Below are 114,610 nucleotides of genomic sequence, written 5' to 3'. Positions count from 1 at the left end.
ACTTTCACCTTGTCGCTGGCGACCGCGTCGGAGCCGTAGACGATGCCGAGCGGCGCTTCACCGCGCTCCACCAGCGCCATCGCGCTGCGCACGTTGTTGGCGCGCGCCAGTTTCGGCTCCAGCGCGCTCCAGGCGCCCAGGTGTTCCAGCGCCTCTTTGGCGTAGATGCCGGCCGGCACGTGATCCGGATCGCCCACCGCCAGACGGCCGCCGTTGAGCAGCTTGGTCCAGTCGGTCTGCTTGTCGATGGCGATCTTATCTTGCTTATCGCTCTTGGCGGCGATCAGCACCAGTTCGTTGCCCAGCAGCGTATAGCGGGTGTCTTTCACCATCTGCTGCTTGTCGATGGCGTAATCCATCCACTGTTGATCGGCGGAGATGAACAGATCGGCCGGGGCGCCCTGCTCAATTTGGCGCGCCAGCGTCGAAGAGGACGCAAAGGAGGAAACCACCTGCACATCCTTGCCTTTTTGATACTGGGTGGCGATGTCCTGCAGCGCGTTGGTCAGCGACGCGGCGGCGAACACGGTGATCTTTTCCGCCGCCGAAGCCTGTGCCACCAGGCCCGATGCCAACACGATCCCGCCAACCCATTTGGTCCATTGCTGTTTCATTGTTTTTCTCCGCAAGTTAACGTGCATTATCACTCTTCGTTATATAAAAAATAATATAACGTTGCGCGAAAGCTTGTCATGCGGTTTATCGGCAAAGCGTGAGATAACTTGAGGAATGCCCGCCGGGCGATGCCGGCGGGTATCGGGATGGGGAACGGTCAGTGCTGGGTGCGATTTTCTTTCGAACGGCCCACTTTGGAGAAGACGTTGAATACTTCGCCAAAACCGTAGATCAGGCCGAGGATCAGCGCCATGACCACCGGCACCATGACCACGGCAAACAACAGACTTTTCAATAATTCCAACATGATAGCCTCGCTTAACTGCCCATTGAGCGGCAAATGCCTTTCACCGCATATCGGGTTATTCTAACCCAAAAAATCGGTAAAACCGGAGTTATTTTAGCCAGCGGGGCGAAATTGTGATCGGCTAAACGTGCCCTTTCCACCGGGCTCATGCCGGTGCGGGGTAATAGATCAGCGGCGGCGCATAGCCGGCGGGCGCCGCCAGCCGGGCCTCCACCCCGTACACCGCGCGAATGTTCTCCGGCGTCAGCGCCTGCCGCGGCGCACCCGCCGCACAGACCCTGCCCCGCTGCAGCAGCGCCACCCGATCGCAATAGCAGGCGGCCAGATTCAGATCGTGCAGCGTCACCACCACGCTGAGCTTCAGCCGCCGCAGCAAGGCCATAAATTGCTGCTGATGGGCGATATCCAGATGGTTGGCGGGCTCATCCAGCAGCAGCCACGGCGTTTGCTGCGCCAACGCGCGTGCCAGGTGCACCCGCTGCCGTTCGCCGCCGGACAGCCGCTGCCAATCGCGATCGGCCAGGTGGCTGATGCCCACTTGCTCCATCGCCTGCCCGGCGAGACGGCGATCTTCGGGGCCGAAACCGCGCCAGCGGCCGATATGGGCCAAGCGCCCCAGCAGCACCGCCTCCTTCACCGGCAGCGCGAAGGCACCGGGGGCGGATTGCTCGAGAAAGGCGATGCGCCTGGCGCGCTCCCGCCCGGAAAACGCAGTAATTTCGCGCCCTTCCAGCCAAACGTGGCCCCCGGCGGCAGGCTGCAACCCGGCCAGCAGCTTGAGCAACGTGGATTTACCGCTGCCGTTGACGCCGAGCACGCCGGTGACCTCACCGGGCAAGGCGCAGAAATCCAGATTTTCCAGCACCGTGCGTTCGCCCGCTCGCCAGCTCACCGCTTCGGCGCGCAGGCCGGATCGCGCTTTTTCAATCGTCATGCATTGACCTTCCGATACAGCAACAGCAGGAATACCGGCACCCCCAACAGCGCCGTCAGCACGCCGACCGGCAGCTCGCGCGGGGCAAACAGCGTTCTGGCCAGCGTGTCCGCCGCCACGGCGAACAGCGCGCCGCACAGCGCGCTGGCCGGCAACAGCAGCCGATGCCGCGAGCCGACCAGCCGCCGGGCGACATGCGGCACCGTCAGCCCGATAAATCCCACCGCGCCGCTGAACGCGACGATCGCCGCCGTCAGCGCGGTGGTCACCACATACAGCAGCAGCTTCAGCGGAGCCACCGCCACCCCCAGCGAAGCGGCGGTCACGCCGCCGAACGCCAGCGCGTCCAGCTCACCCGCCCGCAGCCAACAAAGCAGCAGCGCCGCCGCCAGCGCCAGCCCGCACAGCCCGACCTGCGGCCAGCGCGCGTCGCTGAACGATCCCAGCAGCCAGAACATCACGCCGCGCGTGGCGTTGGCGTCCGCCTGCCAGAGGGTGATCAGCGAAGTCAACGCAGAAAGCAGCTGCGTCACCGCCACCCCGGCCAGAATAAACAGCGTGGACTCCCCCTGCAGCGAACGCCCGGCCAGCAGCATCACCAACGCAAATGCTCCCAGCGCGCCGATAAACGCGCCGCCGGACACCGACAGCAGGCCGCCCCCCAGCCCCAATACCAATACCGTTACCGCCCCCACGCCGGCGCCGGAGGAGATGCCCAGCACCCAGGGATCGGCCAGCGGGTTGCGGGTCAGCGACTGCAGCACGGTGCCCGCCAACGCCAGCCCGGCGCCGGCCAGCGCCGCCAACAGCGCGCGCGGCATCCGCAGCGACCAGATGATGCGCTGATACACCTCGGCGTCGGTCGCCGCGCTGCCGCTGACGCCGAATACGATGCGCCAGGCATCGTGCCACGCGATCGGCGCAGGCCCCGACAAGGTGGCGCCCAGCAGGACCAGCGGCAACGCCGCCGCCAGCAACAGCAGCCAGCCGGCCTCACGGCCGGGCAGTAACCGCCGGATCATGCTATTTCCAGCCTGCGATCACATAGTCGTCCAACAGCTGCCACACCGTCCCCGCCTCGCTGAAACCGGCTTGTCTAAGCGCCGCGAGCTGGAAATCCACCGGCGTCGGCGGCGGCACCGGGCGGCCGGCGAACAGCGCTTCACGCTCGGCCTGATAAGCGGCCAGCGTCGGCGATTGCAGCGCGCCCGCAAACCAGCGATCCCAATCCTCGACGCCGTTGTCCCAGGCGCGCTGTTGGGTCTGCTCGTCGTGCCGCTCCGCCAACGCTTTCAGCCGCGGCTGACGCTGGTCATAGCGCTGATGATCGGCGTTCAGGAACACGCCGCCGTCGGCCAGCAGCCCGGCAACGTTGCGGTACAGCGCCAGCTGCTGCTCGGGCATCAGCCAGTGCAGCGCCGTGCTGGATACCGCCGCCTGTGGCGCGGGGCCGGACAGCGCGGCAAAACAGGCCGGATCCGCCAGATCGGCCTGCAGAATGCGGATCCGATCGCCGTACTCCGCCAGCGCACCGCGTGCCACCGCCAGCAACAGCGGATCGAGATCGATGGCGGTCACCCTGGCCTGCGGAAAGCGCTGCAAAATGCGCAGGCTCAGCGATCCCGGGCCGCAGGCCAGATCCACCACGTGAAAATCCTGGCCGGCGGCCAGCGCCAGCACCTCCAGCTGGGCGTTAAAACGCGCTTCCCGTTCGGCGATGTAGGCCGCCTGCTGGCGATCCCAGGAGTCCAGCAGCGAAGAGAATGAAACGGCAGTCATATCAAGGTTCCTTGTTGGAAAAAGTCGGCGCCTGCGGCGGCAAGGCCGCCAGGCCCCGAATCAAACGGCCCAGCGCCGCCACGGTGCGGGCGGAAGGGTCCATGTCGTAACCGGGGAGGATCACGTAGCGCCGCTGACGCACGGCGCGCAGCGTCGCGGTCAGCGGGTGATGTTCCAGAAAGGCGATTTTGTCGGCCGCGCTGTCGCCGAGGCCGCCGCGCGGCAGATCGCCAAGCACGATCGCATCCGGATCGCGGGCGGCGATAACCTCCCAGGACACCGTCGGCCACAGCTCGGGCCGATCGCCGAACAGGTTCTCGCTGCCGACGCTGCGGCTCAGCAAACCTGGCGCGCCGCAGCAGCCCGCCACGTAGGGCGTTTGCGCGCCGGCATACCACCACAGCAGACGTAAATGCGGCAGCGGCGCGCGCTGCGCCTCAAACGCCCTCAGCTGCCCGCGCAGCCGCGCGATCAGCGCTTCACCGGCGCGGCTGACGTTGAAAATGCGCGCCAGCTCCCGCAGCTCGGTGAAAATGTCTTCGAACGTCAGCGCGGCGGCGATCGCGCTTTGCTGGCCGCTGCAGGCGCCGGGAGAGAGATAAGTGCCGATGCCCCATTCTGCCAGCCGCGCCCGATCGGGCGTTTCCGGGCTGTGCAGCCAGTAATAGCTAGCCGAATAGACAAAATCCGGCCGCATCAGCAGCAATGCTTCCGCCGTGGGCGGCGCCGGGCTGGTGGGCGCCTGCAATGTCTCGGCCGGCGCCGTCGGCGCGGGATCGCGCGCGCGGTCATACCCGACCACGCCGATCGCACGGCCAGCCAGCTCTAGCGCCAGCAGGTTTTCCAACGCCGGGTTGGCGTAAACCAGCACCCGCTGCGGCGGCTGCGGGTAATCGCGCGTTACCCCGCAATTTTGCAGGCTGACGGCATCGGCACGCAGCGGCGCGCTGCCGCCCAATCCCAGGGCGCACAACAGCAGGGCAAGCCAGCCTTTCACGCCGTCAGAACCTGACCGACACGAAGGTTTCATAGCTGCGCGGCGGCGCGATCAGCGCCTGGTCCGGGTAAGTACGCTGATAGGCGTACAGCTGGTTGGTGGCGTTGCGAATGCGGAAACCAACATCGACGATCGGCGTCAGCTGATAATCCGCCGCCAGATCGAGCGTGGTGTACGCGCGCATTTTGCGCCGGTTGGCGTCGTCGTTGTAGCTGCTGCCGACGTAGCGCAGCGAAGAAGCCAGCCCCAGGCGCGCCGTCGCCTGATAATGCACGCTGAGGTTGGCGGTCCAGTCCGGGATATAGGCCGGGCGATTGCCGTTATAGCTGCGCAGCGGGCTGCCGCCGCGATAGTCGTCATAGCGGGCATGCGTGTAGGCGGCGTTGCCGGCCAGCTCCCAGCGCTCGTCGGGACGCAGCACCACGCCAAGCTCGATGCCGCGCGACGTCTGTCTGCCTACCGCGTTCAACGCATCCGGCCGCTGCGCGTCGGGCACAAACAGGTTGTCCTTGCGCAGTTCGTACAGCGCCAGCGTCGCCTCGCCCTTGTTCCCCCAGAACTGCCCTTTGGCGCCGGCCTCCCACTGGCGCGCTCGCGTCAGCGGCAGATCGGTCTGCGTTGGGCTGAGGAAGAACAGATCGTTGCCCGGCTCCTGGCCGGTGGTGTAGTTGGCGTAGAGCGTGAGGTTGTCGGTCAATGCATAGCTGGGGCCCAGGCTCCAGGTGCTGAAAACGTAGGTGTGCGCGCGGCTCTCTTCCTGCGGCCCCTGGAAGCGCCAGTCCATGTTCATATGGTTGTAGCGCAACTGGCCCAGCAACGCTAAACGCTCGGTCAGGCTGAAGCGATCCTCGAGAAAGGCGGCGTACTGGTTCTGGGTGACGTGGCGCACCGGCGCGCGTTGGCGGTCGGTACCCTGGGCGAACGGCTCTCGGGGCGGCGCGCCAAGCGGTACATCTTCCGAACCGGGGAAACCGTTGGAGTAATACTGAAAATGCCGCTTGCTCAGATCGAGGCCGACCAGCAACCGGTTATCGAAACCGGCGATGGCGCGGTCAAATACCAGCGAACTGCGGTTGCCGATCAGATCGTCGTCGTGCGCCAGGGCACCGAAAGAGTCGCGGTTGACGTCGCCGGGCCGGGCCGCCGCCGCGACGCGGAAGCGCTCGACGTTACGCCATTCGCGAAAGCCGCTGTAGTAATAGAATTGGTTATGCCATTCCACTTCGGGCGTCATAAACCAGTCCAGGCTGGCCTGAAATGCGGTGGCGTTGCTCTGGATGCGGCTGTCGGTCAGGTTGTTGTAATTGATGTCGCGCAGCTCGCCGGCAATGCGCCCGTCCAGCAGCGGCGTGCCGTAGTAAGGGTTGTTGGTGCGATTGAGCATGCGGTCCAGGCTTAGCGTCAACAGCGCATCGTCCGTCAGCTTAAACAGCAGCGAGCCGGAAACCCGCTTCTGCCGATCGCGTTCATACTGCACGTTGCTGCCGCTGTCGTTGCCGCTGACGTCCAACCGGTACGCCACCGCATCGTCCACCAGCGCGCCGCCGGCCCCCAGATGCAGACGCTGGCTGCGGTAGCTGCCGAAGCCATAATCGAGCTCGAGCGGCTGGCGGCTGAAGGTCGGCCGCCGCGAGATCAGGTTGACGCTGCCGCCCGCGGCGCTCAGGCCGTTCAAGGCCGATCCCGGCCCGCGCAGTACCTCGATGCTGTCGTAATGCGCCGGATCGCTCAGCTGCAGCGTGCTGCCGGGCATCTCCACGCCGTTATACAACCAGGCGATAGGCCGGAAACCGCGCGCGGAAAAGTTATTGGACAACGTTGGCGAAGCGACGCCGGACAGACCGGTGGCATGCTCGACGGCGGCGGCCAGCGAGCGGTCGCCCCGCTGTTGGATCGCTCTTGCGCTGATGATATCGACGCTGCGCGGCGTTTCCCGAGCGGTCAGCCCGAGCTGCGAAGCGCTGCGGCTCACGGCGCTCAACGCATCGTAGCGCCCGGCGGGGGCCGCCGCCTCCACGGTGAGCTGTTCTTCGCACCCCGTGGCATTGCGGGCTTTATCGCAGTCGGCAGCGAAAGCCAGCGGCGCCGTCAGTGCGCCGCCGACCCAAGCGGCAAGGCATAAAGATTTTCTGGGCGTGACAAGACGCCGGCGTGTCGTACTCATGTGGAGCATCCCTGTGGTGAAATAAAAACCGGCCGTAAGCCGGCGTAAAGCCTTATCGTTTTTCTGTTATGTTATATTATAACAACAAGGCAATGCCAGTCTTTATTGCCCCGCGCTCCACCGCACTGCGTTTGGCGCTTTGCCGCCAAATCGGCGACAATAAGATTTTTGCCGCCGACAGGATGCGCTATGCAGGCCGAAATTCTTCTGACTCTCAAACTCCAGCAAAAGCTGTTCGCCGATCCGCGCCGCATCGCGCTGCTGAAACAGGTGCAGCACACCGGCTCCATCAGCCAGGGCGCCAAACTGGCGGGCATCAGCTATAAAAGCGCCTGGGACGCCATCAATGAAATGAACCAGCTGGCGGAACAAACGGTGGTGGAACGCGCCACCGGCGGTAAAGGCGGCGGCGGCGCGCAGCTGACGCACTATGGCCAGCGGTTGATCCAGCTGTATGACCTGCTGGGCCAGGTGCAGCAAAAAGCTTTCGACGTGTTGCAGCAGGACGATCTGCCGCTCGACAGCCTGCTGGCGGCCATCTCGCGCTTCTCGCTGCAAACCAGCGCGCGCAATCAGTTCTTCGGCACCGTCATCGAACGCGATCATCAGCAGGTGCAGCAGCACCTGGCGATTTTGTTGAACGACGGCACCACTCGCCTGATGGCGGCCGTCACCCAACAAAGCGCCGACCGGCTGCAGCTGACGCCGGGTAAAGAGGTGCTGGCGCTGATCAAGGCGCCCTGGGTGCGGTTAAGCGTCGATACGGCGGAGCATACCGGCGCAGATAACGCGCTGGCGGGCGTGGTGGCCGGCATTCAGCCAGGCGCTGAACACAGCGAGGTGCTGGTGACGCTGGCGGGCGGCGAAACCCTGTGCGCCACCCTGGCGACGGCGGAGTTGCAGCGTCTGCAGCTGAGCGTCGGTGCCGCCGTACACGCCCTGTTCAACGCCGATCGCGTGATTGTCGCCACGTTGTGTTAAGCGCAACGTGACGTTGCGTTTTTGTTGATTGACATCCCCCTGCAATGCGCCTATTTCTAAGGCAAATAATTGCAAAAAAAGGAACAGGTGATGTCGTCGTTGCACATTTCGCAAGGTTCATTCCGCTTAAGCGATACCCGCACCCTGACGCTGGACGCGCTGGAAATCCAGGCCGGCGACAGCTGGGCCTTCGTCGGCGCCAACGGCAGCGGCAAATCTGCCCTGGCGCGCGCGCTGGCGGACGAACTGGTTCTGCTGAGCGGTGAACGCCGCAGCGATTTTCAGCACGCGGTGCGCATCTCCTTCGAACAGCTGCAAAAAATGGTCAGCGACGAGTGGCAACGCAACAACACCGATCTGCTCAGCGCGGACGAGGACGACACCGGCCGCACCGCAGCGGAAATCATTCAGGAAGAGGTGAAAGACGCCGCGCGCTGTGAGCGGCTGGCCGCGCAGTTCGGCATCACCGCCCTGCTGACGCGCCGCTTCAAATACCTCTCCACCGGCGAAACGCGTAAAACCCTGCTGTGCCGGGCGCTGATGCCCGAGCCTGACCTGCTGATCCTCGACGAGCCCTTCGACGGGCTGGACGTTCACTCGCGCGCGCAGCTCGCCGCATTGCTGAGCGAGCTTTCCGCCCAGGGCCAAACCGTGGTGCTGGTGCTCAACCGGTTCGACGAAATACCGGATTTTGTCCGGCAGGTGGGCGTGCTGGCGGACTGCACCCTGACCAGCCGCGGGCCGCGCCGCCAGGTGATGGCGGACGCGCTGGTGGCGCAGCTGGCGCACAGCGAAAACCTCAGCGGGCTGGCGCTGCCGGAGACCGAGGATCCGACGCAAAAGGTGACGCTGCCGGCGGATCGGCCGCTGATCGTCCTGCGCGACGGCGTGGTCAGCTATAACGATCGGCCGATCCTCAATCATCTCGACTGGCAGGTTAACCCCGGCGAACATTGGCAGATCGTCGGCCCGAACGGCGCCGGCAAATCCACGCTGCTCAGTTTGATCACCGGCGATCATCCGCAGGGCTACAGCAACGATCTGACGCTGTTCGGCCGCCGCCGCGGTAGCGGGGAAACCATCTGGGAGATCAAGCGCCATATCGGCTACGTCAGCAGCAGCCTGCATCTGGACTATCGCGTCAACACCAGCGTGCGCAACGTGGTGCTGTCGGGGTTCTTCGATTCGATCGGCATTTATCAGGCGGTCTCGGATCGTCAGCGGCAGCTGACCGAACAATGGCTGGCGCTGCTCGGACTCGACGGCGCGCGCGGCGATGCCCCGTTCCACAGCCTTTCCTGGGGCCAACAGCGGCTGGCGCTGATCGCCCGCGCGCTGGTGAAACATCCGGCGCTGCTGATCCTCGACGAGCCGCTGCAAGGGCTGGATCCGCTCAATCGCCAGCTGGTGCGTCGCTTCATCGACGTGCTGATCGGCCAGGGCGCCACCCAGCTGCTGTTCGTCTCGCACCATGCCGAAGACGCGCCGCAGTGCATCACTCACCGCCTCAGCTTCATGCCCGACGGCGAGGGCGGCTACGGCTACCAACAGCAACGGCTGGAGGCGGCCTCCGCCTGAAGCGCGGCGTAAACATATCCGGCAACACTTCACCGCAGCACATCACATTTGGCCTTTTATCATAGAAAGAAAGAAGGCCATTTTCTGGAGACGCCATGTCCGCTGCGTTGATTATTATCGACCTGATCGAGGATCTGATCGGGCCCAAAGGGCGCGCCAACCACTGCCGCGAACAGGTGGTGGCGACCCACCTGCTCGCCAACGTCAATGCCGCCGCGGCCTACGCCCGGGTGCGAAAAATCCCGGTGATTTGGGTGCGGGTGGGATTCGCCGACGATTATCATGATATTCCCCCCCACTCGCCGCTGTTCAACCATTTGAAACAGATAGGCGCGCTGCGGCTTAACAGCCCGGGCTGCCGCTGGATGCCCGAACTGCATCAGGAAGAGACCGATCTGCTGTTTGAAAAAACGGCGGTAAGCGCCTTCTCCGGTAACAATTTGTTAGCCTGGCTACGGCAGCATCGGTGCCATCATCTGCTGCTGGCGGGCGTCAGCACGCCGCTCGCCATCGAGAGCACCGCGCGTCAGGCGCACGACGCCGGCTTTCAGGTGACCGTGCTGCACGACCTGTGCGCGGCCCCCACGCAGGAGATCCACCAGCAGAGCCTGGACACCCTGCAAAACCTGGCCGAAATCACCCGCTCGCAGGCCTGGATGAAAGGCTGACCCGCGTTGTCGCCGGTCGTATGGGCCGGCATCATGCACAAATCCGTCACTGCCCCGACCTTTAGCGTCATTTGGGTGTGCTACTATCCGCTTTAGCGCTCAATTTCGCCATCATCGCACGCCGCAAAGGCGCTGAGCGCCGTGTACATATTTTAAAGGGACATATTATGTGGGGCGTACTGGCTGCTTCGTTATTTTTCTTGCCGTTTAATCGGCTGATAGCCTGGGTGATCCTGGCCGCCTCGGCGGGCATGGGGCTTTATCATGGGGTACTGACGCCGCTCAGCCTGAGTTATCTGCTGGCGATCGTAGCGTTGGCGGGGCTGCGTCACCATTTTCGCGAGCAGCGTAATCTGGCGATCGCGTTCGAAGGCTTGGTGGTCGCCGGCTGCATCGCGCTGTTCTTGCATCTGGTGCCGGGCATCCACAACCAGCTGATGATCGACGGCGACAAAGCCGGCCCGCTCAGCGCGCCGTTCACCATGTATTACAACTTCGACAAGGCGATGGTGCCCTTCCTGCTGTTCGCCTGCTTGCCCACGCTGTTCAGAACCGATAAAGCGGAAAAAAGCGTCGCCTCGAGTTCCTGGATTGCATTGATCATCAGCGTACCGGCGCTGTTGCTGCTGGCCGTGGCGCTGGGCGGTTTAAAAATCGAACTGCATGCGCCCGCCTGGATCCTGCCGTTCGTGATGGCGAACCTGTTCTTCGTCTGCATGGCCGAAGAAGCGCTGTTTCGCGGCTACCTGCAACAGCGCCTCAGCCAATGGCTGGGGGCCTGGCCGGCGCTGATCGTCGCCGCCCTGATGTTCGGCGCCGCGCATTTGGCCGGCGGCATGCTGATGGTGATCTTCGCGACGCTGGCCGGCGTGATCTACGGCCTGGCATGGATGTGGAGCGGCCGCCTGTGGGTGCCGATTCTGTTCCATTTCGGGCTTAACCTGACCCATCTGCTGTTCTTCACCTACCCGCTGTATCAGCACCCCTGACGGCTGACGCCGGCAGAGAGCCTCTCTCTGCCGGTTGACCAGGTGAAAACGCTATCACCGGCAGCTCACCGCAATCCCCTCAAGCACGTAGCCACCGGCTCATCTCCGCGCATCCGGCGCTTTTCAATGAAGTGTAAACGATTCCATTTTTCGCGTTAGATCACCTTTTTATCGCCGCGAGCATGCTATCTTTTTGCGCAATGTACTCTCCCTTTTCAGCAACGGGCGTATCAAGACGGCGGCTGAAAGCGATTACACCTCGTCGACGCCAAGAAAGGAACCGTATGACGGCATTTAACCCTATCGATCATCCACACCGCCGCTATAACCCGCTGAGCGGCCAATGGGTGCTGGTCTCACCGCACCGCGCCAAGCGCCCCTGGCAGGGCCAACAAGAGGCCGTCCCCACGGAAACGCTGCCGGCGCACGATCCCGACTGTTTCCTGTGCCCGGGCAACGCGCGCGTCACCGGCGATCGCAATCCGGATTATCGCGGCACCTACGTCTTCACCAACGATTTCGCCGCGCTGATGAGCGATACGCCGCCGGCGCCCGACAGCCAGGATCCTTTGATGCGCAGCCAGAGCGCGCGCGGCGTCAGCCGGGTGATCTGCTTCTCTCCCGATCACAGCAAGACCCTGCCCGAATTGACGCTGCCGGCGCTGGAGCAGGTGGTCGCCGCCTGGCAGGCGCAAACCGATGAGCTGGGCAGGCAGTACCCCTGGGTACAGCTGTTCGAAAACAAAGGCGCGGCGATGGGCTGCTCCAACCCGCACCCGCACGGGCAGGTCTGGGCCAACAGTTTTCTGCCGAACGAGGCCGAGCGCGAAGATCGCCTGCAGCACGAGTATTTTCAGGAACATGCCTCCCCGCTGCTGCTGGACTACGCGCAGCGCGAGCTGGCCACCGGCGAACGCATCGTGGTGAACACCGAACACTGGCTGGCGGTGGTGCCCTACTGGGCCGCCTGGCCGTTTGAAACGCTGCTGCTGCCGAAAGCGGCGGTGCAGCGCATTACCGATCTCGGCGCGGCGCAAAGCCAAGATCTGGCGCTGGCGCTGAAGAAGCTGACCAGCCGCTACGACAACCTGTTCCAGTGCTCCTTCCCCTATTCGATGGGATGGCACGGTGCGCCGTTCAACGGTGCCGACAACCGACACTGGCAGCTGCACGCCCATTTCTACCCGCCGCTGCTGCGTTCAGCCAGCGTGCGCAAATTTATGGTCGGTTACGAGATGCTGGCGGAAACCCAGCGCGACCTGACCGCCGAACAGGCCGCAGCGCGTCTGCGCGCCGTCAGCGATATTCATTACCGTGAAGCCGGAGCCCAAGCATGAGCCTGAAACCGCTTACCCATTCCCTGTTTACCGAACACTTCGGCTACGCGCCGGCGTTGACCATCCAGGCGCCGGGGCGGGTGAACCTGATCGGCGAGCATACCGATTACAACGACGGCTTCGTACTGCCCTGCGCCATCGATTATCAAACCGTCATCGCCTGCGCCAAGCGCGACGACCGCCAGATCCGCGTCCTCGCCGCCGATTATCAGAATCAGCAGGATCAATTCTCGCTCGACGATCCGATCGTCAGCCACCCCGATCAGCGCTGGTCCGACTATGTGCGCGGCGTGGTGAAGCACCTTCAGCGTCGCAGCGCCGACTTCGGCGGTGCGGATCTGGTGATCGCCGGGAATGTGCCGCAAGGGGCGGGGCTCAGCTCCTCCGCCGCACTGGAAGTGGCGGTGGGCCAGGCGCTGCAGGCGCTCTATCAGCTGCCGCTGGACGGCGTAGCGCTGGCGCTGAACGGCCAGGAGGCGGAGAACCAATTCGTCGGCTGCAACTGCGGTATCATGGACCAGCTGATCTCCGCGCTCGGCCGGCGCGACAGCGCTCTGCTGATCGACTGCCGCTCGCTGGAAACCCGTGCGGTACCGATGCCGGACAACGTCGCGGTGGTGATCGTCAACTCCAATGTGCAACGCGGACTGGTGGACAGCGAATACAACACCCGCCGCAAACAGTGCGAGGAAGCGGCGCGGTTCTTCGGCGTCAAGGCGCTGCGCGACGTCAGCCCCGAACAGTTTGAGGCGCGTCAACACCAGCTCGATCCGTTAGTAGCCAAACGCGCGCGCCATGTGATCAGCGAGAACGCCCGCACGCTGGCAGCGGCCGAGGCGCTGGCGGCCGGCGATCTGCAGCGCATGGGCCGGCTGATGGCGGAGTCGCACGCCTCGATGCGCGACGACTTTGAAATCACCGTGCCGCCGATCGATAAGCTGGTCGAGATCGTCAAAGCGACGATCGGCCCACGCGGCGGCGTGCGCATGACCGGCGGCGGCTTTGGTGGCTGCATCGTCGCGCTGATACCGCAGGATCTCGTGGAGACGGTGCGTGCCGCCGTGGCGCACGAGTATCCGCGGCAAACCGGCGGATTGCGGGAAACCTTCTATGTCTGCCAGGCTTCGCAAGGCGCCGGCCTATGCTGACGGCAACGGCGGCACTCGCCCCCGATGGGCAACCTTATCAGCTGACGCAGCTGCAAAACGCCGGCGGCATGACGGTCACGCTGATGGACTGGGGCGCCACCTGGCTGTCCGCCGTCTTGCCGCTCAAATCCGGTGAAAGCCGCGAGCTGCTTCTCGGCTGCCGCAGCCCGGCGGACTACCAACGTCAGGGCGCCTATCTGGGCGCCACCGTCGGCCGTTACGCCAACCGCATCGCCAACGCCAGTCTGCCCATCGACGGGAAACCCCATGCGCTGGCCGCCAATCAGGGCGCCCACCAGCTGCACGGCGGCCCCGACGGCTTCCATGCCCGCCGCTGGCGCCGGGTACAGCACGATGCGCAGCAGGTCTGCTATGCGCTGCACTCGGCGGAGGGCGATCAGGGTTTCCCGGGCAATCTCGACGTGCAGGTCTGCTACCGCCTGACCGCCGACAATCGCGTGGAAATCAGCTATCTGGCGCAGGTCGATCGCCCCTGCCCGGTCAACCTGACCAACCACGCCTATTTCAATCTGGACGGTGCCGGCACCGACGCCCGCGCCCAGCGGCTGCAGCTGTTCGCCGATCGCTATCTGCCCGTCGACGCCGAGGGCATTCCCTGTGCCGGGCTGACGCCGGTGGACGGCAGCGGCATGGATTTCCGCCAGCCGAAAACGCTGCTGCAGGATTTTCTGCGCGACCGCGACCAGCAGCGGGTAAAAGGCTACGATCATGCTTTTCTGCTGCACCGCACCTGCGGCGCGCTGGAGTGCCCGGCGGCCCATTTATGGTCCGCCGACGGGCAAGTGCAGATGAGCGTGTTCACCGACGCGCCCGCACTGCAACTCTACAGCGGCAATTATCTGGCCGGCACGCCGGCGCGCGACGGCGGCAGCTATGCCAACCACGCCGGCGTGGCGCTGGAAAGCGAGTTTTTGCCGGACAGCCCGCACCATCCCGAATGGCCACAGCCGGACTGTTGGCTGCAGCCGGGGAGCCGCTACCGCAGCGCCACGCATTATCAGTTTTATCCTATCTGACCCGCCACGCCCCTCGCCGCGCGGCCGGGGGCGATTTGTTATAAATGCTTACCTTTTAGCGCTATTCCCCCGCCGGCGCCCACCTTTCCTTATTCCAAAGCGCGCACTACACTCAGGCTACCGTGATAAGCACAACGCCTTGTGCAACGTCACAATTTTCGGCCGATGGCGGCCAATCAATAGCTGAAGGAACACCTATGCGTCTGATTACTGCACTTCCATTGCTGGCGGGCTTAATGCTGAGCACCAATCTGATGGCGGCCGACGCGACGACGGCGACAAAAACGCCTTCGCCGGCGCAGGCGGCCCAACAGAAACGCATGACCGATTGCAACCAACAGGCATCCACCAAGTCGCTGAAAGGCGCGGATCGCTCCACCTTTATGAGCACCTGCCTGAAATCTGAAGGCGCCGCCGCGACGGGCAAAACCCTGACGCCGCAGCAGCAGAAAATGAAAACCTGCAACGCCGACGCCAAGACCAAGAATCTGAAGGGCGACGCGCGTAAAACCTTCATGAGCAGCTGCCTGAAAAAATCGGCCTGATTTGCCCCACGCCACGGCGCGCGCGAAGCGATTTCGGCGCGCCGTTTCCCCCTCGCAGCGCCAGCCTGAACGATTCAGCTTTTTCCTTTCGCCAGCCCTTACTTTGCGGCAAGAAATTGGCTATGGTTAGACACTATCGATTGCCGAGCCCCGGCCCGCGGCAATATAATGATTTTCGTTATCATTGAAATGTCAGATTATTAAGGAGTTAAGCTATGGCTGTAACTAAGCTGGTTCTGGTGCGTCACGGCGAAAGCCAGTGGAACCAAGAAAACCGCTTCACCGGTTGGTATGATGTCGATCTGTCCGACAAGGGCCGTACCGAAGCGAAAGCAGCAGGCAAGCTGTTGAAAGAAGAAGGGTTCACTTTCGACTTCGCTTACACCTCCGTACTGAAGCGCGCGATCCACACCCTGTGGAACATCCTCGACGAGCTGGATCAGGCCTGGTTGCCGACCGAAAAATCCTGGAAGCTGAACGAACGTCATTACGGCGCGCTGCAGGGTCTGAACAAAGCGGAAACCGCTGAAAAATACGGCGACGAGCAGGTGAAACAATGGCGTCGCGGCTTCGCGGTGACCCCACCTGAGCTGACCAAAGAAGACGAACGCTACCCTGGCCACGATCCGCGCTACGCCTCGCTGACCGAGCAAGAGCTGCCGCTGACCGAAAGCCTGGCGCTGACCATCGATCGCGTGATTCCTTACTGGGACGAAGAGATCCTGCCACGCATCAAGAGCGGCGAGCGCGTGATCGTTGCGGCGCACGGCAACTCGCTGCGCGCGCTGGTGAAATACCTGGATAACCTGAGCGAAGACGAAATCCTCGAGCTGAACATCCCAACCGGCGTGCCGTTGGTGTATGAGTTCGACGAGAACTTCAAGCCAACCAAACGTTACTACCTGGGTAACGCCGACGAGATCGCTGCAAAAGCGGCCGCCGTGGCAAACCAGGGTAAAGCGAAGTAATTTCGCCCGTTAACGAAAAAGCCCCCGGTGAAAACCGGGGGCTTTTTTATTACTGATTACTGTGGCGGCTGCTGCGCCATCGCCTCGTTCACCGCGTCCAGCCGTTCCTGCATCGCCGGGTGGGTGCTGAGCCAGGCCGGCAGCGCCCAGTCATCGGCCTGTTCTCGTTCAGGCGCCTGCGCCAACGCGCGATAGATCGCTGCCATTTGCGCCAGCGAACGCCCCTGTCGCTGCATTTGCGCTATCGCGAACGCATCCGCCTCGCGCTCCATCCCGCGGGAAAACTGCATCTCATTCACGAAGGACGCAGACTGCAGCAGCGTATCGCCGATGCCGCTGACGTCACCGGTCATCCACATCAGCGTCAACGCCACCAGCGACGAACGCACCAGCATGCGCATTGGGTGGCGATGAGCGTGGTGCCCCATCTCATGCAACATGACTGCCGCCAGCCCATCGTCGTTTTTCGCCAGGGCGACCAGACTATCGCTGAGCACCAGCGTGCCGTCCGGCAACATAAAGGCGTTCGGCGCACCGGGCACCGCCATCAGCTTCAACGACAGCGGCGTACGCGCCTCACGCATTTCGGCCGGCATCACCTGCCGGAACAGCTGCTGCAACGCCCGCTGCCGCTCGGCCGGGAGTGCAGAAGGCTTGAAGCCGCTCTGGCTTAAAAACGTCTGCGTGTGTTCGCCCAGCGTCTGTTCCACCGAGGTGGGGATGCGCATGGCGATCTCGCTGCTCGCCCACGGCAGCACGACGTAAACGTAGGCCACGACCGCCAGCAGCGTCATCAGCAGCGCCAGAGCGACGCCGCGTTTGTGGCGTTCCAGGCGATGCACCCAGCCCGGCGAACGGCGCTGATAGAACCAGCGGCGAAACGCCGCGTCGTCGTCCGGCACAAAGCGCGCGCCGTCCTTAAAGGTCAGCGTCAGCGGAATATTGCCCAGCGCCGCAGAGACGGTGATGTCCGCCAAGGGGATGTAACGTTGCTCATCCTGCCGTTGCAGCATCACGCCCTCGCCGCTTTCGTTCACCAGCAGGCGAGCCGCCTCACGTGCGGCCCGCCCCGGCAACTGATAGGCACCCTCGAGGATCATTGGCGCCTCAGAAGCTGCCGCCCAGATCCAGCGCCTGCACTGCTTCTTCGGCCACCGCGCTGTTGGCAGTTTCCTGATGTGCCGCAATGTCCAGCAATGCCAGATCGCCTTCAACCGCCGTGCACTCCGCCAGATAACGGGCGTGACGCACTTCCGCCACCGGCGCAGCAAAGCCGAGCGAGAACAGCGTGATCAGGGTATTGGTGATCAACAGCCCCATATACGGCAGTGTCTGCATGGAAGAACGCAGTTTAACGTTGCCGTTCAGCGTCGCCTGGTTATACAGATAGTTGCGTTGGGCGACAATCTGGTAGCTGCCGGCAATCAAGGCGCCAACCAGCAATACCACCATCATCAGCAGCAGGCTGCCAATATTCTCCAACACCAGCAAGTCGGCGGTTTCATCCGTCAGTATGCCCATCAATACCATTTGGTACAGCGACAGCATGAACGACCCCATACACACCAGCGCCGCCAACATAAACGGCAGGAAAATGAGCAGGCCGATCAAGGCAAATTTGATAAAGGCCGACTTTTTCAGCTCGGCAATAAACGGCGTGCGGCCGAAGAACAGATTATTAACGTACAGATCGTGCTGCAGCGCGCTAATAATACCGTTGACGGCGGCGAATGCCGGCACGGCCAACAGCAGCGTCAACACCAGCATCAGGCCGATGGCGTTAATGCTGTCAAAGCTGCTGCCAATACTGAGCAAAATGATTAAGCCGACATAAAGCCCGATAATCAGTAATAGCGGGCAGAACAGTAGCGCCCAATAAGCGCGCCCGGTGCGGCAAACATAATTAAAACGCACGCCGCGATAGCTCGACATAATCGCATTGTAGCGCCAGCTGCGAATCACCACCCATGGCAGCAGGGCAAGCAACACCAATAAGGCCAGCAGCCCCAGCAGCGGCGCCACCGCCAGCAGGATATAAAACACGATGATACCGCCGATCACCAACAGCCGCCCTTTCAGAATTTGCAGCGGCTGCGCATGGTAATCGAAACGATCGCCGTCCAATTCCGTGTTGCCGTAAAAATAGCGGCGACGACGCACCGTCGCCCAGGCGGAATAGATGCCCAGGGTCACGATGGTCAATAATGCATTGACTAACCAAATAGCGAAGTACTCGCCGCCTTTCCCATGGAATTTAATCCGGTGCAGCCCCAGCGGCTGCGAGATATTGCTTGTCATAATTCTTTCGTCCTGAAAGGAATAGGTCATACCACTCCCCGCTTATTTGTCATGCGGGGTTTGTGGAATAAAAAAGCGTCTTATATAAGCACAATGCCATGAGCAGTGACAATTATTCTTTTATTAAATAGGAATAATGCGAAGGAGGTCGCTTAATGATTTCATTGGCCTATTAATTGTAAGCCTTAAATGAGTGGGATATATAGAGGTGCAATGACAAGGATAAAACAAGGGCCCGGCTGCCAGGCCCTTGTCATTTTAGCGATTATCCGCGGCGCGCTTTCACCGCCGCCGCCAGATCGCGCAGCACGGTTTCGGTGTCCTGCCAGCCGATGCAGCCGTCGGTCACGCTCTTGCCGTAAACCAGCGGTTCGCCGCTTTCAAGGTTCTGGTTGCCTTCCACCAGGTGGCTTTCGATCATCACGCCGATGATCGCTTTTTCACCGCCGCTAATCTGCCCGCAAACGTCAGCGCTCACGTCCATCTGCTTTTTGAACTGTTTGCTGCTGTTGGCATGGCTGAAATCGATCATCACCTGCGCCGGCAGCCCGGCTTTGCTCAGGCCGGCTTTGACGTCCTTCACGTGCGCCGCGCTGTAGTTCGGCTCTTTGCCGCCGCGCAGAATAATGTGACAGTCGCCGTTGCCGCTGGTGTTAACGATAGCCGAGTGGCCCCACTTGGTTACCGACAGGAAACAGTGCGGCGCGCCGGCGGCGTTGATGGCGTCGATCGCCACCTTGATGGTGCCGTCGGTGCCGTTCTTGAAGCCGACCGGGCATGAGAGGCCGGAGGCCAGCTCGCGGTGCACCTGCGATTCCGTGGTGCGCGCGCCGATGGCGCCCCAGCTCATCAGATCCGCCAGGTACTGCGGCGTGATCATGTCGAGGAATTCGCCCGCGGCCGGCAGGCCGCTGTCGTTGATCTCCACCAGCAGCTTGCGCGCCAGGCGCAGGCCGTCGTTGATGTTGAAGCTGTTGTCCATCTGCGGATCGTTGATCAGGCCTTTCCAGCCCACGGTGGTGCGCGGTTTTTCGAAGTATACGCGCATGACCACTTCCAGCTCGCCCTTCAGTTCTTCACGCAGCGCCAGCAGGCGCCCCGCGTACTCTTTGGCGGCTTGGGTATCGTGGATAGAGCAAGGGCCAATCACCACCAGCAGGCGATCGTCGCTGCCGCGGAGGATATTGTGAATTGCGCTGCGGGCCTGGGACACCGTCTTTGCTGCGCGTTCAGTGGCCGGGAATTTCTCCAGCAAAGCCACCGGCGGCAGGAGTTCCTTAATATCATTAATGCGTAAATCGTCGTTTTGGTAATTCATAGCTTTTCCATTCGGTATCGAGGGGTATTTCGCAGTGCGTAACGGTGTAGATCCCAACAATCTAGCCTGTGGGAATGGCGCTGTAAATCACCTTTGCCCCCCTCCGCTGGAACCGCCAAATTAACAGCAGATTGTGCTGTTTCATCAGGGGAGCGCAGAGCCTCCTTTTTCGCTATGCTAGCGATCGGAATATAAAGCGACCCGAGTTGAACATGCCCTCTCTGTTATTAGTTGATGACCACCCGGTGGTTCATGTCGCACTGGAAGCGGCGCTAATGAAATCATCCCGCTCCTACCGCCTGCAGGCGGCGCAGGACGACGTCCAGGCGCTGGCCCTGCTGGCCGAGGCCGCTTTCGGCCTGGTGATCCTGGATATCGGCCTGCCGCAGGTCGACGGGCTGCAGCTGTTGAAAAAAATCCGCCGCCGCTACCCGCAGCAGCCGATCCTGATCTATACCGCGCAGGAGGCCGAGGTCTATGCGCGCATGGCCCATGCCGCCGGAGCCAACGGTTTCGTCAATAAAGGCAGCTCGTTGGCAGAGTTGGTACAGGCGATTGAGCAGGTGCTGGACGGTGAAACCCACTTCCCCGCCGCCGCGCTGGCCGAAGAAGCGCCGACGGCGGACGGTGGGCTGCTCACTCCCAAAGAGCTCGAAGTGCTGGGCTTGCTGAGCCAGGGGCTGTCCAACCTGCAGATCGCCGATCGGCTGCACATCAGCAACAAGACCGTCAGCACGCACAAGAAGAACATCCAGCGCAAAACCGGCGCCGGCAACCTGCTGGAGCTGGTGGCGGTGTTTAAAGAGCTGGCGCCATGATGCGCCGCGCGCTGCTGCTGCTGATCCTGTGGTGCGGTCTGGCGCAGGCGGCGGAGCCGGTGCGCTATCAGCTGGTCAGCAATCTGAATACCCCCGAGAACATGCTGATCGTCGGCGAGAAAAATCCCTGGCGCGACCGAACGCTGCGCATCGGCATCATCAGTGAGAACACCAGCCCGTACAACATCATCGTGGACGACGATCTGTACGGGCTGAACGCCGACTACCTCGGCTATATCCAGCAGGTAACCGGTATTCGCTTCGCCATTTACGGCTTTGCCGATCTGACCCAGCTGGAGCAGGCGCTGCACGATGGCAAGGTCGACCTGCTGTACGGCATCCCGCAGAGTGAGGCGCTGCACGGCCTGGCGATCTCTCAGCCCTATTACGTCAGCAACCTGCGCGTATTGCGCGATCGCAGCAACGATCGACCGGTGATGCTCAACTCCGCCAACGCCCGCGTCGCGATCGGCGCGCTGACCGACATGCAGTCCGGCGGCGCTCTGCAGGCCGTGGCGTCGCAGATCCAGCGCTACGACAACAATCTGCAGGCGGTCTACTCGTTGCTCAACGGCAGCAGCGACTACTTTATCGCCGACGAGGCCAGCGCCAGCTTTATCATCGACCAGCTGCAGCTCGGCCAGCTCTATCAGATTGAAAGCAACGAGAACCTGGGCAACCTGTCCTTCGTGTTCGCCGCCGCCGACTCACGGCTGATAGACACGCTGGACACCGCCATCGCCGACGCGCCGATGGAGCTGATGAACGCTCTGCAGAGCCGCTGGAGCAAAAAGATCCCCAGCTACCTCGACACCGGCAATGCCGACCTGACGACGATGGAGAAGAATTGGGTGGCGAGCCACCGCGTGGTGTACTACGCCGCCATCGAGAACAACTTCCCGTTCGCCTACCGCGGCTCTGACGGCCAGCCGCGCGGCTACGCCATCGACATTCTCAACATCATCGCGCAAAACACCGGGCTGCGTTTCGCACCGCTGTGGGCGCACAACGCCGAGCAGGCCGATCAGCTGGTGCAGTCCGGCCAGGCCAGCTTCCGCGCCGCCCTGCCGCTGGCGCGCGGCGTCAAGGCGCGCTACGGCGCCAGCATGCCGATCCACCGTTCGCTGTGGGGCGTTTACGTTGGCCAGCACGCCGACGGCATTTCCACCTGGAGCGATTTGGCCGGCAAGCGCATCGGCGTGCTGCAGGGCGATTTGGCGCGGGGGCTGGTACCGGAACAGGAGCAGACCGTCAGCTTCGCCGACAGCAAGTCGATGTACGACGCGCTGGCCAACGGCCAGTTGGATGCGCTGGTGGATAACGTCATCTCCGCCAACTTTTTGGCGCTGTCGCGCTATTCCGGCGCCATCAAGCTGGCCTTTGCCGCCAACAACATCCCCTACCCGGTGGCCTTCGGCGTGCGCCGCGATCAACCTCTTCTGTTGGCGATCCTCGATAAGAATCTGATGCAGATCCCGGCGGACACCCTGCAATCGCTGCGCGACGAGTGGATCGTCGACCGCAGCAATCTTATCGACGCGGTGAATGACAACCGTATGCCGCCGCAGACCACCTGGTTGCTGGCACTGCTGGCCGCCGCCACCGTGCTGCTGCTGGCGCTAACGCTGCGCCGTTTCATGCTGCAGCGCCGTGAAAAACGCGAACGCGAAGAACTCGAGCACGCGCGCCGCCGCGCCGAGGCGGAAAACCGCATGAAGAGCAAATTCCTCGCCACCGTCAGCCACGAGCTGCGCACGCCGATGCACGCCATCCTCGGCCTGCTGGAGCTGGAGCTCAAACGCCAACCCGCGCCGGAAGGCCTGCCGGTGATATACAGCTCGGCCTCTTCGCTGCTCAACCTACTCAACGACCTGCAGGATCACGCCCGGCTGGAAACCGGTTCGCTGACGCTGGCGCCGAAACCGGTGGCGCTGCGCCCCTGGGTAGCGCGCATCGACGCCCTTTACCGGCCGCTGATCGGCGAACGCCCGTTGACGCTGAGCGTGCTGGCGGATCCGGCGCTGCCTGAGGCGGTGATTATTGATGGTGAGCGTTTACTTCAAGTGGCTAACAACCTGATAAACAACGCGATAAAGTTTACACCGCGCGGCACTATTCAGGTCGAGATCGGCTGGCGCGCGCAAGATGAGCGGCAGGGGGAATTGCGATTAACGGTGAACGACAGCGGCTGCGGCATCGCCGCCGATGAGATAGGCAAGCTGTTCCAACCGTTTTACCGCGCGCGCGGCGCGCAACGCATCTCGGTGCAGGGCACCGGTTTGGGACTGTCTATCTGCAAAGAGATCGTCGAACAGATGGGCGGCCGCATCGGGCTGCACTCGCAGCCGGGCGTCGGCACCCGCGTCGAGGTCGCGATACCGGTCGAGCTGAGCGGCGCGGCGCCGGCTGTCGCCCAGGAGGAGCACACCTATGCTCTGCCGTCTTCCGCCTTGCGTACCGCGCTGATCGACGATCACCCCACCAATTTGTTGCTGCTGGAACGCCAGCTGCGCCACTTCGGGCTGCAACCCGCCCGCTTTGAACAAGGCTATGCGCTGTTGAAGGCCCAGCGCCGGCAACCGTTCGATCTGCTGTTTATCGACTATAACATGCCGCGCCCGGACGGGCTGACGCTGGCCAGACTGATCCGCCGCGACGAACAGCGGCTGCAACGCCCGCCTTGCCGCATCGTGCTTTGCTCGGCAGACGTGCAGGAGTTTACCCGCATCCCGCCGGGGCTGGTGGCGATCGACCACTTCCTGACCAAACCGATTTCACTGGCGGCGATCGGCCAGGTATTGGCTCAGCAACCGCAGGCTCAGGAAGAAAAGTCAGTCCTTACTGACCTGCGACAAACGCTGGCCGAAATGGCAGGTGGCGATCGCGCCATGCTGCAGCGGCTGGCGCAGACGCTCGGCGATACGCTGCGCCAAGACCGGCAGCGGCTCGCGGACGCCGTCGCCGCGAGCGACTGGCCGCGCCTGGAGCAGGCGGCGCACCGCATCAAGGGCAGCCTGCTGATGCTGCAGCTGCCGGAAGCCGCGCAGCTGTGCCAGCAGCTGGTGGATACCGCACGTCGGGGCGAGCTTGCCGCCGCCGCTTATACTAAATTAAAGGCGTTAGTGGCGCAGATAGAACCGGAGCTGGACGCTCTGCTCGCCGCTGCCCCCTCTTTCGCTATGCATAAGGATGAATAATGTCGGACACTCCACACGTACACCTGCCGAAAGACAGTAATAGTAAACGCCTACTGACCGCTTTTTTAGTCACCGCCGTCTTTATGGTGGCCGAGGTGGTCGGTGGCCTGTTGTCCGGCTCGCTGGCGCTGTTGGCCGACGCCGGCCATATGTTGACCGATGCCGCCGCGCTGCTGGTGGCGCTGATGGCGGTGCACTTCTCCCAGCGCAAGCCCAACGCGCGCCACACCTTCGGCTATCTGCGCCTCACCACCCTGGCGGCCTTCCTCAACGCTGCAGCGCTGCTGGTGATCGTGGTATTCATCCTGTGGGAGGCGATACGGCGTTTCTTCGAACCGCAGCCGGTGATGGGTACCCCGATGCTGATCATCGCCGTAGCGGGGCTGCTGGCGAACCTGTTCGCCTTCTGGTTGCTGCATCGCGGCAGCGAAGAGAAAAATATCAACGTGCGCGCCGCCGCGCTGCATGTGTTGGGCGACCTGCTCGGTTCGGTGGGCGCCATCGTCGCCGCCATCGTCATTCTTGCCACCGGCTGGACGCCGATTGACCCGATCCTGTCGGTGCTGGTCTCCTGTCTGGTGCTACGCAGCGCCTGGCGGCTGCTGAAGGAGAGTTTCCACGAGCTGTTGGAAGGCACGCCGCAGGAGGTCGATATCGCCAAGCTGCAAAAAGACCTGTGCCTGAATATCCCGGAAGTGCGCAACATCCATCACGTGCATGTCTGGCAGATCGGCGAACAAAAGCTGATGACGCTACATGCGCAGGTGATCCCGCCGCATGACCACGATGGGCTGTTGCAACGCATTCAGGCTTATCTGTTGGAACACTACAAGATTGGCCACGTGACCATTCAGATGGAGTACCGGCACTGTGAGACACCGGACTGCGGTATCAACCGGGCGCCGGAGCCGAGTGAACACTCACATGCCGAAGCGCACTCCCATCTGGGACATCGTCACTAAGCCAAGAGGGCGCCACCACGGCGCCCTCTGCTGTTGCTACGGTGCGGACGAGAGCGGGTTGGAACGGTTACGCCCGGCGCTCTTGATCCACAGCCAGGAGCCGTTCAGGGCGATCAGCGTCAGAATGACATACTCCAGCGCCATCGCGTACACCCCCTGGTAAGCGAAGATCGCCACGCTGATGACGTCGATAACCACCCACAGCAGCCAGTTTTCCACGTACTTGCGCGTCATCAGGATCATCGCCACGATGGAGAGCACCATCATCGCCGAATCCCAGAACGGGAACGCGTCCGGCTGCAGTTCAGGCATCTGCACGTCCAGCCCCAGCCCTTGCATCACCGCTACCGCGATCTGCGTCAGCCAGGCGAACACGCGGTCGATGTTAAAGGTCATCAGGCCAATGCCGATGACGCAAACCGCCGCCCAGGCCAACGCTTTCGGCAACGGCAGCCAGCGGATCTGCAGCTCAGCCTGATTATCCTGGGTTTGGCGGCTCCAGGCATACCAACCGTAAATGTTGGCGCCGAAAAAGAACAGCTGCAACAGCAGGCTGGCGTACAGCTGGATCTGGAAGAAAATTACCGCGAACAGCGTGACGTTGATCAGGCCGAACAGGTAGTTGATGATTTTTTCCTTGCTGGCGTACCAGATGCACAGCAACCCGAACAGCGTGCCGATGGCTTCGATCCACGACAGATCGTAACCGCCCGCGCCAAGCGGAATGTGCACCAGAATATTGCTGGTACTGAAGAAGCTCATGAAGTCATCCTTTTAAACGGTTAAGCGTTGCCTTTAACCTGCATCTTAAGCTGAGCGGCGAAATCCAGCATGCGGTTCAGCGGCACCAGCGCCTTCTCACGCAGCGCGGCGTCCACGTGGATCTCATGCTGCGCGCCCCCCTGCTCCAGCCCTTCGGCAATCGCCTTCAGGCCATTCATCGCCATCCACGGGCAATGCGCGCAGCTGCGACAGGTCGCCCCTTCTCCGGCGGTCGGCGCTTCGAACAGCTCCTTGTCCGGGCAGGCCTGCTGCATCTTGTAAAAGATACCGCGATCCGTGGCGACGATCAGCTGTTGATGCGGCAATGTTTTCGCCGCCTGAATCAGTTGGCTGGTCGATCCCACCGCATCCGCCAACTCAACCACCGCCTGTGGCGATTCGGGATGCACCAGGATGGCCGCCTGCGGATAAAGCGCCTTCATGCGCCGCAGCGCCTGAGTCTTGAACTCGTCATGGACAATGCAGGCGCCTTGCCAGCACAGCACGTCGGCGCCGGTCTGCTTCTGCACGTAGCTGCCGAGATGGCGATCCGGCGCCCAGATGATCTTCTCGCCCAGGCTGTCCAGGTGCTCGATCAGCTCAACGGCGATGCTGGAAGTGACCACCCAGTCGGCGCGCGCTTTGACCGCCGCCGAGGTGTTCGCATAGACCACCACGGTACGATCGGGGTGGCTGTCGCAAAACGCATGAAACTCCTCTTCCGGGCAGCCCAGATCCAGCGAACATTCGGCAAACAGCGTCGGCATCAGCACCTGCTTTTCCGGGCTGAGGATCTTGGCGGTTTCCCCCATGAAGCGCACGCCGGCCACCAACAGCGTGGAGGCCGGATGGGCGCTGCCGAAGCGCGCCATTTCCAGCGAATCCGCCACGCAGCCGCCGGTTTCTTCCGCCAGCGCCTGGATTTCCGGATCGGTATAATAGTGGGCGACCATCACCGCATTGCGCTGCTTGAGCAGGGCTTTGATCTTTTCGCGATAAAAGGCTTTTTCGGCTACGTCCAGCGGAACCGGTTTAGGCGGGAAGGGATACACCGCCGCATTGACATCAAACATTTCACTCATCGCTGCAATCTCATGCTAGGCTGGGCGCCTGCCGCGTGAATATCGCCTGCCGCAACGCCCTTCGTTTTATATACTAAACAAAATACCTAAAACTGCGCGAAAAGTCCGCTGATATTTTCATATTTGCGCACCTATTGTTTAATGGATTAAAAAACACAGATATTGGTTACACAGCTCACAGCGGGAAATGGCCTGACGAGACCGTATAGCCGTTCAGAGAACAGCGTGATGATCGGTGCAGTGTTGAAACGAGAAAGCACGAATGTAGCTGACGGTGCTGCAGATGCGAAAAAAGCGCCAAAAGGCGCTTTTCTCTGAATGGGTGGGTCGTGCAGGATTGATTCGCCCTGTGGCCTCACCCTACGGGCAACGCTGCGCGTTGTCGTATCGCTACGCGATGCTCGAACCTGAACGCAGGATCTCACCCGCACGACTCGGTGAACTATGTTGGCAAAAGGATAAAGTCAGGTTTGGGTGTTACAGAAACGAAAAAAGCGCCAAAAGGCGCTTTTTTCTGAATGGGTGGGTCGTGCAGGATTGATTCGCCCTGTGGCCTCACCCTGCGGGCAACGCTGCGCGTTGTCGTATCGCTGCGCGATGCTCGAACCTGAACGCAGGATCTCACCCGCACGACTCGGTGACCATGTTGGCAAGAAGATGAGGTCAGGTTTAGATGTTACAGAAACGAAAAAAGCGCCAAAAGGCGCTTTTCTCTGAATTGGTGGGTCGTGCAGGATTCGAACCTGCGACCAATTGATTAAAAGTCAACTGCTCTACCAACTGAGCTAACGACCCGCAGTGTGGTGGGTGATGACGGGCTCGAACCGCCGACCCCCTCCGTGTAAAGGAGATGCTCTACCAACTGAGCTAATCACCCACTGCTGTGGTACTGCTATTTTTCACACCTTGCTCTATTAAAGAGTGGTGGGTCGTGCAGGATTCGAACCTGCGACCAATTGATTAAAAGTCAACTGCTCTACCAACTGAGCTAACGACCCACTGATGTGGTTTACTGCTGATGGCGAATAGGCTCTATTGGAACCGACTCGCGGAAAACAAGGATGGGGATGTTCAGGACAACTCGACGGGTACTCGACTCGGACCTTTACTTTGCCACATCAAACCGATTCTGAAGCTGCCATTCTTAAAGAATGGTGGGTCGTGCAGGATAACTCGGCCTTTGGCCTCGCCCTTGCGGGCCATCACCGGAGTGATGTTGTCTCGCTTCGCGAGACTCGAACCTTTACGGTTCTCATCCTTTACGATTCTCTATCGCAGCCATTCTTAAAGAATGGTGGGTCGTGCAGGATTCGAACCTGCGACCAATTGATTAAAAGTCAACTGCTCTACCAACTGAGCTAACGACCCATAACAGTGGTGGGTGATGACGGGCTCGAACCGCCGACCCCCTCCGTGTAAAGGAGATGCTCTACCAACTGAGCTAATCACCCACTGTTGTGGTTACTGCTACTTCAGAAATTGGTGGGTCGTGCAGGATTCGAACCTGCGACCAATTGATTAAAAGTCAACTGCTCTACCAACTGAGCTAACGACCCAATTTCCCAGCCGCTTTAACATCTTGCAAGATGTCTTGGCAACGGCGGCATATATTACTAATTTATCTTGGCAGCGCAACCTAAATTTTTTACTGATGCGTTCAACTGCTTGTTCTTCACGCGAATGAGCCCAGAAATCGGTCAAATCGACTAACTTCTGGGCTCATTTTTCTGACTGTTAACCGCCTACGCGGCTTTTCGCCTGTTTGGCCGCCGCACTGGTTGGGTACTGTTTAATCACCTGCTGGAACACGGCTTTGGCTTTATCGGCCTGCCCTTTCTCCTGCATGATGATACCCACCTTGTACATGGCGTCCGGCGCCTTCGGTGATTTCGCGTAATTCTTCACCACCACCGCAAAATAGTAGGCCGCGTCGTCTTTTTTACCCTTGTTGTAGAACAACTGCCCCAGCCAATAGTTGGCGTTGGGCTGGTAGGTAGACTTCGGGTACTGTTTTACGAAGGACTGAAAGGCGGAAATCGCCTGATCATACTGTTTTTTTTCCAGCGCCAGAGAAACAGCGGCGTTGTAGTCGCTGTTCTCATCACCGCCGCTCGGCGTTGCAGAAGCGGCTGCAGGCGCGCTGCCGCCCGCATCGGAAGATGCTGCGGCTGCCCCACCGGCAGCACCCACGGCCGCAGAGGCGCTCTGAGCGCCGCCCTGGCTGAGGCTATCCATCTGCTGATAGATTTGCTTCTGGCGTTCAACCACCTGATTCAACTGATACTGACTTTCCTGGATTTGCCCACGGAGAGAATCAATGTCGCGTTGGTTATCAGAGAGTTGTTGCTGGAGTTGGTTTAAAAGCTGGCCTTGAGCATTGCTGATGCGCTCAAGCGAGGTGACACGGTCTTCGACCGAGCCGGAGCCGACATTACTGATTGGCGCTTGGGCAGTAGCGGCCCAAGGGGCCGCTACGCCAACCAGTAACGACAGACTCAACAGGTGACGTCTGAAGTTACTGTTCATGCGATTCTCTTAGTAAACCAGAACGGCACGACGGTTTTTAGCATAAGCCGCTTCGTCGTGGCCCAGTACTGCTGGTTTTTCTTTACCGTAAGAAACGATAGAGATCTGGTCAGCGGAAACGCCTTTACCCTGCAGGTACATTTTAACGGCGTTAGCACGGCGCTCACCCAGAGCAATGTTGTATTCCGGCGTGCCGCGTTCGTCAGCGTGGCCTTCAACGGTCACTTTGTAAGACGGGTTGTTACGCAGGAATGCAGCGTGCGCGTCCAGCATCTGAGCGAATTCGGAGCTTACGTCATACTTGTCCAGACCGAAGTAAACGATGTTGTTCTTCTGCAGTTCTTGCATCTGCAGACGAGCTTGTTCTTCGGAAGACAGGTTGCTGCTGCCGTTTTCCATACCAGTGCCAGCGCCCATACCAGATTGGTCGTTGTTTGCGCTTTTGTTAGAACTACAAGCTGCTACAGCCAGAACTGGCAGTGCCAGCAGAAGCCCTTTCAGCACTTTGTTCAGTTGCATTTCTTTGATCCTTTTATAGTTTGCCATACATATTTACACATGCATCACAGATACGGCGACCAGGCAGGGAATTTGACCTGTCCATCAGTTGCCGGAAGACGCGCTTTGAAACGCCCATCAGTTGACACCAACTGCAACACGGAGCCCATACCTTGCGTGGAGCTATAGATCACCATGGTGCCGTTTGGCGCAATACTAGGCGTTTCATCCAGGAAGGTGCCGGTCAAAACCTGAACGGCGCCCGATCCAAGATCTTGTTTGGCGATGTGTTGTGCACCACTGTTGGTGCTTACCATCACCAGGAATTTACCGTCGGAGCTGACTTCAGAATCCTGGTTCTGAGATCCTTCCCACGTCAGACGCTGTGCGGCACCGCCGCTGGCGCTGATTTTATAAATCTGCGGACGCCCGCCCTGGTCGGAGGTAAACGCCAGCGACTGGCCATCCGGGAACCAGGTCGGTTCGGTGTTGTTGTTGCGCCCATCGGTCAGCTGCGTGATCTGGCCGGAGCCGAGGTTCATCACGTACAGGTTCAGGCTGCCGCTCTTGGACAGCGCGAAGGCCAGCTTGCTGCCGTCCGGCGAGAACGCCGGCGCACCGTTGTGGCGCGGGAACGAGGCGATCTGGCGGATAGCGCCGTTAGCCAGGGTCTGTACCACCAGCGCGGAACGGCCGCTCTCGAAGGTCACGTAAGCCAGTTTACTGCCGTCCGGCGACCAGGCCGGCGACATCAGCGGCTCAGGCGAACGGTGCACCGTGAACTGGTTGTAACCGTCGTAATCCGCTACGCGCAGCTCATACGGGAATTTCCCGCCGTTGGTCTGCACGACGTAGGCGATACGGGTACGGAACGCGCCCTTGATGCCGGTCAGCTTCTCGAACACTTCGTCGCTGGCGGTATGGGCAGAATAACGCAACCATTGTTTGGTCACTTTATACTGGTTCTGCGCCAATACGGTGCCCGGCGAACCCGAGGTGTCCACCAGCTGGTAGGAGATCAGGTAGCTGCCGTCGGCGCCAGGTTGAACCTGGCCGACAACCACGGCGTCGATGCCCAATGCAGTCCAGGCCGCCGGCGTCACTTCAGACGCGGAGGTAGGTTGCTGCGGCATGCGCGCCACGTCGATCGGGTTGAATTTGCCGCTGTTGCGCAGATCCGCGCCGACAATCTTGCCGATATCTTCCGGCGGCGTGCCTGGGCCCGCCCACTTAAACGGCACCACGCCAATCGGGCGAGCGGAGTCGACCCCTTGGGTGATTTCAATGCGAACTTCCGCGTGCAGCACGGACGCCCACAGAATTAAAAAACCTAGCGCTACTCGAAATGCCTGCTTCATCTCATCTCCCTTATCCAGGCGGGATGCCTGCGATAAATTAGCAGAATTTTAACAAACCAACTTACGTAAAACTACATAATCCCTGTTGGTTACCTTAGTACATCCCTGTGATATCACTCACTCAATCAACCGTTATTGCGGCTTGAATTCAAGTATAGAATTCTTAAAGTGCTGATAAACGGCATCGCTCGGCGGCTTCGGTATATGCGCCAACTTGGCGGCAGACACTGCTGCTTGACACAGAGCAGGATCTCCCCCCGCCGCTTGTACGCTTATCAGCAGGCCGTCCGGTGCCAGCTTGATACGCAGGTCGCAGGTTTTGCCGGCGAACGAACTGGCGTCATAGAACTTGCTCTGAATCGCCCCTTGAATCTGCCCCATATAACCGCTGATATCCGCCCCGCTGGCCCCAGCCGCTTTGGCATTGCCCTGCCCGGCCGGTTTACCGTCGCCTTTCGATTTAGCACCGCCGCCTTTCGGCGCGTTCTTGCCGTCCGCCAGGCCGCCAAACAGATCGCTAACTTCATCCGATTGTTTCGCAGCCTCAGCGGCAGCCTTCTTCTTGGCATCCGCAGCGGCTTTTTTGGCGGCAGCCGCTTTCTCGGCCGCAGCTTTCTTCTCTGCCTCGGCGGCAGCCTTCTTCTCGGCTTCCGCTGCGGCTTTTTTCTCAGCTTCAGCGGCCGCTTTCTTCTCCGCGGCCTCTGCGGCTTTTTGCTCTGCGGCAGCCGCCGCGGCTTTCTTCGCCTCTTCCGCCTGTTTCTTGGCGGCGGCAGCGGCGGCCGCTTCTTTCTTGGCTTCCGCTTCGGCTTTCTTCTGCGCGTCCGCCTGTGCCTTGGCGACCTTTTCCGCTTCGGCCTTCGCCTTGGCGGCGGCGGCTTCGGCGACCTTCTGTTGCTCTTTGGCCTTGGCTGCGGCGGCTTCCGCCGCTTTTTGCTGCTCGGCGGCCTGTTTCTGCTGCTCCGCTGCCTTCTGCTGTTGCTCAGCCTGCGCCTTGGCGTCCTGCGCAGCTTTCTCCTGCGCCGCCAAACGCTCTTTCTCCAGCTCCTTCAGGCGCTGCTGTTGCTCCGCCTGCTTCTGCTGAAGCTCTTCGGCCTGTTGCTCCGCCTTTTTCTGGCGCTGCTTCTCGGCACGCTGCGCATCGTTGCTCTGCTGCTGCTGGCGGTTGTATTGCTCCACCACCGCGCCAGGATCGACCATCACTGCGCCCACCACGGTGCCATCACCGCCACCGCCGGCGCCCATGTCGACCTTTTCCTGCAGCGATCCCCAAATCAGCAGGGCAATCAATATGAAGTGCAGAACGACCGAAACAATAACGGCGCGGTTCAGCTTATCGTTTTGCTCAGTTGCCTTTACCAAAATAGATTCCCAAAAACTGGTGTTGCTTATACGGGGTTCCTGGGCCGCAGCGCAGGAACCGGGTTGCCGTTCGCCTTACGGTCAGATCGGCTGGGTCATCAGCCCCACGGAAGCCACGCCCGCCTGATGGAGAATATTCAATGCCTTGATAATCTCATCGTAAGGGACTTCCTTCGCACCGCCGATCAAAAAGACCGTTTTCGGGTTAGCCGCCAAACGCGACTTGGCTTCGGCCGCGACTTGCTCAGGCGGCAGCAGCTCCATACGGTTGTGATCCACCACCAGGGTGTATTGACCTACGCCGGAAACCTCGAGGATCACCGGCGGATTGTCATCGCTGGACACCGTTTTGGAATCGGTGGCGTCCGGCAGGTCAACCTCCACGCTCTGCGTGATGATTGGCGCGGTTGCCATAAAGATCAGCAGCAGCACCAGCAACACGTCGAGCAGCGGAACGATGTTAATTTCGGACTTCAGCTCGCGCCGACTACGTCCACGTACTCTCGCCATGCTACCTCCTACTTATTTACTGTCGCTGGAGAAGGCCTGACGATGCAGAATAGCGGTGAACTCTTCCATAAAGTTGTCGTAATTCTGCTCAAGCTTGTTGACGCGCTGGTTGAGACGGTTATAGGCCATTACCGCCGGGATGGCGGCGAACAGACCGATCGCGGTGGCGATCAGCGCTTCGGCGATACCCGGCGCCACCATCTGCAGCGTGGCTTGCTTCACCGCGCCCAGCGCGATAAAGGCGTGCATGATCCCCCACACGGTGCCGAACAGGCCGATATACGGGCTGATCGAACCGACGGTGCCGAGGAACGGAATATGGGTTTCCAGCGTTTCCAGCTCGCGGTTCATCGAAATACGCATCGCGCGCGACGCCCCTTCGATCACCGACTCCGGCGCATGGTTGTTGGCGCGGTGCAGGCGGGCGAACTCTTTGAACCCGGAATGGAAGATCTGCTCGGAACCGGTCAGGCTATCGCGACGCGCCTGACTTTCCTGGTACAGACGGGAAAGCTCGATACCGGACCAGAATTTGTCTTCAAAGGCTTCGGCGTCACGCGTCGCCGCATTGAGGATGCGGGTGCGCTGAATGATGATCGCCCAAGAGGCTACCGAGAAGCATATCAAAATCAACATGATAAGCTTAACCAGCAGGCTCGCCTTCAAGAATAAATCTAGGATGTTCATGTCAGTCACTGCTTAAACTCCGCGACAATAGACTTAGGAAGCGCTCTTGGCTTCATTTGGTGTGGATCAATACAGGCAATCAGGACATCTGCCTGGCTCAGTAGGGCCCCGTCAGAATTGACAATGCGTTGAGCAAACGTGAGAGAAGCCCCGCGCAGACAGGTGATTTCGCTCTGGACCTCCAGTTGCTCGTCGAGACGAGCCGGAGCCAGATAATCCACCGTCATGCGCCGGACGACAAAAGCGACTTGTTCACTGAGCAGCTGCTGTTGATGAAAGTTGTGCTGACGCAGCATCTCTGTGCGCGCTCTTTCAAAAAAGGCGACGTAGCGGGCGTGATAGACCACACCACTGGCATCGGTATCCTCGTAGTAAACGCGAACCGGCCATCGAAACAACGTATTACTCACTCTACTTCCCAGCAATGCAATTTAACGCTGCTACTATACGCAAGACGGATCGGGTTGGGAATGGGTTACAAGATGGGAATGAAAATAATTATGGGCCGTGAGGGCCCATAACGTGGGGACATCAGGGAGATTATAAAGAAACGTAAAGTAATCCTGCGCACAGGATCACAATTGCGGGAAGCGGCGCGAAAAAAGCGCGCCAGATGCTACGCTGCGGGCGGAATCCGAAACCGTGGATCACCCCGGCGCACACCGCCCAAATCAGCAGCAGCCCTTCCCAAATCTCCAGCGAGCTGGTTTTGGCGGCGAAACGCGTCGGATCCCAGAACACGCACCCCGCCAAAATCAACGCCAACACCAGGGAAAGGGCCCGGATCGGGCCCTTGTCGGTGACAGCGTACAGCTTGTCAATCACGGACGAGCTCATCACTTACCGTCTTGCTGAGCTTTGGTCGCTTCGCTCTGCTCAAGCGCCAGCGCCGTGATGATGCCGAAGGCGCAGGCAAGAAGCGTTCCGAGAATCCAGGCAAAATACCACATGGTTTAGCTCCTTATCCTTAGTACAGCGAATGCTTGTTGTTTTCGATGTAGTTCTTGTCGAGGCGACCGAACATTTTGTAGTACGACCAGCTGGTGTACGCCAAAACGATAGGCACGAAGATCGCCGCCACGACGGTCATCACTTTCAGCGTCAACAGGCTCGACGTCGCGTCCCACATGGTCAGGCTGACGTTAGGCACGGTGCTGGACGGCATCACGAACGGGAACATGGTGACCCCGGCGGTGAGGATGACGCAGGCGATGGTCAGCGACGAGGTGACGAACGCCAGTGCGCCTTTCTCCAGACGCGAGAACAGGATGGTGAACAACGGCAGCACCACGCCCAGCGCAGGCAACGCCCACAGCAGCGGATACTTGTTGAAGTTGATCAACCAGGCACCGGCCTGATGCGCCACTTCTTTACGCATCGGGTTGGATTCCGCCAGGGTGTCCAGCGCCGACGTCACGACGAAGCCGTCGATGCCTTTCACCAGCCATACGCCCGCCAGCAGGAAGCATACCGCCATGATCAGCGTCGCGATCTGCGCCGCAGCGCGTGAACGCAGGTGGATCTCGCCGGTGGTGCGCATTTGCAGGTAGGTCGCCCCCTGGGTAACCAGCATGGTCAGGCTGACCACGCCCGCCAACAGACCGAACGGATTCAGCAGTTGGAAGAAGTTGCCGGTATAGAACAGGCGCATGTACTCGTCCATGTGGAACGGCACGCCCTGCAGCAGGTTGCCGAACGCCACGCCGAATACCACGGCAGGCACGAAGGAGCCGATGAAGATGCCCCAGTCCCACATGTTGCGCCAGCGGCTGCTCTCCAGCTTGGAGCGGTAGTCGAAACCGACCGGGCGGAAGAACAAGGCGGCCAGCACCAGGATCATGGCAACGTAGAAGCCGGAGAAGGCCGCTGCGTAGACCATCGGCCAGGCGGCGAACAGCGCGCCGCCGGCGGTGATCAGCCACACCTGGTTACCGTCCCAGTGCGGGGCGATGGAGTTGATCATCACCCGGCGCTCGGTATCGGTTTTCCCGATGATGCGCACCAGAATGCCGACGCCCATGTCGAAACCGTCGGTGACGGCGAAGCCGATCAGCAGTACGCCAACCAGGACCCACCAAATAAATCGCAGTACTTCATAGTCAAACATACGTGGACTCCTGTTTAGCGCGCTTCCTGCACGGCGGCAGTCGGTTGTTCAAAGTGATAGCGGCCGGTTTTCAGGCTGCTTGGACCCAGACGCGCAAACTTGAACATCAGGTACAATTCAGCCACCAGGAACAGGGTGTACAAGCCGCAGATCAGCCCCATCGAGAACAGAATGTCGCCCGCGGTCAGCGAAGAGTTGGCGACCGCCGTCGGCAGCACCTCACCAATCGCCCACGGTTGACGGCCGTATTCCGCCACGAACCAGCCGGACTCGATCGCGATCCAAGGCAGCGGCAAACCGTACAGTGCCGCGCGGTGCAGCCATTTTTTCTGGCCGATGCGGCCGCGGATCACGTTCCAGAACGACAGGCCGATGATCAACAGCATGATCACGCCACAGGCCACCATGATGCGGAAGGCGAAGTACAGCGGCGCCACGCGCGGAATGGAGTCCTTGGTCGCCAGCTGGATCTGCGCTTCCGTCGCGTCGGTGACGTTCGGGGTATAGCGCTTCAGCAGCATGCCGTAGCCCAGGTCTTGCTTGGTTTTGTTGAATTCGGCGCGCACCGCAGGATCGGTGTTGCCGCCGCGCAGCTCTTCCAGCAGCTGGTAGGCTTTCATCCCGTTGCGGATACGCACTTCATGCTGCGCCATCAGATCTTTCAGGCCGGTGACCTGAGTGTCCGTGGAGCGGGTGGCGATCAGGCCAAGCGCATACGGGATCTGAATAGAGAAGGAGTTTTCCATCTTGTCCTGATCGGGAATGCCGAACAGGGTGAAGGACGCCGGCGCCGGTTGGGTGTCCCATTCCGCTTCGATAGCGGCCAGTTTGGTTTTCTGCACGTCGCCCATTTCGTAGCCGGATTCATCACCCAGAACGATAACGGACAGAATGGCAGCCATACCGAAGCTGGCAGCGATGGCGAAGGAGCGCTTGGCGAAGGCGATGTCGCGGCCTTTCAGCAGGTAGTAGGAGCTGATGCCCAGAACGAACATCGCGCCACAGGTGTAGCCGGAAGCCACGGTGTGAACGAATTTCACCTGCGCAACCGGGTTAAGCACCAGTTCGGAGAAGCTGACCATCTCCATGCGCATGGTTTCGAAGTTGAAATCCGAAGCGATCGGGTTCTGCATCCAGCCGTTGGCGACCAGGATCCACAGCGCGGACAGGTTGGAGCCGAGGGCCACGAACCAGGTTACCGCCATGTGCTGCACCTTGCTCAGACGATCCCAGCCGAAGAAGAACAGGCCGACCAGCGTCGATTCAAGGAAGAACGCCATCAGACCTTCGATAGCCAGAGGGGCCCCGAAGATATCGCCGACGTAGTGAGAGAAATACGACCAGTTAGTCCCGAACTGGAACTCCATGGTCAAACCGGTGGCCACACCCAGAGCAAAGTTAATCGCAAATAACTTTCCCCAGAATTTGGTCATGTCTTTATAGATTTGTTTGCCAGACAGGACATATACCGTTTCCATAATTGCCAGCAAGAACGCCATACCGAGCGTTAATGGGACAAATAAGAAATGGTACATCGCCGTTAAAGCAAACTGTAAGCGCGACAGTTCGACAATATCAAACATCTTGACTCCTTGCTCCTCGCAGGAAGACTCCGACACGCGGTTATCGGCACGCCTCTTTCAAAGCCGCCAGTAACGCCCCGCAGTGAATGCCCTTAAACACAACAAATTTGATCCAGCTTCTCCGCTTTCAACCGCACACTCGGCCAATAGCCCCTCGGGCCGCCGACAAGCACGCCACTGAAAACCGACAACGGGTAACAAATGCAACAAGATCAACCATCCATAATCACAACATGGATGATACTCGCCCAATCCCACACAATAAATAGGTTTTTACGTGACGTGGGTTAGACTTTTGGTTACAGGTCAAATCTTAGCCGAAAGAGGTACTTCGGGCTAATTTGATCTGAGACAATTTAAGCCTATCCGCATCTTATTTCCATATTCATCAGCACATTTCGCATAATTTTCTTAGGGTCATGTTGCGCAATGGTTTAATTGTTTTTTAATGATATTTTTGTGTTAAATAAATGTAATTTAAAAGGGCCGCCATTGTATTATTACGCGCTTATTATGCGACATAATTAACCTTTTATTTCCAATAAGCCGTGACAGTGATAGCAGTCACAAAACAACAAATCTCTCTCCAATATTAGTCTATTTCTCGCGATGGGATCGTAAAGGTTGCGATTTTGTAGCAAAATGACCACTTATGTTAAAATTGCATTGAGTGACAATAACTTATGAAAAAAATCATCTTTGCCTCTGTCTTGGGACTCTCGGGAAACGCCATGGCCGCCGAAACGGTAAATATCACCCTGCTGGGCACCTCCGATCTGCACGGCACCTTCGTGCCCTGGGACTACGCCAGCGACACGGAAAATCTGGCGGGCAGCCTGAGCCAGATAGCCACCCAGATCAAAAAAGTGCGGGCCGAGCAGCCCAACCTGATCCTGGTGGACGCCGGCGACACCATTCAGGGCAACTTCGTCGAAACCTTCAAGCATGAGGCCGTCAGCCCGATGATGCTGGGCCTCAACGCGCTCAATTACGATGTCTGGGTGATGGGCAACCACGAGTTCGACTTCGGCCTGCCGGTGCTGGCCACCCCGCTCAAGCAGTTCAAGGGCGCGGCGCTGGCGGGCAATATCGTCTGGGACAACGGCAAGCCCTATCTGCCCGCCTACACCATCGTCGAACGCCAGGGCGTGAAGATCGGCATTATCGGCATGGACACGCCGATGACCGCGGAATTCGCCAAGGGCACCGATCGCATCAAAGGGCTGAACTTCACCGATCCGGTGCAGGCGGTGAAACAGGTCATCAGGCAAATCGACGGCCAGGTCGACGCCATCGTGCTGGTGGCGCATATGGGCATCGACAACGAAAATCAGCGTCCCGGCACCGGCGTAGCCGACATAGCCAACGCCAACCCGGAGCTCGCGGCGATCGTCGCCGGCCATATGCATGTGAAGATCGACAAAGCGGTGGTTAACGGCGTCATCATCACCGAGCCGGATAAATACGGCCGCGCGCTGTCGCGCATCGATCTGCAGTTTGAGCGCCGCGACGGCAAGTTCACGCTGATCGACAAAAACAGCTACACCTACTCCATCAAGGGGATGACGCCGGACAGCGCCATGCAAGCGCTCTACCAGCCGTACCATGACATTCTGCGCGCCAACGCCAACCGGGTCGTGGCGAAACTGAGCGGCAGCGATCTGGTGCCCACCGACGAATTCCGCGGCATTCCCCAGGTGCACGTGCAGGATACCGGCATCAGCGCGCTGTTCCAGCAGGCCGCCCGCCACTATGCGCCGCTGGCGCAGGTGATCGCCCTACAGATCGACAACGATCGCGCCAAGCTGGACGTCGGCGACATCAAGGCCAAGGACATCGCCTTTAACTACCAATACGCCGGCGGCGAGATCACCGTGTATCAGCTCAACGGCAAAGCGCTTAAACGCTACATGGAGTGGTCCGCCGGCTACTTCAATCAGCTGCAGCCGGGCGATGTCACCTACAGCTTTAACCCGGCGCGGCGATCGTCCAAATATTCCACCAATGATTTCTTCGACGGCGTCACTTACACCATCGACCTGCGCCAACCTGCCGGCTCGCGCATCGTCGACCTGCGCCTGGCGGACGGCACGCCGGTCACCGACGATATGCCGATCCGCCTGGGCATGAACAGTTACCGTATGGGCCACCTGACGCAAAAGGGTGGTGCGCTGGAGGGGCAATCCTTCCCGGTGCTGTTCGACAGCAAAGCGCAATACGGTGAAGAAGAAGGCACTATTCGCCACCTGACTCTGCGCTACCTGACGGAGGTGAAACACGGCCACTATCAGGGCGTGCCGCCGCAGCGCTGGAAGCTGATCGGCATGGAGGGGTACGAACCGCAGCGGGCGATCGTCAAACGGCTGCTCAATGAAGGCGTTATCCAGGTACCGACCACCGACGACGGCCGCTACACCAACGTCGCGTCGATCAACGTCAAAGACGCGCTGTTCAGCAACGCCGATGATTACCGCGCCACCCTCACCTCGCTGGAGCAACAGCGCCAAGCCGCTACGGATCCGGTGCAACAGCGCCGCCTGCAGGATCGGATCGCGCTGATCAAGGCACTCAACGATTTCTGATCTTCACCCATAAAAAAGGCCACCCAATGGGTGGCCAAACATGTCGAGATATTGTTATTTCGTACTAAATTCTTAGCGCTTCAGCACCGCTTTTACCGCGTCGCCGATGTCCGCCAGGCTGCGAACGGTTTTCACGCCCGCCGCTTCCAGCGCAGCAAACTTCTCGTCCGCCGTGCCTTTGCCACCTGCGATGATGGCGCCCGCGTGGCCCATACGCTTGCCTTTCGGCGCGGTCACGCCGGCGATGTAGCCGACAACCGGTTTGGTGACGTGTTCTTTGATGTAAGCTGCCGCTTCTTCTTCAGCGCTGCCGCCGATCTCACCGATCATCACGATCGCTTCGGTCTGCGGATCCTGCTGGAACATCTTCAGGATATCGATGAAGTTGGAGCCCGGGATCGGGTCGCCGCCGATGCCCACGCAGGTAGACTGGCCCAGACCGGCATCGGTGGTTTGTTTCACCGCTTCATAGGTCAGGGTACCGGAGCGGGAAACGATGCCCACTTTGCCCGGCAGGTGGATGTGGCCAGGCATGATGCCGATTTTGCACTCGCCTGGGGTGATCACGCCAGGGCAGTTCGGCCCGATCATGCGCACGCCGGCTTCGTCCAGCTTCACTTTCACGGTCAGCATGTCCAGGGTCGGGATGCCTTCGGTGATGGTGATGATCAGTTTGATGCCGGCATCGATCGCTTCCAGGATGGAGTCTTTGCAGAACGGCGCTGGAACGTAGATGACCGAGGCCGTCGCACCGGTCGCTTCAACCGCTTCGCGCACGGTGTTGAACACCGGCAGGCCCAGGTGCTGAGTGCCGCCTTTGCCCGGGGTTACGCCGCCAACCATTTTGGTGCCGTAAGCGATAGCTTGTTCGGAGTGGAAAGTCCCCTGGCTACCGGTGAAGCCCTGGCAAATTACTTTGGTGTTCTTATCGATTAAAATGGACATTATTTACCCTCCACTGCTGCAACAACTTGCTGAGCCGCATCAGTCAGGCTGGTCGCAGCAATGATATTCAGGCCGCTGTCCGCCAGTTTCTTGGCGCCCAGTTCGGCGTTGTTCCCTTCCAAGCGCACTACGACCGGGACGTTAACGCCCACTTCGGCCACTGCGCCGATGATGCCGTCGGCGATCAGATCGCAACGTACGATACCACCGAAGATGTTAACCAGAACCGCTTTCACCTTGTCGTCGGACAGGATGATTTTGAACGCTTCGGTCACGCGCTCTTTAGTCGCGCCGCCGCCAACGTCCAGGAAGTTGGCCGGTTCGCCGCCGTGCAGTTTAACGATGTCCATGGTGCCCATCGCCAGACCGGCGCCGTTAACCATGCAGCCGATGTTGCCGTCGAGGGCAACGTAGTTCAGCTCCCACTGAGCCGCACGGGATTCGCGCTCGTCTTCCTGGGAAGGGTCACGCATTTCACGCAGTTCCGGCTGGCGGAACAGGGCGTTGCCGTCGGCGCCCAGTTTGCCGTCCAGGCACACCAGATCGCCCTGCTTGGTGATCACCAGCGGGTTGATCTCAACCATCGCCAGGTCGCGCTCCAGGAACAGCGTCGCCAGACCCATGAAGATCTTGGCGAACTGGCTGACTTGCTTACCGGTCAGGCCCAGTTTGAAAGCCAGCTCACGGCCCTGATAAGGCTGTGGACCCGCCAGCGGATCGATGGTCATTTTGTGGATCAGTTCAGGGGTTTCTTCCGCCACCTTCTCAATTTCCACGCCGCCTTCGGTAGACGCCATGAACACCACGCGACGGGTAGAACGATCCACTACCGCGCCCAGGTACAGCTCTTTATCGATGTCGGTCGCCGCTTCTACCAGGATCTGGTGAACCGGCTGGCCCAGCGCGTCAGTCTGGTAAGTCACCAGACGCTTGCCCAACCAGGCTTCCGCGAAAGCACGGATATCTTCTTTGCTGTTGACGACTTTAACGCCGCCCGCTTTACCGCGGCCGCCAGCATGAACCTGACATTTCACCACCCACGGGCCGGAGCCGATTTTGGATGCGGCTTCTTCTGCTTCACGCGGAGTGGTACAGGCGTAACCGGTTGGTGCCGGCATGCCATACCGAGCAAACAGCTGTTTTGCCTGATATTCGTGTAAATTCATGATGTTCTATCCATTCAGTTCTGAAGGTTTTTAGCCGGACCATTATTACGCGGTAAACCGCATGGTTTTCCGGCCACATAGCACAGAGTGCGGGCGCGGCATGCCGCGCCCGGCAAGGGTTACTAGACGTCCAGCAGCAGACGAGCCGGATCTTCCAGCATCTCTTTGACCGTCACCAGATAACCGACGGATTCTTTACCGTCGATCAGGCGGTGGTCATAAGACAGCGCCAGATACATCATCGGCTGGATCACCACCTGACCATTGACCGCCATTGGGCGATCTTTGATGGCGTGCATGCCCAGGATGGCGCTCTGCGGCGGGTTAATGATCGGGGTGGACATCAGGGAGCCGAATACGCCGCCGTTGGTAATGGTGAAGTTACCGCCGGTCAGCTCTTCCACGGTCAGTTTGCCGTCGCGGCCCTTAACGGCCAGCTCTTTGATTTTCTTCTCGATGTCAGCCATGCTCATGGCGTCTACATCGCGCAGTACCGGCGTCACCAGGCCGCGCGGGGTCGAAACCGCGATGCTGATGTCGAAGTAGTTGTGGTAAACCACGTCGGAACCGTCGATCGACGCGTTCACTTCCGGGAAACGCTTCAGCGCTTCAACCACCGCCTTGATGTAGAAGGACATGAAGCCCAGACGCACGCCGTGGCGCTTCTCGAAGGCTTCGCCGTACTGCTTGCGCAGGTCCATGATCGGCTGCATGTTGATTTCGTTGAAGGTGGTCAGCATCGCGGTGCTGTTCTTCGCTTCCAGCAGACGCTCGGCGACGCGTTTGCGCAGGCGGGTCATCGGCACGCGTTTTTCGCTGCGGCCGGCCAGAGCAGGCTGCGGTGCGGCTTCAGCGGCGGCGGCCGGTTTGGCAGCGGCGCCGCCTTTGGCCAGGTGCGCTTCCACGTCTTCACGCGTGATGCGGCCACCCACGCCGGTGCCCTTGATGGCGCCGGCATCGAGATCGTGTTCGGCGATCAGGCGACGAATCGCCGGGCTGAGCGCGTCATTGCTTTCTTCTTCCAGGCTCGCGGTAGCGCGCTGGGCAGGCGTGGCTTCTTTCTCTTGGCTCTTCTCAGCGGTCGGCTTGCCGGAGCTGTCGCCCGGACGGATGCGGCCGAGCAGCTGGCGAGACAGCACGGTCGCGCCCTCTTCTTCCACGATAGCATCGAGAATGCCCGCTTCACTGGCCGGCACTTCCAACACGACTTTGTCGGTTTCGATTTCAACCAGGACTTCATCACGCTGCACGCTGTCGCCCGGTTTTTTGTGCCAGGTGGCTACGGTCGCATCGGCAACCGATTCAGGAAGGTCAGGAACCAGAATATCTACGCTACTCATTTAGCTTTCCCTTAAGTTTTTTATCATCTGCTTGCCGGCCCCTCGGCCGGCAAGCGAGCGAACATTAGTCAATATTCAGCGCGTCGTTCACCAGAGCCTGCTGCTGCTTCTGGTGTACGGACATATAGCCCACCGCCGGAGAAGCGGAGGCCGGACGTCCTGCGTAACGTAAAGAAGCCCCGAACGGTACCACTTCACGGAAGTTGTGTTGGCTGCAGTACCAGGCGCCCTGGTTCAGCGGCTCTTCCTGACACCAGACGAAATCATGCACGTGCGAGTATTGTTCCAGCACGGCCTGCACGGCCTGATGCGGGAACGGATACAGCTGCTCGATACGCACGATGGCCACGTCTTTCTGCTCGTTCTTGCGACGCTGTTCCAGCAGGTCGTAGTAGACCTTACCGGAGCACAGCACGACGCGCTTGACCGCTTTCGGATCCAAGTCGTCGATCTCGCCGATCGCCGGCAGGAAGGTGCCGTTGGCCAGTTCGTCCAGCGAAGAAATCGCCAGCGGGTGACGCAGCAGCGACTTCGGCGACATCACCACCAGCGGACGGCGCATACCGCGCAGCGCCTGACGACGCAGCATATGGTAAACCTGCGCCGGCGTGGACGGGACGCACACCTGCATGTTCTGCTCTGCGCACAGCTGCAGATAGCGTTCCAGACGCGCGGAAGAGTGCTCTGGGCCCTGGCCTTCATAGCCGTGCGGCAGCAGCATCACCAGGCCGCACATACGGCCCCATTTTTGCTCGCCGGAGCTGATGAACTGGTCGATAACGACCTGCGCGCCGTTGGCGAAGTCGCCGAACTGCGCTTCCCAGATGGTCAGCGTGCGCGGTTCCGCCGTCGCGTAGCCGTATTCGAACGCCAGCACCGCTTCTTCGGACAGCACGGAGTCCCAGACCTTGAATTCGCCCTGGCCGCTGTGGATGTTCGCCAGCGGAACGTAGACGGAACCGTTTTTCTGGTTGTGCACCACCGCGTGGCGGTGGAAGAAGGTACCGCGGCCGGCGTCTTCGCCGGAGATGCGGATTGGAATGCCTTCATCCGCCATGGTCGCGTAGGCCAGCGTTTCGGCGGCGCCCCAGTCGAACGGCTTGTTGCCCGCCGCCATCTCGGCGCGGTCCGCGTAGATTTTCGCCACGCGCGACTGCATTTCGATCGCTTCCGGCACGGTGCTGATGCGGCGGCCCAGCTCCTGCAGGCGCTTCATCTCAACCTTGCTCGGGTACTCTTCGTCCCACTCGTGGTTCAGGTACGGAGACCAGGTGAAAGAGTGCAGGTTCATCGGACGCCACTCTTCAACCACGCAATCGCCGCGGTCGAGCGCGTCGCGGTACAGGTTGACCATTTCCGTGGCATCTTCCAGGCTGGCCACTTTCTGCTCGGTCAGAACGTCAGCGTAGATTTTGCGCGGCGTAGGGTGTTTCTTGATCTTCTGATACATCACCGGCTGGGTGGCGCTCGGCTCGTCGGCCTCGTTGTGCCCATGGCGACGGTAGCAGACCAGATCGATCATCACGTCACGCTTAAAGGTGTTACGGAAATCCAACGCCAGGCGGGTGACAAAGGCCACGGCCTCCGGATCGTCCGCGTTAACGTGGAAGATCGGCGACTGAACCATTTTGGCGATGTCGGTGCAGTATTCGGTAGAGCGCGCATCCAGCGGGTTGGAGGTGGTGAAACCAACCTGGTTGTTGATGACGATACGCACGGTGCCGCCCACTTCGTAGCCGCGAGCCTGAGACATGTTCAGGGTTTCCTGAACCACGCCCTGGCCGGTGATGGCGGCATCGCCGTGGATGGTGATCGGCAGCACCATGTTGCTGCGCGCTTCATCCAGACGATCGCGACGGGCGCGAACCGAGCCCATGACCACCGGGCTGACGATCTCCAGGTGCGACGGGTTGAACGCCAGCGCCAGGTGAACCATGCCGCCTTCGGTTTCCACGTCGGAGGAGAAGCCCTGGTGATATTTCACGTCACCGGTACCGAGGTGTTCTTTATGCTTGCCGGCGAATTCGTCGAACAGATCGGCCGGCTTTTTGCCCAGTACGTTGATCAGCACGTTCAGACGGCCGCGGTGGGCCATGCCCAACACCACTTCGCGCGTGCCGTTCTTACCGGCGTGGCGCACCATCTCTTTCAGCATCGGCACCAGCGCGTCGCCGCCTTCCAGCGAGAAGCGTTTAGCGCCCGGGAATTTGGCGCCCAGGTAACGTTCCAGGCCTTCCGCCGCGGTCAGCTCGTTCAGGAAACGGCGTTTTTCGTCGGCGGTAAAGCTGGCGCGCCCCACCACCGACTCGATGCGCTGTTGGATCCAGCGTTTCTCTTCGGTGTTGGTGATGTGCATGTACTCAGCACCGATCGACCCGCAATAGGTCTGCTTCAGCGCGGCGTACAGATCGCCCAGCTTCATGGTTTCTTTGCCGATGGCGAAAGAGCCCACGTTGAAGGTTTCCTGGAAATCGGCTTCGGTCAGGTTGTGGTAAGCGGGATCAAGGTCAGGAACTTGCTCGCGCTGCCACAGGCCGAGCGGATCGAGGTTGGCATGCTGATGCCCGCGGAAGCGGAAGGCGTTGATCAGCTGCAGTACCTTGACCTGTTTGGCGTCGGTTTCCGGATCGGTGATGGTGGTGTTATAGCGCGCGGAGTCTTTCGCCAGGCGGCGGAAGTAATCGCGCGTTTGAGAGTGAAGCTGATCGGGTTTGACACCCGCGGTTGGTAGCTGTTGAAAAATGGAACGCCAGCTATCTTCAACGGAACCCGGATCGGTTAAGAAGTCTTCATAGAGCTGCTCTATGTAAGACTGGTTCGCGCCCGCCAGATAGGAGGAATCCAGCCAGGCCTTCATTGCGCCGTTCTGCATCATGATCCCTTAAGCTTTGAAGCTTTAGTTTTCGCCGTGGTTAACATAATTACCGTGATGAATACGGTTTGCCGTAAAACGGTTCACTCGACGTACTTGCGGCCATGACGGCCCGATACGTTCTGTTATGGACCTTGCGGTCCCTTACAAGGAACCTCTAAAAACCGGCGGAAGAACCAGGCTGCATAGCGCCGCAGCCGCGGGTCAGTTTTTAGAGGTTCCCTCCCCTATGGGATGTGCGCCGGAAAAGAGCCCGGCGCAGCATCTCATTCCGTTTATGCGCCGCGTTGCAGCAGCATGGACTTGATATGCCCGATAGCACGCGTCGGGTTCAAGCCTTTAGGACATACACTGACACAATTCATAATGCTATGGCAGCGGAAAACACTAAAAGCGTCGTCCAGATCATCTAAACGTTCTTGCGTTTCCGTGTCACGGCTGTCGATCAGGAAGCGATACGCCGCCAACAGACCGGCAGGCCCGATGAACTTGTCCGGGTTCCACCAGAACGATGGGCAAGAGGTCGAGCAGCAGGCGCACAGAATGCACTCGTACAGACCGTCCAGCTTGGCGCGCTGCTCCGGCGACTGCAGGTGCTCGCGCGCCGGCGGGTTCTTGCCGTCGTTCAGCAGGTATGGCTTGATCTTTTCATACTGGGTGTAGAACTGGCCCATATCCACCACCAGATCGCGCACCACCGGCAGGCCCGGCAGCGGACGGATCACGATCTTGCCGTTGCCTTTGCGCAGCGACGAAATCGGGGTGATGCACGCCAGGCCGTTTTTACCGTTCATGTTCAGGCCATCGGAACCGCACACGCCTTCGCGGCATGAGCGACGGAACGACAGGGTCGGGTCTTTTTCTTTCAGCTGGATCAACGCATCCAGCAGCATCATGTCGCGACCTTCTTCCGCTTCCAGGGTGTAGTCCTGCATGTGCGGCGCGTCATCGACATCCGGGTTGTAGCGATAAATGGAAAATTCGAGTTTCATCTGTCGATCTCCGCAATTAGTAAGAACGCACTTTCGGCGGGAATGCCGGGCGCAGCTTCGGTTGCATGTTCACTTCACGACGCGTCATGCTTTCCGATTGCGGCAGATACAGCGAATGGCACAGCCAGTTGGCGTCATCGCGTTCCGGGTAGTCGAAGCGGCTGTGTGCGCCACGGCTCTCGGTACGGAAGTTGGCCGACACGGCGGTGGAATACGCGGTCTCCATCAGGTTATCCAACTCCAGGCACTCGATGCGCTGGGTGTTGAACTCGCTGGAGGTATCGTCCAGGCGTGCGTTCTTCAGACGTTCACGGATCACTTTCAGTTCTTCCAGACCCTTGGCCATCGCATCGCCTTCGCGGAATACCGAGAAGTTGTGCTGCATACAAGACTGCAGCGCTTTGCGAATTTCGACCGGGTCTTCGCCGGAGCGGGTGTTGTTCCAACGGTTCAGACGATCCAGCGAGGCTTCCACGTCGGAGTCGCTGGCGTCACGGCTCACGCCCTGCTCTTCCAGCGATTCCTGCAGGTGCATGCCGGCGGAACGGCCGAACACCACCAGGTCGAGCAGCGAATTGCCGCCCAAGCGGTTGGCGCCGTGCACCGATACGCAGGCGATTTCGCCCACGGCGAACAGCCCCGGGATCACCACGTCTTCACCTTTCTCGTTCACGGTCAATGCCTGGCCGGTCACTTTGGTCGGAATGCCGCCCATCATATAGTGGCAGGTTGGGATAACCGGGATCGGCTCTTTCACCGGATCGACGTGCGCAAAGGTGCGGGACAGTTCCAGAATGCCCGGCAGACGGGATTCCAGCACGTCTTTACCCAGATGATCCAGCTTCAGCTTGGCGTGCGGGCCCCAAGGGCCGTCGCAGCCGCGGCCTTCGCGGATTTCGATCATGATCGAACGGGCAACCACGTCGCGGCCCGCCAGATCTTTGGCGTTCGGCGCATAACGCTCCATGAAGCGCTCGCCGTGTTTGTTCAGCAGGTAACCGCCTTCGCCGCGGCAGCCTTCGGTCACCAGCACGCCCGCGCCGGCGATGCCGGTCGGGTGGAACTGCCACATTTCCATGTCCTGCACCGGCACGCCGGCGCGCAGCGCCATGCCGACACCGTCGCCGGTGTTGATGTGGGCGTTGGTGGTGGACTGATAAATACGGCCTGCGCCGCCGGTCGCCAGCACGGTGGCCTTGGCTTTGAAGTAAACCACTTCACCGGTTTCGATGCAGATAGCCGTGGTGCCGACCACCGCGCCGTCCTGGTTTTTCACCAGATCAAGCGCATACCACTCGGAGAAGATGGTGGTGTGGTTTTTCAGGTTCTGTTGGTACAGGGTGTGCAGCAGCGCGTGGCCGGTACGGTCGGCTGCGGCTGCGGTACGCGCCGCCTGCTCGCCGCCGAAGTTCAGCGACTGGCCGCCGAACGGGCGCTGGTAGATGCGGCCGTCGTCCAGACGAGAGAACGGCAGGCCCATATGTTCCAGTTCCAGAATCGCTTCCGGGCCGGTTTTACACATATATTCGATGGCGTCCTGGTCACCGATATAGTCGGAACCTTTCACCGTGTCGTACATATGCCATTCCCAGTTGTCCTCGTGGCTGTTGCCCAGCGCGACGGTGATGCCGCCCTGTGCGGACACGGTATGGGAACGGGTCGGGAAAACTTTGGACAGCAGGGCACAGGTCGAGCCCGCTTGGGAAATTTGCAGCGCGGCACGCATGCCCGCACCGCCGGCGCCGATTACGACGGCATCAAACTCTCTGACTGGCAGTTTCATTTAAGCACCCCACACTACGATTGTTCCGTACAGTAAATAGACCAGCAACGCGACCACGACAGCCAGCTGCAACACCAGGCGAACCGCCAGCGGCTTGACGTAGTCCGTCAGCACCTGCCACAGCCCGATCCAGGCGTGCACCAGAATCGACAGCAAGGTCAGCAGAGTGAACACTTTCGTAATGGAAGTGGCGAAGAAACCGCGCCAGATGTCATAAGTCAGTTCCGGAGCCGTGACGAAGAAGCCCAGGATATACAGGACGTACAGGGTGATGATGATAGCGGAAGCGCGCAGCAGCAGCCAATCGTGCACGCCGTTGCGCCCTAATGCAGAAACGTTGTTTACCATACGAGGACTCCAGCCAGAACTGACAGCACGACGGTCAGACCGATCGCCACCTGGGCGGAACGGGTACCGGCGGCCAAACTCTCTTCGATGTAGCCAAAATCCATTAACAAGTGACGGATGCCACCGCAAATGTGATAGGCCAGCGCCGTGAGGATGCCCCAGAATATGAATTTGACGATGAAGCTATTCATGATGGCGGCCGCCTGCAGGAACCCCTCTTGGGAAGAGAGTGACAGGCCCAGCAGCCAGAGGAGGATACCCACGGCAACGAAGGTAATTACGCCAGAGACTCGGTGTAAGATAGACGCTATCGCAGTTACGGGGAACCGGATCGTTTGCAGATCCAAGTTGACAGGTCGTTGTTTTTTCACGTATTTGCCCACACAGCTCTTATTATTTTCCTTCCTCCGGGCCTGGGCGGGGATCAGACAGCGTTAAGAGCCTAAAACCCTTACACGTCACGCGCTCAAACATCAACATCCTCTGTGCTCAAACGGCGCGCATTTATAACGCTGGGTGCTCCTACTTCAGGGTAATCCGGAGACCTGGCGGCAGTATAGGAGGATCACATTCTGATTACAATTCTCATACAACCGCTTTGATAACATTTCCCCCGAACAGTGATTCAGATCACGGATTTCACAATTAGTGCAAAATTAATTATCTGATTTGACAAGAGATCAACATTTCCATTACATATAGGGGCACAAACGGTCCTATGATGCGCTATGGGTCAGCAGATACACTTCCCCCCGGGTTCGAGTTATGCAACAGTGTATTTGACGAACCTATCCCAATAGCCGTTGTTTCCCGCTCGATTTTGCCGGCGTCAAAAAGCAAATAAAGCAAATAAAAACAGATTATTGGGATAGGTTCACATCTCTTCGAACAGCTCATAGGTAAGATTAACAGACTATAACGAATTACTATGAATCGTTAACAACTGGTCACCCGTCTCGTTCGCCTGGTCAGCACTCTGTACCCTACCCGCGCACAGTTGCGCAGTCGCTCACAGAGTTAGCGTCCGCACCATTTTTTTGCGGGCAACCTGCAGAGATTTAAGGTATTTCAGTTGTTAGTGGTTTTTAAAATAAGGCGCTAAGGAGACAGTAAATGACTGATAAGAAAGCGACGCTAACCATTAACGACAGCGAAGCTCCGATCGAACTGGGCGTATTGACACCGACACTGGGCCCTGATGTCCTCGATGTCCGCGCTCTGGGTTCCAAAGGTTATTTCACATTTGATCCCGGCTTTACCTCCACCGCTTCTTGCGAATCCAAGATTACCTTCATCGACGGCGACAAAGGCGTACTGCTGCACCGCGGCTTCCCTATTGAGCAGCTGGCGAAAGAATCTTCCTACCTGGAAGTGTGCTACATCCTGCTGTACGGCGAGACCCCAACGCCGGAAGAGTTCGAGACCTTCAAGACCACCGTCACCCGCCACACCATGATCCACGACCAGATCACCCATCTGTTCCGTGGTTTCCGTCGCGACTCGCACCCGATGGCGGTGCTGTGCGGCGTGACCGGCGCGCTGGCGGCGTTCTACCACGATGCGCTGGACGTCAACAACGAGCGTCACCGTGAAATCACCGCGTTCCGCCTGCTGTCCAAAATGCCGACCGTGGCCGCGATGTGCTACAAATATTCCCTGGGCCAGCCGTTCGTTTACCCGCGCAACGATCTGTCCTATGCCGGCAACTTCCTGCACATGATGTTCGCCACCCCGTGCGAAGAGTACGTGGTGAACCCGGTGCTGGAACGCGCCATGGATCGCATTCTGATCCTGCACGCCGACCATGAGCAGAACGCCTCTACCTCTACCGTGCGCACCGCCGGCTCTTCCGGCGCCAACCCGTTCGCCTGCATCGCGGCCGGTATCGCCTCCCTGTGGGGACCGGCGCACGGCGGCGCCAACGAAGCGGCGCTGAAAATGCTGGAAGAGATCAAGACTGTCGAGCACATTCCAGAATTCATCAAGCGCGCCAAGGACAAGAACGACTCCTTCCGCCTGATGGGCTTCGGCCACCGCGTGTACAAGAACTACGATCCGCGCGCTACCGTGATGCGCGAAACCTGTCACGAAGTGCTGAAAGAGCTGAACAAGAAGGACGACAACCTGCTGCAGGTCGCGATGGAGCTGGAACACATCGCGCTGAACGACCCGTACTTCATCGAGAAGAAACTGTACCCGAACGTCGACTTCTACTCCGGCATCATCCTGAAAGCGATGGGCATTCCTTCTTCCATGTTCACCGTGATCTTCGCCATCGCGCGCACCATCGGCTGGATCGCCCACTGGAACGAAATGCACGACGAAGGCATCAAAATTGCCCGTCCGCGTCAGCTGTACACCGGCTATGCCGAACGCGATTTCAAATCCCAGCTGAAAAACAAGTAAGCCGCTTTCCCGGCTGAAACCGCACAGCGCCGCCCCTTCGGGCGGCGTTTTTTTTGGTTATTTCTGGCAGCCCGGGCACCAATAAAACGGCCGCGACGACAGCTCGGTACGCACGATCATCCCACCGCAGCGTTCGCAGGGCTCGCCGCTGCGATGAAATACCTTGAAGCGAAACAGCGCGCCGTGATGCCGGTTGTCATCCGCCTGCCCGCGCGTCTGGTAGGAAAGGCGCGGCACTGCCAGCAGTGCCTCCGCCAGGTGGCGCAGCGCCTCTGGCGTCAGATCCTGCGGTTTGTGCTGCGGCGCCAGTTCGGCCTGCCACAGGATTTCGGCGCGCAGATAATTGCCCAATCCGGCGAGAAACGCCTGGTCGAGCAGCATGCCCCCCAGCTGCCTGCGGCGAAAACGCGGCGTCAGCAACCGCTCCGCCACATCGTCTACCGTCAGCGACATGTCCAACACGTCGGGGCCGATGCGTTGCAAAAACGGGTGTTGCTCTATTTCCTCGCGCGGCCCGACGGTAATGTCGGAAGCGCTGTAAAGCAATATCGCGCTGTGGGCGGTTTCCAGCCGCACCCGCAGATCGCGCTTGGTCTCCGGCGTCTCCCCTGCCGCCGCCACTTTCCACACGCCATACAGCTGGTTGTGGCTGTACATCGTCAGCCCATTGGAGAAATGGGTCAGCAGCGCCTTGCCACGCGGCTCGATGGCGACGATGCGCTCGCCGAGCAGACGCTGGCGATAGTGTTTCAGCTGGGGAAAAGCGAAATCGACGGCGGTCAGCGGCTGATCGATCACCGCCGCCGCCAGTTTGTCCGCCGCCCGGCGAATCTCCGGTCCTTCCGGCATAGACCACTCCTTGCGTAGACCCGGCGCAGCCCGATGCGCCGGGGATGACATGATTAATGCGTCGCGCCGCCCACCACTTTCAGATCGTGCTCCACCTGCAAAGCGATGGAAACGGCCAGCTCCAATGCAAACAGCACCGTCGAGGCCGCCATGCTCGGCGCACCGGGGTGCGCCGCCGCCTGTTCCGGCAGGTACGGGATATGGATAAACCCGCCCTTGACCTCGCGCTGGCCGCTCAAACGGTGCAGCAGGCCATACATGACATGGTTGCACACGTAGGTGCCGGCGGTCTGCGAAACGGAGGCCGGAATACCGGCCTCGCGCATCGAACTGACCATCGCTTTAATCGGCAAGGTGCTGAAATAGGCCGCCGGACCGCCGGCGACGATCGGCTCGTCCACCGGTTGCTGCCCCTGATTGTCGGGGATACGCGCGTCGTCGACGTTGATCGCCACCCGTTCGATCGTGATGTCGGTGCGGCCGCCGGCCTGGCCGATAGCCAGCACCATCACCGGCTGCACCTCGTCGATCGCCGCATTGAGCGCGTCCAGCGCCGCGCCGAACACGCACGGCAGCTGGCGCGCCACGATGCGTGTGCCGACCAGCTCCATATCATTGAGCTGCTTCACAACTTCCCAGGAGGGGTTAAGGCGCTCGCCGCCAAACGGCTCAAAGCCGGTAATCAATACTTTTTGCATCCTTACTCCTACAGGAACATCAGGAAATACAGCAGGAACACGTTAACCAACAGCAGCAGCACGCCGGTCGGCACCTGCGCCTTGATCACCGCATTCTTGTCCGGCAGCTCCAGCAGCGCCGCCGGCACGATGTTGAAGTTCGCCGCCATCGGCGTCATCAGGGTGCCGCAATAGCCGGAGAACATGCCGATCGCCGCCATCACCGCCGGGTTGCCGCCGTGCTGCAACACCAGGATCGGAATGCCGATGCCGGCGGTAACGATCGGGAAGGCGGCGAAGGCGTTGCCCATCACCATGGTCAGCACCGCCATACCGATAGCGTAGACTGCCACGGCGATAAAGCGGTTATCGACCGCCAGATACTCCTGGGTCAAATGCGAGATTGCGGTGCCAACGCCGGCGACGGTAAACAGCAGCCCCAGCGTGGCAAGGATCTGCGGCAGAATGAACGCCCAGCCGATCGAATCCAGCAGGCGCCGCGCTTCCTGTATCGGCTGCAGGGCCTTCTCATGGGTCATTTTCACCGCGATCGCCAGGCCAATCAGGCAGCCGACGGTCATCGAGAACAGGGTGATCAGCGTCGCGTGGTTACCGCTGCCGAACACCGCGGTTTGCAACGCCGGCACGTTGTTGAACAGCAGCACGCCGATCACCGTCACCACCGGGATCGCCAGAGCGGGGATAAACAGCTTATTGCCCAGGCGCTTGGCGCTGGCCTCGCGCTCCTGCGGCGTCCGCTGATGATAGCTGCCGAGGCGCACGCCGCCGAAGCCGGCAATCAGGGCCATCACCACCACCACCCCGCCAACGATGATGTGCAGCATGCGTTTCTCGTTGCTGCCTTCGCCCAGCACGTCGCCCAGCAGGCGGTAAGTCCAGTCGCCGACCAGGAACACCAGGCCGTACAGCCCCCAAAACAGCCCGGTGGTGATGCGGCGCGGGTTGGCGCGATCGCGGAAGGACATCACCGCCACAATCAGCAGCACCGCGCCGGCCAGCCAGTAGAGATATTGTTGCTGGAAGTTCATCGTGCCTCCCCCTTCGCCTGCAGCGCCGCCTGATTCAGCTGCGCCAGCTCGGCGCTCAGCTGCTTATCCATCCGATACAGCCGGAACGCGTGGATCAGGAAAGCGAAAATCGCGGTCGGAATGCCCCACAGCGCGATATGCAACGGCTCGGTCTGAATGCCGCCGGACTCCAGCATAAAGTTGTGCATGAAGATGATCGCGCCGAAGGCCACGAAGATATCTTCGCCGAAGAACAGCCCGACGTTGTCGGTCGCGGCCGACATGGCGCGCAGACGGTGGCGGGTGCGCTCCGGCAGCTCGCCGTAGCGGTTTTCCGTTGCCCCTTCCGCCATCGGCGCCAGCAGCGGCCGCACCATTTGCGGATGCCCGCCCAGGCTGGTCAGCCCCATCGCCGCGGTAATCTCGCGCACGAACAGGTATACGATCAGCAAACGGCCGGCGGTGGCGCTTTTGATCTTGGCGATCCACGCCTGCGCACGCTCTTTCAGCCCGTGGCGCTCCAGCAGGCCGATCACCGCCAGCGGCAGCAGCAGGATCAGCGGCAGGTTACGGGTGTTGAGAAAGCCCTCGCCGAGCTTTTCCAGAATGACGTCCAGCGGCATCAGCGCCGCCAAACCGGTGATGATGCCGGCGGCGATCACCACCAGCACCGGGTTGAAACGCAATACAAACCCGACCACGATGGCGGCGATGCCAATCAGTGGCCAGAGATTCACGGCCTGTTCCATAGTCTTCCCTCGATATTTTCTAATAGTTTTTTGCTTGTGATGTTGTGTCTTGCTTTATTGCTTTACTGCTCCGCGCTGACGCGGATGCCCTGCTGAACAAAACTGTCCCGCAGCTTGCGCGCATACGCCAGCGCATGCTCGCCGTCCCCATGCAGGCAGACGGTTTCCGCCTGAACGGCGGTCCAGACGCCATCCACGCTGCGCACCCGGTGATGGCGCACCATCTCCAGGGTTTGCGCCAGCGCCTGTTCGTCATCGTCGATCAACGCCCCCGGCAAACCGCGCGGCACCAGCGTGCCGTCGGCCTGATAGCCGCGATCGGCGAATACCTCCTGCCGGGTGGTCAGACCGAGTTGTTCCCCGGCGCGGATCAGCTCGCTGCCGGCCAGCCCCACCAGCCGCAGCGCCGGATCGACCGCCTGCACCGCCCGGGCGATCGCTTCCGCCAGCGCCGGCTCAACCGCCGCCTGGTTGTACAGCATGCCGTGCGGCTTAACGTGCACCATCACCCCACCCTCGGCGCGGGCGATGGCCGCCAGCGCCCCGAGCTGATACACCACCTGCGCGTAGACCGTTTCCGGCGGCAGCTGCATGCGGGTGCGGCCGAAGTTATCCCGATCGGGAAAACTCGGGTGAGCGCCGATCGCCACGCCGTACTGCAATGCCCAGCGCACCGACTGACGCATGGTCTGCGCATCGCCGGCGTGGAAGCCGCAGGCGATGTTGGCCGAACTCACCAATTGCAACAGCGCCTGGTCGTTGGCGCAGCCTTCGCCGAGATCGGCGTTCAAATCAACGATCATGTAACCCCCAGGCAATCTGTCGAAGGAAGAGATCCTGCTCAGCCTTGGCGCGCTGCGCCTCCGTCAGAGAGCAGAGAACGAAGTGGATCGGTTCGCCGAGACGGATCTGCGCCAAGTGGTAAAGATCGGCCTCGATCACGCAGGCGATACGCGGGTAACCGCCGGTGGTTTGCGCATCGGCCATCAGCACGATCGGCTGGCCGTTGTGCGGCACCTGCACCACGCCGGGCAGCAGGCCGTGCGAAAGCATCTCGCGGTCGGTGGTGCGCTCCAGCGGCGTGCCGCCGTGCAGGCGGTAGCCCATGCGGTTGCTCTGCGGGCTGAGCTGCCAGGCGGTGCGCCAGAACGTGTCCTGCGCCTCTTCGCTGAATTCAGCGTACTCCGGCCCCGGCAGCGCGCGGATGCGGTTGGTGAACAGCAGCTGCTTCACGCCGCAGCGGTGTTGCGGCAGCGCGGTGGATTTGCCCAGCGGCAGCCGATCGCCGTCCTTCAGGTTACGGCCTTCGTGGCCGCCAAAGGCGGCTTTCATGTCGGTGCTGCACGAGCCCAGCATTTCCGGCACGGCGATGCCGCCCGAGATCGCCAGGTAGCTGCGCATGCCGCGTTTCGGCGTGCCCAGCGCCAGCCGCTGCCCCTTTTTCACCGGGTAGCGCCAGCCGGTCCACAGCGGCTTGCCGTCCAGCTGCGCGTCGCAGCCGGCGCCGGTCAGGGCGATCCAGCCAGGGCGGGTAAACTCGGCGCTGAACTGGCCGAGGGTGATCTCCAGCCCGGCGGCCTCAGGCGCATTGCCCACCAGCAGGTTGGCGATCTTCAACGCCGGTTGATCTAGCGCCCCGCCGGTGCTGATGCCCAGGCGGCGGAATCCCTCGCGGCCCAAATCCTGCACCGTGGTATAGATGCCGGCACGCAGAATAATCAGCATACGCCCTCCTTCTGCGGCACGAAGCGCACGTTATCGCCCGGGCGCAGCAGCGTCGGCGGCATTTCATGCGGATTGAACAGCGCCAGCGGCGTGCGGCCGATCAGCTGCCAGCCGCCGGGTGTCACCAGCGGATAGATGCCGGTCTGGCCGCCGCCGATGCCGACGGAGCCGGCCGCCACCGCCAGACGCGGCTCAGCGCGGCGCGGCGTCGCCAGTTGTTCCGGCATGCCGCCCAAATAGGAGAAACCCGGCTGAAAGCCGAGGAAATAGACCACGTAGGCCGCCGCCGCGTGGCATTCCACCACCTGCCGCGGCGTCATGCCGGTATGGCGCGCCACTTCATCCAGATCGGGGCCTTGCTCCCCGCCGTAGACCACCGGAATATCCACCTGGCGCGATTCCGGCGTCAGGCTCTCTTTGCTTTCCCAACCTTGCTGCAGCAATGCGAGTATCGCTTCGGCGTCGGCCTGCGGCGTATGCAGCAACAGCGTCAGGTTATTCATCCCCGGCACCACTTCCCGCACGTCGGGGTGGTGATTCAGCTTTTCCGCCAGCGCCCAGATGCGCTGCTGGCTCGGTAAGGTCACCGGCGGCGACAGTTCAAGCACTACCGCTCTCTCACCCAACAGGTAATAACGTGCTTGTTGCACCCTTATTCTCCTTATTATTATCGCGATGAAAAACACACCAGTTATGCGTGACGCGGCCCCGGCTGTCAATAGAACGCAACCATAAGGAAAATAAGGAAATAGCGCGGTAAAAGGATTCAGCCGGCGCACAGGCCGGGCTGGATCCGGGGAAGAAAAAAATCAGGCGGGATTCGGGATATCGATAAAGGTCACATCAAAGCCGTGGTGCTGCGCCAGCCAGTCGCCCAACGCCTTCACGCCGCCGCGCTCGGTGGCGTGGTGGCCGGCGGCGAAGAAATGCACGCCCATTTCGCGCGCGCTGTGAATGGTCTGCTCAGACACTTCACCGCTGATGAACGCATCGACGCCGAAGCGCGCCGCGCTGTCGATAAAGCCCTGGCCGCCGCCTGTGCACCAGGCCACCCGGCGAATGTGCTCAGGCGCGTTATCGCCGCAGTGCAGCACCGCGCGCCCCAGCCGGCTTTCGATACGCTGCTGCAGCGCTTCGCCGGTCAGCGGCTGTTCAAATTCGCCGTGCGGCACCAGCGGCTCGACGTCGCCAATCACCCGAATGCCCAGCGCCTGCGCCAGCTGCGCGTTGTTGCCCAGCACCGGATGCGCGTCCAGCGGCAGATGGTAGCCGTACAGGTTGATGTCGTGGGTCAGCAGCGTTTTCAGGCGGTTGCGCTTCATGCCGCGCACCGCCGGCGCCTCGTTTTTCCAGAAATAGCCGTGGTGCACGATAATCGCGTCGGCCTGATGCGCCACCGCGGCGTCCAGCAGCGCCTGACAGGCGGTGACGCCGGTCACGATGCGCTGCACGTGCGGGCGGCCTTCTACCTGCAATCCGTTGGGGGCGTAGTCCTGAAACGCCGCGGCGTTCAGTTCCGTGTTGATCAGTTGTTCCAGATCGAGGTTACGCATTCTCTTCTCTCTTCATAGTCAAAATGTCTGCCGGTCGCCCTGCGCCATCAGGATAAATTTCACGCCCAGATCGTTGCCCTGCGCCAGCTGCTGCGCAATGGCGGCGCGCGTGTCTTCGCCCTGTTTCAGGCTGGGCTTGATGTGGCTGATCACCACCGGCAAACCGTTCAGCGAGCCATCGCCGCCGCTGTACTGCGTCAGGTTCTTCAGCTCCTTCAGCAGCCAGGCCGGCGTCAAATGGCCGTACAGATGTTTATCCTCCACCCCGTTAGGGTAAGAGGTTTCGATAATCATGCCCTTGAGCTTCTTCTGCTCGACAAGCGGCCCCAGCGCGCGCCAGACGGTATCGAGATCGCGCGACTGCTCCACCTTATCCGGCCCGGTATCGCCGAAGTAGGCGAAGAACTCGTTGCCGTTGGAAATCAGCAGCATCGACGACGGATAGCGATCGTGGCTGAGCGGGTACATCACGCCGGTCAATCCGGTCAGGCCGAGAGTAAACCGCTGCTGCGGCCGCACCGTTTGCAGCCGGTAAGTGCCCAGCCGCGAGCCGTTGCCGGCGTCGGTGAAGTTCGGCCACGCCTTCCAGTTGAAGTAGTGATTACGCAGGGTCAGTACGGTGTCCGCCTGGGCGTAAACGGTTTTTTTATTGTCCTCGGGTGAGCCGACGATCAGCCCCGCCACGTGGTCCAGGTGGCCGTGGCTGATAAAGTAGCTGCCGATCAACTGCCGGAACACATAGCCCTGCGGCGTGTAAGGCGCGGCCAGCTCGGGCGTCACCTGCGGGAAGCTGCCCTTCTCCAGCCCTTTGGCGATGCCCGGCAGCAGCGAACCGGCGTCCAGCGCCACATACCGCGGCTGATTGTCGCTGCGGATCAGGTAGGAGGTCAGATTGCCGTCGCTGACGCCGCCGTCGACGCCGAGCGCCACCACGTCAAAGCCGGCGATCGCCAGCGCCGAATAGCCGCTCAGGCACAGGGCCAGCACCTTTTTCATCATTGCGTCGCTCCTTGCAGTTGCCTCAAGACTCTCCCCGTTTTGCCGCCTCGAACGCCGCCAGCGTCTCCAGCCGGGCTTGCTTATGGTCGACGATCGGCAGCGGGTAGTTCAGCGTGCATCGCTGCTTTTCCGCCCAGCGATGGGGATGATGGATGTCATTGTCGGGCACATCCGCCAGTTCCGGCAACCATTTACGGATAAAAGTGCCTTGTGGATCAAAACGTTCACCCTGAGTCGTCGGATTGAAGATGCGGAAATACGGCGCGGCGTCGGTGCCGGTGGAGGCCGCCCACTGCCAGCCACCGTTGTTGGCCGCCAGATCCCCATCCAGCAGTTGCGACATGAAATAGCGCTCCCCGGCGCGCCAGTCGATCAGCAGATCCTTCACCAGAAAACTGGCGCTGATCATGCGCAGCCGGTTGTGCATCCAGCCGGTGGCGTTAAGCTGTCGCATGGCGGCATCGACGATCGGGTAGCCGGTCTCGCCCCGCTGCCAAGCCTGCAGCTTCGCCTTGTCATCGCACCAGCGCACCTTGTCCGTCCAGGCAATAAACGGCCGATGGCGGCACAGATCGGGATAGGCCACCAGCAGATGGCGATAGAACTCGCGCCAAATCAGCTCGTTGAGCCAGGCGAAGGCACCGCTTTCGCGATCTTCCAGCAGCTGCGGGCATTCGGCGCGCAGGCGGTTGAAGCACTGGCGCGGCGACAGCACGCCGATCGCCAGATAGGGCGACAGGCTACTGGTGCCGGCGAGGGCCGGCAGATCGCGCTGCCGGAGGTAATCCTGCACCTGCTCGCGGCAAAAGGCGCGCAACCGCTGCAACGCGGCCTCCTCGCCGGCGGGATAGCCATCCCCAGTCTCCGCCGTGGGGTAATCGAACGCCGCCGGCGCCTCAGGCGCAGGCAACGCGCCACCGGCGCGGGTCTTCGGTGCCGGCAGGCAACTCACGTCGGACTCGGTCAGGCGCTGAAGAAAGGCGTTGCGAAACGGCGTATAGACCTTGTACATCTCTCCGCCGCCGGTGAGCACGCTGCCCGGCGGCAACAGCAGGCTGTCATCGAAACCGTGGCACCTCACCCGGCCACTCAACCGCTGTTCCAGCCGCGCATCGCGCCGCCGTTCGTTCAGTTCGTACTGGCGATTGTAAAACAGCGCATCCACCTGCTCCCGCTCGCAATAGTCCGCCAGCCAGTCGATCGACGCGGCAAAGTCAGCACAGGAATGGCAATGCAGCGCAATGCCCTTGTGCGCCAGCGCCTGCTGCACCGCCTGCAGGCTGGCGTGGATCAGCGCCGCCTGCCGCGGCGCCATCTCATGTTGCCGCCACTGCTGCGGCGTGGCGATAAACACCGCCAGCACCCGGGCTTCGGGATCGCTGCAGGCGGCGTGCAGCGCGTTGTTGTCGGTGATACGCAGATCGTTACGCAACCAGACCAGATGCGTGGTCATAAAACTCCTTGTCAATCAATGGCCGTAACGCAAACGCAGCGCCTCCGGATAAGGTTCGAAATAGCGTTGTTCCGCCAGATAGCGATCGGGGTATTCCGCCATGTAATGTTTGAGCAGCGCGATCGGTGCCAACAGCGGCTGCATGCCCTGCCGGTAGCGATCGATCAGATGCGCCAGCTCCTGGCGCTGCGCCGTACTAAGCTGACGGCTGAAATAGCCCTGCACGTGCATCAACACATTGGTGTGGTTGCGGCGCGTTGCCTTGTGCGCCAACAGCGCCATCAGGCGGCTGCGGTATTCCACGGCGAAGGCCTCCAGCGAGTCCCAGCGGTGAATATCGGCGACGAAGCGCCCCAGCTCCCGATACGCCGGCTGCGAATGCGCCAGCAGCGACAGCTTATAGCGGCTGTGAAACGCGATCAGCCCGCCGCGGGTCAGCCCCTGACGCCACAGCATGTTCAGCTCGTACAGCGCATACACCCGTTCAATGAAGTTTTCCCGCAGTGCCGCGTCCTGCAATCGTCCATCCTCTTCCACCGGCAGCCACGGCATCTGGCGCAGCAGTTCGGCGGTAAACAGACCGACGCCGTTTTTACGCGAGTCCTTGCCGTTTTCGCTGTAGACCCGCACCCGCTCCAGGCCGCAGCTCGGTGACTTGGCGCAGACGATGTACCCGCAAAGATGTTGCAAGGCCGCCACGCGCTGCGCGGAGAAGCCGCGCATCTCCTCGGTCAGATCCACGCCGGCGTCGTTGCTGTAGCGCATCGCCGGCCACGGCTGCGCCTGTTTCACCAGGCGCAGCGCCGGGCGCGGCGTAGGCAGCCCGATCGCCATTTCCGGGCAAACGGGCTCAAAGCGCACATAGGGCGCCAACTGTTCCACCGCAAAGGCCAGCCGCTTGTGGCCGCCGTCGAAACGCACCGTCTCGCCCAGTAAACAGGCGCTGATGCCGATAGGGATTTTGTCACTCATACCGCTCTCCCGTGTTGTTGGCCGATGAGGAAAGTGTAGAAGAATGGCTTGCCGAATACGACCTTGCGCTTGATAGGGGCGGCCAGAGGCATAAAAAAACCCCCGCCGCAGGGCGAGGGTTTTTCGTGAATCAGCAGTGGCTCAGTAGAAATCGCAGGACGCCAATTCCGCCTGCTGCAGCCAGACCGGCTTATCGCTGGTTTTTGACCAGACGCGGTGCAGGTAGCTGTAAAAACGCCCGCGGTCGCTGCGGAACAGCATCACCGGCAGGGCCAAAATGCCCGCGATAACCACTGCGCTGCGGCGCAGGAGAATCCGATGCAATGAATAAGCGTGATAGGTAGTAGACATGCGAACCTCCTTAAAAACGCCTGCCGTTGATTTGTCAGGGAAAACGGCGTCGGCGTATCAAATGAACAATCGGTAATTTGGTAACTGAGCAAAATTTTAGCGCACTTGATGAAAGTTTACTACTCATCCGACCACTAAATCGCACAAAAAATCGCTAATCGCCGCAGCGATCCGTAATTTTGTTACAGCCAGGTTAATTTTTAACTTACCCCGGGTTACATTGTGGTTATTATTTCCCGCTTACGCCCGTTCTCCCTCCCCCATCAGGGGCAATCTCGCCACCGGCCTGATGGTTGAAATGCTGAATTTCCGCTGCAATTTCAGCCATTTTTATACTTTTTTTACACCCACCCGCGCGATTTTTTCATCTTCTTTCTACCCCTCTCCCTACACTGCCTCTATCAAAAACAACACCTCTGGAGGTGTCCCGTGAGTTTCAGCGTTATTGGTGGTGCGCTGTTGGTTCTGCTGCTGTTGGCCTATTTGGTCTACGCCCTGTTTAACGCGGAGGATTTCTGATGGCGGCTTCAGCCTTTTTACTGATCGCCAGCTTCCTGCTGGTGCTTCTGCTGCTAGCCCGGCCGCTGGGCGGCTTTATGGCGCGCCTGATCGAAGGTGAGCCGTTGCCTGCGCTGCGCGGGGTAGAAGCCGGCGTCTGGCGCGCCTGCGGCATCCGCGCCACCGAGATGAACTGGTGGCAGTACGCGCTGGCGATCCTGGCGTTCAACCTGCTCGGCCTGGCGCTGTTGTTCGCCCTGCTGATGACGCAGGGCTCGCTGCCGCTCAACCCGCAAGGCTTCCCGGGCCTCTCCTGGGATCTGGCGCTCAACACCGCCGTCAGCTTCGTCACCAACACCAACTGGCAGGCCTACAGCGGCGAAAGCGCCCTCAGCTATTTCAGCCAGATGGCCGGGCTGGCGGTGCAGAACTTCGTCTCCGCCTCCACCGGCATCGCCGTGGCCTTTGCGCTGATCCGCGCCTTTACCCGCCGCGCCGGCAAGACCGTCGGCAACGCCTGGGCCGATCTGTTCCGCATCACGCTGTATGTGCTGCTGCCAATCGCGCTGCTGATCGCCCTGTTCTTCGTCAGCCAGGGCACGCTGCAAAACTTCCTGCCTTACCTGCACGTCACCACGCTCGAAGGCGCGCAGCAGACGCTGCCGATGGGGCCGGTGGCCTCGCAGGAAGCGATCAAGATGCTTGGCACCAACGGCGGCGGCTTCTTCGGCGCCAACTCGGCGCACCCGTTCGAGAACCCAACCGTGCTGACCAACTTCGTGCAGATGCTGGCCATCTTCCTGATCCCCTGCGCGCTGTGCTTCTCCTTCGGCCAGTTGGCCGGTGAAAACCGCCAGGGCCATGCGCTGATCTGGGCGATGGCGCTGATCTTCGTGGTGGCGGTGGTCGTGGTGATGTACGCCGAACTGGCGGGCAACCCGCACCTGAGCGCACTGGGCGCCGACAGCAACATCAATATGGAAGGCAAAGAGTCGCGCTTCGGCATTCTTGCCACCAGCCTGTTCTCGGTGGTGACCACCGCCGCGTCCTGCGGGGCGGTTAACGCCATGCACGACTCTTTCACCGCGCTGGGTGGCCTGGTGCCGATGTGGCTGATGCAGATCGGTGAGGTGGTGTTCGGCGGCGTCGGCTCCGGCCTGTACGGCATGCTGCTGTTCGTGCTGCTGACGGTGTTTATCGCCGGTCTGATGATCGGCCGCACCCCGGAATATCTGGGCAAGAAAATCGACGTTTACGACATGAAGATGACCGCGCTGGCGATCCTGGTCACGCCGACGCTGGTGTTGCTGGGCAGCGCGCTGGCCATCGGCACCGACGCGGGCCGCGCCGGCATCCTCAACCCGGGCGCCCACGGCTTCAGCGAAGTGCTGTACGCCCTGTCCTCCGCCGCCAACAACAACGGCAGCGCCTTCGCCGGGTTGAGCGTCAATACGCCGTTCTACAACCTGCTGTTGGCCTTCGCCATGTTTGTCGGCCGCTTCGGGGTGATCCTGCCGGTGCTGGCGATCGCCGGTTCGCTGAGCGCCAAACAACGCCAACCGGCGGGCAACGGCACCCTGCCGACCTATGGGCCGCTGTTTATCGGCCTGCTGATCGGCACCGTGCTGCTGGTGGGCGCGCTGACCTTCGTGCCGGCGCTGGCGCTGGGCCCGGTGGCCGAGCATTTGCAGCTTTGGTTGGCAAACTAACAGACGTCACAGAGAGAGAATAAGAGATGACTCGCAAACAACGCGCGCTGTTTGAACCGGCCCTGGTGCGCACCGCGCTGATCGATGCGGTGAAAAAACTGGACCCTCGCGTTCAATGGCGCAACCCGGTGATGTTCGTGGTGTATATCGGCAGCATTCTGACCACCGCCATCTGGCTGGCGATCCTCACCGGCCAAACCGACGGCGCCGCCGCCTTTACCGGCAGCGTCTCCCTGTGGCTGTGGTTCACCGTGCTGTTCGCCAACTTCGCGGAAGCGCTGGCCGAAGGGCGTAGCAAGGCCCAGGCGGAAAGCCTGAAGGGCACCAAGAAAACCAGCTGGGCGAAAAAACTGGCCGGCCCGCGCCGCGACGGCGCCACGGAGAAAGTGGCCGCCGACAGCCTGCGCAAGGGCGATATCGTGCTGGTGGAAGCCGGCGACACCATCCCGTGCGACGGCGAAGTGCTGGAAGGCGGCGCCTCGGTAGATGAAAGCGCCATCACCGGTGAATCCGCGCCGGTGATCCGCGAGTCCGGCGGCGACTTCTCCTCGGTCACCGGCGGCACCCGCGTGCTGTCCGACTGGCTGGTGGTGCAGTGCAGCGTCAACCCGGGGGAAACCTTCCTCGATCGCATGATCGCCATGGTGGAAGGCGCCAAACGCCGCAAAACGCCGAACGAGATCGCACTGACTATCCTGCTGGTGGCGCTGACCATCGTGTTCGTCCTGGCCACCGCCACCCTGTTCCCGTTCTCGCAATACAGCGTGGAAGCGGCCGGCAGCGGCAGCGTGGTCACCATCACCGTGCTGGTCGCGCTGCTGGTCTGTCTGATCCCCACCACCATCGGTGGCCTGCTGTCCGCCATCGGCGTGGCCGGGATGAGCCGCATGCTCGGCGCCAACGTGATCGCCACCAGCGGCCGCGCGGTGGAAGCCGCCGGCGACGTGGACGTGCTGCTGCTGGATAAAACCGGCACCATCACGCTGGGCAACCGCCAGGCTTCGGAGTTCCTGCCGGCACCGGGCGTGAAAGAGCAAGAGCTGGCGGATGCCGCGCAACTGGCCTCACTGGCGGACGAAACGCCGGAAGGCCGCAGCATCGTGGTGTTGGCCAAACAGCGATTCAACCTGCGCGAACGCGATCTGCAGGCGCTGAACGCCACCTTCGTGCCCTTCTCCGCCCAGACCCGCATGAGCGGCGTCAACGTGCAGGAGCGCATGATCCGCAAAGGCGCAGTGGATGCCATTCGCCGTCACGTCGAATCCAATCAGGGGCACTTCCCGCGGGCGGTGGACGATCTGGTGGAAAGCGTGGCGCGCACCGGCGGTACACCGCTGGTGGTGGCGGAAGGCGCCCGGGTGCTGGGCGTGGTGGCGCTGAAGGATATCGTCAAGGGCGGCATCAAGGAACGCTTCAATGAGCTGCGCAAGATGGGCATCAAAACGGTGATGATCACCGGCGATAACCCGCTGACCGCGGCGGCGATCGCCGCCGAAGCCGGGGTGGACGACTTCCTGTCGGAAGCCACGCCGGAAGCCAAGCTGGCGCTGATCCGCCAGTACCAGGCGGAAGGCCGCCTGGTGGCGATGACCGGCGACGGCACCAACGACGCCCCGGCGCTGGCGCAGGCCGATGTGGCGGTGGCGATGAACTCCGGCACCCAGGCCGCCAAAGAGGCGGGCAACATGGTCGATCTGGATTCCAACCCGACCAAGCTGATCGAAGTGGTGCACATCGGCAAACAGATGCTGATGACGCGCGGCTCGCTGACCACCTTCAGCATCGCCAACGACGTGGCCAAATACTTCGCCATCATTCCGGCGGCCTTCGCGGCCACCTATCCACAGCTGAACGCACTGAACGTGATGCATCTGCATTCCCCGGCCTCCGCCATCATGTCGGCGGTGATCTTCAACGCCCTGGTGATCGTGTTCCTGATCCCGCTGGCGCTGAAAGGGGTGAGCTACAAACCGATGAGCGCCGCGGCCCTGCTGCGCCGCAACCTGTGGCTGTACGGGGTCGGCGGCCTGCTGGTGCCGTTCGTCGGCATCAAACTGATCGACCTGATCCTGGTCGCGCTGCACGTCGCCGGTTAACCATTGAGGGAAATGAACATGACTTATTTACGACCTGCGCTGGTGATGCTGATCCTGCTGACGCTGATCACCGGCATCGCCTATCCGCTGCTGACCACCGGGCTGGCGCAGCTGCTGTTTCCGGGTGCGGCCAACGGTTCGCTGCTGTACCGGGGCGACAAGGCGGTCGGCTCCGCGCTGATCGGCCAGAACTTCACGCGCCCCGACTATTTCTGGGGCCGCCCATCGGCCACCGGCGATTCGGCCTATAATCCACTGGCCTCTGCCGGCAGCAACCTGGCGGCCACCAACCCGACGTTGGATAAGGCTATCGCCGAGCGCGCAGCGCAGCTGCGCCAGGCCAACCCTGCGATGAGCGGCCCGATCCCGGTCGATCTGCTGACCGCCTCCGGCAGCGGGTTGGATCCGCAGATCTCGATCGCCGCCGCACAGTATCAGCTGGCACGAGTCGCGGCGGCGCGGCATCTGCCGCCGGAACAGATCGCCAAACTGATCGAAGACAACACCGATCGGGCCACGCCCAACTTCATGGGGGAATCGGTGGTGAACGTACTGAAGCTGAACCTCGCGCTGGATGCGTTGAAGTAACGCGCCGTATTCAGCATAGTGATAGGGTTCGGCATGCCGAACCCCTTTTTGCTTGGTAACACAAGGAATTGTCATGGTCGAAGAAGAGCAGCAGCGCCCCGATCCCGATAGCCTGCTGGCGATGGCCAATGAAAAACCGCGCGGCCGATTGAAAGTATTCTTCGGCGCCTGCGCCGGCGTCGGCAAAACCTACGCCATGCTGCAGGAGGCCCAGCGTTTGCGCGCTCAGGGGCTGGACGTGCTGGTCGGCGTGGTGGAAACCCACGGCCGCAGCGAGACCGCCGCCCTGCTCGACGGCCTGACGCTGCTGCCGCAAAAACGCATCCAGCATCGCGGCCGGCTGGTGCATGAATTCGATCTCGACGCCGCGCTGGCGCGCCACCCGGCGCTGGTGCTGATGGATGAACTGGCGCACAGCAACGCTCACGGTTCGCGCCACCCCAAACGCTGGCAGGATGTGGAAGAGCTGCTGGATGCCGGCATCGACGTGCTGACAACCGTCAACGTACAGCATCTGGAAAGCCTGAACGACGTAGTGGGCGGCGTGACCGGCGTGCGGGTGCGTGAAACGGTGCCCGACCACGTGTTTGACGAGGCCAGCGAAGTGGTGCTGGTCGATCTGCCACCGGACGATCTGCGCCGGCGGCTGCACGAAGGCAAAGTGTATATTCCCGGCCAGGCCGAGCGCGCCATCGAGCACTTCTTCCGCAAAGGCAACCTGATCGCCCTGCGCGAGCTGGCGCTGCGCCGCACCGCCGATCGGGTCGATGACCAGATGCGCGAGTTTCGCGACACCCAGGGGCGCGAGAAAGTGTGGCACACCCGCGACAGCATTCTGCTGTGCGTCGGCCACAACAGCGGCAACGAAAAGCTGGTGCGCATCGCCGCCCGGCTGGCGGCGCGGCTCGGCTGCCACTGGCATGCGGTCTATGTGGAAACCCCCAAGCTGCACCGGCTGCCGGAAAACCAGCGCCGCGCCATTCTGCGCGCGCTGCGGCTGGCGCAGGAACTGGGGGCAGAAACCGCCACGCTGGCCGATCCGTCCGAAGAGCGCGCGGTGCTGCGCTATGCCCGCGAGCATAACCTCGGCAAAATCATCATCGGCCGCCGCAGCGAGCAGCGCTGGAAGCTGCGCGGCAGCTTCGCCGATCGCCTCGGCCGGCTGGGCCCGGATCTCGATCTGGTGATCGTGGCGCTGGAGAGCGACACCGCACAACCGCCGCCGGGCAAGGAGCACGACGGCCGCAGCTTCAATGATAAATGGCGCATGCAGCTGCGCGGTTGCGTGGTCGCGGTGGCGCTGTGTGCGCTGATTACCCTGCTCTCGCAGTGGCTGCTGCCGGGCTTCGATCAGGCCAACCTGGTGATGGTCTATCTGCTCGGCGTGGCGATCGTCGCGCTGTTCTTCGGCCGCTGGCCGTCGGTGCTGGCGGCGGTGATCAACGTCGCCAGTTTCGATCTGTTCTTCGTCCAGCCCGAATGGTCGTTCGCCGTCAGCGACATGCAGTATCTGCTGACCTTCGGCGTGATGCTCGCCGTCGGCATCATCATCGGCAACCTGACCGCCGGGGTGCGTTATCAGGCCCGGGTGGCGCGCTACCGCGAGCAGCGGGCGCGCCACCTGTACGAAATGTCGCGCGGGCTGAGCCGCGCGCTGACCGTGGCCGACATCGCCAACACCAGCCGCCACTTCCTCTCCAGCAGTTTCCAGGCGAAAACCGTGCTGCTGCTGCCGCAGGAAGACGGCCGCCTGCAACAGATGGTCGGCGAGGAAGGTGGGCTGCTGTCGGTAGACGAGGCCATCGCACGCTGGAGCTTCGACAAAGGCCTGCCGGCCGGCGCCGGCACCGACACCCTGCCCGGCGTGCCTTACCAGCTGCTGCCGCTCAATACCCCCAAGCAGACCTTCGGCCTGCTGGCGATCGAACCCAACAACCTGCGCCAGCTGATGGTGCCGGAACAGCAGCGGCTGCTGCAGACCTTCGCGGTGCTGATCGCCAGCGCGCTGGAGCGGCTGCACCTGGCGCGCAGCGCCGAAGAAGCCAAGCTGGACGCCGAGCGCGAACAGCTGCGCAACTCGTTGCTGGCGGCGCTGTCGCACGATCTGCGCACGCCGCTGACCGTGCTGTTCGGCCAGGCGGAAATTCTCACGCTGGATCTGGCGGCCGAAGGCTCCAATCACGCCACCCAGGCCAGCCAGATCCGCCAGCAGGTGCTGAGCACCACCCGGCTGGTGAACAACCTGCTGGATATGGCGCGCATCCAGTCCGGCGGTTTCAGCCTGCGCAAAGAGTGGCAGTCGCTGGAAGAAATCGTCGGCGCCTCGCTGCACATGCTGGAGCCGCTGCTCAGCCAGCATCCTATCGTGGTCGAACTGCCGCCGGAACAGATCCTGGTCAACTGCGACGGCAGCCTGCTGGAGCGGGTGTTCACCAACCTGTTGGAAAACGCCAATAAATACGCCGGCGCCGAGGCCACCATCGGCATTCGCGCCCGCACGCTGCCCGAGTGGCTGGAAGTCGAGGTCTGGGATAACGGCCCCGGCATCCCCGCCGATCAGCGGCAGCTGATTTTCGACAAGTTTTCACGCGGCAATAAAGAGTCGGCAATCCCCGGCGTCGGCTTGGGGTTAGCGATTTGCCGTGCCATTATTGAAGTGCATGATGGCCGCATCTGGGCGGAAAACGGCGCCAACGGCGGCGCCAGCTTCCGCTTCGTGCTGCCGCTGGAAAAACCGCCCGAGATCGACGGCGACGCCTTCGATCTGTAATCAACGCAGGGGAAACGTGAGCATAACGCCAACCAACATTCTGATTGTTGAAGATGAAAAAGAGATCCGCCGCTTCGTGCGCACCGCACTGGAGAGCGAAGGCCTGCGGGTATTTGAAAGTGAAACGCTGCAGCGTGGGTTGATTGAAGCCGGCACGCGCAAACCGGATCTGATCATTCTTGATTTGGGCTTGCCGGACGGCGACGGGCTGAGCTACATCCGCGATCTGCGGCAGTGGAGCGCCATTCCGGTGATCGTGCTGTCGGCGCGCAACGCCGAAGAGGACAAAATCGCCGCGCTGGACGCCGGCGCCGACGACTACCTCAGCAAACCGTTCGGCATCGGCGAGCTGCTGGCGCGGGTACGGGTCGCACTGCGTCGCCACTCCGCCAGCCAACAGGAAAGCCCGCTGATAAGCTTTTCGGAAATCACCGTCGATCTGGTGAATCGCCGGGTACTGCGCAACGACGAAGATCTGCATCTGACGCCGATCGAGTTTCGCCTGTTGGCGGAGCTGCTGGCCAACGCCGGCAAAGTGATCACCCAACGCCAACTGTTGAGCCACGTCTGGGGGCCGAACTACGTGGAGCACAGCCACTATCTGCGCATCTACATGGGCCACCTGCGGCAGAAGCTCGAAGCCGATCCGGCCCGGCCCAAACACCTGCTGACCGAAACCGGCGTCGGCTATCGCTTCATGCCTTAACCCCGGAGGGCGCGGTTTGCCGCGCCTTTACGCCGCCGGCCCCTTCTTCAATCCGACCATAAATTCTTTAAACGCATCGCGCAGCGGAGCGAACACCGGGTGTTTGCGGTTTTCGATCATCACTTCGGAGAACAGCTTCAAGCCTACGGCGAAGGCCGCGCTCTGCTCGGGGCCGAAGTTCAGATCGTCACGCGCCCGGATGCGTTCGACGATATCGAGAATATCGTCGTGGTTGGTCACTTCAAAACTCAGCGGCGCTTTCTCGACGGGATTGCCCTGGCGATCGCTCAGGGCTTCAACGGTAATAGTAAAACGGTGGCCGGGCATCAGTTCTTCTCCTGCTGCGTGGGTTGAATATGCATTTCGCTTTCGATCGCCGCCACGGCGGTCAGCAACGCGGCGTTGATGCGCTCCACCTGCTGCGGCGTGAGATCGGCGCGCATCACGTTGCCGCGCAGCAGGCTGCGCAGGCGGTTCATGGCGTCGTAGATGCCTTCCGCCAGATTGCCGTGCCGATGATGCTCGCGGCCGGCGCCCGCCAGACGCGCCAGAATGACGTCAACCACCTGTTGATGCTTTTGCAGCTCGCCCTCGCCCGCGGCGGTGATGCGGTAGCTTTTGCGGCCGTTGCCGGTGGTGAGCGGCTCAAGGAAATCCTGCTCTTCCAGCAGCGTCAGCGTGGGGTAAATCACCCCCGGGCTCGGCACGTACAGGCCGGATGACGCCTCCTCAATCGCCTTGATCAGCTCATAGCCGTGGCTGGGCTTGCGCGCCACCAGCGCCAGCAGTACCAGACGCAGATCGCCGTGCTCGAACAGACGGTGACGCCCGCCCCGGCCGCCGCGCCCACCCCGGCCGTGCTCTTCGCCTTCGCCGCCGAAGTGATGGCGCCCACCGCGATGACGGCGGCCCTCTTCGCATTCATGATGGTGGTGATGCCGGTGTAAACCTAATCGATGAAACATAGGGTGATACCTCGCTTTAACAGTGAACATCAATACAAGGTTGTTTAGATATATCTAAACAGCGTCGATAACGCTAATCTAGATCGATATATCTAAATGCGCAAGCGTGCGCCGATAAAAAGATATATCTAAATTGCAGGCATAAAAAAAGCGCTGTAAAAACAGCGCTTTTTATCAATCAAGAAAAGCGATTACTTGGCGGAAGCCAGCACTTCGCTAACGATCTCGACCGCTTCGTGCTCGATTTTCTCGCGGTGTTCCGCCCCAAGGAAGCTCTCGCAGTAGATCTTGTATGCGTCTTCGGTACCGGAAGGACGGGCCGCGAACCAGCCGTTGTCGGTCATCACTTTCAGGCCGCCAATCGACGCGCCGTTGCCCGGTGCCGCAGTCAGACGGGCGGTGATCGGGTCGCCCGCCAGGGTATTGGCCTTGACCATCTCCGGCGACAGCTTGGACAGCGCCGCTTTTTGCGCCGCAGTCGCTGGCGCCTGGATGCGGTTGTAGCTTGGTGCACCAAAGCGTTTGGCCAGATCGTCATAGTGATGCTGCGGGTTTTCACCGGTTACCGCGGTGATTTCAGCCGCCAGCAGGCACATGATGATACCGTCTTTGTCCGTCGACCACGGTTTGCCGTTGAAGCGCAGGAACGAGGCCCCGGCGCTCTCTTCGCCGCCGAAGCCCAGGCTACCGTCGAACAGGCCGTCCACGAACCACTTGAAGCCGACCGGCACTTCCACCAGCTTGCGGCCCAGGTCGGCCACCACGCGGTCGATCATCGCGCTGGACACCAGCGTTTTACCGACTGCGACATCAGCGCCCCACTGCGGGCGATGCTGGAACAGGTAGTTGATGGCTACCGCCAGATAATGGTTCGGGTTCATCAGGCCCTTCGGCGTGACGATGCCGTGGCGGTCGTAATCCGGATCGTTGGCGAACGCCAGATCGAATTTGTCGCGCAGCGCCAGCAGGCCGGCCATCGCCGACTCGGACGAACAGTCCATGCGGATGATGCCGTCGTGGTCCAGGTGCATAAAGCGGAAGGTCTGATCGATGGAATCGTTCACCAGCGTCAGATCCAGCTTGTAGTGCTCCGCCACGCGCTGCCAATAGGCGATGCCGGAACCGCCAAGCGGATCCACGCCCAGTTTCAGGCCGGCGCGTTGGATGGCCGGCATGTCGACCACCTCAACCAGGCCTTCGACATAAGGCTGCACCAGGTCTTTGGCGTGCAGGTGGCCGCTGTTCCAGGCCTTGTCCAGCGACTGGCGCTGAACGCCTTTCAACTGTTGCGCCAGCAGTTCGTTGGCGCGCTTTTCGATCACCGACGTCAGGTTGGTGTCGGCCGGGCCGCCGTTCGGCGGGTTGTACTTGATGCCGCCGTCTTCCGGTGGGTTATGGGACGGCGTAATGACGATGCCGTCAGCCTGCGCGCCGCCACGGCGGTTGTGGCACAGAATGGCGTGCGATACCGCCGGCGTTGGCGTGAAGCCGTTGTTTTCCTGCACGATCACATCGACGCCGTTGGCGGTCAGCACTTCCAGCACGGAAATGAAGGCTGGCTCGGACAGCGCATGGGTGTCTTTGCCCACGTAGCACGGGCCGGTGGTGCCCTGCTGATGACGAACTTCGGCGATCGCCTGAGCGATGGCGAGGATGTGCGCTTCGTTGAAGCTGTGGCGCTGCGCGCTGCCGCGGTGGCCGGAGGTGCCAAACTTCACTGCATGTGCGGGATTGCCGGCTTCCGGTTGCAGCACATAGTACTGCGACGTCAGCTGGGCTACGTTGATCAGATCGCTTTGGCGGGCGGGCTGCCCGGCACGTGGATTATTCGCCATCGACATATCTCCCTCATCCCTGTCGGTGACCGGGCAAATACGTCGCGCACGGCCATCATGACGGGCTGTTCGCTAAATTAGACGGTACCGCAAACTTTCTCGATCAGTTCCGCCGGGAACTGCATGGCCTGCATGATGTGTTCAATCATGCTGCGTTTGCGGCCGGTATTGGTATTGGTGATCACCCAGTAAGGGGTGCCCGGTACATGCTTCGGCTTGGTATGCGTGCCGTTGGCCAGCAAGGTCTGCTGATCGCCGGCGAAATAGGTGCGGGTACGGCCGGTCAACGCCTCGGTGGCGGCGGCGAAACCGGCGGCATCGAGGGTATACAGGGTGGACAGCACCAGCATGAAACGGTTGACCGCTTTGTTCTGCTCGGCATATTCATCCGACAACAGCAGCTCGCGCATGGCGCGCACGCGATCGCGCGGACGCTGCGCCGGCGCCGTTTTTTCCAGCTCGACGGACTGCGGCGCACTGGCGGCAGGCAACGCGCGCACCGGTTGCCCGGCGGTGAATTTCAACATGCGGCGTAAAATATCGGACGCGCTTTCACCGATGTGTTGCGTGTGGCTGGCAATATAACGGTAAAGCTCTTCGTCGACTTCAATAGTTTTCATCTTTATCCAATACTGTTTTTTCTACTTAGAACCTGAAGCCAGATCCTGCATTCAAGCCATGGGATTATAAGGTTAAAAGCGCTGGGGCGAACACAACAATGTGCCTCCGGACGGAAAATGCAGACTAATACCTATAGCCGGCACTGCCAAGCCCGCGCCGCGAAAATTCCGCATGATTCATCGTGCGATTCAATCATGATACCCTAATCTGAATCTCTCTCAGTATGAACTTCGCCATGAAATTACATTATCAACTGCTGGCCGCCGAGTCAGACGCGCTGCCGGTGCTGCTGATCCACGGGCTGTTCGGCAATCTGGACAACCTGGGCGTGCTGGCGCGCGATCTGCATAAACAGCACACGGTGATCAAGGTCGATCTGCGCAACCACGGCCTCTCCCCGCGCGCCGACGACATGAACTACCCCGCCATGGCGCAGGATCTGCTGGCGCTGCTCGACGAACTGCAGCTGGAAAAAGCGATCGTCATCGGCCATTCGATGGGCGGCAAAGCGGCGATGGCGCTGACCGCCATCGCGCCCGAGCGCGTCGCCAGGCTGATCGTCATCGACGTCGCGCCGGTGAATTACCAGACCCGCCGCCACGACGAGATCTTCGCCGCGCTGAAGGCCGTCAGCGCCGCCGGCATCACCCAGCGCCAGGCGGCTGCCCAGCTGATGCGCGACTACCTGCAGGAAGAAGGCGTGATCCAGTTCCTGCTGAAGTCCTTCCACAACGGCGAATGGCGCTTCAACCTGCCGGTGCTGATCGAACGCTACGAAGACATCACCGGCTGGCAGGAAGTCCCGGCCTGGCCGCATCCGACCCTGTTCATTCGCGGCGGCCTGTCGCCGTACGTGCAGGACAGCTACCGTGCGGACATCGCCCGCCAGTTCCCGCAGGCCCGCGCGCACGTCGTCGCCGGCACCGGCCATTGGGTGCACGCCGAAAAACCGGAAGCGGTGCTGCGCGCCATTCACCGTTTCCTCGACGAAGCCTGAAAAACGCACTCACCTGGCGAAAAAACGCGCTAAAGATAACGGCTTAGCGCGTTTAGCCCGCAGTTAGGCATTGTCGTCGCTCCATCTGCTGGGGTAATATGGCGCGCTATAATTTTGCCACCGCGCCAGCGCGTTCGCGAACGCCGGTTCGGGGGTGAATTTGGGTTAGGGTTTATTGGCCCGAAGTGTGTTAACCGATGCCTCCGGAAGCGTGCGAGCGCTTTTTGATGCAAACTCCCTTGCAGTACCGCTACCTATGGCAAAAGAACAAACGGATCGCACGACGCTGGATCTGTTCGCAGATGAACGCCGTCCGGGGCGCCCGAAAACCAACCCGCTTTCCCGCGATGAACAGCTTAGAATCAATAAGCGCAATCAGTTACGGCGCGATAAAGTGCGTGGATTGCGGCGCGTAGAGCTGAAAATCAACGCGGATGCGGTGGACGCCCTGAACAAACTGGCGGAACAGCGCAACATCAGCCGCAGCGAACTCATCGAGCAGATGCTGTTGGCACAACTGGCGGAAGAACAGCCGGAACATTGATCTCTTCGGCCGCACGCGCGGCGCGGCGTTAAGGACAACGCCGGATCGACCACGCTTTTCTTCATTCTCCGGCATCGCATAAATGCGATAAAACCCCGGCGCCACTTTCTGGCATGATACGCATTTACCGGTAAGAGACTGCGCCTGTCGGCGCCCGCCCCGGAGGCGAAAGGCTCTTGCCATGGCATCATTTTAATCGGCGTCAGCGGCGGCAGTGCCGGCGTCGAGTAATGCAATTACTTGAATTTAAAGGTTATACGCGATATGGCTACTGTAGGCATTTTCTTTGGCAGCGACACTGGCAATACCGAAAACATTGCCAAAATGATCCAGAAAATTCTCCAGAAACAGTTTGGCGACGACGTCTCTGAAGTGCATGACATCGCTAAAAGCAGCAAAGAAGACCTGGAAGGGTTCGATATCCTGCTGCTGGGTATCCCGACCTGGTACTACGGTGAAGCGCAGTGTGACTGGGATGATTTCTTCCCGACGCTGGAAGAAGTCGACTTCAACGGCAAACTGGTGGCGCTGTTCGGCTGCGGCGACCAGGAAGACTACGCGGAATACTTCTGTGACGCGATGGGCACCATCCGCGACATCATCGAACCGCGTGGCGCGGCCATCGTGGGCCACTGGCCGACCAAAGGCTACCACTTCGAGGCCTCCAAAGGCCTGGCGGACGACAACCACTTCATCGGTCTGGCGATCGACGAAGACCGTCAGCCTGAGCTGACCAACGAGCGCGTGGACGCCTGGGTCAAACAAATCGTCGAAGAGCTGAGCCTGGCCGATATCGTCGGCTAAGCCCCGGCACTGGCGAAAGGTTGAACAAAGGCCCTGTAAAGTGCATAGTGTGCCCACAGGGCCGTCATCGGCAGCAGGGATTGCTGCGATAGAAGCTACAGATTTGTAACTTCCCACCCCGTCACGGTAGACTGAGATATCGGTTTATCCCATCCATCAAGGCGTTGCATGCAAAACATGCAATAGTGCAATTATATCTTTGTTAACAACCGGCGGTTTCCATTTAGTACAACCGGTTCTATAATGAGACGCATTAACTCTTTGTGCCGACCGATGCCACAGGCGAGTACGCCTCAACTTGATTAGCATAGTAACAGGACTGAATTCGCATGACCGACAACAACATCGCATTGAAGAAGGCCGGCTTAAAAGTCACGCTTCCGCGACTCAAAATCCTGGAAGTACTGCAAAATCCGGAATGCCATCACGTCAGTGCGGAAGATTTGTACAAAAAACTGATTGATATGGGCGAAGAGATCGGGCTGGCAACGGTTTATCGCGTACTGAACCAGTTTGACGATGCGGGCATTGTGACACGTCACAATTTCGAAGGCGGCAAGTCCGTGTTCGAGCTGACCCAACAGCATCACCACGATCACCTGATTTGCCTGGACTGCGGCAAAGTGATCGAATTCAGCGACGAATCCATCGAAGTGCGCCAGCGTGACATCGCCAAGCAGCACGGCATCAAGCTCACCAACCACAGCCTGTACCTGTACGGCCACTGTGAAACCGGTGACTGTCGCGAAGACGAAACGCTGCACGACAAGAAATAAGCCTGACCGGCTATGAAAAACCGCCTCACGCAGAGGCGGTTTTTTTATGCCTGCCGTGCAAAGGGCAAAAAAATCCCCGGACAAGCCGGGGGAAAATCATGTCATGAAATATCACAATTGCAGCGGCACTGCTACTCCACGTACTACTCTCACTACAACGTCCGCCCTACGCCGACACGCGCGGGCGAACGCATTCCCCCTTCGTTATACGGCCGCCGCCAGGGCAGCAGGCCGTTGCACCGGGCTTAGACCTTCTCGGCGCGGCTGTAGCGCTTGCCGTCCGGGCTAACCGAACGCACCTGCACCTCACCGGACACCGCAGGCTTGGCCTTGGCGTCATAGCGCTGCCACTGCTTGCCGCCGTCGGTGGAGTACTCGATGCCCAATCCCGGCAGCGCGATATTCGCCTCCAGCTTGCCGCCCGCTACGCGTGCGCCCGGCACCGGCAGACGGTAAGCGACGCCACCTTTGTCCAGCTTGGCCAGTTCACGCTGCCCCAGGATATTGGCGAAGCGCAGCCAGTCTTTCTCCAGCGTCTTGGTATCGACAAAGTGGGTTTCCCCGCCTTTGTATTCGCGGCCGGCGCGGTAGTCCTGCTCCCAACCGGCGCGGTGCCAGGCGCGTTCAGCCACCGACAGCGCGCGTGGGAAAATCATGTATTCCATCTGCGGATCGGTGCGCTGGGTTTCGCTCCACAGCTGAGCGGACAGCCCGTAGGCGCCCGGCCACGGCTTGTCGCTCTTGGCGTTGAAGTGGTTGCCGTCGCGGTCGACCGAAGTTTCCGCGTTCTGCGGCATGTTATCCGGCGCGAAGCTGAACACCTTGCGCTCGTCGCTGAAGCGGGTACCCCAGTAGTAACCGCGCTCGTCCGGGTTCACCTCGTAAGGGAAGTCCATGTAGACGTAGTCCGGGTTGGAAACCACCACTTCATACCCTTTGTTGGCCCAGTCGTTGACGCTATCGAAACCGCCCCAGTACAGGGTATCCCAGAAGTTGACGCCCACGCGCGAGGTGGCGAACGCCTTCGCGTTCTCGGCGTCTTTCAAGCCATCCTGCCAAGCCTGCATTCTGTCGATGCCGTGCGCCTTCACCAGCTTGCTGACCTCTTGGCCGAAGTAGCTCGGCAGATGCTCCATGTCGGCCACCTTGCCTTCTTTGATCATCGTCTGGCACACCTGCGACTTGGCCCACGGCTTGTCTTCGTTGCTCTGATCGATGATGCCTTTGCCCGGCTCCGGTTTCGCCTTGTCGGTGTAGCCGGCGCCCAGGCGAATGTTTTTCGCTTCGTCGCCGCCGAAGTGCCAGGTCTTGATCGGCTGGCCGGCCTCTTTATGCATCTGGGCGATCTCGCCGATCACCTTGTCGACAAAACGCTGGGAAGAATCCAGGCACGGGTTCAGGTAGCTCTGGCGGTTAAAGAACTGCACGGAGGTGGTGTTGGAGGTATCGGTCGGATCCACCAGGCGGAATTCGTTGGCCTCTTGCTCTTTCCCGGCGGCATGCAGCTTTTTATAGCGCGCTTCCATCGAGACCACCGCGGCGCGGGCGTGTGCCGGCATGTCGATCTCCGGGATCACTTCAATCTGGCGTGCCTGGGCGTATTTGATGATGTCGATATAGTCCTGACGGCTGAAGAAGCCGCCGTAGACGTCCGGCCCCTGGCCGTACTGCGGCAGCAGACAGGTGGTTTCGCTCAGATCGTGGCAGCGCTGGCCGCCGACCTCCGTCAGCTCAGGCAAACCGGGGATCTCGATGCGCCAGCCTTCGTCATCGCTCAGGTGGAAGTGGAATTTGTTGAGCTTGTAGGCCGCCATTTGATCCAACAGGCGCAGCACCGCGTCCTTCTTATGGAAGTTGCGCGCTACGTCGAGGAAAATGCCGCGATACTGGAAGCGCGGCGCATCGCTGGCGTCCAGCGTGGCGATCTTGCCGCTGCCGTCGCTCGGCACTAACGACAGGATCGACTGCAGCCCGTAGAACACCCCGGCCTGATCGAAGCCGATCACCCGCGCCTCTTTCTTGCCGATTTTCAGCTCATAGGCGCCCGGCACCGCCATCGCGCCTTTAAACTTGCCCGGCTGGATGTCGGTCTTGATCGGATAGCCGTTGGCCTGAACCGGCACGCCCAGCAGCGCGAAGCGCTGGTTGACGACGTCCGCCGCCGGCTTGACCAGCGTGCTTAGATCCGGCGATACCCCTTTGCGCAAATCGACGTCCTGCGCGTGAACCTTCACCTGCATCGGCGTCGGCACGATCTGGCCGCGCAGCGCGCCGGCAGGCAGCGTCTGCAGATCGGCATTGCTGACAAAGCGCGAAGCCGGCGTCATCAGAATGTTTTTGTCGTCCTTGGTGCGCTTCCACTGGTCGCCGGTGAACGGCGCCACAAACTGGTCCAGGTTTTCGGTGTCGGTATTCGCCAGCATTTTCGGCTTGGCGTCGCCGGACGTGGCATACCAGCGCGGCAGGAAGTCGTTTCTGAACAGCTGCCAATATTCGGCGACCACCGGGATTTCCACCGCCTTACCGGCCGGGAAGCCGCTGAATTTGGCGGTCGGCTCCAGCTTGTACAGATCGCCGGTGAGGTGAGCAATCTTGAACTGGTCGTTGTCTACCCGCAGGGTCTGGCGCGGGCTGTGGAAATAGATGACCCAGTCTTTACCGTCGATCGCCTGGCCGTCGTTGCTGAGGGTGAACAACACCCGGTTGCATGAGGCCCAGTCGGCGCCCAGCGCCGCGCAATCCACGCCGTTTTCGCCGGCGCGGTTATCCAGCATTTTTACGTTCAGCTTCAGCTGGCTCAGCTGATCCACCAGCTGTTGATCGGCCATGGCGTTTCCCATGCCGCCCAGAAATCCCATCGTTGCCGTCAACGCGGCTAATGCGCTCAGTTTGAATGCGTTCATGTTCTTGTCCTTCTTAATTATTGTTATCGCGAATTTCTTGCCACAGCTTGCCGCACTTGGCGTCGTAAGCCTGACCGTTACCGCTGTGCACCGCCATAATGCAGTTCTGATAATCCATCACCCGCACCGTTTCCTGCGCGGCGAACTGCTGGTGCTGCTTCTCTTGTTTCAGCACGTTCAGCACCGCCTTACAGGGTTGCAGACGCTCCGGCGAACCTTCGGCGGTGTTGATGCAGGCGCTGTAAGCCTGCTTCAATTTGGCATCTTCCGGCGGTGCGGCGGGTTGCGCACAGGCGCTCAAGGCCGCGGCGGCCGCCAACATCAGCATGATTTTTTTCATCGTTGAATTCCCTTAACTGCCCCCGGCGGCGAGGCCGGGGAACGCATCAGAAGATGGTGAATGGCGCGATGACCATGAACTTGACGTCTTTCTCGTCCTGGAAGATGTTGCCGTAACCGCCGCCCCAGCTCGGGATGTTGGTGTGGTTGTCATACTGGGTGTAGTGCAGCTTGATCAGGGTGCCCTTGGCGCGCCCTTCCTGGATGGTGTACATCGCGTCCAGGCTCCAGGCGCTTTCCTTCAGGCGCTGGCTCTGATCGTAGATCGGGTTGGTGCTCGGCTTGGCGTCCCAGGCGTAAACGTAGGAGCCGCCGACCGCCATGCCCGGCAGGTTCCAGTTGCTGAGGTCATACATCACGCCGGCGTACACCGCTTTCTCACCGTTGGCGTTAAAGTCGGAGCGGTTATCCCACCACACGTCCAGACGACCGTTGGACGAGGCGTAGGTCGGGGTCATGCGCTGCAGGAAGAAGCCCTGGTTGCCTTCCGCCTTGACCATGGTGCCTTCCAGACGCCAGTTGAACTGCCCGGTGGTGTAACCGAAGGTCAGCGCCTGCAGCCAGGCCAGGCCGTCGTAGATGCTGTTCGGATCGTTCTTGTCGCTGATGCGGTCTTCCGCACCGTAGAACTGGTAACTGGTGGTCAGCGGGTTGCCGAGCACATCGAATTTGTAAGACGCCTTGGTGAAGTATTGATTCACATAACCCTGCGCCTGGCCGAAGGCGGCTTCCAGCACCAGATCGTTTTTGAAATCGTACTTGGCGCCCAGCGAGTGCAGGTAGGAGACGCGCGTTTTCTTATCGTTCTGGCGGAAGTCGTCCATCTCGATATGCCACGGCGCCTTGTATTTATCGGTCCACATGTAGGAGAAGCTCAACGCACCGGCGTCGCCGTAGTCGAACTTGGCGCCGGCTTCGGCCCCCTGATAGGTGCCCGGCATAAAGCTCCAGTGCGGCGCCAGCAGGGTTTGGCCGCTCGGCTGAATATAGCCGGCGCGCGCCCAGACCGGGCCGTATTTGAATTTGGCGGCGGCTTTGTACAGGCTGACGCCGCCTTTGTCACCGGAATAGTCTTCGTCGTAGGTACGGTTTTTCGAGGAGAACGCGATCTCGTTCGGGTGGCCGCTGGCGCTGGATTCCGCCAGCTCGATGGCGGTAAAGGCACCGACGTCCAGACCGAACATGTCCCAGGCGTAGCCCGAAGCGAAATCCAGGCTCAGGTTGGCGGTGGAGTGCGACAGGTTGGTGGTGTATTGGTTGTAATCCTTGCTGTCCGGATTAAGATCTTTACGGTCGCGCTCACGTTGCCAGTAATAAATGCCGCCGGTCAGCGTGGAATCATCGATAAACCCTGCGGCTTTCGCCTCAGGCGCCATGGCAAACCCTGTTCCCAACAGCGCGCCCGCGACTGCGAGCGCCAGCGTTTTACGCTGAGCACCGTGCGTACCCATATTGAAATTCCTCTTTGACTTAACTTAAAAGTTGCAGCCGCCTGTGTTCACCACTGCCCTGCACGACTGCCAATAAAAAACCCGAACGGGTAAAAAATATTGCCGACGAGATGTTATTCCCACAGCACTAATTGCTACAGACAGACTATTTTTCGCGACGCGAATTATCAAATGAAAAATGAGGGAGATTTGTCAAAGTATGACAAGGAGCACATATCAGTGAGAATTTGTTACGCTGGTGATCATAGAGGGTGTCGAATAAAAAATTCAATTAAATCAAAATAAATTGAGATACAAGGTCAACCAGAGACGATTAATGGTTTCAGCCTGGCTAAATTCGTCAGTCAGACGATAAAAATTGAGAGCGCTCTCCAAATGAAATTAATTCGCATCACGAATATATAAGAAAAAATGAAGACTAATAGGACCAATATAAGAGAACTAATGGGTTAATGCGTCGCCATTAATTAAACGCACCCCGGATAAAATGAGAGAGGAATAGATCGCGAGCTGAGCGCAGGCATAAAAAAGCGCGGCTTAAAGCCGCGCTGATTCATTAATTTTCGAGGCGAATAAGATTAGCCTTCGATTTTCGCCCAGGTGTCACGCAGGCCGACGGTGCGGTTAAACACCAGATGCTCGGCCGACGAGTGACGGTTGTCGGCGCAGAAGTAACCTTCACGCTCGAACTGATAGGCTTTCTCCGGCTGTGCAGCTGCCAGGCTCGGCTCGACGAAGCCGTGCTTGATGACCAGCGATTCCGGGTTGATGGTGGAGAGGAAATCCTCCGCCGCGCCCGGATTAGGCACGCTGAACAGGCGATCGTACAGGCGAATTTCCGCCGGCAGCGCGTGCGCCGCTGACACCCAGTGGATCACGCCCTTCACCTTGCGGCCGTCGGCAGGATCTTTGCTCAGCGTTTCCGCATCGTAGCTGCAGAAGAGGGTGGTGATCTCGCCCGCTTCGTCCTTCTCGACGCGCTCGGCCTTGATCACGTACGCATTGCGCAGACGCACTTCCTTGCCCAGCACCAGACGCTTGTACTGCTTGTTGGCTTCTTCGCGGAAGTCGGCGCGATCGATATAGATCTCGCGGCTGAACGGCACATCTCGGCTGCCCATTTCCGGTTTGTTCGGGTGGTTAGGCATGGTGACCATTTCCACCGCATCGCCCATGTTCTCGATGACGATTTTCACCGGATCCAGCACCGCCATGGCGCGCGGGGCGTTCTCGTTCAGATCGTCGCGGATGCAGGATTCCAGCGCCACCATCTCGACGTTGTTGTCTTGCTTGGTCACGCCGATGCGCAGGCAGAACTCACGAATCGAGGCGGCGGTATAACCGCGACGGCGCAGACCGGAGACGGTCGGCATACGCGGATCGTCCCAGCCTTCGACGATCTTCTCGGCCACCAGCTGGTGCAGCTTGCGCTTCGACATGATGGCGTATTCGAGGTTGAGACGCGAAAACTCGTACTGACGCGGGTGGCAAGGAATGGTGATGTTATCCAGCACCCAGTCATACAGACGGCGGTTATCCTGGAATTCCAGGGTGCACAGCGAATGGGTGATCCCTTCCAGCGCATCGGAAATGCAGTGGGTGAAATCGTACATCGGATAGATGCACCATTTATTGCCGGTCTGGTGGTGTTCGGCGAACTTGATGCGGTACAGCACCGGATCGCGCATCACGATAAACGGCGAAGCCATATCGATCTTGGCGCGCAGGCAGGCGGCGCCTTCGGCGAACTCGCCGTTGCGCATCTTCTCGAACAGCGCCAGGTTCTCTTCCACGCTGCGGCCGCGGTACGGGCTGTCTTTGCCCGGCGCGGTCAGGGTGCCGCGATATTCACGGATCTGCTCCGGCGACAGCTCATCGACGTAGGCCAGGCCCTTGGTGATCAGCTCAACCGCATACTGGTGCAGCTGATCGAAATAGTCTGAGGAGTAACGAACGTTGCCGCTCCACTCAAAGCCCAGCCACTCCACGTCGTGCTTGATTGACTCCACGAACTCGATGTCTTCTTTCACCGGGTTGGTGTCATCGAAACGCAGGTTGCACTGGCCCTGATAGTCCTTGGCGATGCCGAAGTTCAGGCAGATGGACTTGGCGTGGCCGATATGCAGATAGCCGTTAGGCTCCGGCGGGAAGCGGGTATGTACCGACGTGTGTTTCCCCGACGCCAGATCTTCATCGACGATCTGACGGATAAAATTGGTTGGGCGGGCTTCAGCCTCACTCATTTCACTGTTCCTCAATGCAAAGCGCTACACATAACCGCCTATGATCCAACAAGCCACGTCTGGAAACAACCGTTTGTTTCACGAAAAATGCGGCGCGTTGCACCGTCGGCGCGCAGCGCACCGCCGTGGGGCGAAACGAAATAAAAAAAGCGGGAAGAGATCGCTCTCTTCCCGCCAAGTCGGGGCAAACTCCGCCATGATGCGTGGCCGGCCCCCGGTACTACTCAGGTAAAAACGGCCTTACTTTTGGATCTCGTACAGCTTGGTCTGACCGGCGACGACAGAGCCGCTGGCCAGCGCCGCCAGGCCGGCGTAGTCGTCAGAGTTGCTGACCACCACCGGGCTTATCATCGAACGCGCGTTGGCGTTCAGATAATCCAGATCCAGTTCCAGAATCGGTTGACCGGCTTTCACTTCCGCGCCCTCTTCCACCAGGCGTTTGAAGCCCTGGCCTTCCAGCGCGACGGTGTCGATCCCCATGTGCACCACGATCTCGGCGCCCTTGTCGGTTTCCAGGCAGAACGCGTGGTTGGTATTGAAGATTTTCACCACGGTGCCGTCCGCCGGCGCCACGACGATGTTGTCGGTCGGGCGAATCGCCAGGCCGTCACCTACCGCCTTGCTGGCGAAAGCTTCGTCCGGCACCTGATCGAGCGCCACGACTTCACCGGTCACCGGCGCCACCAGCGTTTCAAACGCGACTTTCGGTGCGTTCGGTACCGCCTGCGGTTTGGCTTCCGCAGCAGGAGCCGCCGCCGGGGCCGCCGCTGCCGCTACCGGGCCGGCTGCAATCACGTTGCGCATTGCGCTGGCGATAAGTTCAGCACGGGTGCCGACGATCACTTGCACGCTCTGCTTGTTCAGACGGATAACACCGGATGCGCCGAGGCGTTTCGCCAATGCGTCGTTCACCAGCGCGGAGTCTTTCACGTTCAAACGCAGGCGAGTGATGCAGGCATCGATGCCGGTCAGGTTGTCGGAACCACCGATCGCGCCGACGTAGCGACGGGCCAGCGTGGTAGTTTCGTTCTCGTCTTTACCGGCGTTGCTGTTGACGTTGACGTCATAACCGTCGGTTTCGTCACCGGCAACCGCCAGCTCGCGGCCCGGGGTCATCAGGTTGAACTTGTTGATGGTGAAGCGGAACACCACATAGTAGATAACGAAGAACACCAGACCTTGCGGGATCAGCATGTACCAGTGGGTCGCCAACGGGTTGCGCGACGACAGCACCATATCCACCAAACCGGCGCTGAAGCCGAAACCGGCAATCCAGTGCATGCTGGCGGCGATGAAGACGGAAATCCCGGTCAAGATCGCGTGAAGCACATACAGCACCGGCGCCACAAACATGAAGGAGAATTCCAGCGGTTCGGTGATGCCGGTAAAGAAGGCAGCGAATGCCCCCGCCATCATGATCCCCAGCACTTTCGCCTTATTCTCAGGGCGCGCGCAGTGATAGATAGCCAGCGCTGCGCCCGGCAGACCAAACATCATGATCGGGAAGAAGCCCGCCTGATAACGGCCGGTGATGCCGACGACCGCTTTACCGGCTTCGATCGACTGCTGGCCGCCAAGGAAGTTAGGGATATCGTTGATGCCGGCCACGTCGAACCAGAACACCGAGTTCAGCGCGTGGTGCAGGCCGACCGGGATCAGCAGACGGTTGAAGAAGGCATAGATGCCCGCGCCGACGGAGCCCAATTTCTGGATGTGTTCGCCGAAGCTCACCAGAGCGCCGAACACCACTGGCCAGACATACATCAGGATGTAAGCGACCAGGATCATCAGGAAGGAAATGAGGATCGGCACCAGACGGCGGCCGCTGAAGAACGACAGCGCCTTAGGCAGCTCGACGCCGCTGAAGCGGTTGTACACTTCGGCGGAGATGATACCCACCAGAATACCGACGAACTGGTTTTCAATTTTGCCGAACGCGGCAGGCACCTGGTCGAGGGGGATCTTCTGAATCATCGACACGGCGGCCGGTGAACAGAGGGTGGTCAGCACCAGGAAACCGACGAAGCCGGTCAGTGCGGCAGAGCCGTCCTTGTCTTTGGACATGCCGTAGGCCACACCGATGGCGAACAGCACGGCCATATGATCGATAATGGCTGAACCGGATTTGATAAATAATGCGGCAAGCGCGTTGTCGCCGCCCCAACCAACAGGGTCAATCCAGTACCCGACGCCCATCAAGATGGCGGCGGCAGGCAGCGTGGCGACCGGCACCATCAGCGCCCGTCCCACCTTTTGCAAATAACTAAGAATGTTCACCTTTTCCCCCTATGTTGTCCGCGGACGGACCCTATTAGTAGTTTATTTGGATCTCTCACTACCTTTTTAGAAACAATGCTTGGCACGTATCACTCATGCCGAGTGTAAAAAATTTATTTTGTATCGCAAATTAAAACCTCCCTTTTTGTGATAAATATCACCAAAAAGTAGTCTTTCCCTCCCAGATTGCTGGCCATCACACAAAACTTATTTTATCATTCAAAAAATCAACCGAACGGACGATTCACGCGAGAATCATAAAGCTGGGTTACGCTTAGGACTCCCGCAGGCCCGTACAGTATAGCTTTAGTTTACTTATCCCAAGAGGTGTTAGATGAGACTTATCCCACTGAAAGATACCGCACAAGTCGGCAAATGGGCCGCGCGTCATATCGTTCAACGCATCAACGCATTCAAGCCAACCGCAGAGCGCCCGTTTGTCCTCGGCCTGCCCACCGGCGGCACGCCGCTGGAAGCCTACAAACATCTGATTGCGATGCACAAAGCAGGTGAAGTAAGCTTTAAGCATGTTGTGACTTTCAACATGGACGAGTACGTTGGCCTGCCGCAGGAACACCCGGAAAGCTACCACACCTTCATGTACCGCAACTTCTTTGACCACGTTGATATCCCTCGCGAAAATATCAACCTGCTGAACGGCAACGCCGCGGATGTCGACGCCGAGTGCCGCCAGTACGAAGAGAAGATCAAGTCTTACGGCAAAATTAACCTGTTCATGGGCGGCGTGGGCATCGACGGCCATATCGCGTTCAACGAGCCGGCTTCGTCCCTGGCTTCACGCACCCGCATCAAAACGCTGACCGAAGACACCCGCATCGCCAACTCGCGCTTCTTCGGCGGCGACGTCAGCCTGGTGCCGAAATATGCGCTGACCGTCGGCGTGGGCACGCTGCTGGACGCGGAAGAAGTGATGATCCTGGTGACCGGCCACGCCAAGGCGCAGGCGCTGGAAGCCGCGGTGGAAGGCAACATCAACCACATGTGGACCATCAGCTGCCTGCAGCTGCACGCCAAAGCGGTGGTGGTGTGCGACGAGCCGGCCACCATGGAGCTGAAAGTCAAAACCGTTAAATATTTCCGCGAGTTAGAAGCGGAAAGCGTGAAAAGTCTTTAATCTTTGCAGGGGGCTACGATGTTCGCTTTAACCCACGGCCGAATCTATACCGGCCACGACGTACTTGATGACCATGCAGTCATTATCGCTGATGGGCTGATCGAGAGAGTCTGCCCGGCGGCTGAATTGCCCGCCGGCATCGAAACGCGCGACCTGGGTGGCGCCATCCTGGCCCCCGGGCTGATCGACGTGCAGCTGAACGGCTGCGGCGGCGTCCAGTTCAACGATTCGCTGGAAGCGATTTCGGAAGAAACGCTGGAGATTATGCAGCGCGCCAACGAGAAATCCGGCTGCACCAGCTATCTGCCGACGCTGATCACCAGCAGCGACGAATTCATGAAGCACAGCGTCGACGTGATGCGCGCTTATCTGAAAAAGCACCAAAACCAGGCGCTGGGCCTGCACCTGGAAGGGCCGTACCTCAGCCCGGTGAAAAAAGGCACCCATAACCCGGCGTTCATTCGCAAGCCAACTCAGGACATGATCGATTACCTGTGCGCCAACGCCGACGTGATCACCAAGGTGACGCTGGCGCCGGAAATGGTTGAGCCGCACGTTATCGAGCAGCTGACCAAGGCCGGCATCGTGGTCTCCGCCGGCCACTCGAACGCCACCTACGATCAGGCGCGCACCGGCTTCGCCGCCGGCATCAGCTTCGCCACCCACCTGTACAACGCCATGCCGTATATCACCGGCCGCGAACCTGGGCTGATGGGGGCGATCTTCGATACGCCGGAGGTCTATACCGGCATCATCGCCGACGGCCATCACGTGGCCTGGGCGAGTATCCGTAACGCCAAACGCCTGAAAGGTGATAAATTGGTATTGGTCACCGACGCGACCGCACCGGCAGGTGCAGATATTGACCAATTTATTTTCGCCGGTAAAACAATATACTATCGGGATGGGCTGTGCGTGGATGAGAACGGTACCCTGAGCGGTTCCGCACTGACCATGATCGAAGCGGTGCAAAACAGCGTCGAGCATATCGGCATCGCGCTGGACGAAGCGCTGCGCATGGCAACGCTGTATCCGGCGCGCGCCATCGGCGTCGAGCAGCGTCTGGGCACCATCGAAGCCGGCAAGGTGGCTAACCTGACCGCCTTCACCCGTGATTTCAAGATCACCAAAACGCTCGTTAACGGTAACGAGGTTTAATTCAATGAACAGCGAGTAACATTATTGATGAGCACTGGCGGACAAGCACAAATAGGGAACGTTGACTTAGTCAAACAGCTTAACGGCGCGGCAGTTTACCGCCTGATCGACCAGCAGGGCCCGATCTCGCGCATTCAAATTGCCGAACTCAGCCAGCTTGCTCCCGCCAGCGTCACCAAAATTACTCGCCAGCTGCTGGAGCGCGGGCTGATCAAAGAAGTCGATCAGCAAGCCTCCACCGGCGGTCGCCGCGCGATCTCCATCGTGTCGGAAACCCGTCATTTCCATACCGTCGCGGTACGTCTCGGCCGCCACGACGCCACCATCACCCTGTATGACATGAGCGGTAAATCGCTCAGCGAAGAACACTATCCGCTGCCGGAACGCACCCAGGAAACGCTGGAAAATGCGCTGTTCGCCGCCATCGCCCAATTCATCGAAGCAAACCAGCGCCGCCTGCGCGAGCTGATCGCCATCGCGGTGATCCTGCCCGGCCTGGTGGATCCGGCGCTGGGCGTGGTGCGCTACATGCCGCACATCAGCGTCAGCAACTGGGCGCTGGTCGACAACCTGCAGCAGCGCTTCAACGTCACCAGCTTCGTCGGCCACGACATCCGCAGCCTGGCGCTGGCGGAGCACTACTTCGGCGCTACCCGCGACTGCGAAGACTCTATTCTGGTGCGCCTGCACCGCGGCACCGGCGCCGGCATCATCGTCAACGGGCAGATTTTTCTCGGCAATAACGGCAACGTCGGCGAAATCGGCCATATCCAGATCGATCCGCTGGGTGAACGCTGCCACTGCGGCAACTTCGGCTGCCTGGAAACCGTAGCCGCCAACGCGGCGATCGAACAGCGCGTGCGCCAGCTGCTGAGCCAGGGCTACCCGAGCAAACTGACGCTGGAAGACTGCGGCATCAACGCCATCTGCAAGGCCGCCAACCGCGGCGATCTGCTGGCCAGCGAAGTGATCGAACACGTCGGTCGCTATCTGGGCAAGGCGGTGGCCATCGCCATCAACCTGTTCAACCCGCAGAAGGTGGTGATCGCCGGTGAGATCACCGAAGCGGACAAGGTGCTGCTGCCGGCGATCCAGAGCTGCATCAATACCCAGGTGCTGAAGGACTTCCGCAAAAATCTGCCGGTGGTGACCTCCGAACTCAATCATCGCTCGGCGATCGGCGCTTTCGCCCTGGCCAAACGCGCGATGCTCAACGGCGTGCTCTTGCAGCGATTGCTGGAAAGCTGATCCGCCGCTTCTGGCAGGTGTGTTATCGTCACCCCTTGCCTGCCGTAATCATGAGAAACAGCGACAAATGAAAATCAAAAACGTTATATGCGATATCGACGGCGTGCTGCTGCATGACAATACGCCGGTGCCCGGCGCCGATCTGTTCCTGGCGCGCATCCAGGAACAAGGCATGCCGCTGGTGGTGCTGACCAACTACCCGTCACAGACCGCGCAGGATCTGGCGAACCGCTTCGCCGCCGCCGGGCTGGAAGTGCCGGAGAGCGCGTTCTATACCTCGGCGATGGCCACCGCCGATTTCCTGCGCCGCCAGGAAGGCAAAAAAGCCTACGTGGTCGGCGAAGGCGCTCTGATCCATGAGCTGTACAAAGCCGGTTTCACCATCACCGACATCAACCCGGATTTCGTGATCGTCGGTGAAACCCGCTCTTACAACTGGGACATGATGCACAAGGCCGCCTACTTCGTCAGTAACGGCGCACGCTTTATCGCCACCAACCCGGATAGCCACGGCCACGGCTTCTCGCCGGCCTGCGGCGCGCTGTGCGCCCCCATCGAGAAGATCACCGGCCGCAAGCCGTTTTACGTCGGCAAGCCCAGCCCGTGGATCATTCGCGCCGCATTGAACAAAATGCAGGCGCACTCGGAAGAGACGGTGATCGTCGGCGACAACCTGCGCACCGACATTCTGGCGGGCTTCCAGGCCGGTCTGGAAACCGTGCTGGTGCTGTCCGGCGTCTCCACGCTGAGCGACATTGAAACCATGCCGTTCCGCCCGAGCTACGTCTACCCTTCCGTTGCCGATATCACCATCTTCTGATGCATTTATGGCGGCTGCCCGGCCGCCATTATTTTCTCTTCCTGACCGCAGTTTGAATTTAATTCGTTCATGGCCGCAAAAGGTTTCAGCCTGCCTGCGCTAAAAATCCTCATTATAACCTTACGCCCCGCCAATAGCTGATATTGCCGGCCAGCGGAAAACCTTTCCCCCTAATTAATGAGGCTACCATGAGCACAAATAACATGATTAATGCCGCCGCCGATGACGCAGCCATTATGCCGACTATCGCCAATAAAAAAATCCTGATGGGTTTTTGGCACAACTGGGCCGCCGGTGCCAGTGACGGCTATCAGCAAGGCCAGTTCGCCAATATGAACCTGACCGACATTCCCGCCGAATACAACGTGGTGGCCGTCGCCTTTATGAAAGGCCAGGGCATCCCAACCTTCAAACCGTACAACCTGTCCGACGCCGAGTTCCGCCGCCAGGTGGGCGTGCTGAACAGCCAGGGCCGCGCGGTGCTGATCTCCCTCGGCGGCGCAGACGCGCATATCGAGCTGAAAACCGGCGACGAAGATAAGCTGAAAGACGAGATTATTCGTCTGGTGGAAGTCTATGGCTTCGACGGCCTGGATATCGATTTGGAACAGGCGGCAATCGGTGCGGCCAATAATAAAACCGTCTTGCCTGCGGCATTGAAAAAAGTAAAAGACTATTACGCCGCGCAGGGGAAAAACTTTATTATCAGCATGGCGCCGGAATTCCCGTATTTACGCACCAACGGCACCTACCTGGATTATATCAACGCCCTCGAAGGCTATTATGACTTTATCGCGCCGCAATATTATAACCAGGGTGGCGACGGTATTTGGGTGGACGAACTCAACGCCTGGATCACGCAGAATAACGACGCCATGAAAGAGGACTTCCTCTACTACCTGACGGAAAGCCTGGTCACCGGCACCCGCGGCTATGCAAAGATCCCGGCCGCAAAATTCGTCATCGGCCTGCCGAGCAACAACGACGCCGCCGCCACCGGCTACGTGATCGATAAACAGGCGGTATATAACGCTTTCTCGCGTCTCGACGCCAAGAACCTGTCGATCAAGGGCCTGATGACCTGGTCAATCAACTGGGACAACGGTAAGAGCAAAGCCGGCGTGGCCTACAACTGGGAATTCAAAACCCGCTACGCGCCGCTGATTCAGGGCGGCGTTACCCCACCGCCGGGAAAACCTAATGCACCGACTGCGCTGACGGTCGCCGAGCTGGGCGCCACCTCGCTGAAGCTGAGCTGGGCCGCCGCCACCGGCGCCTTACCGATCGCCAGTTACACCGTCTACCGCAACGGCACCCCGATCGGCCAGACCGCCGGCCTGTCGCTGGCCGACAGCGGCCTGACCCCGGCCACCCAGTACAGCTACTTCGTTACCGCCACCGACAGCCAGGGCAATACCTCGCTGCCGAGCAGCGCGCTGGCGGTTAAAACCGCCAACGACGGCACGCCACCCGATCCGGGGGCGCCCGAGTGGCAGAACAACCACAGCTACAAAGCCGGCGACGTGGTGAGTTATAAAGGCAAGAAATACACCTGTATCCAGGCGCACACCTCCAACGCCGGCTGGACGCCGGACGCCGCCTTCACCCTGTGGCAGCTTATCGCCTAATCGCTAATCGATTGCCGGCCAAACCGGCCGGCAATCCCGTCATCACGCTAAAAATTGCATAATCGTTAAATTTTCCCGCCAATAACTGAAAATCCGTTAAAAATCGCAGCCACGCAAACAACTATTTCTCAGCGTATGGCTAAAACGCTTGCATTACCTGCAGCTTTAGGCGCATTTTCATAACCACAGCGCAGCAAAACCGCGTTATCGCTGATGAATCGGCAATGCTGCCCATAACAGTAAAAAACAACATCACAGTCATGAAAGCCCGTTAGGAGAGTTGTATGTGTTCTATTTTCGGTGTGCTCGATCTGAAGTCCGATCCCGTTGAACTGCGTAAGAAAGCGCTGGAGCTGTCGCGTCTGATGCGCCACCGCGGCCCGGATTGGTCCGGCGTTTACGCCAGCGACAAAGCCATTTTGGCCCACGAACGCCTGTCGATCGTCGACGTCAACAACGGCGCTCAACCGCTGTACAACGCCGCGCACACCCACGTTCTGGCGGTCAACGGCGAAATTTACAACCACCAGGCGCTGCGCCAACAGCTGAGCGACCGCTACGCGTTCCAGACCGGGTCCGACTGTGAAGTGATCCTGGCGCTGTACCAGGAGAAAGGCCCGGATTTCCTCGACGATCTGCAAGGCATGTTCGCCTTCGCCCTGTATGACACCGAAAAAGACGCTTACCTGATCGGCCGCGATCACCTGGGCATCATCCCGCTGTACATGGGCCACGATGAGCACGGCAACCTGTACGTCGCCTCGGAAATGAAGGCGCTGGTGCCGGTGTGCCGCACCATCAAGGAATTCCCGGCCGGCAGCTACCTGTGGAGCCAGGACGGTGAGATCCGCGAATACTATCGCCGCGACTGGTTCGATTACGACAGCGTCAAAGACAACGTGACCGACGCCGCCGCCTTGCGCACCGCGCTGGAAGAGTCGGTGAAAAGCCACCTGATGTCCGACGTGCCTTACGGCGTGCTGCTGTCGGGCGGGTTGGATTCCTCGGTCATCTCGGCGATCACCAAGAAGTACGCCGCGCGCCGCGTGGAAGATCAGGAGCGCAGCGAAGCCTGGTGGCCGCAGCTGCACTCCTTCGCCGTCGGTCTGGAAGGCTCGCCGGATCTGCGCGCCGCGCAGGAGGTCGCCAACCATCTGGGCACCGTGCACCATGAGATCCACTTCACCGTGCAGGAAGGCCTGGACGCCATCCGCGACGTGATTTACCACATCGAAACCTATGACGTCACCACCATTCGCGCCTCGACGCCAATGTACCTGATGTCGCGCAAAATCAAGGCGATGGGTATCAAGATGGTGCTCTCCGGCGAAGGCGCGGACGAAGTGTTCGGCGGCTACCTTTACTTCCATAAGGCGCCGGACGCCCGCGAATTCCACGAAGAGACCGTGCGCAAGCTGCTGGCGCTGCATATGTTCGACTGCGCGCGCGCCAACAAGGCGATGTCCGCCTGGGGCGTTGAGGCCCGCGTGCCGTTCCTGGACAAGAAATTCCTCGACGTGGCGATGCGCATCAACCCGAAAGATAAAATGTGCGGCAACGGCAAAATGGAAAAACACATCGTCCGCGAATGTTTCGAGTCCTATTTGCCGGCCAGCGTGGCCTGGCGCCAAAAAGAGCAGTTCTCCGACGGCGTCGGCTACAGCTGGATCGACACGCTAAAAGAGGTCGCTGCGCAGCAAATCAGCGATCAACAGCTCGAAACCGCGCGTTTCCGCTTCCCGTACAACACGCCGACCTCGAAAGAAGGCTACCTGTACCGCGAGATCTTCGAGGAGCTGTTCCCGCTGCCGAGCGCCGCCGAATGCGTGCCGGGCGGCCCGTCCGTCGCCTGTTCGTCCGCCAAGGCCATCGAATGGGACGAATCGTTCAAGAAGATGGACGATCCTTCCGGCCGCGCCGTCGGCGTGCACCAAGCCGCCTATAAATAATCGCGCGGCGTTTTCCCCAAGGCGGGCCTTTTGGCCCGCCTTTTTGTTGCCTTTTCCCCCCGCCAACTGCCTGAATTGCCGATTTTATCGCCATAATGTTCACAACCCAGACAAACGGCGCTTCCCGGCACTTTTTCGGGAAAAAACTTGTTGACGCAAATCGGTCATATACGCATAATGCGCCCCGCAACGCCGATGAAGGCAAAGCAAAAAAAGAGGGCTACGTAGCTCAGCTGGTTAGAGCACATCACTCATAATGATGGGGTCACAGGTTCGAATCCCGTCGTAGCCACCATCTCTTTTTTGCATTGCGGGAGTGGCGAAATTGGTAGACGCACCAGATTTAGGTTCTGGCGCCGCAAGGTGTGCGAGTTCAAGTCTCGCCTCCCGCACCATTTCTCTTCATCGTCGGCGCAGTATGTTGATGGGGTATCGCCAAGCGGTAAGGCACCGGTTTTTGATACCGGCATTCCCTGGTTCGAATCCAGGTACCCCAGCCATATTCTTTCGGGAATGGGTTTCAACATAAGATTTGTTTGCAGGTGGGGTATCGCCAAGCGGTAAGGCACCGGTTTTTGATACCGGCATTCCCTGGTTCGAATCCAGGTACCCCAGCCATAACAAACTGCTTGCAAATCAAAGAAGTAAAAAGTAACATCGGCTACGTAGCTCAGCTGGTTAGAGCACATCACTCATAATGATGGGGTCACAGGTTCAAATCCCGTCGTAGCCACCATAATTGGGGTGTCGCCAAGCGGTAAGGCTCTGGTTTCTGATACCAGCATACCCAGGTTCGAATCCTGGCACCCCAGCCATATTTAGAAAAGCCCGCTTCGGCGGGCTTTTTGCTGTCTGGCGTTCAGCCAATCCTAACGGGCCCAGCCGCAGCTGAGCCCTGTCGGTTACAATCCCAACGCGTACTTCAACGCATGCTCTTTCAGCTTGCCCGCCCGCTGCGCGGCCATCAGCGCCAGATTGCGCGCCACGTTCAGCGGCGCCAGGTTATTGCTGAAAGCGGTATAGAACAGATCCATCCCGCTCTGCATCAGCAGATTGTCGGTACGGCGGCGGCGCTGATAACGCAGCAGTACCGCCTCGCTGCTCCAGTCCTCTCCCTGCTCCCGCGCGTCGCTCAATACGTTCAGCAAGGCATCCACGTCGCGATACCCCAGATTGACGCCCTGCCCCGCCAGCGGGTTGATGGTATGCGCCGCATCCCCCAGCAGTGCCAGCCCCGGCAGCACGTAGCGCTGCGCATGACGCCGCGTCAGCGGGAACGAACCGGCGGCGTGCACCTTGACCGGGCCCAGTCGCGCCGGGAAAGCGGCGGCGATCTCACGCTCCAGCTGCGCCGGCGGCATCGCCTGCAGCTGGCGAATGCGCTGCGGGCTGTCATACCACACCAGCGACGCCCAGCTGTCGTACAGCGGCAGGAAGGCGCGCGGCCCGGACGGGAAGAAACGCTGCCAGGTCACATCCTGCTGCGGCGCGCCGGTATCGACGGTGATCAACATGCACGCCTGACGATACTGCCAGCCGTTGGTGCCGATCGCCGCCAGCTTGCGCACCTGCGAGTTGGCGCCGTCGGCGCCGACAACCAGACGCGCCTGCAGCGTCTCGCCGCCGTCCAGCGTCAGCTGCCAGGCATTGTCCGCCCGCTGCAGCGATTGCAGCCTGGCGGGGCACAGCAGCGTCAGGTTGGCGCACTGCGCGAACTGCTGCCACAGCGCCAGCTGCAGAATGCGGTTTTCCACCATAAAGCCCAGCTCGGGCAGCCCCAGGGACACCGCGTCGAACGCCACGCGCGACGACGCCCATTCCCAGGTCTCCAGCCGGCGATACGGCGCCGTGCGCATCGCCGTCACGGCCTGCCAGGCGCCGAGCTGTTTCAGCAGCCCCACCGAGGTGCAGCCGATAGCGGAAATGCGCAGATCCGGCGGGCTTTGCGCCTCGAACGCCTGCGGCGCCTGATGTTCCAGCAACGCCACCGACCAGCCCGCCTGCGCCAGCCCCAGGGCCGCCGCCGCGCCGACCATGCCGCCGCCCACCACCACCGCGTCATACCGATTTTGAGATGTCTTCATATTGGCTATGTTTTCTGTGTGAATGCTCACCATCCCACCCGGCATGGCGTTTTGCGCAGTGTACCGGATTTTCGCTCCGGCTTCAGGTCGCGCGCCATTTTCCCCCGCGCTGGTCACAACGGCGGCAAATGATTACAATACGCGCCCTGCATGTCGCGTAACGCAACTTTCGCTCCGCACTGAGTAATGGCAAGTCAATGACGAAAAAACTACATATCAAAACCTGGGGCTGCCAGATGAATGAGTATGATTCATCGAAAATGGCCGACCTGTTGAACAGCACGCACGGCTTCGAGTGGACCGAAAACGCCGAAGAGGCGGACGTGCTGCTGCTGAACACCTGCTCGATCCGTGAAAAAGCGCAGGAGAAAGTTTTCGCCATGCTGGGGCGCTGGCGCTTGCTGAAAGAAAAAAATCCGTCGGTGATCATCGGCGTCGGCGGTTGCGTGGCCTCGCAAGAAGGCGAACTGATCCGCAGCCGCGCGCCCTGCGTCGACGTGGTCTTCGGCCCGCAGACCCTGCACCGCCTGCCGGAAATGATCAATCACGTTCAGGGCACCCGCAGCCCGGTGGTCGACATCAGCTTCCCCGAGATCGAAAAATTCGACCGTCTGCCGGAACCGCGCGCCGAAGGCCCGACCGCATTCGTGTCGATCATGGAAGGCTGCAACAAATACTGCACCTTCTGCGTGGTGCCTTACACCCGCGGCGAAGAGGTGAGCCGCCCGAGCGACGACGTGCTGTTCGAAATCGCCCAACTGGCGGCGCAGGGCGTGCGCGAGGTCAACCTGCTCGGCCAAAACGTCAACGCTTACCGCGGCGCCACGCATGACGGCGAGATCTGTTCGTTCGCCGAACTGCTGCGCCTGGTGGCGGCCATCGACGGCATCGATCGCATTCGCTTCACCACCAGCCACCCTATCGAGTTCACCGATGACATCATCGCGGTGTACGAAGACACGCCGGAGCTGGTCAGCTTCCTGCATCTGCCGGTGCAGAGCGGTTCGGATCGCATCCTGACCATGATGAAACGCGCGCACACCGCGCTGGAGTACAAGGCGATTATCCGCAAGCTGCGCAAGGCGCGGCCGGCCATTCAGCTCAGCTCCGATTTCATCGTCGGTTTCCCGGGCGAAAGCCAGGCCGACTTCGAACAGACCATGAACCTGATCGCCGATGTCAATTTCGACGTCAGCTTCAGCTTCATCTATTCGTCGCGCCCGGGCACCCCGGCGGCGGACATGGTCGACGACGTCAGCGAAGAAGAGAAAAAACAGCGGCTGTATATTCTGCAGGATCGCATCAACCAGCAAGCGCTGCAGTTCAGCCGCCGCATGCTCGGCACCGTCCAGCGCATCCTGGTGGAGGGCACCTCGCGCAAAAGCGTGATGGAGCTGGCCGGGCGCACGGAGTGCAACCGTGTGGTAAACTTCGAGGGCACGCCCGACATGATCGGCCAGTTCGTCGACGTGGAAATTACCGAGGTGCTGACCAACACCCTGCGTGGCGCAGTGGTGCGCACCGAACAGCAGATGGATCTGCGCGTACATGAATCCCCGCAGTCGGTGATCGCCCGTACCCGCAAAGAAAACGCGCTGGGCGTCGGCATTTACCAGCCCTGACGCCGCGGCGGCCGCCTTATCGCCGCCCATTCGCGCTACTCCTTACCGTTTCTCCGCCGGGCGCCCGCGCCCGGTGATTTTCTTTTTTATTTTTTTATTGTTGAAGAGGCGACATAACATGCAACTCCCACACTGCCCGAAGTGCAACTCCGAATACACCTACCAGGACAATGCCCTGTTCATCTGCCCTGAGTGCGCCCACGAGTGGAGCGACAGCGCCCCGGCGGAAGATCAGGACGCGCTGATCGTCAAAGACGCCAACGGCAATCTGCTGGCGGACGGCGATGCGGTCACCGTGATCAAAGACCTGAAGGTCAAAGGCAGCTCCTCGATGCTGAAGATCGGCACCAAGGTGAAAAACATTCGCCTGGTCGAAGGCGATCACAACATCGACTGCAAAATCGACGGCTTCGGCCCGATGAAGCTGAAATCCGAGTTCGTGAAAAAGAACTGATTCACGGCGGCCTTGTTCTGTGATGACGCGGCGGGCTTTGCGCCCCGCCGCGTTTTTTCCTTATCTTCCCTTGAATTCCGCCGATGGCGCACAGATAGATCAGCGGTAAACTTGCGCCGTTGCGGCGCACCATGAATAATTCAAGAAAGAGAGTATTCAGGCTCGTCCTGAACGCGCGCGTCCCGAACGCGCTATGTGACATCAACCAGGCCCGATGTGACCTAGAGGAATAGTTTGAACGTCGCAACACAAGAAATTTTGTTAGAGCCCGCAGACAATAAGCGTTTGCTCAGCCTGTGCGGCCCGTTTGATGACAACATCAAGCAACTCGAGCGCCGATTGGGCATTGAAATCAATCGCCGCGACAACCGTTTCAAGCTGGTCGGCAAAAACCTGTGCGTGGTTGCCGCCGCCGATATCCTGCGCCATCTGTACGTGGATACCGCGCCGATTCGCGGCGTGATCCCGGATATCGACCCAGAGCAAATCCACCTGGCTATCAAAGAGAGCCGGGTGTTGGAACAGGTGGCCGACAGCGTGCCGGATTATGGCAAGGCGGTCACCATTAAAACCAAGCGCGGCATGGTGAAACCGCGTACGCCTAACCAGGCGCAGTACATCGCCAACATTCTCGATCACGACATCACCTTCGGCATCGGCCCGGCGGGCACCGGCAAAACCTACCTGGCGGTCGCCGCCGCGGTGGATGCGCTGGAGCGCCAGGAAATTCGCCGCATTTTGCTGACACGCCCTGCGGTCGAAGCCGGCGAAAAACTGGGCTTCCTGCCCGGCGATCTGAGCCAGAAGGTCGATCCTTACCTGCGCCCGCTGTACGACGCCCTGTTCGAGATGCTGGGCTTCGAGCGCGTGGAGAAGCTCATCGAGCGCAACGTGATCGAAGTCGCGCCGCTGGCCTATATGCGCGGCCGTACGCTGAACGACGCCTTTATCATTCTGGATGAGAGCCAGAACACCACCATCGAACAGATGAAGATGTTCCTGACGCGCATCGGCTTCAACTCGAAGGCGGTCATCACCGGCGACGTCACCCAGATCGACCTGCCGCGCAACCAGAAATCCGGCCTGCGCCACGCGGTGGAAGTGCTGTCGGACGTGGAAGAACTGAGCTTCAACTTCTTCCACAGCGAAGACGTGGTGCGCCATCCGGTGGTGGCCCGCGTAGTCATCGCCTATGAGGCCTGGGAAGCGGCCGAACAGAAACGCAAAGACGCGATTGCCGAACAACGTAAGCGCGAGGCGCTCGCCGCCTCCGAGCAGGAGACACCATGAGTCAGGTGATTTTGGATCTGCAGATTGCCTGTGAAAGCGGCGACGGCCTGCCGGATGAGGCCACCTTCCAGCGCTGGCTGGAAGGCGTGCTGCCGCAATTTCAGGAAGAGGCCGAGGTGACCGTGCGTCTGGTGGACGAAGCGGAAAGCCACGAGCTGAACCTGACCTACCGCGGCAAAGACAAGCCGACCAACGTGCTCTCTTTCCCGTTCGAGGCCCCGCCGGGCATCGAGCTGCCGCTGCTCGGCGACCTGATTATCTGCCGCCAGGTGGTTGAACAGGAAGCGATTGAGCAAGGCAAGGCGCTGGAGGCCCACTGGGCGCATATGGTTGTCCATGGCAGTCTTCATCTGCTAGGGTATGACCACATCGAAGACGATGAAGCCGAAGAAATGGAGTCTTTGGAAACCGAAATCATGCACGGACTGGGTTATCCTGATCCGTACCTGGCGGAAAAAGACCCCGTCTGACGTCAGCCGTTTACCCTACAGCCCCCATGCGGGGCTGTCGCTGACGCCCCTTAACTCTGACATGAGTGACAGTAACGAAAACGCCATGAGCGACGACCATTCACAAAGCAATGACAGCCCCAGTCCCAAGAAGGGGTTCTTTACTCTTATCCTTAACCAGCTGTTCCACGGCGAACCCAAAAACCGTGGCGATCTGGTCGAGCTGATCCGTGATTCCGAACAAAACGACCTGATCGATCCCGATACCCGCGACATGCTGGAAGGCGTGATGGATATCGCCGAACAGCGCGTGCGCGACATCATGATCCCCCGCTCCCAGATGGTGACGCTCAAGCGCAACCAGACGCTGGAAGAGTGCCTGGACGTGATTATCGACTCCGCCCACTCGCGCTTCCCGGTGATCAGCGAAGACAAAGATCACATCGAAGGCATCCTGATGGCCAAGGATCTGCTGCCGTTCATGCGCGCAGACTCCGAGCCGTTCAGCATCGACAAGGTGCTGCGCACCGCGGTGGTGGTGCCGGAAAGCAAGCGCGTCGACCGGATGTTGAAAGAGTTCCGCTCCCAGCGCTATCACATGGCGATTGTCATTGACGAATTCGGCGGCGTATCCGGCCTGGTCACCATCGAAGACATTCTGGAACTGATCGTCGGCGAGATCGAAGACGAATACGACGACGAAGACGATCTGGATATCCGCCAGCTCAGCCGCCACATGTACACCGTGCGCGCTCTGGCCCCGATCGAAGACTTCAACGAAGCCTTCGGCACCCATTTCAGCGACGACGAGGTCGATACCATCGGCGGTCTGGTGATGCAGGCCTTCGGTCACCTGCCGGCGCGCGGGGAAACCATTGAAATCGAAGGTTACCTATTTAAAGTTGCCATGGCCGACAGTCGACGTATTATCCAGGTTCATGTAAAAATTCCGGACGATTCTCCACCACCGAAACTGGAAGATTAAATCCAACATGGCTAAAGCCTCATTACTTGAACGCCAGCGGGTTCGCGCCCTGCTGGCGCTGTTGTCAGGTGCCGGCGGGACGCTGGCGTTCTCGCCCTACGACTTCTGGCCCGCGGCCATCGTCTCCCTGTTCGGCCTGCTGGCCGTTACCCTCAATCGCACCACCAAACAGTCTGCCCTGCTCGGCTTTGTCTGGGGCTTCGGGCTGTTCGGCAGCGGCATCAACTGGGTGTATGTCAGCATCGCCGATTTCGGCGGCATGCCTTTCGCCGTCAACGTCTTCCTGGTGGTGCTGCTCGCCGCTTACCTGTCGCTGTATACCGGGCTGTTCGCCGGGCTGCTGACGCGCCTGTGGCCGGCCACCCGCTGGTGGCGGCTGGCCATCGCCGCGCCGGCGCTGTGGCAGGTGACCGAATTCCTGCGCGGCTGGGTGCTGACCGGCTTCCCGTGGCTGCAGTTCGGCTATAGCCAGATCAACGGCCCGCTGAAGGGCATCGCGCCGCTGCTGGGCGTCGACGCCATCACCTTTGTGCTGATGGCCATCGCCGGCCTGCTGGTGTACGCCGTCAATCAGCGCCGCCTGTCGGCTGCGATCATCGCCGCCGCGCTGCTGCTGTTGCCGTGGCCGCTGCGCCAGCTGCAGTGGTTTACTCCGCAGCCGGAGAAAGCGGTGAACGTCGCCATGGTGCAAGGCAACATCGCCCAGTCGATGAAATGGGATCCGAAGGCGCTGGTCAGCACGCTGCAAACCTATCTGGACGAAACCCGTCCGTACGTGGGCAAGGCGCCGATCGTCATCTGGCCGGAGTCCGCCATCCCGGATTATGAAGCCAACCAGAACGGCTTCCTGACCATGATGGACGACCTGATGCGGGCGAAGAACAGCAGCCTGATCACCGGCATCGTCGACGTGCGCGCCACGCCACAGGGCCAGCAGATCTACAACAGCGCCATCGTGCTCGGCGAACCGACGCCGTACAGCTACCCGGCCAAGGATCGCTACAACAAGCACCACCTGGTGCCGTTCGGCGAGTTCGTGCCGCTGGAAACCCTGCTGCGGCCGCTGGCGCCGTTCTTCGATCTGCCGATGTCCTCCTTCAGCCGCGGCGACTACGTGCAGCCGCAGCTCAGCGTACGCGGGTACAACCTGACGGCGGCCATCTGCTACGAAATCGTCCTGGGCCAGCAGGTACGCGATAACTTCCGCCCGGACACCAATTTCCTGCTGACCATCTCCAACGATGCCTGGTTCGGCCACTCTATCGGCCCGTGGCAGCACTTCCAGATGGCGCGCATGCGGGCGCTGGAGCTCGGCCGGCCGCTTCTGCGCAGCACCAACAACGGCGTTACCGCCGCGGTGGATGCGAACGGCGAGGTGATCGCCGAGATCCCGCAGTTTACCCGTCAGGTGCTCGAAGTGAAGGTCACGCCGACCACCGGCGTCACGCCTTACGCACGCTTCGGCGCCACGCCGCTGTGGGTGATAACCCTGCTGCTGGGCGGCTGGGCGCTGATGTTGGGCCTGCGCCGCAAATAGTCCTTCTCGCCGGGGCGCGCCCGCCGCGCCCCGCGTTCTCGTCACTGTCCCCTCCTTGGTCAGAAAACGCCGTTAAATCAACGCGGCTGGCACACTCCTTGCTTTAACTATGGTGACATCGCGCGCCGATTTACTTTTGCTGACGTTTTGTCGCACCTGTGCACATTTTGGGTGCATTGAGCGCACCACGCGGGGGCGTCAGGGTTTCGTTGCATTGATTTGGTGCGCGCGGCGTCTCAAAAAATGAAACATTTTAGTTTCAAGGTATTCACAATCGGTTATTTTTTAACGGCTATCCGTTCTAAGACTATCTTTATAACTTGAGCAATAAATAGTCGATTTAACCTGACGCTCTTTAGTCAGAGCCACCACAACAGCAAAGGAGTTGGACCATGCAAATGCGTAAATTGGCGTTATCGTTACTGCTGCTCGGTATGGCAGGTAGCGTGGCGCATGCGGAAGACCTGTCCGGTACGCTGAAGAAAATCAAAGACAACGGCGTGATCGTTGTCGGCCACCGCGAATCGTCAGTGCCCTTTTCCTACTACGACAACCAACAAAAAGTTGTGGGCTACTCTCAGGACTACTCCAACCAAATCGTTGAAGCTGTTAAGAAAAAACTTAATGCACCGAATCTGCAGGTGAAAATGCTGCCGATTACCTCGCAGAACCGCATCCCGCTGCTGCAAAACGGCACCTATGACTTCGAGTGCGGCTCCACCACCAATAACCTCGAGCGCCAAAAACAGGCCGCCTTCTCCGACACCATTTTCGTGGTCGGCACCCGTCTGCTGGTGAAAAAAGGCTCCGACATCAAAGACTTTAAAGACCTGGCCGGTAAACCGGTGGTGGTCACCTCCGGCACCACCTCCGAAGTGCTGCTGAACAAGCTGAACGACAGCGACAAAATGAACATGCGCATCATCAGCGCCAAAGACCACGGTGACTCCTTCCGCACCCTGGAAAGCGGCCGCGCGGTGGCCTTCATGATGGACGATGCCCTGCTGGCGGGCGAGCGCGCCAAGGCCAAGAAGCCGGATCAGTGGGAAATCATCGGCACGCCGCAGTCGAAAGAAGCCTACGGCTGCATGCTGCGCAAAGACGATCCTGAGTTCAAAAAGCTGGTCGATGACACCATCGCCCAGGCGCAAACCTCCGGTGAAGCGGCCAAGTGGTTTGACAAATGGTTCAAGCAGCCTATTCCACCGAAAAACCTCAACATGAACTTCGAACTCTCGGACGACATGAAGCAGCTGTTCAAAGAGCCTAACGACAAAGCGTTGAACTAAATAGAACAAGAGCCGGGGCGGCCGCAGGCCAAACCGGCCCAGTTGATGACTGGGACAGACAGGTATGAGGGGGGCCGTTCCCCTCCCTCATTTTCCCCAACGCGCATCACCGATCTCCGCACACAACAAGCCAGCCAGACTGGCCGCACGGCGATCGGCGCTCATCAAGTCATCAATCTTCGGCGCCCTGCGCCCGTTTACCGGAGTTTGTTATGTCAATAGATTGGAACTGGGGTATCTTCCTGCAGCAGGCCCCGTTTGGGAACACCACTTACCTCGGCTGGATTTGGTCCGGCTTTCAGGTCACGGTGGCCCTCTCCGTCTGTGCATGGATTATCGCTTTCTTCGTCGGTTCGCTGTTCGGTATCTTGCGTACCGTGCCCAACCGCTTTCTTTCCGCCCTCGGCACCTGTTACGTCGAACTGTTCCGCAACGTGCCGCTGATCGTGCAATTCTTTACCTGGTATCTGGTGATCCCCGAGCTGTTGCCGGCCAATATCGGCACCTGGTTTAAAAGCGAGCTGGATCCCAACGTGCAGTTCTTCGTCTCCTCCATGCTCTGCCTGGGGCTGTTTACCGCCGCCCGCGTATGCGAGCAGGTGCGCGCCGCCATTCAGTCCCTGCCGCGCGGCCAGAAAGCCGCCGGGCTGGCGATGGGCCTGACGCTGCCGCAAACCTACCGCTACGTGCTGCTGCCGAACGCCTACCGGGTGATCGTGCCGCCGATGACCTCGGAAATGCTCAACCTGGTCAAAAACTCCGCCATCGCCTCCACCATCGGGCTGGTGGACATGGCCGCGCAGGCCGGCAAGCTGTTGGATTACTCCGCACACGCCTATGAATCCTTTACCGCCATCACGCTGGCTTATATCGGCATCAACGCCGTTATCATGCTGTTTATGCGTCTGGTCGAAAAGAAAGTGCAGTTGCCTGGCAACCTGGGGAGTAAATAATGTACGAATTTGACTGGGCGTCGATCGTCCCAAGCTTCCCTTATTTGCTGCAGGGCATGGTGATCACGCTGAAGATCACCGTGACCGCCATCGTGGTCGGTATTCTGTGGGGTACCGTGCTGGCGGTGATGCGTCTGTCGCCGTTCAAACCGATCAGCTGGTTCGCCACCCTGTACGTCAACCTGTTCCGCTCGGTGCCGCTGGTGATGGTGCTGCTGTGGTTCTATCTGGTGGTTCCTAGCTTATTACAACAGGTTCTAGGGTTATCGCCGAAAACCGATATTCGCCTGATCTCGGCTATGGTAGCCTTTTCCCTGTTTGAAGCGGCCTATTATTCGGAAATCATCCGCGCCGGCATTATCAGCATCTCGCGCGGCCAATCCTCCGCCGCGCTGGCGCTGGGCATGACCCATTGGCAATCCATGCGGCTGGTGATCCTGCCGCAGGCGTTTCGCGCCATGGTGCCGCTGCTGCTGACCCAGGGCATCGTACTGTTCCAGGATACCTCGCTGGTTTACGTACTGAGCCTGGCCGACTTCTTCCGCACCGCGTCGACCATCGGCGAACGCGACGGCACCCAGGTTGAAATGATCCTGTTCGCCGGCTTTGTCTATTTTGTTATCAGCCTCGCCGCCTCGGCACTGGTAAGCTATTTGAAGAAAAGGACTGTTTGATGATATCCCTGAAAAATGTTTCTAAGTGGTACGGTCACTTTCAGGTGTTGACCGATTGCACCACCGAAGTGAAAAAAGGCGAAGTGGTCGTCGTCTGCGGTCCTTCAGGTTCCGGCAAGTCCACCCTGATCAAAACCGTCAACGGCCTCGAGCCGATCCAGCAGGGCGACATCCTGGTGAACGGCACGCCGGTCAACGACAAGAAAACCAACCTGGCGCAGCTGCGTGCCAAGGTCGGCATGGTGTTCCAACACTTCGAGCTGTTCCCGCACCTGTCTATCATCGACAACCTGACGCTGGCGCAGGTGAAAGTGCTCAAGCGCGACAAGACCGCCTCGCGCGAGAAGGGCCTGAAGCTGCTGGAGCGCGTCGGCCTCTCCGCCCATGCCAACAAGTTCCCCGGTCAGCTGTCCGGCGGCCAGCAGCAGCGCGTCGCCATCGCCCGCGCGCTGTGCATGGATCCTATCGCCATGCTGTTCGATGAACCGACCTCGGCGCTCGATCCGGAAATGATCAACGAAGTGCTGGACGTCATGGTCGAACTGGCGAACGAAGGCATGACCATGATGGTGGTGACCCACGAAATGGGCTTCGCCCGTAAGGTGGCGAATCGGGTGATCTTTATGGACGAAGGCAAAATCGTCGAAGACCGCAACAAAGACGATTTCTTCAACAACCCCGAGTCCGAGCGCGCCAAGGACTTCCTGGCCAAGATCCTGCACTGATCGCGCAGTGCCCTAAACCCAAGCGCCCCAAGGGGCGCTTGTTTTTCGGCACCCATGCGCCTGAATGCCTCTCATTGCCGTCTCAACAAAGTTAGGATTTATCTTAAACTCCCCGTCGCGATGACCGTAAATAACGCGCGATCCTGCAGGCTGTCCTACCTTTGATGATTAACTCACCCACCAGAGAGGCTGGCATGATTCAACTGGTACAAGCGGAGTACAGCATCAAATCCGGTTATCCGATTGTTCGACGCACGTTGGAAGACAAGAAGAAACTGATTGAAAAACCGGGTTTCGGGCCTGAGTCCTGTTGCGCCACCATCGAATACCAGCTGCGCGGCAGCACTCGCTATGCCTTTGGCAATAGCCAGATGAAAATGGAGATGCCGCCGGATATCTACACCCATAACTGGGTCAAGCTACATGCCGAAATGGCCGCGCTGGTTGCGGCGATAAGGCGCATCGAACGCTTTGACGCCGATAAGGAGCAGGTGCCGATCACCAACGTGTATATCGAGCTGCGCCCCTGCGAGGCCAACTGCATGCAGGCACTGCAAAATATCTTGCCCGACGGCACTACCGTCTATTACTCCTTCTTGCACCCAACCGAGGTGGAAGAATGGAAACGCAGCGCTCATGAACTCTGCGGTGTCTGAACGCCTTATCCCGTCGCGCAAACGCCCGGCACTAAAAGCGCTTGTTTCTCCCCGGTTTTGATCCGATGCTCGCTGGATAACAAACAGAGGAGAAAGAACATGCCCCGCCCTATTATCATCGATTGCGATCCCGGCCTCGACGACGCCATCGCGCTGGCTATGGCGCTGCGTTCGCCGGAGCTGGACGTCAAAGCCATCACCACCTCCGCCGGCAACCAGACGCCGGAGAAAACCCTGCATAACGCGCTGGGTCTGTTGACCCTGATGCAGCGCGAGGACATACCGGTCGCCGCCGGTGCCGGCGGCCCGCTAATGCGCGAACTGGTGATCGCCGACTATGTCCACGGCAAAACCGGCATGGGCAACACCCACCTGCCGACGCCGACAATCAAGCCCGATCCCCGCGGCGCCGTCGAGCTGATCGCCGACCTGCTGCGCGCCAGCCCGCAGCCGATAACCCTGGTGGTGACCGGCCCAATGACCAACATCGCTCTGCTGTTGGCCCAGCATGCCGAGCTGAAAAACCGCATCGAGCGCATCGTATTTATGGGCGGCGGCATGAACGCCGGCAATACCACGCCGGTCGCGGAGTTCAACATCTTCGTCGATCCCGAAGCCGCCGAAATGGTGCTGAAATCCGGCGTGCCGCTGACCATGGCCGGGCTGAACGTCACCCATCAGGCGCTGGTGTTGCCGCAGGATATTGAGCGCATTCGCCAGATAGACAATCCGGTCGCGCAGGCGGTCGCGGAGATGCTCGATTTTTACCTGCCGCTGTACCTCAGCCATCCGCGTGGCCTGCCCGGCGCGGCGATGCACGATCCCTGCACCATCGCCTGGCTGTTGGCGCCGCAGCTGTTTACCGGCGTAGAGCGCTGGGTAGGGGTGGAAACCAAAGGGGAATACACCGTCGGCATGACGGTGGTGGACTATTTCCAGCAAACCGGCAACGCGGCCAACGTGGAAGTGCTGACCGGCATCAACCGCGAAGGCTTTATCGATCTGCTGGCCGAGCGCGTAGCGCGTTATTGATCCCATCGGGGCGCGCTCGCGCCCCTCATTCAAGTTTTTTGATTTAACTCAGCGAATTTTTGCGCTATCACTGTTCCTGGCTTGCCTCTACCATGCGTTTACACCGACTGACATCGTTACCGATTAGACTTCGCCTGGAGATAAGCCAATGAGCCGCGTACTGGTCCTGAAATCAAGCATTCTGGGTGAATATTCCCAGTCTGGAAAATTAGTCGATTTTTTTGTTGAACAATGGCGTGAAACTCACCCTGAAGACACATTCACCGTGCGCGATTTGGCCAACCCGACCCTGCCGGAGCTGGATGGCGAAGTGATGGCCGGTTTTACCGCCGGCGACAAGCCGCTGACGCCGCACCAGCAAAGCACCCTGGCGCTGTCCGATGAGCTGATTGCCGAACTGAAGTCGCACGACACGCTGATCATCAGCGCCCCAATGTACAACTTCAACATCCCGACGCAGCTGAAGATCTACTTCGATCTGATCGCCCGCGCCGGCCAGACGTTCCGCTATACCTCCGCCGGCGCCGAAGGGCTGGTGACGGGCAAGAAAGCGATCGTCATCTCCAGCCGCGGCGGCATCCACGCCGACACGCCGACGGATCTGATCACGCCGTACGTGAAGCTGTTCCTGGGCTTTATCGGCATCACCGACGTTGAGTTCGTGCTGGCGGAAGGCTTCGCCTACGGCCCGGAAGCGGCAGAGAAAGCCGCCCAGGACAGCCGCATCGCGGTCGCGCAGAAAATCCCGGCCGGCATCGCCGTAGCGGCCAGCGCACCGGCGCAGGCGCAAGCCGCCCCGGCAGCCGTCAGCGGCGGTTTCCTGAGCAACCTGCTGAAGAAACTGTTCCGTTAAACGCCGGCCTTAACGTTCCCCGCCGCAGCGGGGAACGTCATCAAGGTTCAAACGGCCGGCGCTGGAACTGGTCGTGACCGCATTTCGGGCAGAGCGGCAACACCTCCGGCGTATAGAACGCCAGGTGGTAGTGGCACTGCTCGCACACCAGATTGCCCAGCCCCACCACTTCACCGCTGTGGTAAACGCCGTGGTGGCTGACATCCTTGAACACTTCGCGCCACTCCAGCTGGGTTTTGTCGGTGATATCCGCCAGTTCCTGCCACAGACTCTCTTTGATCACCCGCATAAACACGCTGTCGGTAAACTCATCCCGGCTTTCCTGATAGCTGCGGGCGAACTCTTCCAGATCGCGCCGCACCGCCTGCGTCACCTGCCGTACTTCGTCGCGGGTCAGATCTTCGGCCTCGTTCAACCGCCGCTCCGCGCTGGCCACCAGTTCGTCGATATCGCGTTCACCGTTTTTCAGGCGTTCGGTCAGCGATGCCACCAATTCGCGGTAATACTGAGCAACCTTGTTCATAGACTCTCCTCGATAAACGCTGCGCCGGACTTGGCTGTAGGGATACCCCTAAGCTACTTGTTCTTATTTTAGCCGTAAATGACTGATGTCACTTGGCAAGACGCGGGATCCGCAGGTTGTGAGCCGCGTCATGGCGGCGTTTTTTTTAAATGCGCCGAGTCAGGCGCTTGGAGTTGTTGCCGGGAGGTCTTATCAGCTATGCTATGCGGATCTACGAATACTAAATGTTCATTGCGTTGCCTCTGACCGGGGCAACGGTTTACACCTACAGGACCACCGGCCGCCATGCAAGAGCAATACCGTCCAGAAGACATAGAATCGAACGTACAGCTTCACTGGCAAGAGAAGCAGACTTTCAAAGTTACCGAAGACGACAGCAAGGAAAAGTACTACTGCCTATCCATGCTGCCTTACCCGTCCGGCCGACTGCACATGGGCCACGTTCGTAACTACACTATCGGCGACGTGATCTCGCGCTATCAGCGCATGCTGGGCAAAAACGTACTGCAGCCGATCGGCTGGGATGCGTTCGGCCTGCCGGCGGAAGGCGCGGCGGTGAAAAACAACACCGCGCCGGCCCCGTGGACCTACGACAACATCGAATACATGAAGAACCAGCTGAAACTGCTGGGCTTCGGCTACGACTGGGATCGCGAAATCGCCACCTGCCAGCCGGAATACTACCGCTGGGAACAGTGGTTCTTCACCAAGCTGTATGAAAAAGGCCTGGTCTACAAGAAGACCTCGGCGGTGAACTGGTGCCCGCACGATCTGACCGTGCTGGCCAACGAACAGGTTATCGACGGCTGCTGCTGGCGCTGCGACACCAAGGTCGAGCGTAAAGAGATCCCGCAGTGGTTCATCAAAATCACCGCCTACGCCGATCAGCTGTTGAACGATCTGGACACGCTTGAAAGCTGGCCAGAGCAGGTGAAAACCATGCAGCGCAACTGGATTGGCCGCTCCGAAGGCGTGGAAATCACCTTCGACGTGGCGGACAGCGAAGAGAAGCTGACGGTTTACACTACCCGTCCCGACACCTTCATGGGCGCCACCTACGTGGCGGTCGCCGCGGGCCACCCGCTGGCGCAACAGGGCGCTCGCAATAACCCGGCGCTGACCGACTTCATCGACGAATGCCGCAACACCAAAGTTGCCGAAGCCGAAATGGCGACGATGGAGAAGAAAGGCATGCCGACCGGCCTGTTCGTTGTCCACCCGCTGAGCGGCGAGAAGCTGCCGGTGTGGGTCGCCAACTTCGTGCTGATGGAATACGGCACCGGCGCCGTGATGGCGGTACCAGCGCACGACCAACGCGACTGGGAATTCGCCACCAAATACGATTTGCCGATCAAACCGGTGATCCTGAACCTCGACGGCAGCCGACCTGACGTGAGCGCCGAAGCGATGACCGACAAAGGCGCGCTGTTCAACTCCGGCGAATTCGACGGCCTGGACAACGAAGCGGGCTTCAACGCCATCGCCGACAAACTGGTCGCCAAGGGCGTGGGCCAGCGCAAGGTCAACTACCGTCTGCGCGATTGGGGCGTCTCCCGTCAGCGTTACTGGGGCGCGCCAATCCCGATGGTGACGCTGGAAGACGGCACCGTGATGCCGACGCCGGAAGATCAGCTGCCGGTGATCCTGCCGGAAGACGTGGTCATGGACGGCATCACCAGCCCGATCAAGGCCGATCCTGAGTGGGCGAAGACCACCGTCGACGGCCAGCCGGCGCTGCGTGAAACCGACACCTTCGACACCTTTATGGAGTCTTCCTGGTACTACGCGCGCTACACCTGCCCGCAGTATGACCAGGGCATGCTGGATCCGGCCGCCGCCAACTACTGGCTGCCGGTCGATCAATATATCGGCGGTATCGAACACGCCATCATGCACCTGATGTACTTCCGCTTCTTCCACAAGCTGATGCGCGATGCAGGCCTGGTGGACTCCGACGAGCCGGCCAAGCGTCTGCTGTGTCAGGGCATGGTGCTGGCCGACGCCTTCTACTACACCGGCAACAGCGGCGAGCGCGTCTGGGTATCTCCGGTTGACGCCACCGTCGAGCGCGACGACAAGGGCCGCATCATCAAGGCCACCGATCCGCAAGGCCGTGAACTGGTCTATGCTGGCATGAGCAAAATGTCGAAGTCGAAGAACAACGGCATCGACCCGCAGGAAATGGTGGAAAAATACGGCGCGGACACCGTGCGTCTGTTCATGATGTTCGCTTCACCGGCAGAAATGACGCTGGAGTGGCAGGAATCCGGCGTGGAAGGGGCTAACCGCTTCCTGAAACGCGTGTGGAAACTGGCCTACGATCACGTGGAAAAAGGCGCGGTACAGCCGCTCGACGTAGCGGCGCTGAACGAAGCTCAGAAAGCGCTGCGCCGCGATCTGCACAAAACCATCGCCAAGGTAACCGACGATATCGGCCGCCGTCAGACCTTCAACACCGCGATCGCCGCCGTGATGGAGCTGATGAACAAACTGGCCCGCGCGCCGCAGGAGAGCGAGCAGGATCGCGCGCTGCTGCAGGAAGCGCTGCTGGCCGTGGTTCGCATGCTGTACCCGTTCACCCCGCACGTGTGCTTCACCCTGTGGCAGGCACTGGGCGGCGTAGGCGACGTGGACACCGCGCCATGGCCGGTTGCCGACGAACAGGCGATGGTCGAAGACTCCAAGCTGGTGGTGGTGCAGGTGAACGGCAAGGTTCGCGCTAAAATCACCGTATCTGCCGATGCGACCGAAGAGCAGGTGCGCGCGCGCGCTGCCGAAGAGCATCTGGTGGCTAAATATCTGGACGGCGTCACGATTCGCAAAGTGATCTACGTTCCGGGCAAACTGCTTAACCTGGTTGTGGGTTAACACAAGGAGGAGTTGTGCGACAACGTATTCTGACGCTGTTGCTGGGGTTGGCGGTGCTGGTCACCGCCGGCTGCGGTTTTCACCTGCGTGGCACCACGCAGGTGCCGAATGAAATGAAAACGCTGATCCTGGACAGTTCGGATCCTTACGGCCCGTTGACGCGCGCGGTGCGTGAGCAGCTGCGTCTTAACGAAGTGACTATCGTCAGCGATCCGAAACGTAAAGACGTGCCTTCCCTGCGCATCGTCGGCGCAACGGAAAGCCAGGATACCGCTTCTATCTTCCAGGACGGTAAAACCGCCGAGTACCAGCTGGTGCTGACCGTGCAGGCGCAAGTGCTGATCCCGGGCCATGACCTGTATCCGCTGTCGGTGAAAGTGTTCCGTTCCTTCTTCGACAACCCGCTGACCGCGCTGGCCAAGGACTCCGAACAGGATATCATTCGCCAGGAAATGCGTGAGCAGGCGGCGCAACAGCTGGTGCGCAAACTGCTGACCGTGCATGCGGCGGAAGAAGAGAACCGGCAGAAAGCCGCTGCCGCCGGCGAACGAGCGGCAAGCCAAACCGCACAATGATCCGCATTTATCCGGAACAACTTGCCGCGCAGCTCCGAGAGGGGCTGCGCGCTTGTTATTTATTGAGCGGCAATGAACCGCTGTTGCTGCAGGAAAGCCAGGATTTGCTCCGGCAGGCCGCGCAACAGCAGCAGTTCAGTGAGCACTACAGCATTTCCCTCGACGCCCATACCGACTGGGACGCCATCTTCGGCATCTGCCAGGCGATGAGCCTGTTCGCCAGCCGCCAGACGCTGCTGCTGATCTTCCCGGAAAACGGCCCGACGGCGCCGATCGGCGAACAGCTGACCAAGCTCGCCACGCTGCTGCACGAGGATATTCTGCTGATCCTGCGCGGCCCGCGCCTCACCAAAGCGCAGGAAAACAGCGCCTGGTTCAAGGCGCTCAGCCCGCACGGTGCCCTCGTCAGTTGCCAGACGCCGGAACAGGCACAGCTGCCGCGCTGGGTCGCCACGCGCGCCAAGGCGATGAAGCTGGAGCTGGACGACGCCGCCAATCAGCTGCTGTGCTACTGCTACGAAGGCAACCTGCTGGCGCTGTCGCAGGCGCTGGAGCGGCTGTCGCTGCTGCACCCGGACGGCAAGCTCACGCTGCCGCGCGTCGAACAGGCGGTGAACGACGCCGCCCACTTCACGCCGTTCCACTGGCTGGATGCCCTGCTGGCCGGCAAAAGCAAGCGCGCCTGGCATATCTTGCAGCAGCTGCAGCAAGAGGACGTGGAGCCGGTGATCCTGCTGCGCACTCTGCAGCGCGAACTGCTGCTGCTGCTAACGCTGCAGCGCCGCATGGCTTCCGCGCCGCTGCGCACGCTGTTCGATCAGCACAAGGTCTGGCAGAATCGCCGCCCGCTGGTGACCCAGGCGTTGCAACGCCTGTCCGGCCCCCAGCTGCAGCAGGCGGTACAGCTGCTGACGCAAATCGAGCTGACCCTCAAGCAGGACTATGGCCAGTCGGTCTGGCCGGAACTGGAAACCCTGTCGATGCTGCTGTGCGGCAAACCCCTGGCCACGAGTTTTAGCGATGCCCACTAATCCGGAACACCCCACCGTTTTGCACGCGCTGTTCGGCGGCACCTTTGACCCGATCCACTACGGCCACCTGCGGCCGGTGGAAGCGTTGGCCGCCGAAGTGGGCCTGAATCGCGTCACGCTGCTGCCTAACCACGTGCCGCCGCACCGCCCGCAGCCGGAGGCCAATGCGCAGCAGCGCCTGAAGATGGTGGAGCTGGCGATCGCCGGCAACCCGCTGTTTGCGGTCGACGATCGCGAACTGCACCGCACCACCCCCTCCTACACCATCGAGACGTTGGAAACGATTCGTAAAGAGCGTGGCGCCGCCCAGCCGCTGGCGTTTATTATTGGCCAGGACTCGCTGCTAACGCTGCATAAATGGCACCGCTGGCAGGCGCTGTTGGACGTCTGCCATCTGCTGGTGCTGGCGCGCCCGGGCTATAACGATCGCATGGACACGCCGGAGCTGCAGCAGTGGCTGGAACGCCATCGCACCGCCGACCCGGCGCTGCTCAGCCGTCGCCCACACGGCCATATCTATTTGGCCGATACGCCGGAGCTGGAAATTTCCGCCACCGAGATCCGCCAGCGCCGCCATCAGGGCCTTAACTGCGACGACCTGCTGCCACGCCCGGTGCAGCGCTACATCGAGTTGCAGGGTTTATATCGCTAGCGAAAGGTGCGTGATATACTGCGCCGCTATTTTTCAGGTATCCGCTGAAAACCCCGGAAACCTTAGCTGGCCGGGCAGTCACCAGTTAGCTGGCTTTCAGCGGCAGCCTGCCGAAACCATTATCCGGTTACGCCGCGGCGCGCGCATTTTGCCCGCCGCAGCCGACTGAACAGAACACACCCGAGGGGGAACCTTTGCAAGGTAAAGCGCTCCAAGATTTCGTCATCGATAAAATCGATGACCTGAAAGGCCAAGACATTATCGCTCTGGACGTCCAGGGCAAATCCAGCATCACCGATTGCATGATCATCTGCACCGGCACCTCGACTCGCCACGTGATGTCGATCGCCAGCCACGTGGTGCAGGAATCCCGTGCCGCAGGCATGGAGCTGTACG

Annotated in this window: 102 protein-coding genes, 12 tRNA genes and 3 other RNA genes (2 of these 117 running past the window's edge); 54 read left to right on the top strand and 63 right to left on the bottom strand. The window is 60.3% G+C overall.

All coding sequences use genetic code 11. The annotated features are described in order from the left end of the window. The 7 genes from modA to V8N38_RS06190 all read right to left on the bottom strand — a co-directional run. On the bottom strand, positions 1-614 hold the 5' portion of the coding sequence (gene modA / locus V8N38_RS06220; RefSeq protein ID WP_038870956.1) for a molybdate ABC transporter substrate-binding protein. The gene continues 160 nt to the left of window position 1, outside the view; 614 of the gene's 774 nt are visible here — the first part of the coding sequence; its start codon is at positions 612-614; the stop codon falls past the left edge of the window. A 158-nt stretch (positions 615-772) separates the two neighbouring features. Continuing rightward, positions 773-922, bottom strand: a complete 150-nt coding sequence (locus V8N38_RS06215) for an AcrZ family multidrug efflux pump-associated protein (RefSeq protein ID WP_004939813.1) — start codon at positions 920-922, stop codon at positions 773-775. 145 nt (positions 923-1,067) lie between these two features. Beyond that, the gene (locus V8N38_RS06210) at positions 1,068-1,856 is read right to left on the bottom strand and encodes an ABC transporter ATP-binding protein (RefSeq protein WP_033642222.1); all 789 of its coding nucleotides are present in this window, start codon (positions 1,854-1,856) and stop codon (positions 1,068-1,070) included. Beyond that, positions 1,853-2,878 carry a FecCD family ABC transporter permease gene (locus V8N38_RS06205; protein ID WP_060451378.1) on the bottom strand — a complete coding sequence of 342 codons (1,026 nt, stop codon included), beginning with the start codon at positions 2,876-2,878 and terminating at the stop codon, positions 1,853-1,855. Before V8N38_RS06205 ends, V8N38_RS06210 begins: the two co-directional genes overlap by 4 nt. A 1-nt stretch (position 2,879) precedes the next feature. Continuing rightward, a complete protein-coding gene (locus V8N38_RS06200) occupies positions 2,880-3,635 on the bottom strand; it encodes a class I SAM-dependent methyltransferase (protein WP_060440495.1) in 756 nt (251 codons plus the stop codon). 1 nt (position 3,636) lies between these two features. Next, complete coding sequence (locus tag V8N38_RS06195; protein WP_244951298.1) at positions 3,637-4,632, bottom strand: ABC transporter substrate-binding protein; 996 nt, start codon at positions 4,630-4,632, stop codon at positions 3,637-3,639. Between the two features lie 4 nt (positions 4,633-4,636). Beyond that, positions 4,637-6,796 (bottom strand): TonB-dependent siderophore receptor, encoded by a 2,160-nt coding sequence (locus V8N38_RS06190; protein ID WP_147839621.1) that lies wholly within the window; start codon positions 6,794-6,796, stop codon positions 4,637-4,639. A 189-nt stretch (positions 6,797-6,985) separates the two neighbouring features. On the opposite strand from V8N38_RS06190, the gene modE reads away from it, so the two are divergent. The 9 genes from modE to gpmA all read left to right on the top strand — a co-directional run bounded on the left by modE (position 6,986) and on the right by gpmA (position 16,047). Beyond that, the gene (gene modE / locus V8N38_RS06185) at positions 6,986-7,777 is read left to right on the top strand and encodes a molybdenum-dependent transcriptional regulator (protein ID WP_070914092.1); all 792 of its coding nucleotides are present in this window, start codon (positions 6,986-6,988) and stop codon (positions 7,775-7,777) included. Between the two features lie 90 nt (positions 7,778-7,867). Beyond that, positions 7,868-9,355, top strand: a complete 1,488-nt coding sequence (gene modF / locus V8N38_RS06180) for a molybdate ABC transporter ATP-binding protein ModF (protein ID WP_147839622.1) — start codon at positions 7,868-7,870, stop codon at positions 9,353-9,355. Positions 9,356-9,450: 95 nt separating this feature from the next. Beyond that, positions 9,451-10,023, top strand: a complete 573-nt coding sequence (locus tag V8N38_RS06175) for a cysteine hydrolase family protein (protein ID WP_060423670.1) — start codon at positions 9,451-9,453, stop codon at positions 10,021-10,023. Between the two features lie 167 nt (positions 10,024-10,190). Then, positions 10,191-11,012, top strand: a complete 822-nt coding sequence (locus tag V8N38_RS06170; RefSeq protein ID WP_147839623.1) for a CPBP family intramembrane glutamic endopeptidase — start codon at positions 10,191-10,193, stop codon at positions 11,010-11,012. A 284-nt stretch (positions 11,013-11,296) separates the two neighbouring features. After that, on the top strand, positions 11,297-12,349 hold the full coding sequence (gene galT / locus V8N38_RS06165; protein WP_060440499.1) for a galactose-1-phosphate uridylyltransferase: 1,053 nt from the start codon (positions 11,297-11,299) through the stop codon (positions 12,347-12,349). Beyond that, complete coding sequence (gene galK, locus V8N38_RS06160) at positions 12,346-13,497, top strand: galactokinase (protein WP_147839624.1); 1,152 nt, start codon at positions 12,346-12,348, stop codon at positions 13,495-13,497. The genes galT and galK overlap by 4 nt, the downstream gene beginning before the upstream one ends. Further along, the gene (gene galM, locus V8N38_RS06155; protein WP_147839625.1) at positions 13,491-14,534 is read left to right on the top strand and encodes a galactose-1-epimerase; all 1,044 of its coding nucleotides are present in this window, start codon (positions 13,491-13,493) and stop codon (positions 14,532-14,534) included. Before galK ends, galM begins: the two co-directional genes overlap by 7 nt. Positions 14,535-14,731: 197 nt before the next feature. After that, positions 14,732-15,079, top strand: coding sequence for a PsiF family protein (locus V8N38_RS06150; RefSeq protein ID WP_048232954.1), 348 nt, complete (start codon positions 14,732-14,734; stop codon positions 15,077-15,079). Positions 15,080-15,294: 215 nt separating this feature from the next. Next, positions 15,295-16,047 (top strand): 2,3-diphosphoglycerate-dependent phosphoglycerate mutase, encoded by a 753-nt coding sequence (gene gpmA / locus V8N38_RS06145; protein ID WP_004939834.1) that lies wholly within the window; start codon positions 15,295-15,297, stop codon positions 16,045-16,047. A 56-nt stretch (positions 16,048-16,103) separates the two neighbouring features. Here the strand turns inward: gpmA and V8N38_RS06140 are convergent, their stop codons facing one another. From V8N38_RS06140 to aroG, 3 genes are all read right to left on the bottom strand, one after another. Beyond that, a complete protein-coding gene (locus V8N38_RS06140; protein ID WP_147839626.1) occupies positions 16,104-17,147 on the bottom strand; it encodes a M48 family metallopeptidase in 1,044 nt (347 codons plus the stop codon). A gap of 7 nt (positions 17,148-17,154) precedes the next feature. Further along, positions 17,155-18,345 carry a YjgN family protein gene (locus V8N38_RS06135; protein WP_147839627.1) on the bottom strand — a complete coding sequence of 397 codons (1,191 nt, stop codon included), beginning with the start codon at positions 18,343-18,345 and terminating at the stop codon, positions 17,155-17,157. A 265-nt stretch (positions 18,346-18,610) separates the two neighbouring features. Further along, positions 18,611-19,663, bottom strand: coding sequence for a 3-deoxy-7-phosphoheptulonate synthase AroG (gene aroG, locus V8N38_RS06130; RefSeq protein WP_047568857.1), 1,053 nt, complete (start codon positions 19,661-19,663; stop codon positions 18,611-18,613). A 212-nt stretch (positions 19,664-19,875) separates the two neighbouring features. On the opposite strand from aroG, the gene V8N38_RS06125 reads away from it, so the two are divergent. Genes V8N38_RS06125 through zitB form a run of 3 tightly spaced genes read left to right on the top strand, consistent with a single transcriptional unit; the run spans position 19,876 to position 24,640 of the window. Continuing rightward, entirely contained in the window at positions 19,876-20,481 is a 606-nt protein-coding gene (locus tag V8N38_RS06125; RefSeq protein WP_060423720.1) for a response regulator, read from the top strand. Next, positions 20,478-23,678 carry an ATP-binding protein gene (locus V8N38_RS06120; RefSeq protein WP_147839628.1) on the top strand — a complete coding sequence of 1,067 codons (3,201 nt, stop codon included), beginning with the start codon at positions 20,478-20,480 and terminating at the stop codon, positions 23,676-23,678. The genes V8N38_RS06125 and V8N38_RS06120 overlap by 4 nt, the downstream gene beginning before the upstream one ends. Then, entirely contained in the window at positions 23,678-24,640 is a 963-nt protein-coding gene (gene zitB / locus V8N38_RS06115) for a CDF family zinc transporter ZitB (RefSeq protein WP_033637476.1), read from the top strand. The genes V8N38_RS06120 and zitB overlap by 1 nt, the downstream gene beginning before the upstream one ends. Before the next feature lie 36 nt (positions 24,641-24,676). Here zitB and pnuC read toward each other — a convergent pair whose 3' ends face one another. The 22 genes from pnuC to cydA all read right to left on the bottom strand — a co-directional run bounded on the left by pnuC (position 24,677) and on the right by cydA (position 37,112). Then, on the bottom strand, positions 24,677-25,402 hold the full coding sequence (gene pnuC, locus V8N38_RS06110) for a nicotinamide riboside transporter PnuC (protein ID WP_060423651.1): 726 nt from the start codon (positions 25,400-25,402) through the stop codon (positions 24,677-24,679). A 20-nt stretch (positions 25,403-25,422) separates the two neighbouring features. Continuing rightward, positions 25,423-26,484, bottom strand: coding sequence for a quinolinate synthase NadA (gene nadA / locus V8N38_RS06105; RefSeq protein WP_147839629.1), 1,062 nt, complete (start codon positions 26,482-26,484; stop codon positions 25,423-25,425). 320 nt (positions 26,485-26,804) lie between these two features. Further along, a non-coding RNA gene (locus tag V8N38_RS06100) (RtT sRNA) lies at positions 26,805-26,929 on the bottom strand. A 75-nt stretch (positions 26,930-27,004) separates the two neighbouring features. Further along, positions 27,005-27,129: non-coding RNA, RtT sRNA (locus tag V8N38_RS06095), on the bottom strand. 74 nt (positions 27,130-27,203) lie between these two features. Next, positions 27,204-27,279, bottom strand: a tRNA-Lys gene (locus V8N38_RS06090). 6 nt (positions 27,280-27,285) lie between these two features. Beyond that, positions 27,286-27,361: transfer RNA gene (locus V8N38_RS06085), tRNA-Val, on the bottom strand. Between the two features lie 45 nt (positions 27,362-27,406). Beyond that, positions 27,407-27,482 (bottom strand) — tRNA-Lys (locus V8N38_RS06080). Between the two features lie 154 nt (positions 27,483-27,636). Beyond that, positions 27,637-27,761, bottom strand: a non-coding RNA gene (locus tag V8N38_RS06075) — RtT sRNA. 15 nt (positions 27,762-27,776) lie between these two features. Further along, positions 27,777-27,852: transfer RNA gene (locus V8N38_RS06070), tRNA-Lys, on the bottom strand. A gap of 7 nt (positions 27,853-27,859) precedes the next feature. Continuing rightward, a tRNA-Val gene (locus V8N38_RS06065) sits at positions 27,860-27,935 on the bottom strand. Between the two features lie 29 nt (positions 27,936-27,964). After that, a tRNA-Lys gene (locus V8N38_RS06060) sits at positions 27,965-28,040 on the bottom strand. Between the two features lie 178 nt (positions 28,041-28,218). Next, positions 28,219-29,010, bottom strand: coding sequence for a cell division protein CpoB (cpoB, locus tag V8N38_RS06055; RefSeq protein WP_147839431.1), 792 nt, complete (start codon positions 29,008-29,010; stop codon positions 28,219-28,221). A 9-nt stretch (positions 29,011-29,019) separates the two neighbouring features. Continuing rightward, a complete protein-coding gene (gene pal / locus V8N38_RS06050) occupies positions 29,020-29,529 on the bottom strand; it encodes a peptidoglycan-associated lipoprotein Pal (protein ID WP_025160033.1) in 510 nt (169 codons plus the stop codon). A 44-nt stretch (positions 29,530-29,573) separates the two neighbouring features. Further along, positions 29,574-30,866: a Tol-Pal system beta propeller repeat protein TolB gene (gene tolB / locus V8N38_RS06045; RefSeq protein WP_004939856.1), complete on the bottom strand. Its 1,293-nt coding sequence runs from the start codon at positions 30,864-30,866 to the stop codon at positions 29,574-29,576. A 132-nt stretch (positions 30,867-30,998) separates the two neighbouring features. After that, positions 30,999-32,225, bottom strand: a complete 1,227-nt coding sequence (gene tolA / locus V8N38_RS06040) for a cell envelope integrity protein TolA (protein WP_060440506.1) — start codon at positions 32,223-32,225, stop codon at positions 30,999-31,001. An 81-nt stretch (positions 32,226-32,306) separates the two neighbouring features. Next, positions 32,307-32,735 carry a colicin uptake protein TolR gene (gene tolR / locus V8N38_RS06035; RefSeq protein ID WP_004939859.1) on the bottom strand — a complete coding sequence of 143 codons (429 nt, stop codon included), beginning with the start codon at positions 32,733-32,735 and terminating at the stop codon, positions 32,307-32,309. Positions 32,736-32,747: 12 nt separating this feature from the next. Next, positions 32,748-33,431 carry a Tol-Pal system protein TolQ gene (gene tolQ, locus V8N38_RS06030; protein WP_004939862.1) on the bottom strand — a complete coding sequence of 228 codons (684 nt, stop codon included), beginning with the start codon at positions 33,429-33,431 and terminating at the stop codon, positions 32,748-32,750. Next, positions 33,428-33,832, bottom strand: a complete 405-nt coding sequence (ybgC, locus tag V8N38_RS06025) for a tol-pal system-associated acyl-CoA thioesterase (protein WP_025160034.1) — start codon at positions 33,830-33,832, stop codon at positions 33,428-33,430. Before ybgC ends, tolQ begins: the two co-directional genes overlap by 4 nt. Positions 33,833-33,962: 130 nt before the next feature. Next, positions 33,963-34,259 (bottom strand): cyd operon protein YbgE, encoded by a 297-nt coding sequence (gene ybgE / locus V8N38_RS06020; protein ID WP_038877538.1) that lies wholly within the window; start codon positions 34,257-34,259, stop codon positions 33,963-33,965. Continuing rightward, positions 34,259-34,372, bottom strand: coding sequence for a cytochrome bd-I oxidase subunit CydX (gene cydX / locus V8N38_RS06015; RefSeq protein ID WP_004939868.1), 114 nt, complete (start codon positions 34,370-34,372; stop codon positions 34,259-34,261). The genes ybgE and cydX overlap by 1 nt, the downstream gene beginning before the upstream one ends. A gap of 17 nt (positions 34,373-34,389) precedes the next feature. Next, complete coding sequence (gene cydB, locus V8N38_RS06010) at positions 34,390-35,529, bottom strand: cytochrome d ubiquinol oxidase subunit II (RefSeq protein ID WP_019454033.1); 1,140 nt, start codon at positions 35,527-35,529, stop codon at positions 34,390-34,392. 14 nt (positions 35,530-35,543) lie between these two features. Beyond that, positions 35,544-37,112 (bottom strand): cytochrome ubiquinol oxidase subunit I, encoded by a 1,569-nt coding sequence (gene cydA, locus V8N38_RS06005; RefSeq protein ID WP_019454034.1) that lies wholly within the window; start codon positions 37,110-37,112, stop codon positions 35,544-35,546. 683 nt (positions 37,113-37,795) lie between these two features. Between cydA and V8N38_RS06000 the strand changes: the two genes are divergently transcribed. Further along, positions 37,796-39,694, top strand: a complete 1,899-nt coding sequence (locus tag V8N38_RS06000) for a bifunctional metallophosphatase/5'-nucleotidase (RefSeq protein ID WP_147839430.1) — start codon at positions 37,796-37,798, stop codon at positions 39,692-39,694. A gap of 72 nt (positions 39,695-39,766) precedes the next feature. Here the strand turns inward: V8N38_RS06000 and sucD are convergent, their stop codons facing one another. From sucD to sdhC, 8 genes are all read right to left on the bottom strand, one after another. Then, the gene (gene sucD / locus V8N38_RS05995) at positions 39,767-40,639 is read right to left on the bottom strand and encodes a succinate--CoA ligase subunit alpha (protein WP_004939878.1); all 873 of its coding nucleotides are present in this window, start codon (positions 40,637-40,639) and stop codon (positions 39,767-39,769) included. Beyond that, positions 40,639-41,805: an ADP-forming succinate--CoA ligase subunit beta gene (gene sucC, locus V8N38_RS05990; RefSeq protein ID WP_025301883.1), complete on the bottom strand. Its 1,167-nt coding sequence runs from the start codon at positions 41,803-41,805 to the stop codon at positions 40,639-40,641. Before sucC ends, sucD begins: the two co-directional genes overlap by 1 nt. Positions 41,806-41,927: 122 nt before the next feature. Continuing rightward, the gene (gene odhB / locus V8N38_RS05985) at positions 41,928-43,145 is read right to left on the bottom strand and encodes a 2-oxoglutarate dehydrogenase complex dihydrolipoyllysine-residue succinyltransferase (protein ID WP_033637469.1); all 1,218 of its coding nucleotides are present in this window, start codon (positions 43,143-43,145) and stop codon (positions 41,928-41,930) included. Positions 43,146-43,209: 64 nt separating this feature from the next. Beyond that, a complete protein-coding gene (gene sucA, locus V8N38_RS05980; protein ID WP_004939884.1) occupies positions 43,210-46,017 on the bottom strand; it encodes a 2-oxoglutarate dehydrogenase E1 component in 2,808 nt (935 codons plus the stop codon). Positions 46,018-46,292: 275 nt separating this feature from the next. Then, a complete protein-coding gene (locus V8N38_RS05975; RefSeq protein ID WP_004939885.1) occupies positions 46,293-47,009 on the bottom strand; it encodes a succinate dehydrogenase iron-sulfur subunit in 717 nt (238 codons plus the stop codon). A gap of 16 nt (positions 47,010-47,025) precedes the next feature. Then, positions 47,026-48,792 (bottom strand): succinate dehydrogenase flavoprotein subunit, encoded by a 1,767-nt coding sequence (gene sdhA / locus V8N38_RS05970; RefSeq protein ID WP_060423638.1) that lies wholly within the window; start codon positions 48,790-48,792, stop codon positions 47,026-47,028. Beyond that, entirely contained in the window at positions 48,793-49,140 is a 348-nt protein-coding gene (gene sdhD / locus V8N38_RS05965; protein WP_004939891.1) for a succinate dehydrogenase membrane anchor subunit, read from the bottom strand. Further along, positions 49,134-49,523 carry a succinate dehydrogenase cytochrome b556 subunit gene (gene sdhC / locus V8N38_RS05960; RefSeq protein ID WP_004939893.1) on the bottom strand — a complete coding sequence of 130 codons (390 nt, stop codon included), beginning with the start codon at positions 49,521-49,523 and terminating at the stop codon, positions 49,134-49,136. Before sdhC ends, sdhD begins: the two co-directional genes overlap by 7 nt. Before the next feature lie 730 nt (positions 49,524-50,253). On the opposite strand from sdhC, the gene V8N38_RS05955 reads away from it, so the two are divergent. Next, a complete protein-coding gene (locus V8N38_RS05955; RefSeq protein WP_016928730.1) occupies positions 50,254-51,546 on the top strand; it encodes a citrate synthase in 1,293 nt (430 codons plus the stop codon). Positions 51,547-51,603: 57 nt separating this feature from the next. Here the strand turns inward: V8N38_RS05955 and nei are convergent, their stop codons facing one another. The 12 genes from nei to V8N38_RS05895 form a co-directional block, all read right to left on the bottom strand. Next, positions 51,604-52,395 carry an endonuclease VIII gene (gene nei / locus V8N38_RS05950; RefSeq protein WP_060440508.1) on the bottom strand — a complete coding sequence of 264 codons (792 nt, stop codon included), beginning with the start codon at positions 52,393-52,395 and terminating at the stop codon, positions 51,604-51,606. Positions 52,396-52,448: 53 nt separating this feature from the next. Beyond that, complete coding sequence (pcp, locus tag V8N38_RS05945) at positions 52,449-53,093, bottom strand: pyroglutamyl-peptidase I (RefSeq protein WP_049273950.1); 645 nt, start codon at positions 53,091-53,093, stop codon at positions 52,449-52,451. An 8-nt stretch (positions 53,094-53,101) separates the two neighbouring features. Continuing rightward, positions 53,102-54,121 carry a DUF979 domain-containing protein gene (locus V8N38_RS05940; protein WP_049201994.1) on the bottom strand — a complete coding sequence of 340 codons (1,020 nt, stop codon included), beginning with the start codon at positions 54,119-54,121 and terminating at the stop codon, positions 53,102-53,104. After that, positions 54,118-54,849 carry a DUF969 domain-containing protein gene (locus tag V8N38_RS05935; protein ID WP_016928734.1) on the bottom strand — a complete coding sequence of 244 codons (732 nt, stop codon included), beginning with the start codon at positions 54,847-54,849 and terminating at the stop codon, positions 54,118-54,120. The genes V8N38_RS05940 and V8N38_RS05935 overlap by 4 nt, the downstream gene beginning before the upstream one ends. A gap of 62 nt (positions 54,850-54,911) precedes the next feature. Beyond that, on the bottom strand, positions 54,912-55,652 hold the full coding sequence (gene pxpA / locus V8N38_RS05930; protein WP_100396170.1) for a 5-oxoprolinase subunit PxpA: 741 nt from the start codon (positions 55,650-55,652) through the stop codon (positions 54,912-54,914). Beyond that, positions 55,642-56,574 (bottom strand): 5-oxoprolinase subunit PxpC, encoded by a 933-nt coding sequence (gene pxpC, locus V8N38_RS05925; RefSeq protein WP_060440510.1) that lies wholly within the window; start codon positions 56,572-56,574, stop codon positions 55,642-55,644. The genes pxpA and pxpC overlap by 11 nt, the downstream gene beginning before the upstream one ends. Further along, on the bottom strand, positions 56,568-57,224 hold the full coding sequence (gene pxpB / locus V8N38_RS05920; RefSeq protein ID WP_087763328.1) for a 5-oxoprolinase subunit PxpB: 657 nt from the start codon (positions 57,222-57,224) through the stop codon (positions 56,568-56,570). The genes pxpC and pxpB overlap by 7 nt, the downstream gene beginning before the upstream one ends. A gap of 159 nt (positions 57,225-57,383) precedes the next feature. Further along, on the bottom strand, positions 57,384-58,127 hold the full coding sequence (locus V8N38_RS05915) for a type 2 GTP cyclohydrolase I (protein WP_025301873.1): 744 nt from the start codon (positions 58,125-58,127) through the stop codon (positions 57,384-57,386). A gap of 18 nt (positions 58,128-58,145) precedes the next feature. After that, on the bottom strand, positions 58,146-59,126 hold the full coding sequence (locus V8N38_RS05910) for an MBL fold metallo-hydrolase (RefSeq protein WP_038877517.1): 981 nt from the start codon (positions 59,124-59,126) through the stop codon (positions 58,146-58,148). 22 nt (positions 59,127-59,148) lie between these two features. Further along, the gene (gene phrB / locus V8N38_RS05905; RefSeq protein WP_147839429.1) at positions 59,149-60,579 is read right to left on the bottom strand and encodes a deoxyribodipyrimidine photo-lyase; all 1,431 of its coding nucleotides are present in this window, start codon (positions 60,577-60,579) and stop codon (positions 59,149-59,151) included. Between the two features lie 15 nt (positions 60,580-60,594). After that, positions 60,595-61,551 carry a YbgA family protein gene (locus V8N38_RS05900; RefSeq protein WP_147839428.1) on the bottom strand — a complete coding sequence of 319 codons (957 nt, stop codon included), beginning with the start codon at positions 61,549-61,551 and terminating at the stop codon, positions 60,595-60,597. A 141-nt stretch (positions 61,552-61,692) separates the two neighbouring features. Continuing rightward, a complete protein-coding gene (locus V8N38_RS05895; protein ID WP_004939916.1) occupies positions 61,693-61,902 on the bottom strand; it encodes a YbfA family protein in 210 nt (69 codons plus the stop codon). A gap of 429 nt (positions 61,903-62,331) precedes the next feature. On the opposite strand from V8N38_RS05895, the gene V8N38_RS05890 reads away from it, so the two are divergent. From V8N38_RS05890 to kdpE, 6 genes are all read left to right on the top strand, one after another. Further along, positions 62,332-62,421, top strand: coding sequence for a K(+)-transporting ATPase subunit F (locus V8N38_RS05890; RefSeq protein WP_016928742.1), 90 nt, complete (start codon positions 62,332-62,334; stop codon positions 62,419-62,421). Further along, on the top strand, positions 62,421-64,109 hold the full coding sequence (kdpA, locus tag V8N38_RS05885; RefSeq protein ID WP_147839427.1) for a potassium-transporting ATPase subunit KdpA: 1,689 nt from the start codon (positions 62,421-62,423) through the stop codon (positions 64,107-64,109). The genes V8N38_RS05890 and kdpA overlap by 1 nt, the downstream gene beginning before the upstream one ends. A gap of 26 nt (positions 64,110-64,135) precedes the next feature. Continuing rightward, positions 64,136-66,205: a potassium-transporting ATPase subunit KdpB gene (gene kdpB / locus V8N38_RS05880; protein WP_060440513.1), complete on the top strand. Its 2,070-nt coding sequence runs from the start codon at positions 64,136-64,138 to the stop codon at positions 66,203-66,205. An 18-nt stretch (positions 66,206-66,223) separates the two neighbouring features. After that, positions 66,224-66,793, top strand: coding sequence for a potassium-transporting ATPase subunit KdpC (kdpC, locus tag V8N38_RS05875; protein WP_147839426.1), 570 nt, complete (start codon positions 66,224-66,226; stop codon positions 66,791-66,793). Between the two features lie 73 nt (positions 66,794-66,866). Beyond that, a complete protein-coding gene (kdpD, locus tag V8N38_RS05870) occupies positions 66,867-69,563 on the top strand; it encodes a two-component system sensor histidine kinase KdpD (RefSeq protein WP_060440514.1) in 2,697 nt (898 codons plus the stop codon). 16 nt (positions 69,564-69,579) lie between these two features. Beyond that, complete coding sequence (kdpE, locus tag V8N38_RS05865) at positions 69,580-70,269, top strand: two-component system response regulator KdpE (protein WP_038877506.1); 690 nt, start codon at positions 69,580-69,582, stop codon at positions 70,267-70,269. A 27-nt stretch (positions 70,270-70,296) separates the two neighbouring features. Here the strand turns inward: kdpE and V8N38_RS05860 are convergent, their stop codons facing one another. From V8N38_RS05860 to seqA, 4 genes are all read right to left on the bottom strand, one after another. Next, complete coding sequence (locus V8N38_RS05860; RefSeq protein WP_038877504.1) at positions 70,297-70,596, bottom strand: DUF3861 domain-containing protein; 300 nt, start codon at positions 70,594-70,596, stop codon at positions 70,297-70,299. Next, positions 70,596-71,234: a PadR family transcriptional regulator gene (locus V8N38_RS05855; RefSeq protein WP_060423604.1), complete on the bottom strand. Its 639-nt coding sequence runs from the start codon at positions 71,232-71,234 to the stop codon at positions 70,596-70,598. The genes V8N38_RS05860 and V8N38_RS05855 overlap by 1 nt, the downstream gene beginning before the upstream one ends. A 191-nt stretch (positions 71,235-71,425) precedes the next feature. Beyond that, on the bottom strand, positions 71,426-73,069 hold the full coding sequence (gene pgm / locus V8N38_RS05850) for a phosphoglucomutase (alpha-D-glucose-1,6-bisphosphate-dependent) (RefSeq protein ID WP_055311938.1): 1,644 nt from the start codon (positions 73,067-73,069) through the stop codon (positions 71,426-71,428). Between the two features lie 77 nt (positions 73,070-73,146). Beyond that, positions 73,147-73,689 carry a replication initiation negative regulator SeqA gene (gene seqA / locus V8N38_RS05845; protein WP_049201976.1) on the bottom strand — a complete coding sequence of 181 codons (543 nt, stop codon included), beginning with the start codon at positions 73,687-73,689 and terminating at the stop codon, positions 73,147-73,149. Positions 73,690-73,913: 224 nt separating this feature from the next. Here seqA and ybfF point away from each other — a divergent pair, with 224 nt between their 5' ends. The 4 genes from ybfF to fur all read left to right on the top strand — a co-directional run bounded on the left by ybfF (position 73,914) and on the right by fur (position 76,811). Continuing rightward, positions 73,914-74,687 (top strand): esterase, encoded by a 774-nt coding sequence (ybfF, locus tag V8N38_RS05840; protein WP_080432951.1) that lies wholly within the window; start codon positions 73,914-73,916, stop codon positions 74,685-74,687. A gap of 256 nt (positions 74,688-74,943) precedes the next feature. Continuing rightward, on the top strand, positions 74,944-75,231 hold the full coding sequence (gene ybfE, locus V8N38_RS05835) for a LexA regulated protein (protein ID WP_004939936.1): 288 nt from the start codon (positions 74,944-74,946) through the stop codon (positions 75,229-75,231). A gap of 264 nt (positions 75,232-75,495) precedes the next feature. Next, positions 75,496-76,035, top strand: coding sequence for a flavodoxin FldA (fldA, locus tag V8N38_RS05830; protein WP_004939938.1), 540 nt, complete (start codon positions 75,496-75,498; stop codon positions 76,033-76,035). A gap of 329 nt (positions 76,036-76,364) precedes the next feature. Further along, on the top strand, positions 76,365-76,811 hold the full coding sequence (gene fur, locus V8N38_RS05825; RefSeq protein WP_019454058.1) for a ferric iron uptake transcriptional regulator: 447 nt from the start codon (positions 76,365-76,367) through the stop codon (positions 76,809-76,811). A gap of 245 nt (positions 76,812-77,056) precedes the next feature. On the opposite strand, the gene V8N38_RS05820 is transcribed toward fur, so the two are convergent. The 5 genes from V8N38_RS05820 to nagE form a co-directional block, all read right to left on the bottom strand. Further along, positions 77,057-79,714 (bottom strand): beta-N-acetylhexosaminidase, encoded by a 2,658-nt coding sequence (locus tag V8N38_RS05820; RefSeq protein ID WP_060423601.1) that lies wholly within the window; start codon positions 79,712-79,714, stop codon positions 77,057-77,059. A gap of 13 nt (positions 79,715-79,727) precedes the next feature. Further along, positions 79,728-80,054, bottom strand: a complete 327-nt coding sequence (chiQ, locus tag V8N38_RS05815; protein WP_004939944.1) for a ChiQ/YbfN family lipoprotein — start codon at positions 80,052-80,054, stop codon at positions 79,728-79,730. A gap of 46 nt (positions 80,055-80,100) precedes the next feature. After that, complete coding sequence (chiP, locus tag V8N38_RS05810) at positions 80,101-81,504, bottom strand: chitoporin ChiP (protein ID WP_038877490.1); 1,404 nt, start codon at positions 81,502-81,504, stop codon at positions 80,101-80,103. 578 nt (positions 81,505-82,082) lie between these two features. Then, positions 82,083-83,747, bottom strand: coding sequence for a glutamine--tRNA ligase (gene glnS, locus V8N38_RS05805; RefSeq protein ID WP_147839425.1), 1,665 nt, complete (start codon positions 83,745-83,747; stop codon positions 82,083-82,085). Positions 83,748-83,987: 240 nt separating this feature from the next. After that, the gene (gene nagE, locus V8N38_RS05800) at positions 83,988-86,024 is read right to left on the bottom strand and encodes an N-acetylglucosamine-specific PTS transporter subunit IIBC (protein WP_060423598.1); all 2,037 of its coding nucleotides are present in this window, start codon (positions 86,022-86,024) and stop codon (positions 83,988-83,990) included. A gap of 334 nt (positions 86,025-86,358) precedes the next feature. Between nagE and nagB the strand changes: the two genes are divergently transcribed. From nagB to V8N38_RS05740, 12 genes are all read left to right on the top strand, one after another. Beyond that, positions 86,359-87,159, top strand: coding sequence for a glucosamine-6-phosphate deaminase (gene nagB / locus V8N38_RS05795; RefSeq protein ID WP_004939952.1), 801 nt, complete (start codon positions 86,359-86,361; stop codon positions 87,157-87,159). An 18-nt stretch (positions 87,160-87,177) separates the two neighbouring features. Beyond that, positions 87,178-88,317, top strand: coding sequence for an N-acetylglucosamine-6-phosphate deacetylase (gene nagA, locus V8N38_RS05790; RefSeq protein WP_060440516.1), 1,140 nt, complete (start codon positions 87,178-87,180; stop codon positions 88,315-88,317). A 27-nt stretch (positions 88,318-88,344) separates the two neighbouring features. Further along, a complete protein-coding gene (nagC, locus tag V8N38_RS05785) occupies positions 88,345-89,565 on the top strand; it encodes a DNA-binding transcriptional regulator NagC (protein WP_004939956.1) in 1,221 nt (406 codons plus the stop codon). A 67-nt stretch (positions 89,566-89,632) separates the two neighbouring features. Beyond that, entirely contained in the window at positions 89,633-90,385 is a 753-nt protein-coding gene (locus V8N38_RS05780; protein WP_004939957.1) for an HAD-IIA family hydrolase, read from the top strand. Positions 90,386-90,573: 188 nt separating this feature from the next. After that, complete coding sequence (locus V8N38_RS05775) at positions 90,574-92,013, top strand: carbohydrate-binding protein (RefSeq protein ID WP_147839424.1); 1,440 nt, start codon at positions 90,574-90,576, stop codon at positions 92,011-92,013. Positions 92,014-92,297: 284 nt separating this feature from the next. After that, a complete protein-coding gene (gene asnB, locus V8N38_RS05770) occupies positions 92,298-93,962 on the top strand; it encodes an asparagine synthase B (protein ID WP_004939961.1) in 1,665 nt (554 codons plus the stop codon). Positions 93,963-94,180: 218 nt separating this feature from the next. Further along, positions 94,181-94,257: transfer RNA gene (locus tag V8N38_RS05765), tRNA-Met, on the top strand. Between the two features lie 15 nt (positions 94,258-94,272). Next, positions 94,273-94,357, top strand: a tRNA-Leu gene (locus tag V8N38_RS05760). Between the two features lie 30 nt (positions 94,358-94,387). Beyond that, positions 94,388-94,462 (top strand) — tRNA-Gln (locus tag V8N38_RS05755). 43 nt (positions 94,463-94,505) lie between these two features. After that, positions 94,506-94,580: transfer RNA gene (locus tag V8N38_RS05750), tRNA-Gln, on the top strand. 41 nt (positions 94,581-94,621) lie between these two features. Further along, positions 94,622-94,698: transfer RNA gene (locus V8N38_RS05745), tRNA-Met, on the top strand. Between the two features lie 4 nt (positions 94,699-94,702). Further along, positions 94,703-94,777, top strand: a tRNA-Gln gene (locus tag V8N38_RS05740). An 87-nt stretch (positions 94,778-94,864) separates the two neighbouring features. On the opposite strand, the gene ubiF is transcribed toward V8N38_RS05740, so the two are convergent. Further along, a complete protein-coding gene (ubiF, locus tag V8N38_RS05735; RefSeq protein WP_055316092.1) occupies positions 94,865-96,046 on the bottom strand; it encodes a 3-demethoxyubiquinol 3-hydroxylase in 1,182 nt (393 codons plus the stop codon). A gap of 197 nt (positions 96,047-96,243) precedes the next feature. Here ubiF and miaB point away from each other — a divergent pair, with 197 nt between their 5' ends. The 13 genes from miaB to V8N38_RS05670 all read left to right on the top strand — a co-directional run bounded on the left by miaB (position 96,244) and on the right by V8N38_RS05670 (position 108,565). Next, entirely contained in the window at positions 96,244-97,668 is a 1,425-nt protein-coding gene (miaB, locus tag V8N38_RS05730) for a tRNA (N6-isopentenyl adenosine(37)-C2)-methylthiotransferase MiaB (protein WP_038877474.1), read from the top strand. Positions 97,669-97,786: 118 nt separating this feature from the next. Next, positions 97,787-98,122 carry a zinc ribbon domain-containing protein YjdM gene (locus V8N38_RS05725; protein WP_004939967.1) on the top strand — a complete coding sequence of 112 codons (336 nt, stop codon included), beginning with the start codon at positions 97,787-97,789 and terminating at the stop codon, positions 98,120-98,122. 234 nt (positions 98,123-98,356) lie between these two features. Continuing rightward, positions 98,357-99,412 (top strand): PhoH family protein, encoded by a 1,056-nt coding sequence (locus tag V8N38_RS05720; protein WP_025301852.1) that lies wholly within the window; start codon positions 98,357-98,359, stop codon positions 99,410-99,412. Continuing rightward, positions 99,409-99,882 carry an rRNA maturation RNase YbeY gene (ybeY, locus tag V8N38_RS05715; protein WP_033637441.1) on the top strand — a complete coding sequence of 158 codons (474 nt, stop codon included), beginning with the start codon at positions 99,409-99,411 and terminating at the stop codon, positions 99,880-99,882. Before V8N38_RS05720 ends, ybeY begins: the two co-directional genes overlap by 4 nt. Before the next feature lie 85 nt (positions 99,883-99,967). Continuing rightward, positions 99,968-100,846 (top strand): CNNM family magnesium/cobalt transport protein CorC, encoded by an 879-nt coding sequence (gene corC / locus V8N38_RS05710; RefSeq protein ID WP_004939973.1) that lies wholly within the window; start codon positions 99,968-99,970, stop codon positions 100,844-100,846. A gap of 7 nt (positions 100,847-100,853) precedes the next feature. After that, complete coding sequence (gene lnt, locus V8N38_RS05705; protein ID WP_060423584.1) at positions 100,854-102,383, top strand: apolipoprotein N-acyltransferase; 1,530 nt, start codon at positions 100,854-100,856, stop codon at positions 102,381-102,383. A gap of 392 nt (positions 102,384-102,775) precedes the next feature. Continuing rightward, the gene (locus V8N38_RS05700; protein ID WP_038877465.1) at positions 102,776-103,672 is read left to right on the top strand and encodes an amino acid ABC transporter substrate-binding protein; all 897 of its coding nucleotides are present in this window, start codon (positions 102,776-102,778) and stop codon (positions 103,670-103,672) included. A 212-nt stretch (positions 103,673-103,884) separates the two neighbouring features. Next, positions 103,885-104,625, top strand: a complete 741-nt coding sequence (locus V8N38_RS05695; protein WP_019454074.1) for an amino acid ABC transporter permease — start codon at positions 103,885-103,887, stop codon at positions 104,623-104,625. Then, a complete protein-coding gene (gene gltK / locus V8N38_RS05690; protein ID WP_004939982.1) occupies positions 104,625-105,299 on the top strand; it encodes a glutamate/aspartate ABC transporter permease GltK in 675 nt (224 codons plus the stop codon). The genes V8N38_RS05695 and gltK overlap by 1 nt, the downstream gene beginning before the upstream one ends. Continuing rightward, positions 105,299-106,024, top strand: coding sequence for an amino acid ABC transporter ATP-binding protein (locus tag V8N38_RS05685; protein WP_019454076.1), 726 nt, complete (start codon positions 105,299-105,301; stop codon positions 106,022-106,024). Before gltK ends, V8N38_RS05685 begins: the two co-directional genes overlap by 1 nt. A 194-nt stretch (positions 106,025-106,218) precedes the next feature. Beyond that, positions 106,219-106,680, top strand: a complete 462-nt coding sequence (locus V8N38_RS05680) for a hypothetical protein (protein ID WP_060423582.1) — start codon at positions 106,219-106,221, stop codon at positions 106,678-106,680. Positions 106,681-106,779: 99 nt separating this feature from the next. Beyond that, a complete protein-coding gene (gene rihA, locus V8N38_RS05675) occupies positions 106,780-107,712 on the top strand; it encodes a pyrimidine-specific ribonucleoside hydrolase RihA (RefSeq protein ID WP_087763321.1) in 933 nt (310 codons plus the stop codon). Positions 107,713-107,860: 148 nt separating this feature from the next. Continuing rightward, positions 107,861-108,565 (top strand): FMN-dependent NADH-azoreductase, encoded by a 705-nt coding sequence (locus V8N38_RS05670; RefSeq protein ID WP_060440522.1) that lies wholly within the window; start codon positions 107,861-107,863, stop codon positions 108,563-108,565. A gap of 40 nt (positions 108,566-108,605) precedes the next feature. Here V8N38_RS05670 and V8N38_RS05665 read toward each other — a convergent pair whose 3' ends face one another. Continuing rightward, on the bottom strand, positions 108,606-109,088 hold the full coding sequence (locus V8N38_RS05665) for a zinc ribbon-containing protein (RefSeq protein ID WP_025301844.1): 483 nt from the start codon (positions 109,086-109,088) through the stop codon (positions 108,606-108,608). Between the two features lie 285 nt (positions 109,089-109,373). Between V8N38_RS05665 and leuS the strand changes: the two genes are divergently transcribed. From leuS to rsfS, 5 genes are all read left to right on the top strand, one after another. After that, on the top strand, positions 109,374-111,956 hold the full coding sequence (leuS, locus tag V8N38_RS05660) for a leucine--tRNA ligase (protein WP_147839423.1): 2,583 nt from the start codon (positions 109,374-109,376) through the stop codon (positions 111,954-111,956). 14 nt (positions 111,957-111,970) lie between these two features. After that, the gene (gene lptE / locus V8N38_RS05655) at positions 111,971-112,531 is read left to right on the top strand and encodes an LPS assembly lipoprotein LptE (RefSeq protein WP_060423573.1); all 561 of its coding nucleotides are present in this window, start codon (positions 111,971-111,973) and stop codon (positions 112,529-112,531) included. Further along, on the top strand, positions 112,528-113,562 hold the full coding sequence (holA, locus tag V8N38_RS05650) for a DNA polymerase III subunit delta (protein WP_055316089.1): 1,035 nt from the start codon (positions 112,528-112,530) through the stop codon (positions 113,560-113,562). The genes lptE and holA overlap by 4 nt, the downstream gene beginning before the upstream one ends. Beyond that, complete coding sequence (gene nadD, locus V8N38_RS05645; RefSeq protein ID WP_015376938.1) at positions 113,552-114,214, top strand: nicotinate-nucleotide adenylyltransferase; 663 nt, start codon at positions 113,552-113,554, stop codon at positions 114,212-114,214. The genes holA and nadD overlap by 11 nt, the downstream gene beginning before the upstream one ends. 194 nt (positions 114,215-114,408) lie before the next feature. Continuing rightward, on the top strand, positions 114,409-114,610 hold the 5' portion of the coding sequence (rsfS, locus tag V8N38_RS05640; RefSeq protein WP_016928774.1) for a ribosome silencing factor. The gene runs 116 nt beyond the window's last position; the window shows 202 of its 318 coding nt (coding positions 1-202); the start codon lies at positions 114,409-114,411; its stop codon lies beyond the right edge, outside the window.

It is taken from the genome of Serratia nevei (genome assembly GCF_037948395.1).
Lineage (GTDB): Bacteria > Pseudomonadota > Gammaproteobacteria > Enterobacterales > Enterobacteriaceae > Serratia > Serratia nevei.
Note: the sequence above shows the minus strand (reverse complement) of the source record. Positions and strands in the feature narration are given on the sequence as shown.

Coding starts and splice junctions, on each gene's coding strand:
- lnt (WP_060423584.1), top strand. CDS start 100,854: ATGGCTAAAGCCTCATTACTTGAACGCCAGCGGGTTCGCGCCCTGCTG.
- V8N38_RS05895 (WP_004939916.1), bottom strand. CDS start 61,902: ATGTCTACTACCTATCACGCTTATTCATTGCATCGGATTCTCCTGCGC.
- modE (WP_070914092.1), top strand. CDS start 6,986: ATGCAGGCCGAAATTCTTCTGACTCTCAAACTCCAGCAAAAGCTGTTC.
- nagA (WP_060440516.1), top strand. CDS start 87,178: ATGTTCGCTTTAACCCACGGCCGAATCTATACCGGCCACGACGTACTT.
- V8N38_RS06140 (WP_147839626.1), bottom strand. CDS start 17,147: ATGATCCTCGAGGGTGCCTATCAGTTGCCGGGGCGGGCCGCACGTGAG.
- chiP (WP_038877490.1), bottom strand. CDS start 81,504: ATGGGTACGCACGGTGCTCAGCGTAAAACGCTGGCGCTCGCAGTCGCG.
- leuS (WP_147839423.1), top strand. CDS start 109,374: ATGCAAGAGCAATACCGTCCAGAAGACATAGAATCGAACGTACAGCTT.
- cpoB (WP_147839431.1), bottom strand. CDS start 29,010: ATGAACAGTAACTTCAGACGTCACCTGTTGAGTCTGTCGTTACTGGTT.
- kdpB (WP_060440513.1), top strand. CDS start 64,136: ATGACTCGCAAACAACGCGCGCTGTTTGAACCGGCCCTGGTGCGCACC.
- V8N38_RS06150 (WP_048232954.1), top strand. CDS start 14,732: ATGCGTCTGATTACTGCACTTCCATTGCTGGCGGGCTTAATGCTGAGC.
- phrB (WP_147839429.1), bottom strand. CDS start 60,579: ATGACCACGCATCTGGTCTGGTTGCGTAACGATCTGCGTATCACCGAC.
- kdpD (WP_060440514.1), top strand. CDS start 66,867: ATGGTCGAAGAAGAGCAGCAGCGCCCCGATCCCGATAGCCTGCTGGCG.
- galK (WP_147839624.1), top strand. CDS start 12,346: ATGAGCCTGAAACCGCTTACCCATTCCCTGTTTACCGAACACTTCGGC.
- chiQ (WP_004939944.1), bottom strand. CDS start 80,054: ATGAAAAAAATCATGCTGATGTTGGCGGCCGCCGCGGCCTTGAGCGCC.
- pal (WP_025160033.1), bottom strand. CDS start 29,529: ATGCAACTGAACAAAGTGCTGAAAGGGCTTCTGCTGGCACTGCCAGTT.
- pnuC (WP_060423651.1), bottom strand. CDS start 25,402: ATGAGCTTCTTCAGTACCAGCAATATTCTGGTGCACATTCCGCTTGGC.
- V8N38_RS05975 (WP_004939885.1), bottom strand. CDS start 47,009: ATGAAACTCGAATTTTCCATTTATCGCTACAACCCGGATGTCGATGAC.
- galM (WP_147839625.1), top strand. CDS start 13,491: ATGCTGACGGCAACGGCGGCACTCGCCCCCGATGGGCAACCTTATCAG.
- nagC (WP_004939956.1), top strand. CDS start 88,345: ATGAGCACTGGCGGACAAGCACAAATAGGGAACGTTGACTTAGTCAAA.
- V8N38_RS06125 (WP_060423720.1), top strand. CDS start 19,876: ATGCCCTCTCTGTTATTAGTTGATGACCACCCGGTGGTTCATGTCGCA.
- V8N38_RS05775 (WP_147839424.1), top strand. CDS start 90,574: ATGAGCACAAATAACATGATTAATGCCGCCGCCGATGACGCAGCCATT.
- V8N38_RS06210 (WP_033642222.1), bottom strand. CDS start 1,856: ATGACGATTGAAAAAGCGCGATCCGGCCTGCGCGCCGAAGCGGTGAGC.
- tolR (WP_004939859.1), bottom strand. CDS start 32,735: ATGGCGAGAGTACGTGGACGTAGTCGGCGCGAGCTGAAGTCCGAAATT.
- V8N38_RS06190 (WP_147839621.1), bottom strand. CDS start 6,796: ATGAGTACGACACGCCGGCGTCTTGTCACGCCCAGAAAATCTTTATGC.
- cydX (WP_004939868.1), bottom strand. CDS start 34,372: ATGTGGTATTTTGCCTGGATTCTCGGAACGCTTCTTGCCTGCGCCTTC.
- V8N38_RS05940 (WP_049201994.1), bottom strand. CDS start 54,121: ATGAACTTCCAGCAACAATATCTCTACTGGCTGGCCGGCGCGGTGCTG.
- ybfF (WP_080432951.1), top strand. CDS start 73,914: ATGAACTTCGCCATGAAATTACATTATCAACTGCTGGCCGCCGAGTCA.
- V8N38_RS06215 (WP_004939813.1), bottom strand. CDS start 922: ATGTTGGAATTATTGAAAAGTCTGTTGTTTGCCGTGGTCATGGTGCCG.
- V8N38_RS05935 (WP_016928734.1), bottom strand. CDS start 54,849: ATGGAACAGGCCGTGAATCTCTGGCCACTGATTGGCATCGCCGCCATC.
- V8N38_RS06200 (WP_060440495.1), bottom strand. CDS start 3,635: ATGACTGCCGTTTCATTCTCTTCGCTGCTGGACTCCTGGGATCGCCAG.
- aroG (WP_047568857.1), bottom strand. CDS start 19,663: ATGAATTACCAAAACGACGATTTACGCATTAATGATATTAAGGAACTC.
- V8N38_RS05820 (WP_060423601.1), bottom strand. CDS start 79,714: ATGAACGCATTCAAACTGAGCGCATTAGCCGCGTTGACGGCAACGATG.
- pxpC (WP_060440510.1), bottom strand. CDS start 56,574: ATGCTGATTATTCTGCGTGCCGGCATCTATACCACGGTGCAGGATTTG.
- tolB (WP_004939856.1), bottom strand. CDS start 30,866: ATGAAGCAGGCATTTCGAGTAGCGCTAGGTTTTTTAATTCTGTGGGCG.
- miaB (WP_038877474.1), top strand. CDS start 96,244: ATGACGAAAAAACTACATATCAAAACCTGGGGCTGCCAGATGAATGAG.
- ybfE (WP_004939936.1), top strand. CDS start 74,944: ATGGCAAAAGAACAAACGGATCGCACGACGCTGGATCTGTTCGCAGAT.
- nagB (WP_004939952.1), top strand. CDS start 86,359: ATGAGACTTATCCCACTGAAAGATACCGCACAAGTCGGCAAATGGGCC.
- V8N38_RS05695 (WP_019454074.1), top strand. CDS start 103,885: ATGTCAATAGATTGGAACTGGGGTATCTTCCTGCAGCAGGCCCCGTTT.
- V8N38_RS05725 (WP_004939967.1), top strand. CDS start 97,787: ATGCAACTCCCACACTGCCCGAAGTGCAACTCCGAATACACCTACCAG.
- V8N38_RS06170 (WP_147839623.1), top strand. CDS start 10,191: ATGTGGGGCGTACTGGCTGCTTCGTTATTTTTCTTGCCGTTTAATCGG.
- V8N38_RS05955 (WP_016928730.1), top strand. CDS start 50,254: ATGACTGATAAGAAAGCGACGCTAACCATTAACGACAGCGAAGCTCCG.
- pxpA (WP_100396170.1), bottom strand. CDS start 55,652: ATGATCGTTGATTTGAACGCCGATCTCGGCGAAGGCTGCGCCAACGAC.
- gpmA (WP_004939834.1), top strand. CDS start 15,295: ATGGCTGTAACTAAGCTGGTTCTGGTGCGTCACGGCGAAAGCCAGTGG.
- sucC (WP_025301883.1), bottom strand. CDS start 41,805: ATGAATTTACACGAATATCAGGCAAAACAGCTGTTTGCTCGGTATGGC.
- glnS (WP_147839425.1), bottom strand. CDS start 83,747: ATGAGTGAGGCTGAAGCCCGCCCAACCAATTTTATCCGTCAGATCGTC.
- pgm (WP_055311938.1), bottom strand. CDS start 73,069: ATGGCGAATAATCCACGTGCCGGGCAGCCCGCCCGCCAAAGCGATCTG.
- V8N38_RS05910 (WP_038877517.1), bottom strand. CDS start 59,126: ATGATGAAAAAGGTGCTGGCCCTGTGCCTGAGCGGCTATTCGGCGCTG.
- V8N38_RS05685 (WP_019454076.1), top strand. CDS start 105,299: ATGATATCCCTGAAAAATGTTTCTAAGTGGTACGGTCACTTTCAGGTG.
- V8N38_RS06135 (WP_147839627.1), bottom strand. CDS start 18,345: ATGACAAGCAATATCTCGCAGCCGCTGGGGCTGCACCGGATTAAATTC.
- sucA (WP_004939884.1), bottom strand. CDS start 46,017: ATGCAGAACGGCGCAATGAAGGCCTGGCTGGATTCCTCCTATCTGGCG.
- V8N38_RS06000 (WP_147839430.1), top strand. CDS start 37,796: ATGAAAAAAATCATCTTTGCCTCTGTCTTGGGACTCTCGGGAAACGCC.
- kdpA (WP_147839427.1), top strand. CDS start 62,421: ATGGCGGCTTCAGCCTTTTTACTGATCGCCAGCTTCCTGCTGGTGCTT.
- fur (WP_019454058.1), top strand. CDS start 76,365: ATGACCGACAACAACATCGCATTGAAGAAGGCCGGCTTAAAAGTCACG.
- gltK (WP_004939982.1), top strand. CDS start 104,625: ATGTACGAATTTGACTGGGCGTCGATCGTCCCAAGCTTCCCTTATTTG.
- nadA (WP_147839629.1), bottom strand. CDS start 26,484: ATGAGTGAAATGTTTGATGTCAATGCGGCGGTGTATCCCTTCCCGCCT.
- cydB (WP_019454033.1), bottom strand. CDS start 35,529: ATGTTTGACTATGAAGTACTGCGATTTATTTGGTGGGTCCTGGTTGGC.
- V8N38_RS05860 (WP_038877504.1), bottom strand. CDS start 70,596: ATGCCCGGCCACCGTTTTACTATTACCGTTGAAGCCCTGAGCGATCGC.
- V8N38_RS05900 (WP_147839428.1), bottom strand. CDS start 61,551: ATGAGTGACAAAATCCCTATCGGCATCAGCGCCTGTTTACTGGGCGAG.
- nadD (WP_015376938.1), top strand. CDS start 113,552: ATGCCCACTAATCCGGAACACCCCACCGTTTTGCACGCGCTGTTCGGC.
- V8N38_RS06205 (WP_060451378.1), bottom strand. CDS start 2,878: ATGATCCGGCGGTTACTGCCCGGCCGTGAGGCCGGCTGGCTGCTGTTG.
- seqA (WP_049201976.1), bottom strand. CDS start 73,689: ATGAAAACTATTGAAGTCGACGAAGAGCTTTACCGTTATATTGCCAGC.
- V8N38_RS05780 (WP_004939957.1), top strand. CDS start 89,633: ATGAAAATCAAAAACGTTATATGCGATATCGACGGCGTGCTGCTGCAT.
- fldA (WP_004939938.1), top strand. CDS start 75,496: ATGGCTACTGTAGGCATTTTCTTTGGCAGCGACACTGGCAATACCGAA.
- pcp (WP_049273950.1), bottom strand. CDS start 53,093: ATGCAAAAAGTATTGATTACCGGCTTTGAGCCGTTTGGCGGCGAGCGC.
- V8N38_RS05670 (WP_060440522.1), top strand. CDS start 107,861: ATGAGCCGCGTACTGGTCCTGAAATCAAGCATTCTGGGTGAATATTCC.
- galT (WP_060440499.1), top strand. CDS start 11,297: ATGACGGCATTTAACCCTATCGATCATCCACACCGCCGCTATAACCCG.
- sucD (WP_004939878.1), bottom strand. CDS start 40,639: ATGTCCATTTTAATCGATAAGAACACCAAAGTAATTTGCCAGGGCTTC.
- sdhD (WP_004939891.1), bottom strand. CDS start 49,140: ATGGTAAACAACGTTTCTGCATTAGGGCGCAACGGCGTGCACGATTGG.
- ubiF (WP_055316092.1), bottom strand. CDS start 96,046: ATGAAGACATCTCAAAATCGGTATGACGCGGTGGTGGTGGGCGGCGGC.
- nei (WP_060440508.1), bottom strand. CDS start 52,395: ATGCCGGAAGGACCGGAGATTCGCCGGGCGGCGGACAAACTGGCGGCG.
- modF (WP_147839622.1), top strand. CDS start 7,868: ATGTCGTCGTTGCACATTTCGCAAGGTTCATTCCGCTTAAGCGATACC.
- corC (WP_004939973.1), top strand. CDS start 99,968: ATGAGCGACGACCATTCACAAAGCAATGACAGCCCCAGTCCCAAGAAG.
- V8N38_RS05680 (WP_060423582.1), top strand. CDS start 106,219: ATGATTCAACTGGTACAAGCGGAGTACAGCATCAAATCCGGTTATCCG.
- cydA (WP_019454034.1), bottom strand. CDS start 37,112: ATGTTTGATATTGTCGAACTGTCGCGCTTACAGTTTGCTTTAACGGCG.
- V8N38_RS06120 (WP_147839628.1), top strand. CDS start 20,478: ATGATGCGCCGCGCGCTGCTGCTGCTGATCCTGTGGTGCGGTCTGGCG.
- sdhA (WP_060423638.1), bottom strand. CDS start 48,792: ATGAAACTGCCAGTCAGAGAGTTTGATGCCGTCGTAATCGGCGCCGGC.
- asnB (WP_004939961.1), top strand. CDS start 92,298: ATGTGTTCTATTTTCGGTGTGCTCGATCTGAAGTCCGATCCCGTTGAA.
- holA (WP_055316089.1), top strand. CDS start 112,528: ATGATCCGCATTTATCCGGAACAACTTGCCGCGCAGCTCCGAGAGGGG.
- V8N38_RS05665 (WP_025301844.1), bottom strand. CDS start 109,088: ATGAACAAGGTTGCTCAGTATTACCGCGAATTGGTGGCATCGCTGACC.
- rihA (WP_087763321.1), top strand. CDS start 106,780: ATGCCCCGCCCTATTATCATCGATTGCGATCCCGGCCTCGACGACGCC.
- kdpC (WP_147839426.1), top strand. CDS start 66,224: ATGACTTATTTACGACCTGCGCTGGTGATGCTGATCCTGCTGACGCTG.
- ybgE (WP_038877538.1), bottom strand. CDS start 34,259: ATGAGCTCGTCCGTGATTGACAAGCTGTACGCTGTCACCGACAAGGGC.
- zitB (WP_033637476.1), top strand. CDS start 23,678: ATGTCGGACACTCCACACGTACACCTGCCGAAAGACAGTAATAGTAAA.
- V8N38_RS05855 (WP_060423604.1), bottom strand. CDS start 71,234: ATGTTTCATCGATTAGGTTTACACCGGCATCACCACCATCATGAATGC.
- odhB (WP_033637469.1), bottom strand. CDS start 43,145: ATGAGTAGCGTAGATATTCTGGTTCCTGACCTTCCTGAATCGGTTGCC.
- V8N38_RS06175 (WP_060423670.1), top strand. CDS start 9,451: ATGTCCGCTGCGTTGATTATTATCGACCTGATCGAGGATCTGATCGGG.
- V8N38_RS05700 (WP_038877465.1), top strand. CDS start 102,776: ATGCAAATGCGTAAATTGGCGTTATCGTTACTGCTGCTCGGTATGGCA.
- ybeY (WP_033637441.1), top strand. CDS start 99,409: ATGAGTCAGGTGATTTTGGATCTGCAGATTGCCTGTGAAAGCGGCGAC.
- V8N38_RS05915 (WP_025301873.1), bottom strand. CDS start 58,127: ATGCGTAACCTCGATCTGGAACAACTGATCAACACGGAACTGAACGCC.